General features: G+C 66.8%; 104 protein-coding genes, 1 tRNA gene, 1 other RNA gene, 1 pseudogene and 1 riboswitch. Of the genes and pseudogenes, 54 read left to right on the top strand and 53 right to left on the bottom strand.

Annotated features, from left to right (window positions below):
* Positions 1-71 precede the first annotated feature (71 nt).
* Positions 72-974, top strand: a complete 903-nt coding sequence (locus DIE23_RS18985; protein ID WP_124613541.1) for a LysR family transcriptional regulator — start codon at positions 72-74, stop codon at positions 972-974.
* A 25-nt stretch (positions 975-999) separates the two neighbouring features.
* Here DIE23_RS18985 and DIE23_RS39595 read toward each other — a convergent pair whose 3' ends face one another.
* The 4 genes from DIE23_RS39595 to DIE23_RS18970 form a co-directional block, all read right to left on the bottom strand.
* Positions 1000-1167 (bottom strand): hypothetical protein, encoded by a 168-nt coding sequence (locus tag DIE23_RS39595; protein ID WP_185646491.1) that lies wholly within the window; start codon positions 1165-1167, stop codon positions 1000-1002.
* A gap of 151 nt (positions 1168-1318) precedes the next feature.
* A tRNA-Leu gene (locus tag DIE23_RS18980) sits at positions 1319-1403 on the bottom strand.
* A 95-nt stretch (positions 1404-1498) separates the two neighbouring features.
* Complete coding sequence (locus tag DIE23_RS18975) at positions 1499-2656, bottom strand: ABC transporter substrate-binding protein (RefSeq protein ID WP_124613540.1); 1158 nt, start codon at positions 2654-2656, stop codon at positions 1499-1501.
* Positions 2657-2721: 65 nt separating this feature from the next.
* Positions 2722-3663: a CysB family HTH-type transcriptional regulator gene (locus tag DIE23_RS18970; protein ID WP_014896306.1), complete on the bottom strand. Its 942-nt coding sequence runs from the start codon at positions 3661-3663 to the stop codon at positions 2722-2724.
* 216 nt (positions 3664-3879) lie between these two features.
* Here DIE23_RS18970 and DIE23_RS18965 point away from each other — a divergent pair, with 216 nt between their 5' ends.
* The 6 genes from DIE23_RS18965 (at position 3880) to cobA (ending at position 10071) form a co-directional block, all read left to right on the top strand.
* Positions 3880-5559 (top strand): nitrite/sulfite reductase, encoded by a 1680-nt coding sequence (locus DIE23_RS18965; RefSeq protein WP_124613539.1) that lies wholly within the window; start codon positions 3880-3882, stop codon positions 5557-5559.
* A 25-nt stretch (positions 5560-5584) separates the two neighbouring features.
* The gene (locus DIE23_RS18960; protein ID WP_124613538.1) at positions 5585-6127 is read left to right on the top strand and encodes a DUF934 domain-containing protein; all 543 of its coding nucleotides are present in this window, start codon (positions 5585-5587) and stop codon (positions 6125-6127) included.
* On the top strand, positions 6124-6867 hold the full coding sequence (locus tag DIE23_RS18955; RefSeq protein WP_124613537.1) for a phosphoadenylyl-sulfate reductase: 744 nt from the start codon (positions 6124-6126) through the stop codon (positions 6865-6867). Before DIE23_RS18960 ends, DIE23_RS18955 begins: the two co-directional genes overlap by 4 nt.
* A 75-nt stretch (positions 6868-6942) precedes the next feature.
* A complete protein-coding gene (gene cysD, locus DIE23_RS18950) occupies positions 6943-7905 on the top strand; it encodes a sulfate adenylyltransferase subunit CysD (protein WP_124613536.1) in 963 nt (320 codons plus the stop codon).
* A 22-nt stretch (positions 7906-7927) separates the two neighbouring features.
* Positions 7928-9244, top strand: a complete 1317-nt coding sequence (locus tag DIE23_RS18945; RefSeq protein ID WP_124613535.1) for a sulfate adenylyltransferase subunit 1 — start codon at positions 7928-7930, stop codon at positions 9242-9244.
* Positions 9245-9321: 77 nt separating this feature from the next.
* Positions 9322-10071, top strand: a complete 750-nt coding sequence (cobA, locus tag DIE23_RS18940) for a uroporphyrinogen-III C-methyltransferase (RefSeq protein WP_124613534.1) — start codon at positions 9322-9324, stop codon at positions 10069-10071.
* A gap of 118 nt (positions 10072-10189) precedes the next feature.
* Here cobA and DIE23_RS18935 read toward each other — a convergent pair whose 3' ends face one another.
* Genes DIE23_RS18935 through lptF form a run of 3 tightly spaced genes read right to left on the bottom strand, consistent with a single transcriptional unit; the run spans position 10190 to position 12842 of the window.
* Positions 10190-10573: a sirohydrochlorin chelatase gene (locus DIE23_RS18935; RefSeq protein WP_124613533.1), complete on the bottom strand. Its 384-nt coding sequence runs from the start codon at positions 10571-10573 to the stop codon at positions 10190-10192.
* Between the two features lie 25 nt (positions 10574-10598).
* A complete protein-coding gene (gene lptG, locus DIE23_RS18930; RefSeq protein ID WP_124613532.1) occupies positions 10599-11747 on the bottom strand; it encodes an LPS export ABC transporter permease LptG in 1149 nt (382 codons plus the stop codon).
* A 3-nt stretch (positions 11748-11750) separates the two neighbouring features.
* Positions 11751-12842 (bottom strand): LPS export ABC transporter permease LptF, encoded by a 1092-nt coding sequence (lptF, locus tag DIE23_RS18925; protein ID WP_124613531.1) that lies wholly within the window; start codon positions 12840-12842, stop codon positions 11751-11753.
* Positions 12843-12964: 122 nt separating this feature from the next.
* Here lptF and DIE23_RS18920 point away from each other — a divergent pair, with 122 nt between their 5' ends.
* From DIE23_RS18920 to DIE23_RS18910, 3 genes are read left to right on the top strand one after another with little or no spacing between them, the layout of a single operon-like run.
* A complete protein-coding gene (locus tag DIE23_RS18920) occupies positions 12965-14476 on the top strand; it encodes a leucyl aminopeptidase (protein ID WP_124613530.1) in 1512 nt (503 codons plus the stop codon).
* Between the two features lie 34 nt (positions 14477-14510).
* Positions 14511-14927: a DNA polymerase III subunit chi gene (locus DIE23_RS18915; protein ID WP_124613529.1), complete on the top strand. Its 417-nt coding sequence runs from the start codon at positions 14511-14513 to the stop codon at positions 14925-14927.
* A 25-nt stretch (positions 14928-14952) separates the two neighbouring features.
* Positions 14953-15696, top strand: coding sequence for a DUF2486 family protein (locus DIE23_RS18910; protein WP_124613528.1), 744 nt, complete (start codon positions 14953-14955; stop codon positions 15694-15696).
* A gap of 146 nt (positions 15697-15842) precedes the next feature.
* On the opposite strand, the gene DIE23_RS18905 is transcribed toward DIE23_RS18910, so the two are convergent.
* Complete coding sequence (locus DIE23_RS18905; RefSeq protein ID WP_124613527.1) at positions 15843-16172, bottom strand: c-type cytochrome; 330 nt, start codon at positions 16170-16172, stop codon at positions 15843-15845.
* A gap of 125 nt (positions 16173-16297) precedes the next feature.
* Positions 16298-17971, bottom strand: a complete 1674-nt coding sequence (gene ilvD, locus DIE23_RS18900; RefSeq protein WP_124613526.1) for a dihydroxy-acid dehydratase — start codon at positions 17969-17971, stop codon at positions 16298-16300.
* Between the two features lie 135 nt (positions 17972-18106).
* On the opposite strand from ilvD, the gene DIE23_RS18895 reads away from it, so the two are divergent.
* Both DIE23_RS18895 and lgt read left to right on the top strand, forming a co-directional pair.
* Positions 18107-19024: a LysR substrate-binding domain-containing protein gene (locus tag DIE23_RS18895; protein WP_124613525.1), complete on the top strand. Its 918-nt coding sequence runs from the start codon at positions 18107-18109 to the stop codon at positions 19022-19024.
* Between the two features lie 89 nt (positions 19025-19113).
* Entirely contained in the window at positions 19114-20004 is an 891-nt protein-coding gene (lgt, locus tag DIE23_RS18890; RefSeq protein ID WP_124613524.1) for a prolipoprotein diacylglyceryl transferase, read from the top strand.
* A 167-nt stretch (positions 20005-20171) separates the two neighbouring features.
* Here lgt and DIE23_RS18885 read toward each other — a convergent pair whose 3' ends face one another.
* From DIE23_RS18885 to DIE23_RS18865, 5 genes are all read right to left on the bottom strand, one after another.
* Complete coding sequence (locus tag DIE23_RS18885) at positions 20172-20912, bottom strand: SIMPL domain-containing protein (protein WP_124613523.1); 741 nt, start codon at positions 20910-20912, stop codon at positions 20172-20174.
* 205 nt (positions 20913-21117) lie between these two features.
* The gene (locus DIE23_RS18880; RefSeq protein ID WP_124613522.1) at positions 21118-21579 is read right to left on the bottom strand and encodes an EVE domain-containing protein; all 462 of its coding nucleotides are present in this window, start codon (positions 21577-21579) and stop codon (positions 21118-21120) included.
* Between the two features lie 69 nt (positions 21580-21648).
* A non-coding RNA gene (gene ssrS / locus DIE23_RS18875) (6S RNA) lies at positions 21649-21830 on the bottom strand.
* Between the two features lie 80 nt (positions 21831-21910).
* The gene (locus DIE23_RS18870; RefSeq protein ID WP_011885730.1) at positions 21911-22225 is read right to left on the bottom strand and encodes a cell division protein ZapA; all 315 of its coding nucleotides are present in this window, start codon (positions 22223-22225) and stop codon (positions 21911-21913) included.
* On the bottom strand, positions 22222-22572 hold the full coding sequence (locus DIE23_RS18865) for an ATPase (protein WP_124613521.1): 351 nt from the start codon (positions 22570-22572) through the stop codon (positions 22222-22224). Before DIE23_RS18865 ends, DIE23_RS18870 begins: the two co-directional genes overlap by 4 nt.
* Positions 22573-22715: 143 nt before the next feature.
* Positions 22716-22969: riboswitch (cobalamin riboswitch) on the top strand.
* Positions 22970-23032: 63 nt separating this feature from the next.
* Here DIE23_RS18865 and DIE23_RS18860 point away from each other — a divergent pair.
* The 6 genes from DIE23_RS18860 to cobC all read left to right on the top strand — a co-directional run bounded on the left by DIE23_RS18860 (position 23033) and on the right by cobC (position 27908).
* Complete coding sequence (locus tag DIE23_RS18860) at positions 23033-23491, top strand: hypothetical protein (RefSeq protein WP_124613520.1); 459 nt, start codon at positions 23033-23035, stop codon at positions 23489-23491.
* 166 nt (positions 23492-23657) lie between these two features.
* A complete protein-coding gene (locus tag DIE23_RS18855) occupies positions 23658-24656 on the top strand; it encodes an iron ABC transporter permease (protein ID WP_124613519.1) in 999 nt (332 codons plus the stop codon).
* Positions 24653-25465: an ABC transporter ATP-binding protein gene (locus tag DIE23_RS18850; protein WP_124613518.1), complete on the top strand. Its 813-nt coding sequence runs from the start codon at positions 24653-24655 to the stop codon at positions 25463-25465. Before DIE23_RS18855 ends, DIE23_RS18850 begins: the two co-directional genes overlap by 4 nt.
* Positions 25466-25517: 52 nt before the next feature.
* Complete coding sequence (gene cobT, locus DIE23_RS18845; protein ID WP_124613517.1) at positions 25518-26573, top strand: nicotinate-nucleotide--dimethylbenzimidazole phosphoribosyltransferase; 1056 nt, start codon at positions 25518-25520, stop codon at positions 26571-26573.
* Complete coding sequence (locus tag DIE23_RS18840) at positions 26563-27339, top strand: adenosylcobinamide-GDP ribazoletransferase (protein ID WP_124613516.1); 777 nt, start codon at positions 26563-26565, stop codon at positions 27337-27339. The genes cobT and DIE23_RS18840 overlap by 11 nt, the downstream gene beginning before the upstream one ends.
* Positions 27324-27908 carry an alpha-ribazole phosphatase gene (gene cobC / locus DIE23_RS18835; protein ID WP_124613515.1) on the top strand — a complete coding sequence of 195 codons (585 nt, stop codon included), beginning with the start codon at positions 27324-27326 and terminating at the stop codon, positions 27906-27908. Before DIE23_RS18840 ends, cobC begins: the two co-directional genes overlap by 16 nt.
* A 45-nt stretch (positions 27909-27953) precedes the next feature.
* On the opposite strand, the gene DIE23_RS18830 is transcribed toward cobC, so the two are convergent.
* Genes DIE23_RS18830 through cobU form a run of 4 tightly spaced genes read right to left on the bottom strand, consistent with a single transcriptional unit; the run spans position 27954 to position 31372 of the window.
* Complete coding sequence (locus tag DIE23_RS18830) at positions 27954-28865, bottom strand: cobalamin-binding protein (protein WP_124613514.1); 912 nt, start codon at positions 28863-28865, stop codon at positions 27954-27956.
* On the bottom strand, positions 28862-29881 hold the full coding sequence (gene cobD / locus DIE23_RS18825; RefSeq protein ID WP_124613513.1) for a threonine-phosphate decarboxylase CobD: 1020 nt from the start codon (positions 29879-29881) through the stop codon (positions 28862-28864). The genes DIE23_RS18830 and cobD overlap by 4 nt, the downstream gene beginning before the upstream one ends.
* Positions 29874-30818 (bottom strand): adenosylcobinamide-phosphate synthase CbiB, encoded by a 945-nt coding sequence (cbiB, locus tag DIE23_RS18820; RefSeq protein WP_124613512.1) that lies wholly within the window; start codon positions 30816-30818, stop codon positions 29874-29876. Before cbiB ends, cobD begins: the two co-directional genes overlap by 8 nt.
* Positions 30812-31372 carry a bifunctional adenosylcobinamide kinase/adenosylcobinamide-phosphate guanylyltransferase gene (gene cobU, locus DIE23_RS18815; protein WP_124613511.1) on the bottom strand — a complete coding sequence of 187 codons (561 nt, stop codon included), beginning with the start codon at positions 31370-31372 and terminating at the stop codon, positions 30812-30814. Before cobU ends, cbiB begins: the two co-directional genes overlap by 7 nt.
* Positions 31373-31447: 75 nt before the next feature.
* Here cobU and DIE23_RS18810 point away from each other — a divergent pair, with 75 nt between their 5' ends.
* The 4 genes from DIE23_RS18810 to DIE23_RS18800 all read left to right on the top strand — a co-directional run bounded on the left by DIE23_RS18810 (position 31448) and on the right by DIE23_RS18800 (position 34536).
* Positions 31448-32950, top strand: a complete 1503-nt coding sequence (locus DIE23_RS18810) for a cobyric acid synthase (RefSeq protein ID WP_124613510.1) — start codon at positions 31448-31450, stop codon at positions 32948-32950.
* Positions 32951-33031: 81 nt separating this feature from the next.
* Positions 33032-33172, top strand: a complete 141-nt coding sequence (locus DIE23_RS39590; RefSeq protein ID WP_185646490.1) for a hypothetical protein — start codon at positions 33032-33034, stop codon at positions 33170-33172.
* 163 nt (positions 33173-33335) lie between these two features.
* A complete protein-coding gene (locus tag DIE23_RS18805) occupies positions 33336-33749 on the top strand; it encodes a DoxX family protein (RefSeq protein WP_124613509.1) in 414 nt (137 codons plus the stop codon).
* 127 nt (positions 33750-33876) lie between these two features.
* Complete coding sequence (locus tag DIE23_RS18800) at positions 33877-34536, top strand: ParA family protein (protein ID WP_124613508.1); 660 nt, start codon at positions 33877-33879, stop codon at positions 34534-34536.
* Positions 34537-34725: 189 nt separating this feature from the next.
* Here DIE23_RS18800 and panD read toward each other — a convergent pair whose 3' ends face one another.
* The 4 genes from panD to DIE23_RS18780 form a co-directional block, all read right to left on the bottom strand.
* A complete protein-coding gene (gene panD / locus DIE23_RS18795) occupies positions 34726-35112 on the bottom strand; it encodes an aspartate 1-decarboxylase (RefSeq protein WP_006484038.1) in 387 nt (128 codons plus the stop codon).
* A 41-nt stretch (positions 35113-35153) separates the two neighbouring features.
* Positions 35154-35993, bottom strand: a complete 840-nt coding sequence (panC, locus tag DIE23_RS18790; RefSeq protein WP_124613507.1) for a pantoate--beta-alanine ligase — start codon at positions 35991-35993, stop codon at positions 35154-35156.
* Between the two features lie 258 nt (positions 35994-36251).
* On the bottom strand, positions 36252-37124 hold the full coding sequence (locus DIE23_RS18785; protein WP_059527573.1) for a ScpA family protein: 873 nt from the start codon (positions 37122-37124) through the stop codon (positions 36252-36254).
* A 4-nt stretch (positions 37125-37128) separates the two neighbouring features.
* Positions 37129-37317 (bottom strand): DUF3460 family protein, encoded by a 189-nt coding sequence (locus tag DIE23_RS18780; RefSeq protein ID WP_044849219.1) that lies wholly within the window; start codon positions 37315-37317, stop codon positions 37129-37131.
* A gap of 254 nt (positions 37318-37571) precedes the next feature.
* On the opposite strand from DIE23_RS18780, the gene DIE23_RS18775 reads away from it, so the two are divergent.
* Positions 37572-39398, top strand: a complete 1827-nt coding sequence (locus DIE23_RS18775) for an autotransporter assembly complex family protein (protein WP_124613506.1) — start codon at positions 37572-37574, stop codon at positions 39396-39398.
* A 28-nt stretch (positions 39399-39426) separates the two neighbouring features.
* Positions 39427-43500 carry a translocation/assembly module TamB domain-containing protein gene (locus DIE23_RS18770; RefSeq protein ID WP_124613505.1) on the top strand — a complete coding sequence of 1358 codons (4074 nt, stop codon included), beginning with the start codon at positions 39427-39429 and terminating at the stop codon, positions 43498-43500.
* Positions 43501-43637: 137 nt separating this feature from the next.
* Here DIE23_RS18770 and metG read toward each other — a convergent pair whose 3' ends face one another.
* Together metG and DIE23_RS18755 are read right to left on the bottom strand one after the other, a co-directional pair.
* Complete coding sequence (metG, locus tag DIE23_RS18765) at positions 43638-45800, bottom strand: methionine--tRNA ligase (protein WP_124613504.1); 2163 nt, start codon at positions 45798-45800, stop codon at positions 43638-43640.
* Positions 45801-46176: 376 nt separating this feature from the next.
* Positions 46177-46818 carry an OmpA family protein gene (locus DIE23_RS18755; RefSeq protein ID WP_124613503.1) on the bottom strand — a complete coding sequence of 214 codons (642 nt, stop codon included), beginning with the start codon at positions 46816-46818 and terminating at the stop codon, positions 46177-46179.
* 352 nt (positions 46819-47170) lie between these two features.
* On the opposite strand from DIE23_RS18755, the gene apbC reads away from it, so the two are divergent.
* From apbC to DIE23_RS18730, 5 genes are all read left to right on the top strand, one after another.
* Positions 47171-48262 carry an iron-sulfur cluster carrier protein ApbC gene (gene apbC / locus DIE23_RS18750; protein ID WP_124613502.1) on the top strand — a complete coding sequence of 364 codons (1092 nt, stop codon included), beginning with the start codon at positions 47171-47173 and terminating at the stop codon, positions 48260-48262.
* A 132-nt stretch (positions 48263-48394) separates the two neighbouring features.
* Positions 48395-48931 carry a superoxide dismutase [Cu-Zn] gene (sodC, locus tag DIE23_RS18745; protein WP_124613501.1) on the top strand — a complete coding sequence of 179 codons (537 nt, stop codon included), beginning with the start codon at positions 48395-48397 and terminating at the stop codon, positions 48929-48931.
* A gap of 192 nt (positions 48932-49123) precedes the next feature.
* Positions 49124-49693 carry a dCTP deaminase gene (dcd, locus tag DIE23_RS18740; RefSeq protein WP_006398615.1) on the top strand — a complete coding sequence of 190 codons (570 nt, stop codon included), beginning with the start codon at positions 49124-49126 and terminating at the stop codon, positions 49691-49693.
* Positions 49694-49774: 81 nt separating this feature from the next.
* Complete coding sequence (locus DIE23_RS18735; protein ID WP_124613500.1) at positions 49775-52054, top strand: arginine/lysine/ornithine decarboxylase; 2280 nt, start codon at positions 49775-49777, stop codon at positions 52052-52054.
* Positions 52054-52899: a lysozyme inhibitor LprI family protein gene (locus DIE23_RS18730; RefSeq protein WP_124613499.1), complete on the top strand. Its 846-nt coding sequence runs from the start codon at positions 52054-52056 to the stop codon at positions 52897-52899. Before DIE23_RS18735 ends, DIE23_RS18730 begins: the two co-directional genes overlap by 1 nt.
* Positions 52900-52979: 80 nt before the next feature.
* Here DIE23_RS18730 and DIE23_RS18725 read toward each other — a convergent pair whose 3' ends face one another.
* From DIE23_RS18725 to DIE23_RS18715, 3 genes are all read right to left on the bottom strand, one after another.
* Positions 52980-53663, bottom strand: a complete 684-nt coding sequence (locus tag DIE23_RS18725) for an HAD family phosphatase (protein WP_124613498.1) — start codon at positions 53661-53663, stop codon at positions 52980-52982.
* Between the two features lie 62 nt (positions 53664-53725).
* A complete protein-coding gene (argH, locus tag DIE23_RS18720; protein WP_124613497.1) occupies positions 53726-55135 on the bottom strand; it encodes an argininosuccinate lyase in 1410 nt (469 codons plus the stop codon).
* A 139-nt stretch (positions 55136-55274) separates the two neighbouring features.
* Positions 55275-56084 carry a helix-turn-helix transcriptional regulator gene (locus DIE23_RS18715; protein ID WP_124613496.1) on the bottom strand — a complete coding sequence of 270 codons (810 nt, stop codon included), beginning with the start codon at positions 56082-56084 and terminating at the stop codon, positions 55275-55277.
* A gap of 199 nt (positions 56085-56283) precedes the next feature.
* On the opposite strand from DIE23_RS18715, the gene DIE23_RS18710 reads away from it, so the two are divergent.
* Entirely contained in the window at positions 56284-57036 is a 753-nt protein-coding gene (locus DIE23_RS18710) for a class I SAM-dependent methyltransferase (RefSeq protein ID WP_124613495.1), read from the top strand.
* Positions 57037-57165: 129 nt separating this feature from the next.
* Here DIE23_RS18710 and ppc read toward each other — a convergent pair whose 3' ends face one another.
* Positions 57166-60156 (bottom strand): phosphoenolpyruvate carboxylase, encoded by a 2991-nt coding sequence (gene ppc, locus DIE23_RS18705; protein WP_124613494.1) that lies wholly within the window; start codon positions 60154-60156, stop codon positions 57166-57168.
* A 217-nt stretch (positions 60157-60373) separates the two neighbouring features.
* Between ppc and hemC the strand changes: the two genes are divergently transcribed.
* Genes hemC through DIE23_RS18690 form a run of 3 tightly spaced genes read left to right on the top strand, consistent with a single transcriptional unit; the run spans position 60374 to position 64520 of the window.
* Positions 60374-61360, top strand: coding sequence for a hydroxymethylbilane synthase (hemC, locus tag DIE23_RS18700; protein ID WP_124613493.1), 987 nt, complete (start codon positions 60374-60376; stop codon positions 61358-61360).
* Positions 61360-63330, top strand: coding sequence for a fused uroporphyrinogen-III synthase HemD/membrane protein HemX (gene hemDX / locus DIE23_RS18695; protein WP_124613492.1), 1971 nt, complete (start codon positions 61360-61362; stop codon positions 63328-63330). The genes hemC and hemDX overlap by 1 nt, the downstream gene beginning before the upstream one ends.
* Positions 63331-63332: 2 nt before the next feature.
* Positions 63333-64520, top strand: coding sequence for a heme biosynthesis protein HemY (locus tag DIE23_RS18690; protein ID WP_124613491.1), 1188 nt, complete (start codon positions 63333-63335; stop codon positions 64518-64520).
* Between the two features lie 162 nt (positions 64521-64682).
* On the opposite strand, the gene DIE23_RS18685 is transcribed toward DIE23_RS18690, so the two are convergent.
* The 3 genes from DIE23_RS18685 to DIE23_RS18675 form a co-directional block, all read right to left on the bottom strand.
* Positions 64683-65987 (bottom strand): MFS transporter, encoded by a 1305-nt coding sequence (locus DIE23_RS18685; protein WP_124613490.1) that lies wholly within the window; start codon positions 65985-65987, stop codon positions 64683-64685.
* A gap of 131 nt (positions 65988-66118) precedes the next feature.
* The gene (locus DIE23_RS18680) at positions 66119-66877 is read right to left on the bottom strand and encodes an SDR family oxidoreductase (protein WP_124613489.1); all 759 of its coding nucleotides are present in this window, start codon (positions 66875-66877) and stop codon (positions 66119-66121) included.
* 75 nt (positions 66878-66952) lie between these two features.
* On the bottom strand, positions 66953-68392 hold the full coding sequence (locus DIE23_RS18675) for an aldehyde dehydrogenase family protein (RefSeq protein ID WP_124613488.1): 1440 nt from the start codon (positions 68390-68392) through the stop codon (positions 66953-66955).
* 224 nt (positions 68393-68616) lie between these two features.
* Between DIE23_RS18675 and ppa the strand changes: the two genes are divergently transcribed.
* Complete coding sequence (ppa, locus tag DIE23_RS18670) at positions 68617-69144, top strand: inorganic diphosphatase (RefSeq protein WP_011885693.1); 528 nt, start codon at positions 68617-68619, stop codon at positions 69142-69144.
* A gap of 56 nt (positions 69145-69200) precedes the next feature.
* Here ppa and DIE23_RS18665 read toward each other — a convergent pair whose 3' ends face one another.
* Together DIE23_RS18665 and DIE23_RS18660 are read right to left on the bottom strand one after the other, a co-directional pair.
* A complete protein-coding gene (locus tag DIE23_RS18665; RefSeq protein WP_124613487.1) occupies positions 69201-70073 on the bottom strand; it encodes a GIY-YIG nuclease family protein in 873 nt (290 codons plus the stop codon).
* A gap of 80 nt (positions 70074-70153) precedes the next feature.
* On the bottom strand, positions 70154-71332 hold the full coding sequence (locus tag DIE23_RS18660; protein WP_124613486.1) for a GNAT family N-acetyltransferase: 1179 nt from the start codon (positions 71330-71332) through the stop codon (positions 70154-70156).
* Positions 71333-71441: 109 nt separating this feature from the next.
* Between DIE23_RS18660 and DIE23_RS18655 the strand changes: the two genes are divergently transcribed.
* A complete protein-coding gene (locus DIE23_RS18655) occupies positions 71442-73163 on the top strand; it encodes an NAD+ synthase (protein WP_124613485.1) in 1722 nt (573 codons plus the stop codon).
* Positions 73164-73246: 83 nt separating this feature from the next.
* Positions 73247-73585: a P-II family nitrogen regulator gene (locus DIE23_RS18650; protein ID WP_006398637.1), complete on the top strand. Its 339-nt coding sequence runs from the start codon at positions 73247-73249 to the stop codon at positions 73583-73585.
* Positions 73586-73743: 158 nt separating this feature from the next.
* Here the strand turns inward: DIE23_RS18650 and DIE23_RS18645 are convergent, their stop codons facing one another.
* Both DIE23_RS18645 and DIE23_RS18640 read right to left on the bottom strand, forming a co-directional pair.
* Positions 73744-74829 carry a porin gene (locus DIE23_RS18645; protein ID WP_124613484.1) on the bottom strand — a complete coding sequence of 362 codons (1086 nt, stop codon included), beginning with the start codon at positions 74827-74829 and terminating at the stop codon, positions 73744-73746.
* A gap of 570 nt (positions 74830-75399) precedes the next feature.
* Positions 75400-76326: a LysR family transcriptional regulator gene (locus DIE23_RS18640; protein ID WP_124613483.1), complete on the bottom strand. Its 927-nt coding sequence runs from the start codon at positions 76324-76326 to the stop codon at positions 75400-75402.
* Between the two features lie 136 nt (positions 76327-76462).
* On the opposite strand from DIE23_RS18640, the gene DIE23_RS18635 reads away from it, so the two are divergent.
* Positions 76463-76960, top strand: a complete 498-nt coding sequence (locus DIE23_RS18635) for a GNAT family N-acetyltransferase (RefSeq protein WP_124613482.1) — start codon at positions 76463-76465, stop codon at positions 76958-76960.
* 55 nt (positions 76961-77015) lie between these two features.
* Here the strand turns inward: DIE23_RS18635 and DIE23_RS18630 are convergent, their stop codons facing one another.
* From DIE23_RS18630 to DIE23_RS18615, 4 genes are all read right to left on the bottom strand, one after another.
* Positions 77016-77795 (bottom strand): ABC transporter ATP-binding protein, encoded by a 780-nt coding sequence (locus tag DIE23_RS18630; RefSeq protein ID WP_124613481.1) that lies wholly within the window; start codon positions 77793-77795, stop codon positions 77016-77018.
* Between the two features lie 18 nt (positions 77796-77813).
* Positions 77814-78527, bottom strand: coding sequence for an ABC transporter permease (locus tag DIE23_RS18625; protein WP_124613480.1), 714 nt, complete (start codon positions 78525-78527; stop codon positions 77814-77816).
* On the bottom strand, positions 78524-79213 hold the full coding sequence (locus DIE23_RS18620; RefSeq protein ID WP_124613479.1) for an ABC transporter permease: 690 nt from the start codon (positions 79211-79213) through the stop codon (positions 78524-78526). Before DIE23_RS18620 ends, DIE23_RS18625 begins: the two co-directional genes overlap by 4 nt.
* 228 nt (positions 79214-79441) lie before the next feature.
* Positions 79442-80218, bottom strand: a complete 777-nt coding sequence (locus tag DIE23_RS18615) for an ABC transporter substrate-binding protein (protein ID WP_148093473.1) — start codon at positions 80216-80218, stop codon at positions 79442-79444.
* Positions 80219-80585: 367 nt separating this feature from the next.
* Between DIE23_RS18615 and DIE23_RS18610 the strand changes: the two genes are divergently transcribed.
* Positions 80586-81284: a pirin family protein gene (locus DIE23_RS18610; RefSeq protein WP_124613554.1), complete on the top strand. Its 699-nt coding sequence runs from the start codon at positions 80586-80588 to the stop codon at positions 81282-81284.
* 72 nt (positions 81285-81356) lie between these two features.
* Here the strand turns inward: DIE23_RS18610 and DIE23_RS18605 are convergent, their stop codons facing one another.
* On the bottom strand, positions 81357-81908 hold the full coding sequence (locus tag DIE23_RS18605) for a Spy/CpxP family protein refolding chaperone (protein WP_124613477.1): 552 nt from the start codon (positions 81906-81908) through the stop codon (positions 81357-81359).
* Between the two features lie 226 nt (positions 81909-82134).
* Between DIE23_RS18605 and DIE23_RS18600 the strand changes: the two genes are divergently transcribed.
* Both DIE23_RS18600 and DIE23_RS18595 read left to right on the top strand, forming a co-directional pair.
* Positions 82135-82860, top strand: coding sequence for a response regulator (locus tag DIE23_RS18600; RefSeq protein ID WP_009693256.1), 726 nt, complete (start codon positions 82135-82137; stop codon positions 82858-82860).
* Positions 82844-84160 (top strand): ATP-binding protein, encoded by a 1317-nt coding sequence (locus tag DIE23_RS18595; RefSeq protein WP_124613476.1) that lies wholly within the window; start codon positions 82844-82846, stop codon positions 84158-84160. Before DIE23_RS18600 ends, DIE23_RS18595 begins: the two co-directional genes overlap by 17 nt.
* 40 nt (positions 84161-84200) lie before the next feature.
* Here DIE23_RS18595 and DIE23_RS18590 read toward each other — a convergent pair whose 3' ends face one another.
* Entirely contained in the window at positions 84201-84467 is a 267-nt protein-coding gene (locus DIE23_RS18590; protein ID WP_027786765.1) for a hypothetical protein, read from the bottom strand.
* A 504-nt stretch (positions 84468-84971) separates the two neighbouring features.
* Here DIE23_RS18590 and DIE23_RS18585 point away from each other — a divergent pair.
* Entirely contained in the window at positions 84972-86729 is a 1758-nt protein-coding gene (locus DIE23_RS18585; RefSeq protein ID WP_124613475.1) for an ABC transporter permease subunit, read from the top strand.
* Between the two features lie 22 nt (positions 86730-86751).
* A complete protein-coding gene (locus DIE23_RS18580) occupies positions 86752-88089 on the top strand; it encodes an AAA-associated domain-containing protein (protein WP_124613474.1) in 1338 nt (445 codons plus the stop codon).
* Positions 88090-88154: 65 nt separating this feature from the next.
* Here DIE23_RS18580 and DIE23_RS18575 read toward each other — a convergent pair whose 3' ends face one another.
* Positions 88155-88649: a hypothetical protein gene (locus tag DIE23_RS18575; protein WP_124613473.1), complete on the bottom strand. Its 495-nt coding sequence runs from the start codon at positions 88647-88649 to the stop codon at positions 88155-88157.
* Positions 88646-89197, bottom strand: coding sequence for a hypothetical protein (locus tag DIE23_RS18570; RefSeq protein ID WP_124613472.1), 552 nt, complete (start codon positions 89195-89197; stop codon positions 88646-88648). Before DIE23_RS18570 ends, DIE23_RS18575 begins: the two co-directional genes overlap by 4 nt.
* 288 nt (positions 89198-89485) lie before the next feature.
* On the opposite strand from DIE23_RS18570, the gene DIE23_RS18565 reads away from it, so the two are divergent.
* From DIE23_RS18565 to DIE23_RS18555, 3 genes are all read left to right on the top strand, one after another.
* Positions 89486-89683: a hypothetical protein gene (locus DIE23_RS18565; protein WP_124613471.1), complete on the top strand. Its 198-nt coding sequence runs from the start codon at positions 89486-89488 to the stop codon at positions 89681-89683.
* Between the two features lie 150 nt (positions 89684-89833).
* Complete coding sequence (otsA, locus tag DIE23_RS18560) at positions 89834-91255, top strand: alpha,alpha-trehalose-phosphate synthase (UDP-forming) (RefSeq protein ID WP_124613470.1); 1422 nt, start codon at positions 89834-89836, stop codon at positions 91253-91255.
* Complete coding sequence (locus DIE23_RS18555) at positions 91248-91829, top strand: AAA family ATPase (RefSeq protein ID WP_124613469.1); 582 nt, start codon at positions 91248-91250, stop codon at positions 91827-91829. The genes otsA and DIE23_RS18555 overlap by 8 nt, the downstream gene beginning before the upstream one ends.
* A 22-nt stretch (positions 91830-91851) precedes the next feature.
* Here the strand turns inward: DIE23_RS18555 and DIE23_RS18550 are convergent, their stop codons facing one another.
* Both DIE23_RS18550 and DIE23_RS18545 read right to left on the bottom strand, forming a co-directional pair.
* Positions 91852-93219 (bottom strand): MFS transporter, encoded by a 1368-nt coding sequence (locus DIE23_RS18550; RefSeq protein ID WP_124613468.1) that lies wholly within the window; start codon positions 93217-93219, stop codon positions 91852-91854.
* 192 nt (positions 93220-93411) lie between these two features.
* A complete protein-coding gene (locus DIE23_RS18545; protein ID WP_124613467.1) occupies positions 93412-93792 on the bottom strand; it encodes a DUF5594 family protein in 381 nt (126 codons plus the stop codon).
* 117 nt (positions 93793-93909) lie between these two features.
* On the opposite strand from DIE23_RS18545, the gene DIE23_RS18540 reads away from it, so the two are divergent.
* Positions 93910-94311, top strand: a complete 402-nt coding sequence (locus tag DIE23_RS18540; RefSeq protein WP_124613466.1) for a hypothetical protein — start codon at positions 93910-93912, stop codon at positions 94309-94311.
* Between the two features lie 200 nt (positions 94312-94511).
* On the opposite strand, the gene DIE23_RS18535 is transcribed toward DIE23_RS18540, so the two are convergent.
* Positions 94512-94832, bottom strand: coding sequence for a hypothetical protein (locus DIE23_RS18535; RefSeq protein WP_124613465.1), 321 nt, complete (start codon positions 94830-94832; stop codon positions 94512-94514).
* Between the two features lie 144 nt (positions 94833-94976).
* Between DIE23_RS18535 and eco the strand changes: the two genes are divergently transcribed.
* On the top strand, positions 94977-95477 hold the full coding sequence (gene eco / locus DIE23_RS18530) for a serine protease inhibitor ecotin (protein ID WP_124613464.1): 501 nt from the start codon (positions 94977-94979) through the stop codon (positions 95475-95477).
* A gap of 108 nt (positions 95478-95585) precedes the next feature.
* On the opposite strand, the pseudogene DIE23_RS40210 reads toward eco, so the two are convergent.
* Positions 95586-95870: pseudogene (locus DIE23_RS40210) on the bottom strand (TetR/AcrR family transcriptional regulator); the annotation flags it as partial.
* Between the two features lie 537 nt (positions 95871-96407).
* On the opposite strand from DIE23_RS40210, the gene DIE23_RS18520 reads away from it, so the two are divergent.
* Positions 96408-97565, top strand: a complete 1158-nt coding sequence (locus DIE23_RS18520; RefSeq protein ID WP_260436111.1) for a right-handed parallel beta-helix repeat-containing protein — start codon at positions 96408-96410, stop codon at positions 97563-97565.
* A gap of 153 nt (positions 97566-97718) precedes the next feature.
* On the opposite strand, the gene DIE23_RS18515 is transcribed toward DIE23_RS18520, so the two are convergent.
* From DIE23_RS18515 to DIE23_RS18500, 4 genes are all read right to left on the bottom strand, one after another.
* Positions 97719-98042 carry a hypothetical protein gene (locus tag DIE23_RS18515; protein ID WP_124613462.1) on the bottom strand — a complete coding sequence of 108 codons (324 nt, stop codon included), beginning with the start codon at positions 98040-98042 and terminating at the stop codon, positions 97719-97721.
* A gap of 56 nt (positions 98043-98098) precedes the next feature.
* Complete coding sequence (locus DIE23_RS18510; protein WP_260436110.1) at positions 98099-98677, bottom strand: GDSL-type esterase/lipase family protein; 579 nt, start codon at positions 98675-98677, stop codon at positions 98099-98101.
* A 502-nt stretch (positions 98678-99179) separates the two neighbouring features.
* Positions 99180-99632, bottom strand: a complete 453-nt coding sequence (locus tag DIE23_RS18505) for a hypothetical protein (RefSeq protein WP_124613460.1) — start codon at positions 99630-99632, stop codon at positions 99180-99182.
* Positions 99633-99697: 65 nt separating this feature from the next.
* Positions 99698-100093: a hypothetical protein gene (locus DIE23_RS18500; protein ID WP_124613459.1), complete on the bottom strand. Its 396-nt coding sequence runs from the start codon at positions 100091-100093 to the stop codon at positions 99698-99700.
* A gap of 118 nt (positions 100094-100211) precedes the next feature.
* Here DIE23_RS18500 and DIE23_RS18495 point away from each other — a divergent pair, with 118 nt between their 5' ends.
* A complete protein-coding gene (locus tag DIE23_RS18495) occupies positions 100212-100586 on the top strand; it encodes a helix-turn-helix domain-containing protein (protein WP_260436108.1) in 375 nt (124 codons plus the stop codon).
* Between the two features lie 905 nt (positions 100587-101491).
* Here the strand turns inward: DIE23_RS18495 and DIE23_RS18490 are convergent.
* Positions 101492-102550 (bottom strand): IS110 family transposase, encoded by a 1059-nt coding sequence (locus DIE23_RS18490; protein WP_124613458.1) that lies wholly within the window; start codon positions 102548-102550, stop codon positions 101492-101494.
* A 747-nt stretch (positions 102551-103297) separates the two neighbouring features.
* Between DIE23_RS18490 and DIE23_RS18485 the strand changes: the two genes are divergently transcribed.
* The 5 genes from DIE23_RS18485 to DIE23_RS18465 all read left to right on the top strand — a co-directional run bounded on the left by DIE23_RS18485 (position 103298) and on the right by DIE23_RS18465 (position 111151).
* Positions 103298-103756, top strand: coding sequence for a hypothetical protein (locus tag DIE23_RS18485; RefSeq protein ID WP_124613457.1), 459 nt, complete (start codon positions 103298-103300; stop codon positions 103754-103756).
* A 549-nt stretch (positions 103757-104305) separates the two neighbouring features.
* Complete coding sequence (locus DIE23_RS18480) at positions 104306-107092, top strand: type VI secretion system Vgr family protein (RefSeq protein ID WP_409364239.1); 2787 nt, start codon at positions 104306-104308, stop codon at positions 107090-107092.
* 13 nt (positions 107093-107105) lie between these two features.
* Entirely contained in the window at positions 107106-109190 is a 2085-nt protein-coding gene (locus DIE23_RS18475) for a DUF3274 domain-containing protein (protein WP_124613455.1), read from the top strand.
* Complete coding sequence (locus DIE23_RS18470; RefSeq protein WP_185646489.1) at positions 109187-110869, top strand: DUF2875 family protein; 1683 nt, start codon at positions 109187-109189, stop codon at positions 110867-110869. The genes DIE23_RS18475 and DIE23_RS18470 overlap by 4 nt, the downstream gene beginning before the upstream one ends.
* An 18-nt stretch (positions 110870-110887) precedes the next feature.
* On the top strand, positions 110888-111151 hold the full coding sequence (locus tag DIE23_RS18465; RefSeq protein WP_124613454.1) for a PAAR domain-containing protein: 264 nt from the start codon (positions 110888-110890) through the stop codon (positions 111149-111151).
* Between the two features lie 414 nt (positions 111152-111565).
* Here the strand turns inward: DIE23_RS18465 and DIE23_RS18460 are convergent, their stop codons facing one another.
* Positions 111566-111805 (bottom strand): hypothetical protein, encoded by a 240-nt coding sequence (locus DIE23_RS18460; protein WP_185646488.1) that lies wholly within the window; start codon positions 111803-111805, stop codon positions 111566-111568.
* Between the last annotated feature and the right edge of the window lie 146 nt (positions 111806-111951).

Genomic DNA, 111951 nt, shown 5'->3' with positions numbered 1-111951 from the left:
TAATGTAGGCTTCCTCGATAAATAAAAATAATGAATAATGATCAGATAAAGAATGACTAAAAGTATGTCTCATGGCATTTGACAGCAGACTCCTGAGCGGCATCGGCGTGCTTTCGGCGGTGATCGAGGCAGGCACCTTCGCGCGCGCGGGCGAGGCGATGGGGCTGACGCAGCCGGCCGTGAGTCGTGCCGTTGCTCGGCTGGAGGAGCGCGTCGGCATCCGGATCTTCAACCGGACGGCGCGCGCGATCACGTTGACCGACGAAGGGCGGCGCTTTTACGAGGCGGTCGCGCCGCTGCTGGCCGGTATCGAGGAGGCGGCGGTCGACGCCGGCCGTTCGACGGCGCGCGTCAGGGGGCGGCTGCGGGTGAATGTGGACGGCACGTTCGGCCACTACGTGCTGGCGCCCCGGATGGCGGAATTCCTCGACCGCTTCCTCGAACTGTCCGTCGAGATCAGCGTGCGCGACCGGATGGGCGATCTCGTCGCCGACGGGTTCGACGTGGCAGTGCGCTTCGGCATTCCGGAGCCGTCGTCGTACCGTGCGCGGCTGCTGCTCGAGACGCGCGTGCTGACCTGCGCGTCGGCGGCCTATGTCGCGCGTCATGGCGAACCGCGGCACCCTCGGGATCTCGCGGACGGTCACAGTTGCGTGCTGATCCGCGATCCCGTGACCGGACGGCCGTACGAATGGGAATTTCACCGGGGCAAGGAGGTCGTGTCGGTCGACGCCGCCGGCAGGCTGACTGTCAATGACACGGGCGGCCTGCTCGGCGCCTGCCTCGGCGGTGTCGGCATTGCGCAACTGCTGGAACTCTATGCGCGGGACATCCTCGCCGACGGGCGGCTGGTCCTGCTGCTGCCGGAATGGACGGACGAGACCTTCCCGCTTTATGCGTATCACCACGCGTCGAACCTCGTCGCCGCGAAGGTGCGGGTGTTTCTCGACTTCGTCCGCGAATTGATGGCCTGAGCGTGACGGGCGGCACGCCGCCGGATCACTCGGTGCGGTGCGGAATGTTGTCCGGGAACGGGTAGGGCGCATGCGGCCCCGGCCACTCGGGCACGGGCGGCTCGCGCAGCAGGTCGCATCCGCCCAGCGTGATCGACAGCAGCGCGGCAAGCACGCCGCGACAGATCCGGCTTGAAATGACGCGCGTGGACATGGGCGGCCTCCGTGCTTGCGTGTCCTGATGCTTGGACCGCCGGGGGAGGTGCGCGTTGCGGTGTGCGTTGGGCGCGGCAAAAACAAAAAACCCGCGAAGCGGTGAGCTTGCGCGGGTTTCGACAGGTACAGCGCATGACGCTGCGAAATACTGGTGCCCAGGGCCGGAATCGAACCGGCACGCCTTGCGGCGGGGGATTTTGAGTCCCCTGCGTCTACCAATTTCACCACCTGGGCTTTGATTCTGGCCGCGCATGCGATTGTGCGCGGCGAAAGGCAAATTATGGCGGAAAACGGGGCACTGGGCAAGCTGTCCGGCGACCGCCCGTACGTTACTGGCTCAGGTAGACGAACTGGCCGTGCTTCACGATCCCCATCACGCTCGCGCGCTGATCGAGCCCCACGTGATCCTTGTCGCTGGTGTTGACGACGCCGTTCGGCACGACGAGTTCGTGCGCGCGTTCGAGTTCGCGCCGCAGCGCCGCGCGGAAGGCCGGCGTGCCGGGCTGCGCGGCCTTGAGCGCGCGGCCGACCGCGTCGACGAGGCGCGCGTACACGCCCCCCGCGTCGCCCGCGAATTGCGTGACGGTGCCGGCGCCGTATCTCGCTTCATATGCATCGACGAACGCGAGCGCGGCCTTGCGGGCCGGATGGTCGGCAGGCAGCGTGCGCGCGACGACGACCGGCTGGGTCGGGAACAGCGTCCCGTCGACGTCCTTGCCGCCGAGCTTGATGAATTCCGGCGTCGCGATCCCGTGCGTCTGGTAGATCGCGCCCTTGTAGCCGCGCTCGATCAGCGTGCGCTGCGGCAGCACGGCCGGTGTGCCCGAGCCCGCGATCAGGATCGCGTCGGGCTTCGCCGCGATCAGCTTCAGCGCCTGGCCGGTGACGCTCGCGTCGGTGCGGTTGAAGCGCTCCGTCGCGATCACGCGAATCTTGCGGACTTCCGCGAAGCGCGTGAATTCATTCAGCCAGCTGTCGCCATAGCTGTCCGCGAAGCCGATGAAGCCGACCGTCTTCACGCCGTGGTTGGCCATGTAGCGCGTCATCACGTCGGCCATCGCGCTGTCGCTCTGCGCCATCTTGAATGCCCAGGTCCGCGCGCCTTCCTGCGGCTCGACGATCGCGCCGGAGCCGACCAGCGTGATCATCGGCGTCTGGGCGGCTGCCACCGCGTCGAGCGCCGCGAGCGCGGCCGGCGTGATGTTCGGCCCGACCACGACGTCGACGTGATCCTCGTCGACCAGCTTGCGGATGTTGCGCACGGCGGTGCCCGGATCGGACGCGTCGTCGAGCACCGTCACCTGCACCGGCTGCCCGGCGATCGTCTTCGGCCACATCAGGATCGCGTTCTTGCTGGTGATGCCGATCACGGCGGCCGGGCCGGTCGACGACAGGTCGACGCCGACCTTCAGGTCGGCATGCGCGGCCGCGCAGGCGAGCACGAGGGCGGCGCCGGCGGCGCGGCGCAACAGGGCGGGAAGCGTCATGCGGGAATTCTCCGTCGGGCAATAAAAAGGGGCGCGAGTTGTGCCCCTGTACTTATACCTGTCCGTCAAAGCTCGTACGATTCGGATTCGCCCTTGAGCGCCTGCTCGATCAGCTTGCGGTTCAGCGTCGGCGACAGTAGTTCGACGAGCGTATACACATAGCTGCGCAGGTAGGCGCCCTGCTTGAGCGCGACGCGCGTCACGTTGCTGCCGAACAGGTGGCCGACCGGAATCAGCCGCAGGTTGCGGTCGCGCTCCGGGTTGAATGCGATGTCGGCCATGATCCCGACGCCGAGGCCGAGCTCGACATAGGTCTTGATCACGTCGGCGTCGATCGCCTCGAGCACGATGTCCGGCGACAGCCCGCGCAGCGCGAACGCATGGTTGATCTTCTTGCGGCCCGCGAACGCGTCGTCGTACGTGATCAGCGGGTACTGCGCGAGATCGTCCAGCGTGACCGGCTTGCGTTCGAGCAGCGGGTGGTCGGCCGGCACCACGGCCGCGTGATGCCACTGGAAGCAGGGCAGCGACACGAGTTCCTTGTAGTCGGAGATCGCCTCGGTCGCGATCGCGAGATCGGCCTGGTCGTGGATCACCATCTCGGCGACCTGCGTCGGGCTGCCCTGCAGGATCGACAGGTGCACCTTCGGAAAGCGCTTCTTGAACTCGGCGATGGCGGCCGGCAGCGAGTAGCGGGCCTGCGTGTGGGTGGCGGCGATCGTCAGGTTGCCCTGATCCTGCGCCGCATAATCTTTTCCGACCCTTTTCAGGCTTTCAACTTCCTGCAGGATCCGCTCGACCGATGCGAGGATGATCCTGCCCGGCTCGGTGAGTGAGCGCACGCGCTTGCCGTGCCGCGTGAAGATCTCGACGCCGAGCTCGTCCTCGAGCTCGATGATCGCCTTCGATACCCCCGGTTGCGACGTATAGAGCGCCTTGGCGGCCTCGGTGAGGTTGAAATTCTGCCGGACGGCCTCGCGCACGAAGCGAAATTGGTGCAGGTTCATTTATAACCCTTCCGCATATCAACAGAATTTTTTAGTCGTTTGAAATATAAGGCGAGTTTATTACGATTCACCGGAGTTTTTCAAATATGGATATCTGTTTTCGTCATTAGCAATCCAGCCGGGCAGCGGAAGGCCGGCGGTGGCGGCGGAACGGAGATTCGGGCGCGACGTGGCTAGGACGTCGCGCGGTCACCACGAAAACCCTGGGGTCCCCGAATGTATCAGTACGACCAGTACGACCAGACGATCGTCGACGAGCGAGTCGCGCAGTACCGCGATCAGGTGCGCCGCCGCCTGTCGGGCGAGTTGAGCGAAGACGAGTTCCGTCCGCTGCGCCTGCAGAACGGCCTGTACATGCAGCGCCACGCGTACATGCACCGCATCGCGATTCCGTACGGCAACCTGCGCAGCGAGCAGCTCCGCATGCTGGCGCGCATCGCCCGCGAGCACGACCGCGGCTACGGCCACTTCTCGACCCGCTCGAACATCCAGTTCAACTGGGTCGAACTGGAAGACACGCCCGAGATCCTCGCGAAGCTCGCATCGGTGCAGATGCACGCGATCCAGACGTCGGGCAACTGCATCCGCAACATCACGGCCGACCAGTTCGCCGGCGTCGCGCAGGACGAAGAGATCGATCCGCGTCCGTGGTCCGAGATCCTGCGCCAGTGGTCGACGTTCCATCCCGAATTCGCATGGCTGCCGCGCAAGTTCAAGATCGCGGTGTCCGGCTCGAAAGACGACCGCGCGGCCGTCCAGATCCACGACCTCGGCGTGTACCTGAAGAAGAACGCGCAGGGCGAAGTGGTCGCGAGCATCCTCGCGGGCGGCGGCCTCGGCCGTACGCCGATCGTCGGCGCGGTGATCAAGGAAGACCTGCCGTGGCAGCACCTGATCACCTACTGCGAAGCCGTGCTGCGCGTGTACAACCGCTACGGTCGCCGCGACAACCTGTACAAGGCGCGTATCAAGATCCTCGTGAAGGCGCTGTCGCCCGCGAAGTTCGCGCAGCAGGTCGAGGAAGAGTGGCAGCACCTGAAGGACGGCCCGTCGACGCTCACGCAGGCCGAGCTCGACCGCGTGTCGCAGTACTTCCAGCCGCCCGTCTACGAGAAGCTCGCCGACACCGACGCGTCGTTCGAACAGCACCTGCTCGAGAACAAGGCGTTCGCGCGCTGGGTCGAGCGCAACGTCGCGCCGCACAAGGTGCCGGGCTATGCCGCCGTCACGCTGTCGCTGAAGGACCACCGCGTGGCCCCGGGCGACGCGACCGACGCGCAGATGGACCTGGTGGCCGACTGGGCCGACGCGTACTCGTACGGTGAACTGCGCGTGTCGCACGAGCAGAACCTGATCCTCGCGAACGTGAAGAAGCGCGACCTGTTCGCGGTGTGGGAAAAGGCGAAGGCAGCCGGTTTCGCGACGCCGAACATCGGCCTCCTGACCGATATCATCGCGTGCCCGGGCGGCGACTTCTGCTCGCTCGCGAACGCGAAGTCGATCCCGATCGCGCTGGGGATCCAGCAGCGTTTCGACGATCTGGACTACGTGTACGACCTCGGCGACCTGTCGCTGAACATTTCCGGTTGCATGAACTCGTGCGGTCATCATCACGTGGGCAACATCGGCATCCTCGGCGTCGACAAGGACGGTGCCGAGTGGTACCAGGTGTCGCTCGGCGGCGAGCAGGGCACGGGCCGGAACGGCGCGCGCCTCGGCCGCGTGATCGGGCCGTCGTTCTCCGCGGAAGAAGTGCCGGACGTGATCGCGAAGCTGATCGACACGTTCGTCGAAGCACGCATCGACGGCGAGCGCTTCATCGACACGTATGACCGCATCGGCATCGCCCCGTTCAAGGAGCGCGTGTATGCGGCGCGCCAGGCAGTGAACGCGTAACCAACCGGGTAGAAGGAATTTGCAGATGGCTTCGATTATCAAGAACCGCGCAGTGATCGACGACGCATGGCAGGTCGTGCGCGCGGCGGAAGACGGTGCGCTGCCCGCGGTCGACGCATTGCCGGCCGGCAAGGTGCTGGTGCCGTTCACCCTGTGGCAGGCCGAGCGCGCGGCGCTCGTCGCCGCGAAGACGAAGGACGAACTCGGCGTGTGGTTCGCGCCGGACAGCGAGCCGGCCGATCTCGTGGCCGACTTCGGTGCGATCTCGCTGATCGCCGTCGATTTCCCGCGCTTCGCGGACGGTCGCGGCTACAGCATCGCGCGCCTGCTGCGCGAGCGCCACGGCTGGACCGGCGAGCTGCGCGCGATCGGCGACGTGCTGCGCGACCAGCTGCTGTACATGTCGCGTTGCGGCTTCGACGCGTTCGCGGTGCGTGCCGACAAGGACATCCACGACGCGCTGAACGCGTTCGGCGAATTCACGCAGCGTTACCAGGGCGCGTTCGACGAGCCGGCTCCGCTGTTCCGCCGCCGCGCCGCTGCGCCCGACGCCAAGGTGAGCGCATGAGCACCGCGACCGCACTGACGCCGGAACTGGCCGCGAAGGTCGAGCGCCTCGATGCGCTGCTTGCGCAGATCGGCGCGAGCCACGAGAAGGTGAAGTTCGCGAGCAGCCTCGCCGCGGAAGACATGCTGCTCACGCATGCGATCCTGTCGAAGGGCGTGTCGATCGGCATCTTCTCGCTGAACACCGGCCGCCTGCACGCGGAAACGCTGGGCATGATCGACCGCGTGCGCGAGCGCTACGGCTACGAGATCGAGCAGTTTCACCCGCAGCAGGACGCGGTCGACCAGTACGTCGCCGAGCACGGCCTGAATGCGTTCTACGAAAGCGTCGAGCTGCGCAAGTCGTGCTGCCACATTCGCAAGGTCGAGCCGCTGAACCGCGCGCTGGCCGACGTCGGCGCGTGGGTCACGGGCCAGCGCCGCGAGCAGTCGGTGACGCGTGCGGAGTTGCACGAGGCAGAACAGGACGAAGCGCGCGGGATCGCGAAGTACAACCCGCTCGCCGACTGGACGGAAGCCGACGTGTGGGCGTACCTTAAGGCGTTCGACGTGCCGGTCAACCCGCTGCACGCGCGCGGCTACCCGAGCATCGGCTGCGAGCCCTGCACGCGTGCGATCCGCCCCGGCGAGGACAGCCGGGCGGGCCGCTGGTGGTGGGAGTCGCGCGACACGAAGGAATGCGGGCTGCACATCACGATCACCCCGATTCCCGCAGTTGCCGACGCCGGCGCCGCGCACTGAAAGCCGACAAGAAACCGAATCTTGTGCCGCCTGCGACAGCGGGCGGCACGAACCCAGAAGAGAAGGACTGAAATCATGAGCACGACGCTCGAGCAATCCGCCTTTGCCCCGCCCACCGGTTCCGACGACCGCATGGGCCATCTCGACTGGCTCGAAGCCGAGTCGATCCACATCCTGCGCGAACTCGTTGCCGAGTGCAGCAAGCCGGCGCTGTTGTTCTCGGGCGGCAAAGACTCGGTCGTCGTGCTGCACCTCGCGCTGAAGGCATTCGGCCTCGGCGCGAACCGCAAGACGACGCTGCCGTTCCCGCTCGTGCACATCGACACGGGCCACAACTACGCGGAAGTGATCGATTTCCGCGACCGCCGTGCGCAAGAGCTCGGGGCCGAGCTGGTGGTCGGCCACGTCGAGGATTCGATCAAGCGCGGCACGGTCGTGCTGCGCCGCGAGACCGATTCGCGCAACGCCGCGCAGGCCGTCACGCTGCTCGAAACGATCGAACAGCACGGCTACACGGCGCTGATCGGCGGCGCGCGCCGTGACGAAGAAAAGGCGCGTGCAAAGGAGCGGATCTTCTCGTTCCGCGACGAATTCGGCCAGTGGGATCCGAAGGCGCAGCGCCCGGAATTGTGGAGCCTGTACAACGCGCGCCTGCACAAGGGCGAGCACCTGCGCGTGTTCCCGATCTCGAACTGGACCGAACTCGACGTGTGGCAGTACATCGCGCGCGAGAACCTCGAACTGCCGTCGATCTACTACGCGCACCAGCGCGAGATCGTGCGCCGCAACGGGCTGCTCGTGCCGGTCACGCCGCTCACGCCGATGCGTGACGGCGAGACGAGCGAACTCGCGCAGGTGCGCTTCCGCACGGTCGGCGACATCAGCTGCACGTGCCCGGTCGAGAGCGACGCGGACGACGTCGAGAAGATCATCGCCGAGACGGCGGTGACCGAGATCACCGAACGCGGCGCGACCCGGATGGACGACCAGGCATCCGAAGCCGCGATGGAACAGCGCAAGAAGCAAGGTTATTTCTGAAGCACACGAGGACATTCACATCATGAGCATCATCGAGAACACCGAAGACCTCGGCGTGTTGCGCTTCATCACCGCGGGCAGCGTCGACGACGGCAAGAGCACGCTGATCGGCCGCCTGCTGTACGACAGCAAGGCCGTGCTGTCCGACCAGCTGTCCGCGCTGTCGCGCGCGAAGAACAAGCGCACGGTCGGCGACGAGATCGACCTCGCGCTGCTGACGGACGGGCTCGAGGCCGAGCGCGAGCAGGGCATCACGATCGACGTCGCCTACCGCTATTTCGCGACCGCGAAGCGCAAGTTCATCATCGCCGACACGCCGGGCCACGAGCAGTACACGCGCAACATGGTGACGGGCGCATCGACCGCGCATGCGGCGATCATCCTGGTCGACGCGACGCGCGTGACGATCGAGAACGGCGTCGCGGAACTGCTGCCGCAAACGAAGCGCCACAGCGCGATCGTGAAGCTGCTCGCGCTGCAGCACGTGATCGTCGCGATCAACAAGATGGACCTCGTCGACTACAGTGAAGCACGCTTCAACGAGATTCGCGACGCGTACGTCGCGCTCGCGAAGCAGCTCGGCCTGAAAGACGTGCGTTTCGTGCCGGTGTCGGCGCTGAAGGGCGACAACATCGTCGGAGCGAGCGAGCGCATGCCGTGGTACGCGGGCGAGCCGCTGCTCGATGTGCTCGAATCGCTGCCGGTCGAGACGCAGGCGCATGACGCGCTGCGCTTCCCGGTGCAGTGGGTCGCACGCCAGGACGGCAGCTCGGCCGACGATTTCCGCGGCTACATGGGCCGGATCGAATCGGGCGAGGTGAAGGTCGGCGACGCAATCGTCGTGTTGCCGTCGAACCGCACCGCGACGATCGCCGAGATCGTCGCACCGGTGCCGGGCGGCACCGCGTCCGTCGCGCACGCGTTCGCGGGCCAGACGGTGACGATTCGCCTCGAAGAGGATGTCGACGTGTCGCGCGGCGACATGTTCGTCACGACCGGCGAGCCGGTCGAGCCGGCGAAGAAGCTCGAGGCCGACCTGTGCTGGTTCGACGAGACGCCGCTGTCGCCGCAGCGCAAGTACCTGCTGAAGCAGACCACGAGCACGGTGTTCGCGAAGATCGGCGCGGTCAAGGAAGTGCTCGACGTGCATACGCTGTCGCACGCGACCGACCGCCAGGAACTGAAGATGAACGACATCGGCCGCGTCGCGCTGACGCTGCAGAAGCCGATCGTCTGCGATACCTACGACGCGCACCCGGGCACGGGCGCGTTCGTGCTGATCGACGAGGCGACGCACCACACGGTCGCCGCCGGCATGATTCGGGCGTTCTCGGCGTAACCGGCGTTCAGCGCCGCCCTCGCGGCGGCGCGGAGCCGGCCGCCGTCCGCACGAGCAGGACAAGCGAAGCGACAAACATGAGCAAGGTGTATCTGATCGGAGCGGGGCCGGGCGCGGCGGACCTCATCACGGTGCGTGGCGCGCGGCTGCTCGAGCAAGCCGACGTCGTGCTGCACGATGCGCTCGTCGAGCCGGCGATGCTCGATTACGCGCCGAACGCGCGGAAGATCGCGGTCGGCAAGCGTTGTGGGCAGCGTTCGACCGCGCAGCACTTCATCAACAAGCAGATCGTCGACGCGGCGCGCGAGCATGCGTGCGTCGTGCGTCTGAAGGGCGGCGACCCGATGCTGTTCGGTCGCGCCGAAGAGGAAATGCGCGCGCTGGAGGCGGCCGGCATCGACTACGAGGTCGTGCCGGGCATCACCGCGGCGCTGGCCGGTGCGGCGGCGCTGAAGCGCTCGCTGACGTTGCGCGGCGTATCGCGCAGTGTCGCGTTCGCGACGCACAGCCGAGCACCGGGCAGCGACGAGATTCGCGAGGCCGCGCGCGCCGATTCGATCGTCTACTACATGGGCCGCGACAGCGCGCCGGGCATCGCGCAGGAACTGATCGACGCGGGCCGTGCGCCCGCGACGCCGGTGGCGATCGTCGAGGCCTGCAGCACCGCGCGCGAGCGCACGCTGACGCTGACGCTCGCGCAGATGGCGGCGGGTGGTGCGCAGGCGTGGCTCGATCCGGCGGAGCCGAGCCTGCTGATGATCGGCGATGCGTTCGCCGAACGTGTGCGGCTCGCGAAAGAGGGTGATACGTTGCGCAGTGCCGCTTGAGTCTCGGTAGCGGTCCTGGCGGCAAGCGATGCGTCGATTGCCGTCGGTCCGCGGGCCAAATGAAAAGCGCCGGCTTCTTCGGAAGCCGGCGCTTTTTTGTTCGGGCCCGCCAATTCGCTTACGCGTCGCGGCCGACCTGGTCGATGCAGTAGCGCGCGATCGCATCGAGTACGCCGTCGTCTTCACCGACGGCCGTCGCGCAACGAATCTCGATGCCCGGATGCGTGGCTCGGCACGCGTCGACGAGCTGCGGCAGGTCGCGGCGGACGTGCCCGCCCTGACCGAAGAACACGGGCACCACGGTGATGCGCGTGCAGCCGGCCGCGACCTGCGCGGCGACGGCCGTATCGAGCGACGGCGTCATCAGTTCGAGAAACGCGAGCGATACGTGCGGGGCAGGGGAGCCGGCCCCGCGCAACCGCGCGGCGAGCCGCGCGAACGGCTCGGCCCAGCGCGGATCGCGTGCGCCGTGGCCGAACAGGACGATGCCGTGCGAACTCATGTCGAAGCCTCCGTCGTGACGGCGCTCAGTGCCGGTCGACCCACTTGAGCGCGAACAGGCCGAGCGCGAGATAGATGAGGCCCGGCGTCGCCGCGGTCAGCGGCGCGGGCCACGTGTTCAGCGTGCCGATGTGCGAGAACAGCGTGTTGAGCAGCTGGAAGCTCATGCCGAGCATGATGCCGCCGAACACCTTCACGCCGACCACGCCGGCACGCGTGTGCAGGTACGCGAACGGCAGTGACAGCACGAGCATCACGAACACTGCGAACGGGTAAAGCAGCTTGCGCCACAGCGCGATGTCGTAGCGCTGCGTGTCCTGCTGGTTTTCGCGCAAGTGCTGGATGTAGCGGAACAGGTTGATGATCGACATCCGTTCCGGCGACACGAGCAGCACCGACAGGATCTGCGGCGTCAGGTCCGAGCGCAGCCGGTATTCGGGCAGTGTCACTTGCTGCGACCGGTACACGGGGTTCAGCGCGTCGGCCGGTGCGCCGCTGATCGGCTTGATCGGCGTCAGTTCGGTTTCCGTGACACCCTTGAGCAGCCAGTGGCCGGGCGGCTCGTAGCGGCCCGTCTGCGCGATCCGCACGTTCTGCAGCTGGAATTTCGAGTCGAACTCGTAGATGCGCACGTTGCTGATCGTCGAGTCGGGCGACAGGCTGCCGACGTTGACGAAGCGCGTGACCTGATCGCCGTTCTCGCGTGCCGCGAGCGTGTCCTTCACCCACACGCCGGACTGGAAGTTCGACGACACCGACGCGCCGAGCGCCTGCAGCCGCACGCGTTCGGACAGCTGGTCGGCGTACGGGCCGACGAACTCGCCGATCAGGTAGGTGATGATCACGAGCGGAATGCCGATCTTCAGCAGCGAGCGCAGCGCCTGGTTGGTCGCGAGGCCCGACACGCGGAAGATCGTGAATTCCGAGTTCGCGGCCATTTGCGCGAACACGTAGATCGCGCTGATCAGCGCGGCGACCGGGATGATCTCGTAGAAGCGCGACGGAGCTTGCAGCGCGACGCGCAGCACCGCGTAGCCGAACTTGTAGTTGCCGTGCCCGACCGAGTTCAGTTCGCTGATCAGGTCGAAGAAGAAGAACAGGCCCGAGAACGCGAACAGGATGAAGACGAACGTGACGTAGATCTGTCGCGCGAAGTATTTTTCATAGAGCCGCATCGATCATGCTCCCGAGCGGCCGAACAGCGCGCGTGTAAACAGCGGACGATTGCGCACGCGCAACCAGAAGATGAACGCGACGATCACCGCGACGACCAGGTGCAGGCCGACGAGGCCGACGCCGAACGACATCTTGCCCTGCTCGATCTGCGCCTGCACGACGTTCAGCAGGTTCGAGTACGTCAGGTAGATCAGCACGGCCATCACGAGGTTGATCGTGCGGCTGCGGCGCGGGTTCTGGTACGAAAGCGGAATGCCGAGCACCATCAGGTTGATCGCGATCAGCGGCAGCCCCGCGCGCCACGCGAATTCCGCGAGGTTGTCGCGCGTCGGGTTGCGCAGCAGATCGGGCGTCGGCGTGCTGTTGGTGGTCGGCACGTTGGTGACCGGGGTGCTGGTGATCTTCACGCCGTAGCGCTGGAACTCCATGATCTTGAAGTTCGGTTGGCCGGGCGTACCGTCGTAGCGGCGGCCGTCTTCCAGTACGACGAAGCGATCGCCGTCCCGGGTTTCGGTATGGCCCGTGTGCGACACGACGACATTGACCTTGCCGTTCTCGGTCGACGTGACGAACACGTTCTGCACCTTGCTCTGGTCCGGCGACATCTTCTCGATGAAGAACACGCGATGGTTCGAGGCCGATTCGCGGAACTGGCCCGGCGCGAGCAGCGAGATCTCGTCGCGCTGCTGGAAGCGCGCCTTGATCATCTTGCTCTGCTGGTTCGACCACGGCCAGCCGACGAACGCGAAGAACGCGATCAGCAGGATGATCGGCGTGGCGAACACGCCGATCGGCTTGATCAGGCGCGTGAGGCTCACGCCGGATGCAAGCCAGACCACCATTTCGGAGTCCCGGTACCACCGGGTCAGCACGAACAGGATCGACACGAACAGCGTGACGACGAGCATCACGGCGAGATAGCCGATCACGGTCAGGCCGATCAGCACGAGCACGTCTCGCGGGTCGATTTCACCGGACGCGGCATAGCCGACGATGCGGATCATCATCGTCGTGAGCATGATCGTGAGCAGCACCATGAACACGGCGCCAGCCGTATACGCAAGCTCGCGCTGGAGGGAGCGTTCGAAGATCATTCTTGATGAGAAGAGGGCGGGAGGCTGCGCACGCGTGGTGGAGCGCTCGCGCCGCCACGGGAAAAATAGCGGATAATTGCGGCTTTCATCCTTAGCCCAGATTTTATCCGAGGACAAGCGCGATGGACTTTAGCATAAAAGGCTGTGATTGGAGCAAAGGCGAGGCCAAGGGGTTCCTGACCGGGAAGTCCGACTGCATCGTGCTCGGCATCTTCGAGGCGCAGACCCTCTCGGGTGCGGCGCTCGACATCGACACGGCCACCAAGGGACTGATCTCGCGCGTGGTGAAGGCTGGCGACATGGACGGCAAGCGCGGCAAGACGCTGTTCCTGCACGAAGTATCGGGCATCGGCGCGTCGCGCGTGCTGCTCGTCGGCCTCGGCAAGCAGGATGCTTTCAATCAGAAGGCCTACAACGACGCAGTGACGGCCGCGTGGCGCGCGCTGCTGGCGACCAAGGTCGTCCAGGTCACGTTCACGCTCGCGCAGCTGCCGGTCGACGAGCGCGGCTCCGACTGGGGCGTGCGTGCGGCGATCCTCGCGCTGCGCAACGAGACCTACCGCTTCACGCAGATGAAGAGCAAGCCGGAACCGGCGTCGCACGTGCTCAAGCGCGTCGTGTTCAGCGTCGATCCGGCCGATGAAAAGGCGGCGAAGCTGGCGGTCAAGCAGGCCGTCGCGCTGGCGAACGGGATGGACCTCACGCGCGACCTGGGCAACCTGCCCGGCAACGTGTGCACGCCGACCTATCTCGGCAATACCGCGAAGAAGATCGCGAAGGATTGGGGTCTGAAGGCCGAGGTGCTCGGCCTGAAGCAGATCCAGGCGCTCAAGATGGGATCGTTCCTGTCGGTCGCGCGCGCGTCGGTCGAGCCGCCGCAGTTCATCGTGCTGCACTACCAGGGCGCCGCCGCGAAGGCCGCGCCGGTCGTGCTGGTCGGCAAGGGCATCACGTTCGACACGGGCGGCATCTCGCTGAAGCCGGGCGAGGGCATGGACGAGATGAAGTACGACATGTGCGGCGCGGGTTCGGTGCTCGGCACGATGCGTGCGGTCGCCGAAATGGGCCTGAAGATCAACGTCGTCGCGATCGTGCCGACCTGCGAGAACATGCCGGGCGGCAACGCGACGAAGCCGGGCGACATCGTCACCAGCATGAAGGGGCTGACGATCGAGGTGCTCAACACCGACGCCGAGGGTCGCCTGATCCTGTGCGACGCGCTCACTTATGCGGAACGCTTCAAGCCGGCCGCCGTGATCGACGTGGCGACGCTGACGGGCGCGTGCGTGATCGCGCTCGGCGGCCACAACAGCGGCCTGTTCTCGAAGGACGACGCACTCGCGGGCGAACTGCTCGACGCATCGCGCGAAGCGAACGATCCGGCGTGGCGCATGCCGCTCGACGACGAGTACCAGGATCAGCTGAAGTCGAATTTCGCGGATGTCGCGAACATCGGCGGGCGTCCGGCCGGTGCGGTGACGGCGGCGTGCTTCCTGTCGCGCTTCACGGAAAGCTATCCGTGGGCACACCTGGACATCGCCGGCACCGCGTGGAAGGGCGGCGCGGCGAAGGGTGCGACCGGCCGTCCGGTGCCGCTGCTCGCGCAGTTCCTGATCGACCGCGCCGGCCAGTGATGGCAGATCTCACGACGATGCGGGTACGCGGGCAATGACGCGAATCGATTTCCATTCGAACGTCGGCGATTCGCTCGCGTACGCGTGCCGGCTGCTGCGCAAGGCCTACCAGGCCGGGCAGCCGGTCGTCGTGCTCGCGGAACCCGCGCGCCTGCGCGCGCTCGACGAGCGGCTCTGGACGTTCTCGCCGCTCGATTTCATCCCGCACTGCGGCGTCGACAGCGCGCACGCGGCCGGCACGCCGATCCTGCTGACCGCCGATCTCGACCAGGCGCCGCACCACCATGTGCTGCTGAACCTGGGCGCTGCCGTGCCCGCGCAGTTCGCCCGCTTCGAGCGCCTGCTCGAGGTGGTCGGCAATGCGCCGGACGAACTGGCCGCGGGCCGCGACCGCTACCGTTTCTACCGCGATCGCGGATACGCGCTGAACAACTACAAGCAGGGCAGCTAGCCGAAACCGTCGACGGAGCATTCCCGTGACACAAGCCGAATCCTCTTCGATCCCGACGCTGACCGACGTGCTGGTGCCGGGCAAGCCGGTGCCGGCGCGTTCGTCCGCGGCCGATGCGCCGCCGCGTGACGACGCCGCCGTGCCGGTGCTGACCGACGTGCTCGCGCCGGGCCATCCGGCCATGGCGTCAGCCACATCCGAACAGACGGAAACCGACCCCGAATCCGTGACGGTCGAGCCGGTGCCGACGCCGGAGGTCCCGAGCGTCGAACTGCCGGGCGACAGCGATGCGCCTGCCGAACCCGGTGCCGCCGGGCACGTCGTCGCCGAAGAGTCGGTTGCGGCGCAGGCGCCGCTGCGCACCGCGCTGGCCGCCGACGAAGCGCGGCAGGCCGGCGTTGCGGCGACGTCGAGCGACGCCGGCGCAGCGATGCTGTCTCCTGCGGCCGCACCGGCTGCCGGTGGGCTGGCTACCGGTCACCTCGCCGGCGCATCGCATCCGGACGCGCATGCGGCCGCCGCGCTGACGGCGGAGGACACGCAGCATATCGCCGAGCGTTTGCGCAACCGGTTGACGAATTATCTGACCGGGGAAGGGCGCGAGGCCATCGAGGCACGCTGTCGCGACGCGCTGCACGACCATACGGCCTGGCTCGTCGGCCAGATCACGCGCGAAGTGGCGCTGGCGCTCGAAACCGAAGTGATGGAGTGGGTCCGCGACGCGGTGGACGCAGAGATCGCCCGCCGCCGGAGCGGTCATTCAGGCTGAGCGCACGGGTCGTTTCGTGCGCAGGAACCGCGGGCGCGGCTCCGGTCATCGTCGCTGACGAACGCCGCCCCGGTTACGACGACGAGAAGCGTGGAACGGTGCCCGACGCAATGCGCGGCGCGCGTGCACGCGCCCGGTCTTCCGCTTCAGTGCAGCGACAGCACCCACTGCGCGAGTGTGTGCGCTTCGACGCTCGTCAGTTGCGTATTGGCGGGCATCGGCACGCTGCCCCACACCCCGACGCTGCCCTTCACGATCGATTGCGCGAGGTAGTCGGCCGCGTCGGCGCGCGCCGCGTACTTGCCGGCGATATCGTGGAACGACGGGCCCATCAGCGGCTTGCTGACCGCATGGCAGGCCATGCAGTTCTTGCGCTGCGCGAGCACGAGCCCGTCGCCGGCCTGGTCGGCGTGTGCCGCCGCCGTGCTGCCGGTCAGCAGTGCCACGAGCAGTGCGCGCGATATCGTCTGTTTCATGCGGTTCTCCGCCGGCGGGGACGGCCGGCTTCACGATCCGCGCATTATAAGAGCAAAGGGGAAGCGCGTTTTAGGCGTTTCCCCGGCGGCCGCCGGCAATGGGGTCGCATGCCTCGCGCGCCGCATCAGCCGGTGACGGCGCCCTTGTTCGCCGGGCGGGCGAGGGCCGCGTACTTGGCGAGCACGCCGCGCGTGTAGCGCGGTGCCGGCTGCTTCCACGCGGCGCGCCGGCGCGCGAGCTCCGCGTCGTCGACGTTCAGCTGCAGCACCAGCCGGTGCGCATCGATCGTGATCGAGTCGCCTTCCTGCACGAGCGCGATCGTGCCGCCGACGAACGCCTCGGGTGCCACGTGGCCGACCACCATTCCCCAGGTGCCGCCCGAGAAGCGGCCGTCCGTGATGAAACCGACCGATTCGCCGAGCCCCTTGCCGATGATCGCCGACGTCGGCGCGAGCATTTCCGGCATGCCGGGGCCGCCCTGCGGACCGAGATAGCGCAGCACCAGCACGTCGCCCGCGCGGATCCGGTCGCCGAGGATCGCGTCCATCGCGCTTTGCTCGTCGTCGAACACGCGCGCCGGACCCGTGATCACCGGGTTCTTCAGGCCGGTGATCTTCGCGACCGCGCCGTCTTCCGCGAGGTTGCCCTTCAGGATCGCGAGATGGCCTGCCTTGTACAGCGCGCGATCGATCGGGAAGATCACCTTCTGGTCCGCGCGCGGCACGCCCGGCACGTCCTTCAGCTCCTCGGCGATCGTGCGGCCGGTGATCGTCATGCAGTCGCCGTGCAGCAGCCCCGCATCGAGCAGGATCCGCAGCACCTGCGGGATGCCGCCGGCCTGGTGCAGGTCGGTCGCGACGTACTGGCCCGATGGTTTCAGGTCGCAGATCACCGGCACGCGCTTGCGGATGCGCTCGAAGTCGTCGATCGTCCAGTCGACCTCTGCCGCGTGCGCGATCGCGAGATAGTGCAGCACCGCGTTGGTCGAGCCGCCGGTCGCCATGATCAGCGACACCGCGTTCTCGATCGATTCCTTGGTGATGATGTCGCGCGGCTTCAGGTCGCGCTTTACGGCCTCGACCAGCACGCGCGCCGATTCGGCGGCCGAATCGACCTTCTCCTGATCGGGGTTCGCCATCGTCGACGAGTACATCAGCGACATGCCGAGCGCCTCGAACGACGAGCTCATCGTGTTCGCGGTGTACATCCCGCCACACGACCCCGACGTCGGGCACGCGTTCTGCTCGACGCCTTCGAAATCCTCCTGCGACATCCGGCCCGCGGTGAACTCGCCGACCGCCTCGAACGACGACACGATCGTCAGGTCGCGGCCCTTCCAGTGGCCGGGGCGGATCGTGCCGCCGTACACGTAGATGCCCGGCACGTTCAGGCGCGCGAGCGCGATCATCCCGCCCGGCATGTTCTTGTCGCAGCCGCCGACCACCACCACGCCGTCCATCCATTGGCCCTGTACGCAGGTCTCGATGCAGTCGGCGATCACCTCGCGCGACACCAGCGAGTACTTCATCCCCTCGGTGCCCATCGACATGCCGTCCGAGATCGTCGGCGTGCCGAAGATCTGCGGGTTCGCATCCGCCGCCTTCACCGCCGCGACGGCCGCGTCCGACAGCCGCTGCAGGCCGGAGTTGCAGGGCGTGATCGTCGAGTGACCGTTCGCGATGCCGATCATCGGCTTGTCGAAATCGTCCTTCTGGTAGCCGAGGGCGTAATACATCGAGCGGTTCGGCGAACGGGCCACGCCTTGCGTGATGTGCTTCGAGCGACGGTTGTACGGCATGGGGGACTCCATCGTTGTGTTGGCGACGCCCGCGAACGGCGTGCCGGTTCGGATCAATCAAGAATGGCGTTTCCGATTTGGGATGTCCAATATATTATTTGTCGCTTATTAAGTCGTTTTGCGAATGAGTGAGGCATGGCCGACCCGACACCCGACTTGCGCCAGTGGCGCTATTTCGTGACCGTTGCCGACGAGCGCCATTTCGGCCGCGCGGCCGAGCGCCTGTCGATGACGCAGCCGCCGCTGTCGCAGGCGATCCGGGCGCTCGAGGACGCGCTCGGTGTCGCGCTGTTCGCGCGTACCAAGCGCTCGGTCGCACTGACGGCGGTGGGTGCGGCGCTGCTGCCCGACGTACGCCGGCTGCTCGCGTCGGCCGATGCGCTGCCGCCGCTCGCGCGCCGCCTCGCGCGCGGCGAAGCCGGTTCGTTGTCGCTCGCGTTCGTGTCGACCGCCGACTACGGGCTGCTGCCGTCGTTGCTGCGCGCGTTCGGCGCACGCTATCCGCAGGTGCGGCTGCAACTCACGGAGGCGACGAGCGACGTGCAGATCGACGAACTCGTCGCGGGCCGCATCGATGCGGGGCTCGTGATTCCGCCGGTGCCGCCGCGTCACGCGGCCGGGCTGTCGTACCTGCCGGTCGTGCGCGAGCCGCTGGTGGTCGCGATGTCGGCGGACGCGGCGCCCGGCGTGCCCGAAGACGAACCCGTGCATCTGGCCGACCTGGCTGCGCTGCCGCTCGTGATCTTCCCGCGTCGTTTGGCGCCCGGCTTTTATGACATCATTACGGGCTGCTACGGCGCGGCGGGGGAGACCCCGCGCATCGGCCAGGAGGCGATCCAGATGCAGACGATCGTCAGCCTCGTGTCGGCCGGCATGGGCGTCGCACTGGTGCCGCAGTCGTTGCGTAACCTGCGGCGCACCGGTGTGGTCTACCGGCCGCTCGCCGGCGATGCGCCGGTCGTCGAGACGGGCCTCGTGTGGCGCGCGGGCGATGTCAGCCCCGTGCTCGCCGGCTTCATCGACGTCGTGCGCGCGCAGGGGCTCGCCACGTGATGCGAACGATGGCGCGCCGGCGCCGTCCAATGCGCGGTGCGACGCTGGTGCGAGCGCCGTACCGCATTCGAAAACTTCATCGCTAACCCATGATCATTCACCCGAATTTCGACCCCGTAGCGATCCATCTCGGGCCGCTGGCCGTGCGCTGGTACGGCCTCATGTATCTCGTCGGCTTCATCGCGGCGATCGTCGTCGGCCGGATCCGCCTGAAGCTGCCGTACGTCGCGGCGCAGGGCTGGACCGCGAAGGACATCGACGACATGATGTTCTACGGCGTGCTCGGCACCGTGCTCGGCGGCCGGCTCGGCTACGTGATGTTCTACAAGGCCGACTTCTACTTCTCGCATCCGCTCGACGTGTTCAAGGTCTGGGAAGGCGGGATGTCGTTCCACGGCGGCTTCCTCGGCGTGACCCTCGCGATGGCGCTCTTCGCGTGGCAGCGCAAGCGTCACTGGCTGCAGGTCACCGATTTCGTCGCGCCGATGGTGCCGACGGGGCTCGCGGCCGGGCGACTCGGCAACTTCATCAACGGCGAGCTGTGGGGCCGCGTGACCGATCCGGGTGCGCCGTGGGCGATGCTGTTCCCGGGCGCGATGCGCGACGACGCGGCATGGCTGCCGAAGCATCCGGCGCTCGTCGAGAAGTGGCATCTGGCCGATGTGTTCATGCAGTACCAGATGCTGCCGCGCCATCCTTCGCAGCTTTATGAAATCGCGCTCGAAGGCATTGCGCTGTTCTTCGTGCTGTTCTTCTTTTCGCGCAAGCCGCGGCCGATGGGCGCGATATCCGCGCTGTTCCTGATCGGCTACGGGCTCGCACGCTTCACGGTCGAATTCGCGCGCGAACCGGACGACTTCCTCGGCCTGCTCGCGCTCGGCCTGTCGATGGGGCAATGGCTGTCGCTGCCGATGATTCTCGCGGGCATCGCGCTGCTGGTGTGGGCGTATCGACGCCGCGCGGCGAATGCGGCTGCGTGATGTTGCTGCGTCATGCGGTTGCGTCATGCACGAGCCGTGTGACGCATGACGCATGACGCGATGCGGGCGCGCACGATCGGCGTGCGCATCGATCGCTGCGTCTCAAACGAAAAACGCCGGCCCGAGGGCCGGCGTTTTCGCATCTGCCGCGCGTTGCGCGATGCGCGTTACTTCATCTGCACCGAGCCGTTGACCGTGACCGACACGGTCGCCTTGCCGCCTTCGACCGAGATCGGCGCGCTCATCTTCGCGCTGTCCATCGGTGCGGCGGCCATCGCCATCACGCGCGGATACGGCTGCACGTTGCGGCTGCCGCCGACGTTCACGTCGCGGATCGAGTAGCTGCTGTAGCCGAAGGCCTTCGCGGCTTCGTCTGCGCGTGCGCGGAACGACTTGATCGCATCGGTCGTGAGCTTCTGCTCGGCCGCGCGCTGCGCTTCGGGCGACAGCGAGAACTCGACGTTCGCGACCTGCATCTGGTTCGACAGCTGACCCGCGAGCTTCGACGCCGCCGCGAAATCGCGCGATTCGAGCACGACTTCGGTTCGACCGCGCCACGCGGAGATCCTGCCGTCGCGATCGGTGCTCGGATACACGGAGAATGCACCGGTGTGCGCGGTGACGCCCGACACGCCCTTCGTCTGCGCGAGCGCCGCGTCGGCGCGCTGGTTCAGCGCGGACGTCAGGCTGCCCGGGTCCTTCGCTTGCTGTTCGTAGAACAGCGTGATGTGGATGATGTCCTGCGGCACATCGGCGCTGGCCTGCGACGACAGCGACAGCACGCCCGCCGGCTCCGGAAAGTGCGGGTTCGCGGCCTGCGCGTGCGCAGCCGGCGACGCGAGCGTCAGCGCGACGGGCACGGCGGCGGCGAGCGCGAGCGACAGCGCGAGGGCGGATTTCTTGGTCATTGTTGGACTCCTTGTGCGAGGGCGCGCATGCGGATCACGCGTGCGCGACGCGGGGGCACCGCGCGACGAAAAAAACGGCCGTCGGCCCGATCGGGCGACAGCGGTTGCTTAGGCTGCACGAACACGCCGCGAGTTCCGTGGTGGTGGCGCGTGTTGACCGGAATTGACCTTTGGCGTGTGTTTGCCGTGCGCCTACTGCGTGTGCCTACTTCATCAGCCTTTCGGTGATGAAGCGCCACTCGGCACGCGTGACGGGCGTGATCGACAGCCGGTTGCCGCGTGCGAGCACGCGCATGTCGGCGAGTTCGTCGTGATCGCGCAGCGCGGCGAGCGGCACGAGCGGTGACTTCTTCACGAAGCGCACGTCGACGAGCAGCCAGCGCGGTGCTTCCTGCGTCGACTTCGGATCGTAATACGGGCTTTTCGGATCGAACTGGGTGGGGTCGGGGTAGGGCGTGGACGAGACTTCGGCGAGGCCCGCAATGCCCGGCTCGGGGCAGCTCGAGTGATAGAACAGTACGCCGTCGCCGATCTTCATCGTGTCGCGCATGAAATTGCGCGCCTGATAGTTGCGCACGCCGGTCCACGGCAGCGAGTGCTGCGGCGCGTGCGCGAGATCGTCGATGCTTGCTTCGTCCGGTTCGGACTTCATCAGCCAGTATTGCATGGATCGTGATCGACGCAGAAAGGGCTGCTACAAAAGGAAACGGCATCGGGACTTCCCGATGCCGTTGAATAGGCCCCCGCCTTGGCCGCTAGGCCGGCATCCTGAACCTGGGGTTCAGAATTGGTCGCAGTTAGCAGCACTTCGGGTACATCAGACAGAGTGACGCGCGCGCCCGTGCTACAAATTTCCGCAACCGTGCACATGGCATTGGTTCAAGGAATATATGACCTTGGCGAACCAGGCAGGGAAGCTGACTGAACTGTGTTTCGTTGCGCCAATTTGACCACCGTTGATCGCCGAGATCAAGGGGAATCGACGCATCGATCAAACGTTACTGCGTCTCGTGCTGTGCGAGCACCGCGCCGAGCTGTTCGTTCATCTGGTGCATTGTACGACGGATTTCCTCCGCCGGAAATGCTTCACCATGCCGCACGCTCGTTTGCAGCCGCAGCAATTCGGATGCGAGCGACAGCGCCGCCATCACCGCGATGCGGTCGGTGCCGCGCACCGAGCTGTTCGCGCGGATCTTCGACATTTCGGCGTCGACGCGCGCGACGGCCTCGAGCAGCGCCGCTTCGGTCTCGGCCGAACAGGCGAGCCGATAGGGCTGACCGAGAATCGAGACTTCGATCTGCTTGGTGCTCATGCATGTTCTCCGTGGCTGGCCGCGTCGTCGCTATCCGGGCGCGCCTGCGCATCCAGCAGGTCGAGCTGGTTGTCGGCTTGCTCCGCACTCTTCGTGCGCGGCAGCTTTTCGAGAATCGCGTTCAGTTTGACCTGGGCGTCGTCGATCTTTGCCGACAGCGTGTCGCGCTCGGCCGCGAGCGCATTGCGTTCGTCGCGCAGTTGCGCAAGTTCCGTGCGGACCGTGTCCGCTTCCGCGCGCATTTGCGCGACCTGCTCCTCGAGCGCGAGCCGTTCCGAGTGATAGCGCTTGTTCAGCGAGATCAGACGGCCAATATTTTGAGATAAGGTTTCGAGTTCGTTGAGCATTTGCTGCGTCCTCTAAAGACCCAGCATTTTAGCGCGGAATAACGCGCATTCCGACATCTGTAACGTTTCCAGTCGTAACACCCCGGCTTCTTGCCGCGAATACACGGGTCCGGCCGCTTTCTTGACGCTCGCGCGGCCCGCTCCTAAACTGGCGCGGCCTCGGTGCTCGCGCGTGCGTCGCGCGGTTAAACGGGAAGCAGGACGCGCGCTCCGCCCGGAGATCGCCAACCTGCGCTGCCCCCGCAACGGTAAGCGGCCGCGTCGCATGACGCAGGCCGGCTCGGGCGCGTTTCGCGAGCAGGTCGCACGCGGGCGCGGGCCACTGCGCACGACACGCGCGGGAAGGCGAGCCGGTACGCCGCCAGCCCGGATACCGGCCGAGGCGAGGAGCCTGTACGGCTTCATGACGCGCGGCCTGCGGGGAAGCGGGGCGCGCAGTGCTTCACGGGACTTGTCTTCGATGCTGACCCCAATCGTCCGCACGGCGTCCGGCGCACGCCGCGGAATGTCGCGTGCCGCCATCGCGCAGACTGCGGCGGACGCCGATTCGTCCGGATCGGCGACGACGCAGGTCGTCGCGGCGCCGCAACCTGTCGCGCGGCGCAACCATACCCCCTTGCCGCCGGACGTCGCGGTTGCCGCGCCGATCGTGCTTGACGGCGACGCAGCCGCGATGCCGATCGACCCGATGCGGCGGCTTCCACTATATTGCGCAGAATGTCGGCCGCGCGACGGTGCGGCTCGACGGATCGCGATCGTGTTACCTCGGCGCGACGGACGCTCGGCCGGCCGCCGCGTTGCGGGACGCGATCGGCGACACGCGGAATCCGGCGGCCGAGCGTCGCGCGCGGCATGTTGTGTCGCTGGCCGTGAATCGCGCATGTTGCCGCGCTTGGGGGCCGAGCTGTGGGCGCGATGACATCACCGGGTCACGGTTCGTCCGTGCACGCATCAACAACCTGTCCGACAAGGATGACGAGCTTGCGTATGCCCACAACACGCCGGAGCGCGACGCCTGTGTCGCGCCCGGCCGGCAACGACGGTCAGCGGAGGCGTCGCGCGTCATGCGCGATGCCGTGCGTCGCATGAGCGCCGCGCGTGCCGCCGCGATCTGGGCCGTGCTCGCGGCCGTGGTCGCGTTGCTGTTCGTCGCGTCGCTGTCGATCGGCAGCGTGCCGATGTCGCCGTGGCAGGCGCTCGCGTCGCTCGTGCCGCACGGCGGCGATGCGCTGTTCGCCGACATCGTGCGCACGCTGCGGCTGCCGCGTGCGCTCGCGGGCTTCGCATGCGGCGCGCTGCTTGCGCTGGCCGGAGCGCTGCTGCAGGTGCTGTTGCGCAATCCGCTCGCGGAGCCGTACGTGCTCGGCGTATCCGGCGGCGCGGCCGGCTTCGCGCTCGTCGCGATGATCGCGGGCGCCGCGTGGTGGCTCGTCGATGCGGCCGCGTTCGCCGGCGCGCTCGTGTCGGTCGCGCTCGTGCTCGGGCTGGCTCGCCGCGAGCTGTGGCGCGGCGACTCACGCGATGCGTCGCCGCGGCTGCTGCTCACGGGTGTCGTGATCGCGGCCGGGTGGGGCGCGCTCGTCACGCTGCTGCTGTCGCTCGCGCCCGATGCGCGATTACGCGGCATCATCTTCTGGCTGACGGGTGACCTGAACGGGGTGACGGCGCCGTGGTTCGCATGGGGCGCGCTGCTGCTGGCCGCATGCGTCGCGCTGCCGGCCGCCCCGCAGCTCAACGTGCTGCTGCGCGGCGACGCGACCGCGCTCGCGCTCGGCGTGCCGGTCGCGCGACTGCGCATGCGGATCTATCTCGTCGCGTCGCTGGCCGCCGCGGCCGCGGTGACGACGGCCGGCACGATCGGTTTCGTCGGCCTCGTCGTGCCGCACGCGCTGCGGCTCGCATTCGGCAACGACCAGCGCATGCTGCTGCCCGCCGCGATGCTCGCGGGCGGCGGCGGCGTGATGGCGGCCGACCTGCTCGCGCGCACCGCGATCGCGCCCGCGCAATTGCCGGTCGGCGTGATGACCGCGTTGATCGGCGTGCCGGTATTCCTGTGGATGTTGCTGAGGAGACCGATGCGATGACAAACACCGTACCGTATACCGCCGGCGACATGGTTTGCGCGGCGGTCGCTCTCACGCTGAAGGCCGGCGCACGGACGCTGCTCGACGGATTCACGCAGGCGTTCCGGCCCGGCGAGATCTGGTGCGTTGCAGGACCGAACGGCGCAGGCAAGACGACGCTGCTCGCGACGCTCGCGGGCCTGCAGCGGCCGGCCGGCGGCCAGGTCGAGATCGATGGCCGGTCGCTCGCCGCGTGGCCGCCCGAACGGCTCGCACGGCGCCGCGCACTGATGCCGCAACAATTGCACGACGCGTTCAGCGCGACGGTATTCGACACGGTGCTGCTCAACCGCTTTCCGTATCTCGGCGGCTGGGGCTGGGAGCGCGATGGAGACCGCGCGGCCGCGCGTGACGCGCTCGCGACGTTCGGGCTGAGCGCGCTCGCGTCGCGCGACGTGCTGTCGCTGTCGGGCGGCGAGCGGCAGCGTGTCGCGCTGGCCGCGACGCTGTGCCAGGACGCGCCGCTGATGCTGCTCGACGAACCGCTCGCCCATCTTGACCTGCATCACCAGATCGATGGCCTGACCGCGCTGAGCGCGTGGCTCGACGCGGGCCCGCGCACGGTGCTGTTCTCGTGTCACGACCTGAACCTCGCGCGGCGTTTCGCGACGCACGCGCTGTTGCTCGACGGCCGCGGCCATGCGTGGGCGGGTCCCGTGCACGATGTGCTGACGCCGACGCGCGCGAGCGATGCGTTCGGCTATCCGCTCGTGCTGATCCGCGAGAACGGCCGCGACGCGCTGCTGCCCGCGTGGCCCGAGCGACGATGAACTTCCTACTTTCGATACGCGGCACCGGCCGCGCCAACGAGGCAACCTTCCGATGACGAACCCGACCGACTTCCCTCCCGCGATCGCGCCGCTCGACGACACATTGCGCACGCGCCTGCAGCATGTGATCGATCACAAGACCAAGCCGCCCGGCAGTCTCGGCCAGCTCGAGGCGATCGCGCTGCAGATCGGCCTGATCCAGCGCACCGAGCGGCCGCACGTGCAGCGTCCCGTGACGATCGTGTTCGCCGGCGACCACGGGATCGCGGCCGAGGGCGTGAGCCCTTATCCGCAAGCGGTCACCGCGCAGATGGTCGCGAACTTCCTGGCCGGCGGCGCGGCGATCAATGCGTTCTCGAGCGTCGCGCAGAGCGTGCTCGAGATTGTCGATGCGGGCGTCGCGTCGCCGCTGCCGGTGTCCGACCGGCTCGTGTCGCTGCCGGTCGCGCGCGGCACGCGCAACTTTGCGGTCGAAGCCGCGATGACGAGCGACGAAGTGATGACGGCGCTCGCCGCGGGTGCCGCGCGCGTGCGTCTGCACGCATCGCTCGGCACGAACGTGATCGGCTTCGGCGAAATGGGGATCGCGAACACGTCGTCGGCCGCGTGCCTGATGAGCCGTCTGCTCGACGTGCCGATCGATGCGTGCGTCGGGCGCGGCACGGGCCTCGACGACCAGGGGCTCGCGCACAAGCGCGCGGTGCTCGGCCGCGCGCTCGTCCGGCATTCGCATGCGATCGCGCCGCTCGACGTGCTCGCGACGTTCGGCGGCTTCGAGATCGCGATGATGACCGGCGCGTATCTCGCGGCCGCGAGCGAGCGGATGACGATCCTCGTCGACGGCTTCATCGCGACGGCCGCACTGCTGGTCGCCGAGCGCATCGCGCCCGGTGTACGCGACTACTGCGTGTTCTCGCATACGTCGCATGAGGCCGGGCACCGGCGCATGCTCGAGCATTTCGGCGCGAAGCCGCTGCTCGCGCTTGACCTGCGGCTCGGCGAAGGCACGGGTGCCGCGCTCGCGCTGCCGCTGGTGCGCGCGGCGGCCGCGTTCCTCACCGAGATGGCGAGCTTCGAATCCGCGGGCGTCGACGATCGTGACGCCTGAGCGCGCGCGCGGCGTAGGCGCCGAACTGCGCTACTTCTTCGTCGCGCTCGGCTATTTCACGCGCGTGCCGGTACCGCGTGCGATCGGCTACGCGGCCGGCGATCTCGACCAGGCCGCGCGTTACTTCCCGCTGGTCGGCGCATGCGTCGGCGCGTGGGGCGCGCTCGTCTATCTCGCGGCGCTGCGCGTGCTGCCCGCGTCGATCGCGGTCGGGCTGTCGATGGCCGCGACGCTGCTCGCGACCGGCGCGTTCCACGAGGACGGTCTCGCCGACAGCTGCGATGCGTTCGGCGGCGGCTATGCGCGCGACGATGTGCTGCGCATCATGCACGATTCGCGAATCGGCACGTTCGGCGCGGTCGCGCTCGTGATCGCGCTCGGCCTGAAATGGCAGGCGCTCGCGGCCATGCCGCCGCTGCGCGCCGCGTGGACGATGATCGCCGCGCATGCGGCGAGCCGCGCGGGGGCCGTGAGCTTGCTGATGTCGCTCGACTACGTCCGGCCGGAAGGCAAGGCGAAACCGGTCGCGCAGCGCATGGGTGCACGCGCGGCCTGGGTCGCGGCCGCATTCGGGCTGCCGTGGCTGTTCTGGCCGGACTGGCGCGCGGGCGCCGCGGCCTTCGTCGCGCTCGTGCTCGTGCGCGCATGGGCGGCCCGCTATTTCGTGAGGCGGATCGGCGGTTATACGGGCGACTGTCTTGGCTTCGCGCAGCAGTTGAGCGAGTTGGCGATCTATCTCGTGGTGCTCGGATGGACCTCGTCCTGATTCGCCATCCGGCCGTCGATGTCGAGCCGGGCGTGTGCTACGGACGCAGCGACGTGCCGCTCGCCGCATCGGCCGACGCGGGCGCGCAGGCCGTGCGCGAGCGTCTGGCGGCGCTCGGGGCGCCGTTGCCCGAGCAGGTCTGGACGAGCCCGCTGACGCGTTGCGCGTCGGTCGCCGAACGGCTCGCGCAGGCGTTCGACGTGCCGCTGCGCGGCGACGTGTGCTGGCAGGAAATGGACTTCGGCGCGTGGGAGCTGCAGCGCTGGGACGATATCGATCGCGCCGCGCTCGATGCGTGGGCGGCCGACCTGATGCATGCGTGCGCGCACGGCGGCGAAAGCGTCGCACGGTTCGCCGCGCGTGTCGCACGGATCGAGGATGCGGTCGCGCTGATCGACGCACCGCAATGGGCGCTCACGCACGCAGGCGTGATTCGCGCATTCGCATCGCATGCGTTGCGCGTGCCGCTCGATACGCTGCTGTCACGACCGGTGCCGACGGGCGGCGTCGTCTGGTTGCGGACGGAGGATGCCGCCCGCACGTGGGAAGTCGTCCACTGGGACGGGTAGGCGATCGCGTGCGTCTGACGTGCAGAAGGGCGTCGAAGCCCGACATCAGCGCGCCGGCCGCCGCGCCCGCGCGGCGTCGAGATCCTCGCACAGCGCGGCCGCGCCTTGCGCGATCCGCGGCGACGGCCGCGTCAGCAGATCGCCGTCGATCGCGAACAGGTTGTGATGCGCCACGGCCGTCAGCGCGGGCCACGCACGCCAGCGTGCGAGGCTCGGCAGTGGCGCGTCCGAACGTGTCGCGCCGGCACTTGTCGTCACGATCGCTTCCGGATTCGCCGCGAGCACGGCCTCGTCGGTGACGGTCGGCGCGAGCGGCTTGAGCGCCGCGAACACGTTACGGCCGCCGCACAGCGTGATGACGTCGTTGAACAGATGCGCGCCGTTGAGCGTCGTCAGCGGGCGGTCCCATACCTGGAAGAACATCGTGACGGGCGGGCGCGCCGCGTAACGCGCGCGCAGCGCCGCGATATCGCGCGAGAACGATGCCGCGGCCGCGTCGGCGACCGGCTCCGTGCCGAGCAGCGTGCCGAGCCGGCGCAACGACGTCGCGACGTCGTCGAGATGCTTCGGTTCGCTGAAGAACAGCGGAATGTGCAGCGCGCGCAGCGCGTCGGTTTGCCGCTCGGCGTTGCCGTGGCGCCAGACGACGATCAGGTCGGGCTTCAGCGCAGCGATCCGCTCGAGGTCGAGCGCCTTGTTGTCGCCGACGCGCGGCACGGCCTGCGCGGCGGGCGGATAGTCGCTGTACGTGACCGTGCCGACCAGCTTCGCGCCGCCGCCGGCCGCGTAGACCAGCTCGGTCGCATGCGGCGCGAGGCTGATCACGCGTTGCGCCGGTGCGGGCAGCGTGACGGTATTGCCGGCATCGTCGCGGGTCGTGACGTCGGTGTGAGCAAGGGGCGCGAGCGCGACCAGCATCGCGAGCGCCGGCAGCCGGCGCAACAGGCGGGCGCTCATGCGGATGCCCGTTGCAGCGTCGGGACGCACCGCGCGAGCGCATCGGTGACGCGCTGCCATTCGGCTTCGCTGCCCGGCAGGCCGACGCGCACGCTCGACGGTCGCGCGAAGTACCGCGTCCAGATCCCGTGCGCGGCGAGCGCCGCGTGCAGCGCGGCGGCGCGCGGGTCGTCGGTCCAGCTGAACAGCGGTGTCGCGTGCACCGCGAAGCCGTGCGTGCGCAAGAGCGCGGCGAGGCGTTCGCCGTCGGTCGCGAGCCGCGCGCGCGCGGCGGCCTGCCATGCGCGGTCGGCGAACGCGGCGTCGACCGCATGACGCGCGGGGCCGCTGACGGTCCACGCGCCGAGCATGTCGCGCAGCGCGGCGATCCGCTCGGGATGCGCGAGCGCGAAACCCGCACGAATGCCGGCGAGTCCGAAGAACTTGCCGACCGAGCGCAGCACGATGAGACCCGGGCGATCGGTGTACTGCGCGAGCGATGGCGTGGCGCCGGTATCCGCGAAGGCCTCGTCGACGATCAGCGTGCCGCCACGTGACGACAGCTGCGCATGCCAGCCGAGCAGCCGTTCGGTTGGAACGAACTCGGCAGTCGGATTATTCGGATTCCCGACGATGACGTGGCGCAGCGACGCGGGCAACACGTTCGCGTCGATGTCGAGCGGGACGACGCGATGCCCGTGACGCGCGAAGGCAGGCGCGTATTCGCCATACGCGAGCGCCGCGACACCGGCGTCGCCGCTGGGCAGCAGCGCGGGCAACGCACGGATCGCGGCCTGGCTGCCGGCAACCGGCAGCACGTGTGCGGCACCAGGCGCGTCGTAGTAGTCGGCGGCGCACGCGGCGAGCGCGTCGCCGTCGTCGGGCAGCCGGCGCCATGCGTCGGCCGGGACTGGCGGCACCGGATAGCCGACCGGATTGATGCCGGTCGACAGGTCGAGCCAGGCGTCGTACGGAATGCCGTGGCGGCGCGCGGCTTCGTGCAGGTTGCCACCGTGCGGGATGCGTGCGTCAGACATGATGGGTAGCGAGGATGAGTGCGCCGCTCGCGACGAGCAGCGCGAGCCACAGCGCAAGCGTGCGCGTGACGAGCGACAGCGCGGCGACGACGTGCACGGCCGTCGCGGGCGCGCCGGTGCCGAGCGCGGGACGGTCTTCGATTTCGCCGTGATAGACGGCCGGGCCGCCGAGCTGCACGTTCAGGCTGCCGGCGCCCGCGGCCATCACGGGGCCTGCGTTCGGGCTGTCCCAGTGTCGCGCCTGCGTGCGCCAGCAGCGCCACGCGGCGGCCGTGTCGCCGAGCAGCGCATAGCTCGCGGCGGTGAGGCGCGCGGGAATCCAGTTGAGCGCGTCGTCAAGGCGCGCGGCGGCCCAGCCGAAGGTCAGGAAGCGCGGCGTGCGGTAGCCCCACATCGCGTCGAGCGTGTTCGCGAGCCGGAACAGCAGCGCGCCGGGGCCGCCCGCGACGACGAACCAGAAGAGCGCGCCGAAGATCGCGTCGTTGCCGTTCTCGAGCGCGGATTCGACGGCCGCGCGCGACAGCGCGCCTTCGTCGGCTTCGCTCGTGTCGCGCGACACGATCCGCGCGGTCAGCGCACGTGCGGCGTCGAGGTCGTGCCGCAACAACGCGGCGGCGATTGGCGCGACATGGTCGGCGAGGCTCTTCGCGCCGAGCGCGAACCACAGCAGCGCGACGTGCAGCGCGGCTGCGAGCGGCCAGGGCAGCACGGCCGCGAGCCACGCGGCGACGGCCACCGGCGGCACCACCGCCGCGACCCATGCGGCGACGCCGACCACGCGGCCGCGCCGGCCCGTGTTCAGCGCGCCTTCGATGCGCGCGGCGAGCCGGCCGAACGCGACGAGCGGATGCCAGCCGGCCGGTTCGCCGACGATGCGATCGACGATCGCGGCAGCGACCGCGAGCATCGCGACGACCGGCAGCGACAGCATCAGCATGACGTCGCTCCGGCCTTGAGCTCGAGCGGCAGCCCGGCGACCAGCAGCGTCACGCGCGTCGCGAGCGCGGCGATGCGCTGGTTCAGGCGCCCGAGCTCGTCGACGTAGCGGCGCGTGACCGACCCGAGCGGCACGACGCCGAGCCCGATTTCGTTGCTGACGACGATCACCTTTGCGCGCGCGCCGCGCAATGCCTGCTCGAGCCGCTCGACCTGCGCCGCGTGCTGCGCATCGTCGAGTGGCTCGCCGTCGAGCGGGCACAGCAGGTTCGTGAGCCAGAGCGTCAGGCAGTCGACGAGCAGGCACGCGTGCGGATCGTCGAGCCGCGCGAGCGTGCCGGGGAGGTCGATGGGCGCGTCGGCGAAGCCCCAGTCGGCCGGCCGGCGCGCGCGGTGATGCGCGATGCGCTGTTCGAATTCGGCATCGGCGGCCGTCACGGCCGCGGTCGCGATATAGGTGACGGGGCGGCCGCTGTCGGCGGCGAGCCGCTCGGCGTGCGCGCTCTTGCCCGAGCGCGCGCCGCCGAGGACGAAGGTGAGGTCGTGCGGAATCATCGCGTGATTGTAACGGCGCGGGCGGCCGCATGCGGGCGATAATGCGGCCTTTGCCTCGCCACGACTTTGCATACGATGAACGCACCCGAACCGCAGCCGCGCGGCTCCTTGATGATCCAGGGCACGACGTCCGACGCGGGCAAGAGCACGCTCGTCGCGGGCCTGTGCCGCCTCGCGCGCCGCGCGGGCGCGCGCGTCGCGCCGTTCAAGCCGCAGAACATGGCGCTGAACAGCGCGGTGACGGCGGACGGCGGCGAGATCGGCCGCGCGCAGGCGCTGCAGGCGCTCGCCGCGGGTGTCGCGCCGCATACCGATTTCAATCCGGTGCTGCTGAAGCCGACGAGCGATCGCGGCGCACAGGTGATCATTCACGGCAAGGCGCGCGTGAATCTCAATGCGCGTGCGTACCACGACTACAAGCCGGTCGCGTTCGACGCGGTGCTCGAGTCGTACGCGCGGCTGCGTGCCGGCTACGACACGGTGCTCGTCGAGGGCGCGGGCAGCCCGGCCGAGATCAACCTGCGCGAAGGCGACATCGCGAACATGGGCTTCGCCGAACGCGTGGACTGTCCGGTCGTGCTGGTGGCCGACATCGACCGCGGCGGCGTGTTCGCGCATCTCGTCGGCACGCTCGCGTGCCTGTCGGACAGCGAGCGCGCGCGCGTGCGCGGCTTCGTCATCAACCGCTTTCGCGGCGACATCAGGCTGCTCGAACCGGGCCTCGACTGGCTGCGCGCGCAGACGGGCAAGCCGGTGTTCGGCGTGCTGCCGTACCTGCACGGGCTGATGCTCGACGCCGAGGACATGCTGCCGTCGCAGGCGCGCAGCGCCGCCGCGCGCGGCGATGCCGGCGTGCTGCGCGTGGTGGTGCCCGCGTTGCCGCGGATCAGCAACCATACCGATTTCGACCCGCTGCGTGCGCATCCGCAGGTCGAATTCACGTACTGGAAGAGCGGCCCGGTGCCGGACGCCGACTTGCTGATCCTGCCCGGCTCGAAGAGCGTGCAGCGCGATCTCGCGTGGCTGCGCGACGCGGGCTGGGACGCGGTGATCCGCCGGCACCTGCGCTACGGCGGCAAGGTGATCGGCATCTGCGGCGGGATGCAGATGCTCGGCCGCGCGCTGGACGATCCGCTTGGCCTCGAAGGCGCGCCCGGCAGCGTGCCGGGGCTCGGGCTGCTCGATTTCGACACGACGCTGCAACCGGACAAGACGCTGAAGAACGTCACCGGGCATCTCGCGCTGCCCGGCGCGGCCGCGGTGCAAGGCTACGAGATCCACATGGGCGACACGCGCGGGCCCGCCCTCGCGGCGCCCGCGCTGGAACTGGCGGCGGGCGACGCACCGGGCGGCGTGCGCACGGACGGCGCACTGTCGGCCGACGGGCAAATTCTCGCGACCTACGTGCACGGGTTGTTCGACGCGCCCGACGCGTGCGCGGCGCTGCTCGCGTGGGCGGGGCTCGACGGCGCGGAGCGCATCGACTATCCGGCGCTGCGCGAGGCATCGCTGGAGCGGTTGGCCGACTCGTTCGCCGAGCACCTCGACCTGCGCGCGCTGTACGCCGAGTTCCGCTGACGCACGGCGTGCCGGCCTGGCATTTTGCGGAGGATCGCGTACAACTCAGATGGGCGGAGGTCCGCCGGAAGGAGCGCGACGATGAAGGCTCGATGGTGGTTGAGTGTGCTGCTCGCGGCGCTGCTGGGCGCGTCGGCGGTTGCGCACGCGTGCGACGCGTATGCACCGGGCGGCGGCCCGGCCGGCTCGGGCGACGCCGCACAAGGCAAAAGCGGCGGCTGAGGTGCGCAGCGGGTACGGGTATCGGGGCATGATCGGTCATGCCCTTTTTTTCGACTCCATTCGTTCCTTGTGGGAATCAATTAAAGCCAGCCCGCGTATTTATTGGTCGAATCGATTCGAATAGAGTGCGATCCATCCTCATCCACTCACGAAGGAATTCGCCATGAACCCCAATCGCCTGAACGATCTCGGCGCGACGCTGCTGCGCGTCGCACTCGGCGTGCTGTACCTCGCGCACGTCGCGCAGAAGGTGTTCGTCTTCACGCTGCCCGGCACCGCGCAGTTCTTCGCGTCGATCGGCCTGCCGGGCTGGCTCGCGTATGTGACGACCTTCGTCGAGCTGGCCGGCGGCCTCGCGCTGCTCGCGGGCTTCCGCGTGCGGATCGCCGCGCTCGTGCTGCTGCCGTTCATGCTCGGCGCGGTGTCCGCGCATCTGCCGAACGGCTGGAGCTTCGGGTCGCCGCACGGCGGCTGGGAATACCCGGCGTTCTGGGCCGTCACGCTGGCCGTGCAGGCGCTGCTGGGCGGCGGCGCGTTCGCGTTCGGCGCACCGCGCGCCGCGACGCGAACCGCATAAACAGGGCGGGCATCGGCGCAACCCGTTCCGGTGACACCCCGTTTGCCGATATCATCGCTCCCTGTATCCGCAATCGAGCGGCGCCTGCCACGGCGGCAGGCGCCGCACGGCTTTTTCGGGGGAATTCATGACGGTCATCGTGGTGGCGAATCCGAAGGGCGGCGTGGGGAAGAGCACGCTGTCCACCAATCTTGCCGGCTATTTCGCGGCGCAGGGTGCATGGGTCGCGCTCGCCGATCTGGACCGGCAGCAGTCCGCGCATGCGTGGCTCGACCTGCGGCCGGCCGGCCTGCCGGCGATCGAGGCGTGGGATCTCGATCCGGACGCGCCGTCGAAGCCGCCGCGCGGCCTCGAATATGCGGTGATCGATACGCCGGCCGGCCTGCACGGCACCCGGCTGAACGTCGCGCTGCAGCTCGCCGACAAGGTGATCGTGCCGCTGCAGCCGTCGATGTTCGATATCCTCGCCACCCAGCAGTTTCTGGAGCGTCTCGCCGGCGAGAAGGCCGTGCGCAAGGGCAGCGTCGAGGTCGGGATCGTCGGGATGCGGGTCGACGCGCGCACGCGCTCGTCCGACCAGCTGCACCGATTCGTCGAAGGGCTCGGGCTGCCGGTGCTCGGCTACGTGCGCGACACGCAGAACTACGTGCAGATCGCCGCGCACGGCCTGACGCTGTGGGACGTCGCGAAGAGCCGCGTCGAGAAGGATCTCGAACAGTGGCGGCCAATCGTCGAGTGGGCCGAGCGCCGTGCGCCGAAAGTAGAGAAGATCGCCAAGGCGTCCTGACCCGCGTAGGCCGAACCGGGCAAGCCCGGCACGATCGAGCAACGCAGGGTGAATGGCAAAGGGCCTGATCCGGCATCGCTCCGGATCAGGCCCTTGGGTTTTATGCGGCTGCGCGACGCCTGCCTTCACGACGCGCGGGGCGCCGCGGCAACGATCCGGCGTGTCACGACACGCCGGCGGCCGCTTGGATCAGGTCCAGTTCTGCGTCGGCACGTGATCGCGGTGGCCCTTGATCTTGTTGCCTTCGTCGATGAACACGAGTTTCGGCTTCCAGCCGGCCTGCAGTTCGGCTTCGTCGACCATCGCGAACGCCGCGATGATCACGAGGTCGCCGAGTTGCGCGCGGCGCGCGGCCGAGCCGTTCAGCGAAATCATCCCGCTGCCGCGCTCGCCCTTGATCGCGTACGTCGAGAAACGCTCGCCGTTGTTGATGTTCCAGATGTCGATCCGTTCGTTTTCGATGAGGCCTGCCGCTTCGAGCAGGTCTTCGTCGATCGCGCACGAGCCTTCGTAGTGCAGCTCGCAGTGCGTGACGGCCGCGCGGTGGATCTTCGATTTGAGCATGTGGCGCTGCATGGTATCTCCGTGATGCGTGAGAGGCGAGGGCGGGCGGCCCGTCAGATTTCCAGGTTGTCGATCAGGCGCGTGGCACCGAGCTTCGCGGCGGCGAGCACGACGAGCGGCTCGCCGGCTTCGAGTTCGGCGGCGCTCGGCGCGATCAGGTTCGCGCGGCGGCGGATCGCAATGTAGTCGGGCGCCCAGCCGCGCTCGGCCAGGTGCGTGCGCGCGTGCTGCTCGAGCTTGCCGAGGTCGCGTTCGCCGCCGAGCACGCTGTCGCGCACGCGCTGCAGCGTCTTCGCGAGTTCGGGCGCTTCCTTGCGCTCGTCGGTCGTCAGGTAGCGGTTTCGCGACGACAGCGCGAGGCCGTCCTCGTCACGCACGGTCTCGGCCGCGATGATCTCGACCGGCAGCGCGAGCTGCTGGCACATGCGGCGCACGATCATCAGCTGCTGGTAATCCTTCTTGCCGAACACGGCGACGCGCGGCTGCACGCAGGACATCAGCTTCGTGACGACCGTGCACACGCCGGCGAAGAAGCCGGGGCGGAACTCGCCCTCGAGAATCCCGCCGAGGTCGTCGGGCGGCAGCACGCGGTACTCCTGCGGCTCCGGATACATGTCGCGCTCCGTCGGCGCGAACAGCACGTAGACGTTGTCCTTCTGCAGCTTCTCGATGTCGTCCTGCAGCGTGCGCGGATATTTGTCGAAATCCTCGTTCGGGCCGAACTGCAGCCGGTTGACGAAGATGCTCGCCACGACCGGGTCGCCGTGCTGGCGCGCGAGGCGCATCAGCGACAGGTGACCTTCGTGCAGGTTGCCCATCGTCGGCACGAACGCCGTGCGGTTCTGTCCGCGCAACTGGTCGCGCAGTTCCTGGATCGAGCTGATGACTTTCATGATCGGGTAGCGGGTTCCTCGCGCATGCGCGCGTTGGCGCCGCAGCAGCGGCGTCGGGGTCGAAGCGGAGAACGCCGGCGCGCGGGCGGCGCATCGGGCGTCGGCGGATTGTAGAGGATTTGGCCGCCGGATGCATCGAAAAAAGAACGATCGTTCACTTTTTAATCGGGCGTGCCGCTGGCAGCCCGCGCGGGCGGGCCCGGCGGCGGGATGCGGTGTGTTTCGGGTGAGGAGGTGACGCGGGCGCGGCGGGGCGCCTTACGCGGGCAGGTATGCGAGGCGCACGTAGATCGGTGCGAACGGCTCGGCCTGGGTGATCTCGACGAGCGATTCGCGCGCGAGTTCGAGCATCGCGATGAAGTTCACGACGACGACCGGCACGCCGCGCGACGTGTCGAACAGGTCGGCGAACTCCATGAAGCGCGCGTTCTGCAGCCGGCGCAGGATCAGGCTCATGTGTTCGCGCACCGACAGCTCCTCGCGGGAGATCTTGTGGTGCTGGACGAGCTTCGCGCGCTTGAGCACGTCGGCCCACGCAGCGCGCAGGTCGTCCGAATCGACGTCCGGGAAACGCGGCGTGATGCTCTGCTCGATATAGACCTCGGCACGCAGGAAGTCGCGGCCGAGCTGCGGCAACTGGTCGAGGCGCTGCGCGGCCAGCTTCATCTGCTCGTATTCGAGCAGGCGGCGCACGAGTTCCGCGCGCGGATCCTCGGCTTCCTCGCCGGTGTCGGCCTTCTTGACCGGCAGCAGCATCCGCGACTTGATCTCGATCAGCATCGCGGCCATCAGCAGGTATTCGGCCGCCAGCTCGAGGTTCGACGTGCGGATCTGGTCGACGTATCCCAGATATTGCGCGGTGACCTGCGCCATCGGGATGTCGAGCACGTTGAAGTTCTGCTTGCGGATCAGGTACAGCAGCAGGTCGAGCGGCCCTTCGAACGTCTCGAGGAACACCTCGAGCGCATCGGGCGGGATGTAGAGGTCCTGCGGCAGCTTGAAGAGCGGCTCGCCGTACAGGCGTGCGAACGCCGCGACACCGTCGACCGTGTCGGGCGTCGAATCGGCGCCCGCGGGCGCGGCGATCGCGTCGTCCTGCCGGGCGGCGCTGGCCTCGTCGGCGGCGCTCACGTCGTCAGAAGTTCTGGTAGTAGACGTAGGACGTTTGCTTCACGCGCGATTCCTGCTGCTCGGCGCGCTCGTCGAGGTCGATCGGCTGCTTGTCCCACAGCAGGGAGCGGCCCTTACGCTGCTCTTCTTCGAGCGTCGGCTTCTGTTGCTTGAGCTGGTTCAGGAATTGCGTGACGTCGGACTGGTACGGCATGGCTTGGCTTTCCGTTTCGGGCGGCGCACGATGCGCCGGATTCGCGATGGCGGGATTTTACCGCATCGCGGGGAACAGCCGGCGGCAATCGCGCGTCGAATCCGCAGGCCGGCGCCTGCGGCGCGACCGGCCGGGCCCGTGCGTGCGTCGTTGCGCGCAAGCGTCAAAGCGGTGCCCGTGCGGGCAGGCCCGCCGCCCTGTGGTCAAATACAGGGTTTTCCACACAACCACGACAACCGAGGGCGAGGTCATATTTGGCGGGTCAGGCGAACCAGCAGGCACATACGGCGCATGAGGCGAGCCCGCGCGCGGCCCGTCAACCTGGTCGTCGCGCACGGCGCGGTGCCGGTGCCGCGGTCCGGGCAGCGCTCGTGGGCTGTCTCGCCGCGTTCATCGTGTTGCCGGCCTACGCGAAGTACGACGTCGACATCGACGCACCGCGTTCGATCCGCAAGCTCCTCAAGGCCCATCTCGACATCGCGCGCTTCGCGAAGCGCGACGACATCAGCGACGACCAGTTCGACTTCCTCGTGACCGCCACGCCGCAGCAGGTGCGCGACCTGACCGCGACGGCCGGCTACTTCTCGCCGGTCGTGCGCACCGACGTGCGCACGCGCGACGGCAAGCGCGACGTGCGCGTCGCCGTCGATCCGGGGCCGCAGACCGTCGTGTCGACGGTCGACCTGACGTTCAAGGGCCCGGTCGGCACCGAGGATCCGAAGCAGGAGGCCGCGACCCGCTTCGCGTTCTCGCTGAAGCCGGGCGACCCGTTCACGCAGTCCGACTGGGACGGCGCGAAGGGGGCCGCGCTCAAGCAACTGCAGTCGCGCCGCTACCTGGGTGCGAAGATCACGTCGTCGGAGGCGCGCATCGATCCGCGCACGCAGCGCGCGACGCTGGCCGTCACGTTCGACAGCGGCCCGACGTTTACGATAGGCAAGGTCGACGTCGACGGCGTGCGCCGCTATCCGGAGAGGATCGTCACGAACGTCAATCCGCTGTCGGAAGGCGAGATCTACGACGTGCGGCGGATCACCGAGCTGCAGCGGCAGCTGCAGAACACGCCGTACTACGCGAGCGTCGCGATCGACGTCGGCGACGATACGGCGAAGCCCGAGCGCACGCCCGTGCACGTGAAGGTCAGCGAGTTCCCGTACAACAGCATTCGCGGCGGCATCGGCTACGCGACCGATACGGGCCCGCACGTGCAGGGCTCCTACACGTACCTCGACACGTTCGGCGCCGCGTGGCCGCTCACCGTGTCGGGCCGGGTCGACCAGATCCAGCAGTACGGCCAAGTCCAGCTGTCGATGCCGCCCGGCGCGAAAGGGTGGACCAACAGCGTGCTCGCGTCGTACACGAACACCAACGTGTCGGACACGCGCATCTACAGCGCGCGGGTCGGCGTGCAGCGCACGCGCACCGGTCAGTTCATCGACTACGCGTACTCGCTGATGTTCTACCAGGACCGGCTCGACCAGAACGGCGCGGGCCCGACCACGAGCCGCGCGCTGGTGCCGCAGTGGGCATGGACGCGCCGCAACGTCGACGATCCGCTGTTCCCGCGCTCGGGCAACCTGATCCACGCGGAGGCCGGTTTCGCGATCAAGGGCGTGCTGACCGACCAGACCTTCATCCGCGGTTACGCGCGTGGCCAGCAGTACGTGCCGATCGGCCGGCGCGACCTGTTCGTGTTTCGCGCGGAGCTCGGCGGCGTGTTCACGAGCGGCAGCTCGACCGGCGTGCCGGCGTCGCTGCTGTTCCGCGCGGGCGGCTCGAACTCGGTGCGCGGCTACGGTTACCAGAGCATCGGCAACAGCGTCGACGGCTCCGTGCTGCCGACCAAGTACCTGATGACGGGTACGGCCGAATACCAGCACTGGTTCAACCGCGACTGGGGCGCCGCGACCTTCTTCGACATTGGCACCGCGACCGATGCGTGGGGCGAGCGCGTGTTCTACCCGGGCGTCGGCATCGGCGCGCGCTGGCGCAGCCCCGTCGGCCCGATCAACGTCGACGTCGCGTACGGACTGCGCAACCACAGCGTGCGCCCGTACCTGACGCTCGGCATCGCTTTCTGACCTTATTGCCCGAGCCACGACGAACCGCATGACGAAGGACCCGAACGACACGCCGCCGCCTCACGATCCGGACTCGCCCGACGGCGCGCCCGACGAGCCATCGCGTGCGCCGCGCCGTGGGTCCGTCGCGCGCATCGGGCGTTTCGTCGCGTGGACGCTCGCGACGGTCGCGCTGCTCGTCGTGCTGGCGGCCGGGCTCGTGCTGGCCGCGGTGACGACCGAGCACGGCACGCGGCTCGCGTGGCAAACGGCCGTGCGCGTGCTGGGCGGCCGGCTGACGGGCACGCTGGACGGCGGCGCGCTCGCGACGGGCGTGCGGCTGCGCGGCTTCGCGTGGACGAGCCCCGGCGGCACCGGCACCGAAGTGCGGATCGACCGGCTCGACGGCCGCTGGGCGCTGACCCGCGCGCCGTGGCGGCTGTCGGTCGCTTACCTGCGTGCGGGCACGATCGACGTGCGGGTCGCGCCGGGGCCGTCGACGCCGGCCACGACGCCGCAGGACCTGAGCCTGCCGCTGCAGTTGCGGATCGACGACCTGCGCGTCGATCACCTGGCGATCCACGAAGGCGGCTCGACGACGCAGCTCGACCATCTCGCGCTGAACGGCCGCAGCGACGGCCGTCACCATGAACTCGCGCTCGACGGCGTCGACACGCCGTACGGCGCGCTGACCGCGCGCGCGAAGCTCGACGGCGTGAAGCCGTTCGCGCTGACGGGCAACGCGACCTACGTCGGCAAGCTCGCCGACGAACCGGTCAACGCGAGCGCGAACGTATCGGGTTCGCTCGAGGCGCTCGTCGCCGACGTCGCCGCGAGCGGAATGAAGCTGAATGGCCGCGCGCACGTCGAGGCCGCGCCGTTCGGCGCGGTACCGCTCACGCGCGCGTCGCTCGCGTTCGATCACGTGAACCCGCAGGCGTTTTCGCCGGGCGCGCCGGCCGCCGACCTCGCGGTGCGCGCGGAGCTGGCGCCCGTGACCGCGCCGGCCGGCGCCGCACCGAAGGGATTCGCGGTGACCGGCCCGGTGTCGATCGTCAACGCGAAACCCGGCACGCTCGGCGAGCACCTGCTGCCGGTCGTCGACGCGCGTGCGACCGTCAATCTCGACGCGCACGCGCAGCGGATCGACGGCCTCGCGCTGAAACTGATCCGGGACGGCAGCGTGACCGGCAACGGCACGCTGACCGGTGGCAAGGGCCGCTTCGACCTGAAGGTCGCGAATCTCGACCTCAATGCATTCGTCGCCGAGTTGCGGCCGATGCGCCTCGGCGGCCCGCTCGGCGTGACGCTCGCCGGCGACGTGACGACCGTCGACTTCAACCTGAACGATCCGAAGCTCGCGCTCGGCGCGCGTGCGAAGGTCGCGCTGACGCCCCAGCAGACGGTGCTGACCGACGCACGCGTGACGGCGGGCAAGGGCCGCATCGACCTGACCGGCGTGTTCCGTCACGACGCGCACTCGAGCTACGACGCGAAGGCGACGCTGACCGCGTTCGATCCGCTGCTGCTCGCCGCGATGAAGGCGCCGAGCGCGGGCGGCGGCAAGCCGGCCGCAACAACGGCGAAGGCAGCGGCCAAGGCAGCGGCCAAAGCGCCGGCCAGGCGCGGCGAGACGCGCGTGTCGGGCACGCTGACGGCATCCGGCGCGTTCGCGCCGCAGGTGTCGACGAAGGCGACCTTCAAGCTTGGCGACAGCCTGTACGACGGCGTGCCGCTGACCGGCGCCGGCGTCGTGCAACTCGCCGGCACGCGGATCCTGCCGAGCAACGCGACCCTGTCGATCGCGGGCAACCACGTCGACCTGCGCGGCAGTTTCGGCGCGCCGGGCGACCGGCTGCGCTTCGTCATCGACGCGCCGGAACTCGACCGGCTCGGCTTCGGCGTGCAGGGGCTCGTGCAGGCGCAGGGCGAGCTGACCGGCAGCTTCGCGCATCCGAACGTGACGGCCACCTACAAGGCCCAGCACGTCGTGGTCGGCTCGAACCGGATCGGTGCCGCGCAGGGCCGCGCCGACATCCGCGACGGCGCGCACGGCGCGCTCGTGTTCACGGCCGACGCGACCGACATCGCACTCGGCTCGCTGCAACTGAAATCGCTGCGCGCGAACCTCGACGGCACGCGCGCGAAGCACACGCTCGACGCATCGGCGATCGGGACGGCCGGCGGCCGCGTGATCGATCTCACGCTCGCGGCGAACGGCGGCGTGGTCGAGAATCGCGACGGGATGCGCTGGGACGGCACCGTCACGCGCCTCGCGAACCGCGGCACGCCGGCGGTGGCGCTGCAGGCGCCGCTCACCGTGTCGGCCGGCGCCGGCCGCGTGACGCTCGGCGCGACGCGGCTCACGCTCGAAGGCGCGGCGATCGACCTGAAATCGTTCGTGTTCGATCACGGCCAGATGCGCTCGGCAGGCTCCGTGCGCAACGCATCGGTCGCGCGCTTCCTCGAGATCCGCCAGGAACTGACCGGCCAGCGGCCGCCGGTGCGCACCGACGTCGTGCTCGATGCCGACTGGGATTTCTCGCTCGGCGCGAACGCGACGGGCTACGTGCAGGTGAAGCGGCGCGGCGGCGACGTGACGATCGAGTCCGGGCGCGGCATCGCCTCGCTCGGGCTGACCGACCTGTCCGCGCGCGCGAGCTTTGCACCCGGCAACCGGCTCAACGTGGTGGCGCTCGCGAAGGCGAACCGGGTCGGCACGCTCGACGCGAACGTCACCGTGCCGTTCGCGCTGCGCGACGGCGTGTTCGGCGTCGTCGACGACGGCCCGCTGTCGGGCCGCATCGACGCCGACATCCCGTCGCTGAAGGCGACCGGCAACCTGTTCGGGCCGAGCTACCTGCTCGGCGGGCGCGCCGCGCTGCACCTGACGATCGCGGGCACGCCGGTGAAGCCGAACGTGTCGGGGATGCTGACGGGCGACGATCTGTCCGCGACGCTCGTCGACCAGGGCGTGCAGCTGAAGGACGGCATCGTGCGCGTGAAGCTCGCGGAGAACCTCGTCGAATTCCAGCAGGTCGAGTTCCACGGCGGCGACGGCACGCTGCGCGCGATCGGCCGCGTGCGTCTCGACGGCGAGGCGCCGGACCTGACCGCGAGCATCGTCGCGGACAAGCTCGAGCTGTTCGCGGCGCCGGACCGCAAGCTGTCGCTGTCGGGCAAGGCGACCGTCGCGAACGACGGGCCGCGCGGCGCGCTGTCGATCGACGGCAAGTTCGTCGTCGACCGCGCGCTGTTCGACCTGCCGGAGGACGCGGCGCCGCACTTGTCCGACGATGTCGTGATCGTGCGCCCGGACAGCACGGTGCGCGGCGACGTGCAGACGGGTACCGCGGCCGCGAAGCCGCAGAAGGTCGAGGACAAGCCGGCGCCGTCGCTCGCGCCGCGCGCGAACATCGACATCGGCCTTGGCAACAACTTCCGCTTCAAGGGCCACGGCGCGGACCTCGGGCTGCGCGGCACGATCACGGTGATGAGCGCGCCGGGCGTGCCGCTGCGCGCGGTCGGCAACGTGCGCGTGACGGAAGGGTCGACGTACACGTCGTTCGGCCGCAAGCTCGCGGTGGAGAACGGTTTCTTCACGTTCAACGGCCCGGTGTCGAACCCGGGCATCAACATCCTCGCGATGCGGCGCAACCAGGAAGTCGAGGCGGGTGTGCAGGTCATCGGCACGATCCAGTCGCCGACGGTCAAGCTCGTGTCCGAGCCGAACGTCACCGACAACGAGAAGCTGTCGTGGCTGCTGTTCGGGCACGGCACCGACCAGGGCAACAACGTCGGCCAGCAGAACGCGATGACTGCCGCGCTCGCGCTGCTCGGCAGCGCGACCGGCAAGCGCGTCGCGCAGAGCATCGGCCTCGACGAATTCTCGATCGGCCGCAGCGACGTCGGCCTGACCGATCCGCAGGTCGTGCAGATCTCGAAGGCGATCAACGAGCGCTTCGTGCTCGGCTACGAGCAAGGACTGCAATCGGCGAGCAACGCGTTCAAGGCGACGATCAACCTGACGCGCTTCTGGGCGGTGTCCGCGTATGGCGGCACGTTCCAGGGCGTCGACCTGAACTACACGCGGCGCTTCGATCGCTGGTTCGGGCAACGGTGATGGCGGCGCGCAACCCGCGCGTATCGAACGCGTTGCCCCGGCCTGCATGGCCGGTCGCCTGGCCCGTGGCGCAACCGCAAAAAAAGCCCCGCACGCATCGTGCGGGGCTTTCGTGCTCAAGCGGCGGCGTGTGCTGCTTACTTCACGCGCATGCCGGGCTTCGCGCCGCTGTGCGGCTCGAGGATGTAGAGGCCCGGCTCGGCCTTCTCGTCGGCAGCCGACGCAGCGAGCACCATCCCTTCGGATAGCCCGAACTTCATCTTGCGCGGCGCGAGGTTCGCGACCATCACCGTCAGCTTGCCGACGAGCTGCTCGGGCTGGTACGCGGACTTGATGCCCGAGAACACGTTGCGGGTCTTTTCCTCGCCGATGTCGAGCGTGAGCTGCAGCAGCTTGTCCGAGCCTTCGACGGCCTGGCACGCGACGATCTTCGCGATGCGCAGGTCGACCTTCGCGAAATCGTCGATCGAGATCGGACCGTCGTCGGCACCGTTCGCGGCGGCGGCCTTCGCGTTCGTCTTGGCATTCTTCCCTTCCTTCGCGGCGTTGGCGGCGGTCGCCCCCGCGGCAGCGGCGCCGGCGGCCTCGGCCTGCAGCGAATCGCGGTTCGCGGCGAGCAGCGCGTCGATCTGCTTCGGATCGACCCGCGTCATCAGGTGCTGGTACGCCTTGATCGGCTGCGCGGACGACAGCGGCTTCGCGGCGTCGGCCCACGTGAGCGGCGCGATCCCGAAGAAGGCCTCGACGGCTTCGGCCACGCGCGGCATCACCGGCTTCAGCGCGAGCGACAGCAGGCGGAATGCCTCGAGGCTCACGCTGCAGGTTTCGTGCAGCGCGACCGCATTGGCCGGATCCTTCGCGAGTTCCCACGGCTTCGCGCCGTCGACGTACGCGTTCACTTCGTCCGCGAGTTCCATCGTCTGGCGCAGCGCGCGGCTGTATTCGCGCGCTTCGTAGTGCGCGGCGATCGCGGGAATCGCATCGCGCAGCGTCGCGACGAGCGGATGGTTCATCGCGCTGTCCTGCACGCGGCCGTCGAAACGCTTGATCAGGAAGCCGGCCGCGCGGCTTGCGATGTTCACGTACTTGCCGACGAGGTCGCTGTTCACGCGCGCCTGGAAGTCGTCGAGGTTCAGGTCGATGTCTTCCATCGTCGCGTTCAGCTTCGCGGCGAAGTAGTAGCGCAGCCATTCGGGGTTCAGGCCCGTGTCGATGTAGCTCTGCGCGGTGATGAACGTGCCGCGCGACTTCGACATCTTCGCGCCGTCGACCGTCAGGAAGCCGTGCGCGAACACGTTGGTCGGCGTGCGATGGCCCGAGAACTCGAGCATCGCCGGCCAGAACAGCGTATGGAAATACAGGATGTCCTTGCCGATGAAGTGGTACTGCTCGGCGGTCGAGCCCGCACGGATCCACGCGTCGAAGGCGATGCCCTGGCGGTCGCACAGGTTCTTGAAGCTCGCGTAGTAGCCGACCGGCGCGTCGAGCCACACGTAGAAGTACTTGCCGGGCGCGCCCGGGATCTCGAAGCCGAAGTACGGCGCGTCGCGCGAGATGTCCCAGTCGGCGAGCCTGGCTTCACCGGCGTCGCCGAGCCATTCGCGCATCTTGTTGGTGGCTTCGGGCTGCGCGAGGCCGCTGACCCATTCGCGCAGGAACGACTCGCAGCGCGGGTCCGACAGGCGGAAGAAGTAGTGCGTCGACGTCTTGCGCACCGGCGTCGCACCGGACACGACCGAGTACGGGTTCAGCAGCTCGGTCGGCAGGTAGGTCGAACCACACACTTCGCAGTTGTCGCCGTACTGGTCCTTCGCGTGGCACTTCGGGCATTCGCCCTTGATGAAGCGGTCCGGCAGGAACATTTCCTTGACGGGGTCGTACGCCTGCTCGATCTCGCGCTCGGCGATCAGGTCGTTTTCCTTCAGCGCGAGGTAGATCTTCTCGCTCAGCACGCGGTTCTCGTCCGAGTCGGTCGAGTAGAAGTTGTCGAACGACACGCCGAAGCTGTCGAAGTCGCGCTTGTGCTCGGTCCACACGCGGTCGATCAGCTGCTTCGGCGTGAGGCCTTCCTTCTCCGCGCGCAGCATGACCGGCGTGCCGTGCGTGTCGTCGGCGCCGATGTAGTAGACCTCGTGACCGTGCATTCGCAGCGTCCGCACCCAGATGTCGGTCTGGATGTACTCGACCAGGTGGCCGATGTGGATCTGGCCGTTGGCATAGGGCAGTGCGGACGTAACGAGGATCTGGCGGCTGCCTTGCGGCGCCGCGGCCTGCACGGAAGTGAGGTCGGATGCGGACATAGGGTCTGTAGAAGAACGGCGGAAACGACGGAAACTGCGATTCTAGCAGGGGCGCGGGCAGGTCAGTCGGGGCGGGCGCCATGGATCGGGCGCCGGGAGGGGCGGGACCGCCGGGGCGGTGTGCGCGGCGGTGTGATGCTGCGGCGCAGCATGCGAATTCCGGGCAAAAAAAACCGGGGCGGATTCGGCCCCGGAGCAACAACGACAAGAGGAGAATGGTGACGCGCCGGCAGCGCCAGCCGCGTACCGTAAAGAGAGACCGCGGGTCGCGACAGAAGTTCGAAATTTTTTTCGATTTGTTACGGATCCCGCTGGAAGCCTTGTGCGGCGGGGTCGTGCGCCAGGCGCGCGGCCCCGTTTCCTCTCGTGGCGATGCTTACTGCTGTGCTGCGCGCAGGTAGATCTCGACGCGACGGTTTTGCGCGCGGCCGGCTTCGGTCGCGTTATCCGCGATCGGGTTCGACGGGCCCATGCCCTGTGCCGCCAGGCGGCCGCCGGCGACGCCGCGCTGCACGAGCGCGTTCACGACGCTCTGCGCACGGTTCTGCGACAGCGTCTGGTTCAGCTGTGCCGAGCCCGTGCTGTCCGTGTAGCCGACGACGGATGCCGTCACTTGCGGGTTCTGGTTCAGGGTCGTCGCCAGGTCGTTCAGCAGCGGCGTGAAGGCCGGCGTGATCGCGTACTGGTTCGTCGCGAACGTCACCGAGCTCGGCACGTTCAGCTTCAGCGAGCCGTCCGGCTGCTCGGTCACCTGCGTACCCGTCTTGGCTGCCGACGGCGCGAGCTTGTTCTTGATCGCTTGCCAGTTGTAACCCGTCACACCGCCCACCAGTGCGCCGACGCCCGCGCCGATCGCCGCGCCCTTGCCGCCGCCCGCCAGCGCGCCGATGCCTGCGCCGAGCGCTGCGCCCGTGCCGGTACCGACGGCCGTGTTGTTGCCTTGCTGCGTGGCGCAGCCTGCCAGCAGCGCGCCGGCCAATGCGAAGACGGACAAGCGGGTCGCGATTTTCATGTTCATCTTGGATTCCTCTCTTGGTTGAACGAGTCGACAACGATGACAAACAACAGTTACGGCTCCCTGCACGGACGCCCGAAAAAGGAGGGCAGGCCCGTGCCCGCGGCAGCCGCCGAGGCGGCCGCATGCCCTGTTCGCCGGCGTGGCTGTTCCGGACAGGGTGACGCGTCAGCCTCTACAATATAGGCGGTTGGTGGCCGATTTGGCCCCATAGCATGCCGCACGCGAAGATTGCTCCGCCGCGCGCGTTCGCGCAATGGCGTGCAACAGATTCTTTCACTTTTCCCGATTTTCGCAGCGTTATTTGATATTTTTTGACGTTCGCGCGCGAAAAAAACGTTTTCACGGAGTTTCGATGAGCATTGACCGGGCACAAGTCGACGCCGCACTGGCGGCTGTCGTCGACCCCAATACCGGCCGTCCGTACGCGGCGAACAAGGGCGCGCGCAACGTCGCGATCGACGGCGACGCCGTGGCGGTCGACGTGGTGCTCGGCTATCCGGCGCGCAGCCAGCACGACGACGTGCGGGCGCGTATCGCCGATGCGCTGAAGGCCGTGCCGGGCGTGCGCGATGCACGCGTCGCCGTGTCGCAGGAGATCGTCGCGCACACGGTGCAGCGCGGCGTGAAGCTGTTGCCGAACGTGAAGAACATCGTCGCGGTCGCGTCGGGCAAGGGTGGCGTTGGCAAGAGCACGACGGCCGTCAACCTCGCGCTCGCGCTCGCCGCGGAAGGCGCGTCGGTCGGCATTCTCGACGCCGACATCTACGGTCCGTCGCTGCCGACCATGCTCGGCATTCACGGCCAGCGGCCCGAGTCGCCCGACAACCAGTCGATGAACCCGCTGGTCGGTCACGGGCTGCAGGCGAACTCGATCGGCTTCCTGATCGAGGAAGACAACCCAATGGTGTGGCGCGGCCCGATGGCGACGTCGGCGCTCGAGCAGCTGCTGCGCCAGACCAACTGGCACGAGCTCGACTACCTGATCGTCGACATGCCGCCGGGCACGGGCGACATCCAGCTCACGCTCGCGCAGCGCGTGCCGGTGACGGGCGCCGTGATCGTGACGACGCCGCAGGACATCGCGCTGCTCGACGCGAAGAAGGGCCTGAAGATGTTCGAGAAGGTCGGGATTCCGATCCTCGGTATCGTCGAGAACATGAGCATCCACGTCTGCTCGAACTGCGGTCACGAAGAGCACATCTTCGGCGTGGGTGGCGCCGAGCGGATGGCGCAGGACTACGGCGTGAACGTGCTCGGCAGCCTGCCGCTCGACATCGCGATCCGCGAGCGCGCCGACAGCGGCACGCCGACGGTCGCGGCCGAACCGGACGGCGCGCTGGCGCGGCGCTACCGCGACATCGCGCGCGGGGTCGCGCTGGCGATCGCCGAGCGCGCGCGCGACATGACGTCGAAGTTCCCGTCGATCGTTGTTCAAAATACGTAAAACCCTTGCGGGGCGGGGCCTCACGCTGTTTACGGCGCCGCGAGGCGCGGTATCATGGCGACTTTTCCCGGGTCCCTTTACCCGCCCGGCATGGCCGCCGTGTCAACGGCCGCCAGCCGGCATGAGGATCGAATGAACCAACGACATCACGGCGTGCGCGCCGGCCGCGCGCGGCGCGCGCTGCTGGCCGCCGCCGCGCTGGGCCTCCTGGCCGGCTGTACCTCTTTTTCCTCGTCGCACGAAAAGCGCGCCGACGCGCAGCTGCAACCGACCGTCGGCGCGCAGGCACGCGGCGCGGTGACGTTCGTCGAACGTCCGGACGGCGTCCAGGTCACGTACAACCTGGTCGGCCTGCCGCCGAACAGCGATCACGCACTGCAGGTGCACGAGCGCGGCGACTGCAACGCGGGCGACGGCTCGAGCGCCGGCCAGGTGTTCGCGCCGGCCGCCGACCGGCTGCGCGCGGGCGCGCGCGTCGCCGGCGATCTAGGCAACATCCATGCGGATGCGAACGGCGTCGCGACCGGTTTCATCGTCGCTCCCGATCTGGCCCTCGACGGCGTGCGCTCCGCGCTGAACCGCTCGGCGCTGGTGCACCGCGATCCGGGCGATCCCGCGTTTCCGCAGCATGGCGCGGGGCCCGCGCTCGCCTGCGGCGTGATCCGTTGACGGCCGCCGCGTGCGCGAGCCGATGATCGCGTAAAATGTGCGCCTTTCCGGGTCGTCGCGTCGCGAGCGGCCCTTCCTGATTGTCAGCAGCGTTTCCTGGCGCACCGATATGAAACGACCCCAACGCTCACTTTGTTCGCTGTCCCCCGAGGGGACGGCCAGCCTCTTTGGGACGGCCCGGCGGAGGCAAGCATGAGCATCAAGTCCGACAAGTGGATTCGGCGCATGGCCGAAGAACACAAGATGATCGAGCCGTTCGTGCCCGATCAGGTTCGCGCGTCCGAGGACGGTCGCAGGATCGTCAGCTACGGCACGTCGAGCTACGGCTACGACATCCGATGCGCGGACGAATTCAAGATCTTCACGAACATCAACTCGACGATTGTCGATCCGAAGAACTTCGACGAGGGTTCGTTTGTCGATTTCAAGGGCGACGTGTGCATCATCCCGCCGAATTCGTTCGCGCTGGCCCGCACCGTCGAATATTTCCGCATCCCGCGCACCGTGCTGACCGTCTGCCTCGGCAAGTCGACGTACGCGCGCTGCGGGATCATCGTCAACGTGACGCCGTTCGAACCCGAGTGGGAAGGCTACGTCACGCTGGAATTCTCGAATACCACGCCGCTGCCCGCGAAGATCTACGCGAACGAAGGTGTCGCGCAGGTGCTGTTCTTCGAAAGCGACGAAGTGTGCGACGTGTCGTACGCCGATCGCGGCGGCAAGTATCAGGGTCAGCGCGGTGTCACGCTGCCGAAAACCTGATCTGGTTGCATAACGTCTCACCAGTTTCCGGGTGACCGCTGCGTGTGACGCGCCGCGGTCGTTCTTTTTGGAGAATCGCCCATGAAGTTTCGTTTTCCCGTCGTCATCATCGACGAAGATTTCCGCTCCGAGAACATCTCGGGCTCCGGCATCCGGGCGTTGGCCGAAGCGATCGAGAAGGAGGGCGTCGAAGTCCTCGGCCTCACGAGCTACGGTGATCTGACGTCGTTCGCGCAGCAGTCGAGCCGCGCGTCGTGCTTCATCCTGTCGATCGACGACGACGAACTCATGCTCGGCGAAACGGGCCCGGACGGCGAGCTGCCCGAACTCGCGACCGCGATCATCGAGCTGCGCGCGTTCGTTACCGAAGTGCGCCGCCGCAACGCGGACATCCCGATCTTCCTGTACGGCGAGACGCGTACGTCGCGGCACCTGCCGAACGACATCCTGCGCGAACTGCATGGCTTCATCCACATGTTCGAGGACACGCCGGAGTTCGTCGCGCGCCACATCATCCGCGAGGCGAAGGTCTACCTCGACTCGCTCGCGCCGCCGTTCTTCAAGGAACTGGTGAAGTACGCGGACGAAGGCTCGTACTCGTGGCACTGCCCGGGCCACTCGGGCGGCGTCGCGTTCCTGAAGAACCCGCTCGGCCAGATGTTCCACCAGTTCTTCGGCGAGAACATGCTGCGCGCCGACGTCTGCAACGCGGTCGACGAACTCGGCCAGCTGCTCGATCACACGGGCCCGGTCGCGGCATCCGAGCGCAATGCGGCGCGCATCTTCAGCGCGGACCACCTGTTCTTCGTGACCAACGGCACGTCGACGTCGAACAAGATCGTCTGGCACGCGACGGTCGCGCCCGGCGACATCGTGCTGGTCGACCGCAACTGCCACAAGTCGATCCTGCACGCGATCACGATGACGGGCGCGATTCCGGTGTTCCTCACGCCGACGCGCAACCACTTCGGCATCATCGGCCCGATCCCGCGCGACGAATTCAAGCCGGAGAACATCCGCAAGAAGATCGAGGCGAACCCGTTCGCGCGCGAGGCGATGCGCCAGAACCCGGAGATGAAGCCGCGCATCCTGACGATCACGCAGAGCACGTACGACGGCGTCGTCTACAACGTCGAGATGATCAAGGACCTGCTCGGCGACCTGCTCGACACGCTGCACTTCGACGAAGCGTGGCTGCCGCACGCGACGTTCCACGATTTCTACCGCGACATGCACGCGATCGGCGACGGCCGTCCGCGCACGGGCGCGCTCGTGTTCGCGACGCACTCGACGCACAAGCTGCTCGCGGGCATCTCGCAGGCGTCGCAGATCGTCGTGCAGGATTCGGAGAACCGCACGTTCGACAAGCATCGCTTCAACGAGGCGTACCTGATGCACACGTCGACGAGCCCGCAGTACGCGATCATCGCGTCGTGCGACGTCGCGGCCGCGATGATGGAGCCGCCGGGCGGCACCGCGCTCGTCGAGGAATCGATCGCCGAGGCGATCGACTTCCGCCGCGCGATGCGCAAGGTCGACGCCGAGTACGGCGACGACTGGTTCTTCAGCGTGTGGGGTCCGGACGACCTGTCGGAAGAAGGCATCGGCTCGCGCGACGACTGGATGCTGAAGCCGAACGACCACTGGCACGGCTTCGGCCCGCTGGCGGAAGGCTTCAACATGCTCGACCCGATCAAGGCGACGATCATCACGCCGGGGCTCGACGTCGACGGCGAGTTCGGCGAGACGGGCATTCCGGCCGCGATCGTCACGAAGTACCTGGCCGAGCACGGGATCATCGTCGAGAAGACCGGCCTGTACTCGTTCTTCATCATGTTCACGATCGGCATCACGAAGGGCCGCTGGAACTCGATGGTGACCGAGCTGCAGCAGTTCAAGGACGACTACGACAACAACCAGCCGCTGTGGCGCGTGCTGCCGGAATTCGTCGCGCAGCATCCGCGCTACGAGCGCGTCGGCCTGCGCGACCTGTGCACGCAGATCCACGACGTGTACCGTGCGAACGACATCGCGCGCCTGACGACGGAGATGTACCTGTCGGACATGGAGCCGGCGATGAAGCCGTCGGACGCGTTCGCGAAGCTCGCGCACCGCAAGATCGACCGCGTGCCGCTCGACGAGCTCGAAGGCCGCGTGACGAGCATCCTGCTGACGCCGTACCCGCCGGGCATTCCGCTGCTGATCCCGGGCGAGCGCTTCAACAAGACGATCGTGAACTACCTGCGGTTCGCGCGCGACTTCAACGAGCGCTTCCCGGGCTTCCACACCGACATCCACGGCCTCGTCGCGGAAGAGGTGAACGGCCGCGTCGAGTACTTCGTCGACTGCGTGCGCGACTGATGGCGACGCAGGGACGAATCCGGACGACGATGCGCGCGGCGCTGGCCGCGCTCGTCGTCTGGGCGAGCTGGTCGGCAGGGCCGGCGGGGCAGAACGTCGCGCATGCGGAAGTGGCGGCGGCCGACCCGATCGACGTCGCGATGCGGCAGTGTCTCGCGCGGCGCGACCGGTCGTCGACGGCCGGCCAGATCCAGTGCATGGGCGAGGCGCAGCAGCAGTGGCAGACGGTGGTGGACGGCGCGTATCAGCGCCTGTCGAACGACGCGCCGGCCGACGCGAAGCGCGGCTGGCAGGACAGCCAGCGCCGCTGGGTCACGTGGCGCAAGGATGAAATTCATCTGCTGAAGGCCGTGTACGACACGACGCGCGGCACGTCGTACGCGATGTCGAGCGCCGATATGCAGCTGCAGCCGGTGCGCGATCGCGCGTTGGCGCTGCGCGCGGCGGCCGACCGCTATGCGCCGCCGCCTGCCGCCGTGCCGGTGGCGGCCACGAGTGGTGCGCAGGGCGGTACCCAGGGCGGTGCGGTCGCGGCGCCTGCCGCTGCAGCGGCAGCCGGCGGCAAGCCGGCGAACGCGCCGCGCGATCCGGCGATCCGCCGCGTGCGGCCGTGCGTGCAGGATGCCGCGTGCGAGCACGCGCTGTTCGATTTGAATCGCTATTACCAGAAGCTGCGTCGCAAGATGCCCGCGCATTCGGCCGCGACGCTCGTGCGCGCGCAACGCGCGTGGGTGGCGTTCAGCGATGCGACGGCGCCGCTCGTCGGCGAGGACGGACGCGTCGACCTGATCGGCGCGCGCATCGCGACGATGAAGCGGCTGTCGGAGACGGCCGGCAACAACTGACGATCGCCGCGATGCCGGTCATCCGGCGCGGCAACGCAAAACGGGCACCCGAGGGTGCCCGTTTGCATGTGGCGTGGCGCTTACGCGGGCTGCTGCGTGTCCAGACGGCCGAACCACGACGGCACGAGCGCGACCGCGTCGTCGAGCGACGCGAGCACGTGCAGGCTCAGCGCGACGATCTCGGGCGTCGGCGCCTTCAGGTCGGGCACGGTGACGACCGATGCGCCGGCGCCGGCGGCCGACTGCGCGCCGAAGTCGCTGTCCTCGAACGCGACGCACGCGTGCGCCGGCACGCCAAGGCGTTCGGCCGCGAGCCGGTACACGGCCGGGTCGGGCTTGCCACGCGCGACTTCATCGCCACCCGCGATCGCGCGGAAGAACGGCAGCACGCCGACCGCGTCGAGCCGCGCACGGATCACGTCGCGCGCGGACGACGACGCGACCGCGCACGGGATGCCGGCCTGCGCGAGCGTCTCGAGCAGCGCCAGGGCGCCGGACTTCAGCGGAAACTTCGGATGGGGTTCGGGCGCGGCGAGCTGTTCGCGCACGCGGATGCGCACGGCGTCGAACGTGTCGGTGTCGCCGATCAGCCGCGCGAGAATCACCTGGCCTTCGGCGAACGAGCGGCCGACGATCTGCAGGTAATCGATCTCGGTCAGCACGACGCCGTGTGCGTTCGACACGTCGATCCACGTGTTCATGATGGTCCGCTCGGAATCGACGAGCAGGCCGTCCATGTCGAAGAGCGCGGCGGAGAAGGTCATCGGCGGTATCCGGGAAGCGGGGAGGGCATCGGGCGGCGCGGCGGCCGCCCGTGACGGCAGGCTTACTTGCCGAGCGCGGCGCGGGCGGCCTTGATCGCCGCACGCACTTGATCGGGCGCGGTGCCGCCCGGGTGGTTGCGGCTGGCGACCGACCCTTCGAGCGTCAGGTAGCCGAACACGTCGTCGCCGATCAGGTGCGCGACGTTCGGCAGTTCCTGCTTCATTTCGTCGAGCGTCAGGTCGGCAAGGTCGATCCCCCGATCGTCGCAGATCCGCACCGCGTGCGCGACGGCTTCGTGCGCATCGCGGAACGGCAGCCCGCGCTTCACGAGGTAGTCGGCGAGGTCGGTGGCGGTCGAGAAGCCCTGCAGCGCGGCCGCGCGCATTGCGTCCGGCTTCACGGTGATGCCCGCGACCATCTCGGCGAAGATCCGCAGCGTGTCGGCGACGGTGTCGACCGTGTCGAACAGCGGTTCCTTGTCTTCCTGGTTGTCCTTGTTGTACGCGAGCGGCTGGCCCTTCATCAGCGTGAGGAGCGCCATCAGGTGGCCGTTCACGCGGCCCGTCTTGCCGCGCGCGAGCTCGGGCACGTCCGGGTTCTTTTTCTGCGGCATGATCGAGCTGCCGGTGCAGAAGCGGTCGGCGATGTCGATGAAGCCGACGCGCGGGCTCATCCACAGCACGAGTTCTTCCGAGAAACGCGACACGTGCGTCATCACGAGCGCGGATGCCGCCGTGAATTCGATCGCGAAGTCGCGATCGGACACCGCATCGAGCGAGTTCGCGCAGATGCCGTCGAAGCCGAGCGTCTTCGCCACCGCGTGACGGTCGATCGGATAGCTGGTGCCGGCGAGCGCGGCCGCGCCGAGCGGCAGGCGGTTCACGCGGGTGCGGCAGTCGCGCATGCGCTCGGCGTCGCGCGTGAACATCTCCACGTACGCGAGCAGGTGGTGGCCGAACGTGACCGGCTGCGCGACCTGCAGGTGCGTGAAGCCCGGCATGATCGTGTCCGCGTTCTGTTCCGCGAGGTCGATCAGCGCGCCGCGCAGGTCGTTCAGCAGGCCGCCGATGCGGTCGATCTCGCCGCGCAGCCACAGACGGATGTCGGTCGCGACCTGGTCGTTGCGCGAGCGGCCCGTGTGCAGGCGCTTGCCGGCGTCGCCGATCAGCGCGGTCAGGCGCGCCTCGATGTTCAGGTGGACGTCTTCGAGATCCAGCTGCCATTCGAATTCGCCGCGCTCGATCTCGCCCTTGATCTGCGTCATCCCGCGTTCGATCGCGGCGAGGTCGTCGGCGCTGATGATCTTCTGCGCCGCGAGCATGCTGGCGTGCGCGAGCGAGCCGGCGATGTCGACGAGCGCGAGACGCTTGTCGAAAAACACCGACGACGTGTAGCGCTTGACCAGCTCCGACATCGGTTCCGAGAAGCGGGCCGACCAGGCCTCGCCCTTTTTGTGCAGTTGGGACGTCATGGCGATTCTTCGAAGGGGAGTTGGGCGGCGTGCGCCGCCGAGAGAATCCCGCAATTCTAGCATTCGCGGGACTGGCGGCCGGCCCTCCCCGGCGCGGGTCGTCCGTGGCGCCTGTTCCCGTCGTTGGCGGGAACGGGCCCTAGTCGCGCACGAGCACGACCAGCTTCAGGTCCTCGCGGTGTGCGGGCTTCAGCGTGATCTGCTGGTACACGAGGCGGCCGTCGGTCGGATGGTCGAATTCGCGCAGGCCGCCTTCGCGCTCGAACACGTCCTGCGACGCCCAGTACTGCGCGAATGCATCGCTGCCGGCCATCAGCGCGTCGATCAGCGCGCGGGTCGGTGCGTCGGCGAGGTGGCGGATCGAGTCGGCGCGGAATTCGGCCGCGAGCCGGCGCGCGCGGGTTTCCCAGTCGACGATCAGCGTGCGCGCGGCCGGCGCCATGAACGTGAAGCGCAGCAGGTTGCGGTCGTGCTCGCCGTCGAGCCAGCCCGTGAACAGCGCGGCGGCCGGCGCGTTCCATGCGAGGGCGTTCCATTGCCGGTCGAGCACGTACGCCGGCGTGGCGATCGCGGCGACGGTTGCGGCGAGCGTCGGCGGCAGGTCGCCGGCCGCGACGTCGGGCTCGGCCGGATCGCGCTGCGCGGCCAGCTCGAACAGGTACGCGCGCTCGGCCTTCGACAACTGCAGCGCGACGGCGATCCGCGCGAGCGCATCGGCCGACGCGGACACCGGGCGGCCCTGCTCGATCCACGTGTACCAGGTCGGGCTGACACCGCACAGCTGCGCGACTTCCTCGCGCCGCAGTCCCGGCGTGCGGCGGCGCGGGCCGGGCGGCAGGCCGACGGCCTGCGGCGACAGCCGTTCGCGGTGCGCGCGGATGAATTCGCCGAGTGCGCGGGCGGGCGTCGCGTCGAGGGGCGGGGTGGGGGCGGAGGACGGCTGGTTCATGCGGAAACGGCTGAAGCGACTGAGTCGACTGAATTGATGAAAAGGGGCGCCGGGGCGCGACGAAGATCGGGGCAGAGATCAGGCAGGTGTAACAAATACCAGAATAACTGCTTAACTTGTACTGGTACAAGCGCAGCCCTATTGTAGCGATTCGCGCGCTGGCAGGCAGCGAGCACCCCATCCAAAGAAGGAGCGCACGATGAAACACCACGACCAGGTCGCCGACGCATTCGGCACGACGGCCGCCGCCTACCTGACGAGCACGGTCCATGCGACGGGCGCCGATCTGCAGGCGCTGGCCGACGCCGTGCGCGCGACGCGCGACGCCGCGGTGCTCGATCTCGGATGCGGCGCGGGCCACGCGAGCTTCGCGGTCGCACCGCACGTGCGCGACGTGGTCGCGTACGATCTCGCCGCGCCGATGCTTGCGACCGTTGACGCCGCCGCGCGCGAGCGCGGGATCGCGAACATCCGCACGCAGCAGGGCCCGGCCGAGCGGCTGCCGTTCGACGCGGGCACCTTCGACTGGGTGATCAGCCGGATGAGCGCGCATCACTGGCACGACGTGCGCGCGGCGCTCGCCGAGGTACGCCGCGTGCTGAAGCCGGGCGGCCGCGTGCTGATGATCGACATCGCGGGCAACGACCATCCGCTGCTCGACACGTATCTGCAGGCCGCGGAAGTGTTGCGCGACGCATCGCACGTGCGCGACTACCGCGCCGACGAATGGCTCGCGATGTTCCGCGGTGCCGGGTTCGACGCGCACGTGCAGAGCCGCTGGCGCCTGCCGATCGATTTCGATACGTGGGTCGAGCGGATCCGCACGCCGGCCGACAGTGTCGCGGGCATCCGCGCGCTGTGGGCGCACGCGCCCGACGAGGTGCGCGGCTACTACGCGGTGCAGCTGGATGGATCGTTCGAGCACGATGCGTTGCTGATCGACGCGCAGTGAACATGCGGTGCGTCGGCCGTTGCCTTCTCGCCTCTCGATGAAAAAAGCCGCGATACGCGTGAATTGCGTATCGCGGCTTTCGTTTCGCGATGCCGGCGCGGCGCCGGGCAGGCCCGCGCCGCGCGCGGATCAGCCCGTGTTGCGCAGGCCGGCCGCGATCCCGTTGATGGTCAGGTGAATCCCGCGGCGCAGCCGCGCGTTCGTGTCGCCCGCGCGGTGACGCTTGATCAGCTCGACCTGCAGGTGGTTCAGCGGATCGAGATACGGGAAGCGGTTCTTGATCGAGCGCGCGAGCAGCGGGTTGGTCGCGAGGCGGCCTTCGTGCCCGGTGATTTCCGCGAGCGCCTGCGACGTGCGCTCCCATTCCGCGACGATCCGCTCGAACACGTGCTTGCGCAGCTTGCGGTCGGCGACCAGCTGCGCGTAGCGCGACGCGACGGCGAGATCGGTCTTCGCAAGCACCATGTCCATGTTCGACAGCAGGTTCGCGAAGAACGGCCAGGTCTTGTTCATCTTCTTGAGCAGCGCGACGCGCTTCGTGCGCTCGGCCGCGTCCTGCGCGCCGTCGAGATACGCGCTCACCGCGCTGCCGAAGCCGTACCAGCCCGTCAGCAACAGCCGGCACTGGCCCCACGAGAAGCCCCACGGAATCGCGCGGAGATCCTCGATCTTGCGGTTTTTCGGATCCTGCAGCTTGCGCGAGGCCGGGCGGCTGCCGATGTTCAGCTCGGCGATCTCGGTGATCGGCGTCGACGAGAAGAAGTAGTCGGTGAAGCCGGGCGTTTCATAGACGAGCGCGCGATACGCCGCCATCGCGGCGTCGGACAGCGTCTGCATCGTGGCTTCGAACGCGGGCAGCTGCGCGGGCGCGTTCGATTGCGGCAGCAGCGACGCCTCGAGCGTCGCGGCGACCACCGTCTCGAGGTTGCGCCGGCCGATCTCGGGGTTCGCGAATTTGCTCGCGATCACCTCGCCCTGTTCGGTCAGGCGGATCTGGCCGTTCACGGTGCCCGGCGGCTGTGACAGGATCGCCTGGTAGGTCGGGCCGCCCCCGCGGCCGACCGTGCCGCCGCGGCCGTGAAACAGGCGCAGCGTAATCTTGCGTTCTCGGAACAGGTCGACGAGCGCGAGTTCCGCGCGATACAGCTCCCAGTTCGACGTCAGGAAGCCGCCGTCCTTGTTGCTGTCCGAGTAGCCGAGCATCACTTCCTGCTCGGCACCCTGGTGCGCGATCACCGCGTCGACGCCCGGCAGTGCGAAGTATTCGCGCATGATGCGTGCGGCGTCGCGCAGGTCGGGGATCGTCTCGAACAGCGGAATCACCATCAGGCCGTTCTTCGCATGGCTGCCGAGCACACCGTCGAGCAGGCCCGTTTCCTTCTGCAGCAGCAGCACCTCGACGAGGTCGCTGACGGTTTCCGTGTGCGAGATGATGTAGTTGCGCACCGCACGCGCGCCGAACTGCGCGCGCACCTCGCGGGCCTTCTCGAACACGCCGAGCTCGCTCTGCGCGAGCGCCGAGTATTCGAGGTACGGCGAGCGCAGCGGGCGCGGATCGGCGAGCGCGGCCAGCAGCACGCGCAGCTTGTCTTCCTCGGCGAGCGCCGCGTAGTCGGCTTCGACGCCGGCACGCGCGAACAGCTCGGCGACCACGGCTTCGTGGATGTCCGAGCTCTGGCGCAGGTCGATGCTCGCGAGGTGGAAGCCGAACACCTCGGCCGCGCGCACGAGCGGCGTGAGGCGCGGTGCGGCGAGCGACGCGCCGTGGTGTTCGTCGAGCGACGCGGTCAACACCTTCAGGTCGGCGACGAACGCTTCGGAATCCGCATACGGAATCGCTCGCACGGGCGGTGCGCCGCGGCCCGCGCTGCGCACCGGCACCGTGCCTTCGCCGAGGCGCACGCGTGCGCTCGCGGCGAGCCGCGTGTAGATGCCGATCAGCGCGCGGCGATACGGTTCGTCGACGCGGTGCGGCGACTGGTCGGGCGATGCGGCCGCGAGGGCCTTCACCGCGTCGTTCGCGCCGACCAGCAGGTTCGACACCGACAGCTCGGCGCCGAGCTTGTGCACCTGTTCCAGATAGTGTTCGAAGATCACCGCGGCCTGGCGGGTGATCGCTTCGTCGAGCGTCGGGGCGGTCACGTTCGGGTTGCCGTCGCGATCGCCGCCGATCCAGCTGCCCATCTGGAAGAACGCCGGCACGCGCGCGGACAGGCCGTGCTCGGCGAGCGCGGCCTCGATGTCGCCGTACAGCGCCGGCAGTTCGTCGAGGAACGTCGCGCGGTAGTACGACAGCGCGTTCTCGATCTCGTCGCCGACCGTCAGGCGCGAGTCGCGCAGCATGCGGGTCTGCCACAGCGCGGTCACGCGCGCGCGCAGCATCGATTCGTTGTACGCGCGTTCGCGCGCCGTCAGCGGCTGGTCGCGCTCGGCGAGCAGGCGCGCGATGTCGTGCTGCGCGTCGAGGATGCTCTTGCGCTGCACTTCGGTCGGGTGCGCGGTGAGCACCGGCACGATCAGCGCATCGTCGAAGAAGCGCTGCAGCAGGCGCTTCGACGCGTTGCCGGTCGTCTTCAGCTGGTCGAGCGCGTACGCGACGGTGCCGGGCTGTGGCGCGGAGCCGGCCAGCGCGTGGATGCGGCGGCGGCGGTTGTGGTGGCGGTCTTCCGCGATGTTCGCGAGGTGCGAGAAATAGCTGAACGCGCGCACGACGCTCACCGTCTGCTCCGGCGTCAGCTTGCGCAGCTTCTTCTCCAGCGTTTGCGCGGCCTCGCTGTCGTCCTCGCGGCGAAACTTCACCGCCGTCTGGCGAATGGTCTCGACGACGTCGAACACGGTGTCGCCTTCCTGTTCGCGCACCACGTCGCCGAGCAGGCGGCCGAGGTAGCGGATGTCCTCGAACAGCGGACCGTCCTTGTCCTCGCGCGTGCGGGCGCCGGCCTTGCGCGCCGCCGGGCCGGCGGGCTTGATCGCGCGTTTTGTCTGACGTATCGGGTCTTTCGGTTTCGTTGCCGTTTTCGCACGGCCGTTCGCGGCGGTGGCGAGGGTGCCCGTCGGGGCGTCGGAGGAGGGCAAGGCAGCATTGCGGCGCGCCGTACGCGCCGATCCGGAAGACTTCACGATGGGTTTCCTTGGGAAAGCTCGAGTCAAAAGGGACTGCGGGGACTGCGGAAACTACGGGAACTGCGGTCAAGCAACCAGCTGGGTGCGGCACATCCGCGCATCGGTGTCGCCGCTCGCGCCGAAGCGCGGCGGGCGCAGGCTCCGGGCCCGGGCGGGCCGAAGCGTGCGTGCTACCATTGTTCGATCTTCAATCCCGTCCTTCGATGTTCCAGCAATGAATTCCGAGACTCTTTCGGCATCCGCCCCCGCGACGCTGACGATTGCTTCGCGCGAGAGCCGCCTGGCGATGTGGCAAGCCGAACATGTGCGTGATGCGCTGCGCAAATTATATCCAGCTTGTGACGTGAAAATCCTCGGGATGACGACCCGTGGCGATCAGATTCTCGATCGTACGCTGTCGAAGGTCGGCGGCAAGGGCCTGTTCGTGAAGGAGCTGGAGAATGCGCTCGCCGACGGCCGCGCCGACCTGGCCGTGCATTCGCTGAAGGACGTGCCGATGGCACTGCCCGACGGCTTCGCGCTGACCGCGATCATGGAGCGCGAGGATCCGCGCGACGCATTCGTGTCGAACGACCACGCGTCGCTCGACGCGCTGCCGGACGGCGCGGTCGTCGGCACGTCGAGCCTGCGCCGCGAGGCGATGCTGCGTGCGCGTTATCCGCACCTGAACGTGCAGCCGCTGCGCGGCAACCTCGACACGCGCCTGTCGAAGCTCGATCGCGGCGATTACGCGGCGATCATCCTCGCGGCGGCGGGCCTGAAGCGTCTCGGCCTCGACGCGCGGATTCGCGCGCTGATCGACGTCGAGGACAGCCCGCCGGCCGCCGGCCAGGGCGCGCTCGGCATCGAAATCGCCGCACACCGCACGGATGTCGCCGGATGGCTCGCGCCGCTGCACGACCCGCGGACCGCGCTCGCGATCGAGGCCGAGCGGATGGTGTCGCGCGCGCTCGGCGGCAGCTGCGAGGTGCCGCTCGCCGCGCACGCGGTGTGGCGCGCGGGCGAGTTGTACCTCACGGGCCGCGTGTCGACGACCGACGGCCAGCGCGTGCTGACCGCCGAGGAGTGCGGCGCCGTCATGACCGTGGCCGACGCGCTCGCGCTCGGCCGCGCGGTGTCCGACGAGCTCGAGGCACAGGGCGCGCTCGACATCGTCAATGCACTGCTCGCCGGCTCGCAGGCCGGCAAGGGCGACGCCTGATGGCGGGCGGCGCGCGCGCGTTCACCGCCGTCCTGACGCGCCCGGACGGCCAGTCGGCCGCGCTCGCGGCCCAGCTGGCCGACGCCGGTTGCGACGTGCTCGAATTCCCGCTGATCGACATCGCGCCGGTCGACGATCCGGCGCCGCTCGACGCCGCGTTCGCGGCGCTCGCCGACTACGCGCTCGTGATTTTCGTGTCGCCGAACGCGATCGACCGCGCGCTCGCGCAGTACGGCGCGATCTGGCCGAATGCGCTGCCGGTCGGCGTCGTCGGCCCCGGCAGCGTCGCGGCGCTCGAGCGTCACGGCATCGCCGCGCCCGCGCATCGCGTGATCGCGCCGCAGGCACCCGCCGACGGCGGCGTCCCGCATTACGATTCGGAAAGCCTGTTCGCGAGCATCGAGACCGCGTTCGGCGGCGCGCAGGCGCTCGCCGGCAAACGCGTGCTGATCGTGCGCGGCGACGGCGGGCGCGAATGGCTCGCCGAGCGGCTGCGCGAAGCCGGCGCGGACGTCACGCTCGCAGCCGCGTACCGGCGCGTCGTGCCCGAGCCGCGCATCGGCGCGTGGGAGCGCGTGCATGCGCTGCTCGCCGGCGCGCCGCACGCGTGGCTCGTCACGAGCTCGGAGGGCGTGCGTAACCTGCACGAACTCGCCCGCACGCACCTGAACGACGCCGAGATCGAGGCGCTGAAGCATGCGCCGCTCGTGACGCCGCACCCGCGTATCGAGCAGACCGCGCGCGCACTGGGTTTTGATAGGATTACGCTGACCGGCGCGGGCGATGAGCGCATCGTCCGCGCGTTTCGAACGATGGCCGACGAGGCCGTCCAACCGGCGACAGCCGCACCGGTGACTAAACGCATGACAGATACCAACGATTCCAAAAGCGTCGCTTCCCAGCCGGCCGCTGCATCCGCACCGCCGTCCCGTCCTGCCTATATGGGCGCCGAACCGCCCGCGCGCCGTGGCGGCAGCGCGGCGCTGTGGTTCGTCGTCGTCGTGCTCGGCTGCGCGGCGGGCGTCGGCGGCTATGCGCTGAACCGCAAGGTCGACCGGCTCGACAATTCGTTCGTCGCACGCCAGAAGGCGCTCGATGCGCAGACGGCCGAAACCCGCATGAAGACCGAGCAGGCGCTCGCGAGCACGCACCAGGTCGACACGCAGCTCGCGCAGCTCGACGGCAAGCTCGCCGACGCGCAGAGTGCGCAGCAGGCGCTGCAGCAGCAATACCAGGACCTGTCGCGCAACCGCGACGCGTGGATGCTCGAGGAAGTCGACCAGATGCTGTCGAGCGCGAGCCAGCAACTGCAGCTCACCGGCAACACGCAGCTCGCGCTGATCGCGCTGCAGAATGCCGATGCGCGCCTCGCGACGTCGCAGAGCGCACAGGCCGTCACGGTGCGCAAGGCGCTCGCGCAGGACATCGAGACGCTGAAGGCCGCGCCGTCGGCCGACCTCACGGGCCTCGCGATCAAGCTCGACGACGCGATCGCGAAGATCGACGCGCTGCCGCTGTCGGGTGAAGCGATCGTCCCACACGCGGCGCCGAAGGCCGCGCCGGCCGAAGCCGCGTCGCCGCTGGCAGCCGACACGCCGCGCTGGAAGGTGTGGTGGCATGACTTCTCGGCCGGGCTCGGCGAGCAGTTGAAGGGCCTCGTGCAGGTGCGCCGGATCGACAATGCCGACGCGATGCTCGCCTCGCCCGACCAGGGCTACTTCGTGCGCGAGAACGTGAAGCTGCGCCTGCTCACCGCGCGGCTGTCGCTGCTCGCGCGCAACGACGGCGCGATGAAGGCCGACCTGCACGCCGCGCAGGCGTCGCTCGGCAAGTATTTCGACCAGGCATCGAAGGACACGCAATCCGTCGAGGACCTGCTCAAGCAGGTCGACGGCGCATCGCTGACGGTCGCGGTGCCGAACCTGAACACGAGCCTGAACGCCGTTCAGCAGTTCAAGAGCCGGGGGTAACGATGACGCTTCGAGGAATCGTCTGGCTCGCGATCCTGTTCGGGATCGCCGCGGCACTGGCCACCGTCGGCCATTTCGACGCGGGGCAGGTGCTGCTCGTCTATCCGCCGTATCGGATCGACGTGTCGCTGAACCTGTTCGTGATCGCCATCGTCGTGCTGTTCATCGTCGTGTACGCGCTGCTGCGCATCGTGCGCAACATCTGGCGCATGCCGCAGCGGGTCGCCGCGTATCGTGCGCGTTCGCGCAACGAGAAGGCGCAGGCGTCGCTGCGCGATGCGATCGCGAACCTGTACGCAGGCCGCTTCTCGCGTGCCGAGAAGGCCGCGCGCGACGCGCTCGCGGTCGATGCGAACCAGGGTGCCGCGAGTCTCGTCGCGGCCACTGCCGCGCACCGGATGCACGAGTACACGCGCCGCGACGACTGGCTGTCGAAGGTCGACGCACCGGAATGGCAGGATGCACGGCTGCTCGCCGCGGCCGACATGCGCGCGGATGCGCGCGATGCCGACGGCGCGCTCGCCGCGCTGGCCGACCTGCAGGCGGGCGGCAAGCGCATCCACGCGCAGCAGGTCGCGCTGCGCGCGCAGCAGCAGTTGAAGAACTGGGCCGAGGTGCTGAAGCTCGCGAAGGCGCTCGAGAAGCGCGAGGCGCTGCATCCGGCCGCGGCCGTCCGGTTGCGCCAGCAAGCGGCGGAGAATCTGCTGCGCGAACGCCGGCACGACCCGGACGCGCTGCTCGAGGTATGGCAGTCGCTGTCGCCGCTCGAACGCCAGTCGCCGCGCCTGGCCGATCTCGCGGCCGACCTGCTGGTGGCGCTCGAGCGCCGCACCGAAGCGCGCCGCATCGTCGAGGATGCGCTCGCGCACAACTGGGATGCGCGCCTGCTGCGCCGCTATCCGGACACGGCCGGCGGCGATGCGCTGCCGCTGATCCAGAAGGCCGAAGGGTGGAAGAAGGATCACCCGGACGATGCCGACCTGCTGTTCGCGCTCGGCCGTCTCTGCCAGCAGCAGCAACTGTGGGGCAAGGCGCAGTCGTTCCTCGAAGCCGCGCTGAAGCAGGCCGACAACGAGGCGCTGAAGGTGCGTACGCACCGTGCGCTCGCACGCCTGTTCGAGCATCTCGGCGAAACCGACAAGGCGGCGAAGCACTACCGCGAAAGCGCGCTCGCGATCACCGTGGTCTGACGTGGCGGCGCTTGCCCGCCGCGCGTAAAAAAGCCCCGAGCGCCGGATGGCCTTCGGGGCTTTTCTTATTCGGTACCGGCTCGCCGGACCGGACGCGCTGCGCGCGGAGCCGGCGCGGCAGGTCATCCTCGTTCGCGACGAACCCCGTCGCAGCGCGCTGCGTTACTTGTCGACGAGCCGCTTCGGCACCGACAGCGCGAGCAGCCCGCCGAGCACGAGAAACCCGGCGAGCATATACATGCCCGCGTCGTTGGCGCCCGTCGCCTGCTTGAGCCAGCCCATCATGTACGGGCTCAGGAAGCCCGCGAGGTTGCCGATCGAGTTGATCATCGCGATGCCTGCCGCAGCTGCCGCGCCGCCGAGGAACGCGGTCGGCAGGCTCCAGAACAGCGGCAGCGTCGTCAGGATGCCCATCGTCGCGAGCGTGAGCCCGAGCATCGCGAGCGCTGTCTGGTGCGCCCCGATCACTGACAGCACGAGCCCGAGCGCACCGAACGCGGCCGGAATCGCAAGGTGCCAGCGTCGTTCGCGGCGCTTGTCCGCGCTGCGCGCGATCAGGATCATCGCGACTACCGCCACCGCATACGGAATCGCCGACAGCAGGCCGATCATGAACGTATCGGTCACGCCCGTCGCCTTGATGATCGTCGGCAGCCAGAAGCCGACGCCGTACAGCCCCATCACGAACGAGAAGTAGATGAGCGCCATCAGCCACACGCGGGGGCTCGCCATCACCGCGCCGAGCGGCAGGTCTTCCTTGGTCGCTTCCTCCGCGTCGACGTTGCGCGCAAGCAGCGCCTTTTCCTCGTCGGTGAGCCATTTGGCCTTCGCGATCCGGTCGTCGAGCGCGAAGAACACGAGCACGCCGGCCAGCACCGACGGGATCCCTTCGAGCAGGAACAGCCATTGCCACCCGTGCCAGCCGCTCACGCCGTTGAACGCCTTCAGGATGAAGCCGGAGATCGGCCCGCCGATCACGCCGGACAACGCGACGGCCGTCATGAAGAACGTCGTCATCCGGCCGCGCCGATGCGCGGGATACCAGTAGGTGAGGTACAGGATCACGCCGGGGAAGAAGCCGGCTTCGGCGACGCCGAGCAGGAAGCGCATTACGTAGAACATCGCGGGCGTCGTGACGAACATCGTCAGGATCGAGATCACGCCCCACGTCGCCATGATGCGCGCGATCCAGACGCGCGCGCCGACCTTGTGCAGGATGATGTTGCTCGGGACTTCGAACAGGAAGTAGCCGAAGAAGAAGATCCCGGCGCCGAGCCCGTAGACCGTGTCGCTGAGATTCAGGTCGCTCGCCATCTGCAGCTTCGCGAAGCCGACGTTCACGCGGTCGAGATACGCGACCACGTAGCAGAGAAGCAGGAGCGGCGTGAGCCGCCAGGACACCTTGCGGTAGGTTGCTTCCTCGAATGCGCCGGACGAGCCCGGCAGCGACTGCGTCGATGTTGCCATGTTGTCTCCTGTCCTTGTAGTAGTCCGGAGCCGGCGCGTCGGCGCCCGATCCGGTGTCGTGCGAAGCCATGACGATGCGTGGATGCGGCGCCGGCCGGCGATGCCGGCGCGGCGCAATCACGGCCGTGCGGCTAGATGCAGCGCCCGCCGTCGACTTCGAGACAGACGCCGGTGATGAACTCGGCTTCGTCGGATGCGAGGTACAGGGCCGCGTTCGCGATGTCCTGTGGCGTCGAGAAGCGGCCGAGCGGAATCGTCGCCAGGAATCGGCGGCGATTCTCCGGCGTGTCCTCGCAGCCCATGAACTCGGTCATCAGGCCCGTCTCGCCGAGCACCGGGTTGATGCAGTTCACGCGGATCCGGTCGGCGCCAAGTTCGGCCGCGAGCGACTTGCTCGCGGTGATCATCGCGCCCTTCGTGCTGTTGTACCAGACGAGGCCCGGGCGCGGCCGCACGCCGGCCGTCGACGCGACGTTCACGAACACGCCGCCGCCCTGCGTGCGGAAATACGGAACGAAGGTCTGCACGCTCCAGAACAGGCTCTTCATGTTGACGGCGTACACGCGGTCGAACTCGGCTTCGGTCACGTCGAGCACCGGCTTGTTGCGGTGCGTGGTGCCGGCGTTGTTCACGACGATCTGCACCGAATGGAAATCGTCGAGCGCGGCCTGCAGCAGCGCGCGCCAGTCGTCGTCCTTCGATACGTCGCCGGCGACCGCGATCGCCTTGCCGCCCGCCAGCGCGATCTCGCTCGCGACGCGCTCGGCCGCCGCACCGTTCAGGTCGTTGACGACGACGTTCGCGCCTTCGCGCGCGTAGGTCTTCGCGATGCCTTCGCCGAAACCGGAACCGCCGCCCGTGACGATGGCCGTCTTGCCGCTCAACCGCATGGTGTGTCTCCTGTGTTGGAAGAATGCAGGGTGTTTCGCCGCGCGGCCTGTCGGTGCCGGCCGGGTTCGACCGGTTCAGCCGTGCCGGATCGCGATCGTCTTCAGCGTCGTGAAGCCGTACAGCGCCTCGAAGCCTTTCTCGCGGCCGTGACCCGAGTGGCCGACGCCGCCGAACGGCAGCTCGACGCCGCCGCCCGCGCCGTAGTTGTTGATGAACACCTGGCCTGCACGCAAGCGGCGCGCGAGACGCAGCTGGCGTGCACCGTCGCGGGTCCAGATGCCCGCGACGAGGCCGTACGGCGTGCCGTTCGCGAGTGCGACCGCTTCGTCTTCGTCGACGAACCGCATCGCGGCGAGCACCGGGCCGAACACTTCCTCCTGCGCGAGCCGGTGCGACGGCGGCACGTCGCGCAGCAGCGCGGGCGCCTGGTAGAAGCCGCTTTCGGGCGCATCGGCGACGACCTGGCCGTGCCCGGCCATCGGAATGCCGTCGTGCTGCGCGTCGGACAGGAAATCCCACACGCGCTGCTGCTGCTTTGCATTGATCAGCGGGCCGCAGTCGAGATCCGCGCGGCTCGGGCCGACCCGCAGCCCGTTGAAGGCGGTGGCGAGCCGTTCGACGAGCGGTTCGTAGACCGCGCGCTCGATCAGCACGCGGCTGCCGGCCGAACAGGTCTGCCCGCCGTTCTGCACGATCGCCGACACGAGCACGGGCAGCGCCGCTTCGAGATCGGCGTCGGCGAACACGATCTGCGGCGACTTGCCGCCGAGCTCGAGCGTGACGGGCACGTGGTTCTCCGCGGCCATCTGCGTGACCAGCTTGCCGGTCGCGGGCGAGCCCGTAAACGAGATGTGGTCGATGCCGGGATGACGCGCGAGCGCGGCGCCGGCTTCATGGCCGTAGCCGGTGACGACGTTGAGCGCACCGGCCGGCAGCCCGGCTTCGGCGGCCAGTTCGGCCACGCGCAGCACCGACAGGCACGCATCCTCGGCCGGTTTCACGACGCATGCGTTGCCGGCCGCGAGCGCCGCGCCGACGCTGCGCCCGAAGATCTGCATCGGGTAGTTCCACGGCACGATGTGGCCGGTGACGCCGTGCGGCTCGCGCACCGTCAGCACCGTGTAGCCGGCCTGATAGGGGAGGGTCTCGCCGTGCAGTTTGTCGGCGGCGCCTGCGTAGAACTCGAAGTAGCGCGCGAGCGCGGCGGCGTCGGCGCGGGCCTGTTTCAGCGGCTTGCCGGTGTCGCGCGCCTCGATCGCGGCGAGTTCCTCGAGATGGTCGGCGACCCGCGCCGACAGCCGCATCAGCACGCGGCCGCGCTCGGCGGCGCTCGCCGCGCCCCACGGGCCCGCGAACGCGTCGCGGGCCGCGGCGACCGCGCGCTCGATGTCGGGCGCCGTGCCGCGCGCGATCGACGCGAACGGCTGGCCGTCGGACGGATCGACGACCGGAATCGTCTCCAGTTGCGCGGGCAACGTCCATTCGCCCGCGATGAAGTGCTTCGCTTCTTCCATGCCTGCTCCTGTCTTCGCGTTCTCGGCATCGTGCCTGCGCGCCGATGCCGGATCACGCTGCGTCGGGTTCGGTGGCCGGACATCCGGAACGATTATCGCGCCGATCGTCATCCGGACGCCACCGGTCGATTGGCTATAATGGCGCATTCCCTGCGGGGACGCCCGCGGCGGTGCATCGGCCGCGGCGCCCTGTCCCGAATTCCCATCGACCAACAGAGAGCGCTATGAGCTTCAATCATGTTCCGGCCGGCAAGGACCTGCCGCACGATTTCAACGTGATCATCGAGATCCCCGCGCAAAGCGATCCGGTGAAGTACGAGGCGGACAAGGAGCTGGGTCTCCTCGTCGTCGACCGTTTCATCGGTACCGGCATGCGCTACCCGGTGAACTACGGCTACATCCCGCAGACGCTGTCGGGCGACGGCGATCCGGTCGACGTGCTGGTGATCACGCCGTTCCCGCTGCTGGCCGGCTCGATCGTGCGTTCGCGCGTGCTCGGCATGCTGCAGATGACCGACGAGTCGGGCGTCGACGCGAAGCTGGTCGCCGTGCCGCACGACAAGGTCTGCCCGATGACGGCGAACCTGAAGTCGATCGACGACGTGCCCGAGTACCTGAAGGACCAGATCAAGCACTTCTTCGAGCAATACAAGGCGCTCGAGAAGGGCAAGTGGGTGAAGGTCGAAGGCTGGGCCGGCATCGACGCCGCGCACAAGGAAATCGCCGACGGCGCCGCGAACTACAAGAAGTAAGCCGGCGGGCCGGCCTCACGGCCGGTTCGATCGGAACGCAAACCGCGCGTGTCTCCTCAGGAGGCCGCGCGGTTTTGTTTTGTGCGCGGCGTGGCGCGGGCGGTGGTTTTCTTGCGGGCGGGAGTGGGCAGGGTACTCGCGCTCGGTACGGCCTTCGCGCGTTTCGCGCCTGTTGCGCGGCGCGCAGGGGCAGCGGCGGCCTCGATGAGTTCGGCCGTGGCCTTGGTGGCCGACCGACGGCCGCGCGCCGGTACGGAAGCGGGGGCCGCGAGTCCGTTCGCTGCGGGCTTGCCGCCGGTTGCCGGCGCGTTCCGTTTCGGCGCCGCATTGGCGGCCGGCTTGTCCGGTTTTGCCGGCGTGCCGCGCAAGGCGGTCTTTTTCGCTTTCGCGTCGTCCGCGGTCCTGGCACGCTTCGAGGCGGCAGGCGCCGCCTTTGCCGACTTTGGCGCCGTTGCGGCGCGTCCGGGCTTCGCGGTTTTCGTGGTCCTGGACTTTGTTCCGGTAGTTCCGGCAGTTCCGTTCTTCGCGGCTTTCCCAACGGCCTTTTCAGTGTCCGCCGGCTGCGTCGCAATGTCGGCGCGCTTCGCCTTCACCTTCTTCTTTTCGCGTGTGCCGTCCTGCATCCCGGCGGCGTCGACGTTTCCGTCGATCGACATCCCGGCCGGCAACACCGACTGGAGCGTCCGGATCCCGGCTGCCAGTTCCCGCTTTTGCGCGGCCGTGAGTCGCTTCACCCAGTACTCGGCGCGCGATGCGATCGACCGGTCGGGCAGCGGGAACGACGCGAGCACCGTGCGCGGCTTGCGCGAGCGCGTGTAGCGAGCGCCCTTGCCGGATGCATGCTCGTCGAAGCGCGCGGCGACGTCGGTCGTGATGCCCGTGTAGACGCTGTCGTCGGCGCACTCGATCAGATACAGAAACCAGGACATGGGAAGGCGGCGGGATGCGAAGCCGTCAGTGTCTCAGAAATGGCGGCGGCCGCCGCGAAAGACGCGATGCGCGCGCGCCGTCACGTGCCGCGCCGGAACGGATCGTGTTCGCGCAACTCGTCGACGTACGCGTGGATATGCTCGGTCTCGCGTTCGAGAAAGCGCGCGACCGCATCGGAGAACGCCGGGTGCGCGAGCCAGTGCGCGGAATGCGTGACGGTCGGCAGGAAGCCGCGCGCGAGCTTGTGCTCGCCTTGCGCACCGCCCTCGAACGTGTCGAGTCCGGCCTCGATGCAGAACTCGAGCAACTGGTAGTAGGCCGTTTCGAAATGCAGGCAGGGCACGTGTTCGAGCGCGCCCCAGTAGCGGCCGTACAGCGTGCCGCCGCTGCCGTTCGCATCGCGCCGGTAGACGGCGAGCGAGCTCGCGATCGGCTGTCCGTCGGCTTCGGCGATCACGAGCAGCAGGTTCTCCGGCATCGTCGCGCCGATCGCGCGGAAGAAGTCGAGATTCAGGTACGGGCTTGAATAGTGCTCGCGGTAGGTCTGCCGGTAGCAGCGCGAGAAGAACCGCCAGTCGGCGTCGGTGATCTGCTCACCGGCGAGCCGCCGGAACGTGACCCCGGCATCGCGCACCTTGCGCCGTTCCGCGCGGATGTTCTTGCGCTTCTTCTGCTCGAGCGTGCCGAGGAAGTCGTCGAAGTCGCGGTAGCCGTCGTTGAGCCAGTGGAACTGCACGCCTTCGCGCAACATCATTCCCATCGATTCGAGCAGTCGCGCTTCGTCGCTGGTCGGGAACAGCACGTGCAGCGACGACACGTCGCTCTGCTCGGCGAACGCGAGCAGCGTGGCCGCGAGCCGGCGGCGCGCGTCGTCGTCGGCCGCGAGCAGGCGCGTGCCCTGCACGGGCGTGAACGGCACCGCGCACAGCAGCTTCGGGTAGTAGGGCAGGTTGTTGCGCTGGTACGCGTCGGCCCATGCCCAGTCGAACACGTATTCGCCGTACGAATGCTGCTTCGCATAGATGGGCGCGGCGGCCGCGAGCCGGCCCGTGCGCGCGTCGGTCAGCGTGACGAAGCGCGGCGACCAGCCGGTGTCGTCGACCGCGCAGCGCGAGACGTGCAGCGCGTCGAGGAATTCGTGGCGCAGGAACGGCGTCGGCTGCGCGTCGCGCTCGAGCAGCGCGTTCCATTCGTCGGCCGGCACCTCCGCGGGGGACGACAGGATGCCCGTGCGATAATCGATGCGTTCGTGTTTCAAGCGTGAATCCGTACTGTTGGATGCCGCCGGATGCGTGCCGCCGTGGCCCGCGTCCGGGACGATTTCGTCAGCCGTTCAGGGCGCGCCGCCGGGCTGCGCCGATCCCGTCATGAAGACCCGACTCGCTCTCGCCCAGATCAACGTCACCGTCGGCGATTTCGCCGGCAACGTCGCGCGAATCGTCGCGGCCGCCCGCGCCGCGCACAACGATGGTGCGCACCTGATGATCGCGCCCGAACTCGCGCTGTCCGGCTATCCGCCGGAAGACCTGCTGCTGCGGCCCGCGTTCTACACGGCGGCTGCAGCCGCGCTCGACGCGCTCGCCGATGCGCTGCGCGCGTTCGACGGGCTCGCGGTGCTGGTCGGTCATCCGCTACGGAGCGCGGGTGCCGATGCGCCGGGCGGCGATCCGCACGCGCCAGCCGTCGATGGTAATGCAAACCGCCCGATCGAGCGCGGCGTGCCGCCGACCGACACCTACAACGCGGTGTCGCTGATCGTCGGCGGCGAGATCGTCGCCACCTACCGCAAGCAGGACCTGCCGAACGCCGACGTGTTCGACGAGAAGCGCTATTTCGCGACGGACACCGAGCCGCTCGTGTTCGAACTCAACGGCGTCAAGTATGGCGTGATCATCTGCGAGGACGCATGGCATGCGTCGGCCGCGCAGATCGCGAAGGCCGCCGGCGCACAGGTGCTGCTGATCCCGAACGGGTCGCCGTACCACATGAACAAGGAAGCGCTGCGTATCGACATCCTGCGCGCGCGGATTCGCGAAACCGGGCTGCCGATGGTCTACGTGAACCTCGTCGGCGGCCAGGACGAACTCGTGTTCGACGGTGGCTCGTTCGTGCTCGACGCGCAGGGCACGCTCGTCGCGAAGATGCCGCAGTTCGACGAAGGGCACGCGATCGTCGAGTTCGACGGGGCACGCCCGCTGCCCGGCGCGATCGCGCCCGAGCTGCCGGTCGACGCGCAGGTCTATCGCGCGCTCGTGACCGGCGTGCGCGACTACATCGGCAAAAACGGCTTTCCCGGCGTGCTGATCGGGCTGTCGGGCGGCGTCGATTCGGCGCTGGTGCTCGCGGCCGCCTGCGACGCGCTCGGGCCGGAGCGGGTGCGCGCGGTGATGATGCCGTCGCGCTACACGGCCGACATCTCGACCACCGACGCGGCGGAGATGGCGCGGCGCGTCGGCGTGCGCTACGACGAGATCGCGATCGCGCCGATGTTCGACGCGTTCCGGGAGGCGCTCGCGGACGAATTCGCGGGCCGCGCGGAGGACGCGACGGAAGAGAACATCCAGGCGCGCATTCGCGGCACGCTGCTGATGGCGCTGTCGAACAAGTTCGGCTCGATCGTGCTGACGACCGGCAACAAGAGCGAGATGGCGGTCGGCTACTGCACGCTGTACGGCGACATGGCCGGCGGCTTCGCGGTGATCAAGGACATCGCGAAGACGCTGGTCTACCGGCTGTGCCGCTACCGCAACGCCACTGCAGACTACGGGTTGCGCGACGTGATTCCCGAGCGGATCCTGACACGCGCGCCGTCGGCCGAGCTGCGCGAGAACCAGACGGACCAGGACAGCCTGCCGCCGTACGACGTGCTCGACGCGATCATGCGGATGTACATGGAGGAAGACCGGCCGCTCGCGGAGATCGTCGCGGCCGGTTATGCGGAGGCCGACGTCGCGCGCGTGACCCGGCTCATCAAGATCAACGAATACAAGCGCCGCCAGGCGCCGATCGGCATTCGCGTCACGCATCGCGCATTCGGGCGCGACTGGCGCTATCCGATCACGTCACGCTTTACCGAACGTCTCGACTGAGCCGTGCTGGGCCGCACGCGGCTGGCCGGCTTACAATCGGGATCGCGATTTTGCATCCAAACGAGCATTGAGGGACAACCATCATGAAACGCATCACCGCCATCATCAAGCCGTTCAAGCTGGACGAAGTCCGCGAAGCGCTCGCCGAAGTCGGCCTCACCGGCCTGACGGTGACGGAAGTGAAGGGCTTCGGCCGCCAGAAGGGGCACACCGAGCTGTATCGCGGCGCCGAATACGTGGTCGACTTCCTGCCGAAGATGAAGATCGAGGTGGTCGTCGCGGAAGCGCAGGTCGACCAGGTGATCGACGCGGTGATCGGCGCGGCGCGCACGGGCAAGATCGGCGACGGCAAGATCTTCGTGTCGGACGTCGAGCGCGTGATCCGCATCCGCACCGGCGAAGAGAACGAAGCGGCGGTCTGAGCGCCGCATCCGGCCGATTCGGTCGATCGGGCCGGGTTCGCACGATCCCGGCCTGCCAATAAAAAACGGTGCGGATACCCGGATGGGTACCGCACCGATACGCGCCTCTCGCAGCAGCGTGGAAAGTGTTGTCGAATCGTTCTCTGGACGGCGCCTGATCAGAACAGGTGCTGGATGCCGGCGTAGACGCCGGTCTGGCTGCCGCCCGGATGCGGGTTGCCCGTCGATACGGCCGTGCCCGCACCGTTCGCGTTCAGGCCGAAGTTCGCGGTCTTGCTGTTGCGCACCGTCGCGACCTGCATGTCGAACAGCGTGCGCTTCGAGATGTTGTACGAACCGCCGACCGTGTAGATGTTCGCGTTGCCGCCGCCGTGGTTGGCGTTCACGTGGTACACGGCCGCGATCAGCGCTGCCGCCGGCGTTGCCTGCCACGTCACGCCGCCCCAGACCTGCTGGGTGCCGGTGATGCCGTTGTTGACGGCCGGGCCGCCGCTGCCATCCGCGTGCGACGCCTGGTAGGCGGCTTGCAGCTTGAACTGGCCGAGGAACACGTTCGCGCCCGCGAAGTATTCACGCGAGTAGTTGAACACGTCCGAGAAGCGGCCGTTGCTGTCGCGCGTTTCGTCATAAATGCCGCGCAACTGGAACAGCGAGTTCGTGTACGTGATCTGCGCGCCGGCTGCACGGCCCGGCTGGCCGGCCGTCGTGTTGCCGTTGAAGCTGGTCGAGTTCGAGAACGCGAACTGGCCGTAGAAGTCGAGGCCGTAGAACTGCGGCGACTGGTACGACACGTTGTTGCTGGTCTTGTTCCAGTTGCGGCCGCGTACCAGCGATGCCGACGACCAGCTCGACTGGCCCAGCGGATCGAAGTCCCACACGCCGTTTGCGATCGCGAGTTCGCGACCCAGCAGCAGCGTACCGTAGTGGTCGTTCGAGATACCGACGGTCGCGAAACGATCCCAGATCGAGCCGCTCGTGCCGAGCCCGCCCGTCATCGTGTTGAACGCGCCTTCCAGGTGGAACAGGACCTTGTTGCCGCCACCGATGTCCTCGCTGCCCTTCAAGCCCCACAGGCTCGTGCCCCAGTCGCCGCTTTCCGCGCGGTAGCGATGGCCGTCCTGCAGGCCGTTCATGTACTCAAGGCCGGCATCCAGGCGACCATACAGCGTGACGCTGCTCTGCGCGTGCGCCGTCACCACCCCAGCAGCCATCAGCGCGGCCGCGACCAAAGCTTTCTTCATCATCTCCTCCATACCCTGTCAAAAAGTCAACCCAGACTGCACGAGATGCCCGGAGCAGCGAGCGCCGGGCAAAAGCGAAAAGCGGGTAACCAGGGAGACCTCGTGCAGGGCCGGTAAGCGTGGCACGCGGGCAAGCGGACGGAACACCGTTGAGCGGTCCCGCGCTGCCGGGTCGGCTTGCGGGTCTCCTTGTTGTGTCGTGAAGCTAAACTACATTTCACGAACTTCGTTTTGCTACTTTGGTTACTAATTTAGCAAAAATACAATTTTGTGGCGACGGAAATCGTTGTTTGACTAACACGTGTCGCCAAATTGCCATGCAACACAGTGCGCAGCGGGTGACCAAGGGGCCGTCGATTCCCGGAAAACCCTTGTCACAAAAGGGAGACACGGATTCGACGCCGATGGGTCAAGGATTGCCACTATTGACGTCGTCAGGGGGAGGGCGTAGGCGCCGGAGAAGTGGGGTTGGTAAGTATTTCGTAATGAATTGGTGGTGGTCGGCCGTTGCCGGGCGGTGTCGGAAACGCGTGTCCGACAGCGGGCGCCGCCCGCCGTGCAAGTGCGCCTGGCTTAATCGGGCACCGGCCGGGCGTCGAGCAGTTGCGCGCGAAGCCACCGGTGCGCGTCGGTGCGCGCGTGCTTCGCGTGCGAGTAGACCTTCACCGTGTAGCGCGGAATCTTGAACGGCGCGGGGAAGATGCGGATCGGCGCCGCGTGGCGCAGCGCTTGCGCGGCGCGGTTCGGCACCGTCATCAGGAGTGCCGATTCCGCGATCACGAACGGTGCGGCCATCACGCTCGGCAACTGCACGGCGACCTGCCGCGCGAGGCCGAGCCGGTCGAGCACGTAGTCGACGACGCCGCGCGACTCGTTCCACGGCGTGACGACCACGTGGCGTGCCGCGAGGTACTGGTCGAGCGTCAGCCGCCGGCCGATGTCCGGATGCGTGGCGCTCGCGATCACCACGTAGTCGTCCGAGAACCAATCGAAATCCTCGATACCCGGCGCGTCGGCGGCCGACTCCTCGTGATAGCCGAGCGCGAAGTCGATACGGCCGGCCGCGAGTTCGTCGATCGAAATCTTCCGGTCGGAGTGGACGACGCGGATCCGCAGCCGCGGCGCGACCTGCTCGATACGCGCGAGCAACGCCGGCAGCACGGCGAACGCCGTGTAGTCGCTCGCGGCGAACACGAACGTGCGGTCGCTTTGCGCGGGATCGAAGCGGCGCGCGCGGGCGAGCCCCTTCGACATCGTGTCGAGCGCGTCGCCGGCCCAGGTGGCGATGTCGTCGGCGCGCACGGTCGGCTGCATCTCGTTGCCGAGTCGCACGAACAGCGCGTCGCCGATCGCTTCGCGCAGCCGCGCGAGCGCGTGGCTCAGCGCGGACGGGCTCATCGCCAGCTCGTGCGCGGCCGCGGCGACCGACCGGTGGCGGTACAGCGCGTCGAACGCGAGCAGCAGGTTCAGGTCGAGACGGCGCAGGTCGGGATGCATCATGTTCATGTCAGAATGAAGAAACTGCACTTCCTGCAGTTGATCCGTGAACGTAGCATGTCGATCTGTCCGACGCCAGGCGCGCTTGCGCGGGCGCCGCATTCCGTTTTCCGTCCGGGCCGAAGGAGGGCTCCCTACCGTGCAAATCGACATTCGTTCCGCCACCGTCGCCGACGTGCCGCAAATCCTGCGTTTCATCACCGAGCTGGCCATCTACGAGAAGGCGGAGCATGAAGTGGTCGCGACGCCTGCGTCGCTCGAGCGCAGCCTGTTCGGCGAAGGTTCGCCCGCACGCGCGCTGATCTGCGAGGTCGACGGCGAGCCAGCCGGCTTCGCCGTGTATTTCTTCTCGTATTCGACGTGGCTCGCCCGCCAGGGCCTGTATCTCGAGGATCTGTACGTATCGCCGCGCTTTCGCGGCGCGGGCGCCGGGCTGCGGCTGCTGAAGGCGCTCGCGCGCATCGCCGTGGATACCGGCTGCGGGCGCTTCGAATGGAGCGTGCTCGACTGGAACGAGCCGGCGATCCGCTTCTACGAAAGCGTCGGCGCGGCGCCGCAGAGCGAATGGGTGCGCTACCGGCTCGCGGGCGATACGCTGCGTGCGTTCGCCGACGGCGCGCCGGTGGACGCCGCGTAAACGCAAAACGGGCGCCGCATGGCGCCCGTTCGCGTGTCGTAACGCGTCGCGCGCGTTACTTGAGGCTGCCCGACAGGAACCCGCGCAGGCGTTCGCTCTTCGGGTTCGCGAACACCTCGGACGGCGCGCCTTCTTCCTCGACGCGCCCCTGGTGCAGGAACATCACGTGATTCGACACGTTGCGCGCGAAGCCCATCTCGTGCGTGACGACGATCATCGTACGGCCTTCCTCGGCGAGCTTCTGCATCACCTTCAGCACTTCGCCGACCAGTTCCGGGTCGAGCGCCGACGTCGGCTCGTCGAACAGCATCACGTCCGGATGCATCGCGAGCGCGCGCGCGATCGCGACGCGCTGCTGCTGGCCGCCCGACAGATGCGACGGATACTGCTTCTCGACACGCGGCGCGAGGCCGACCTTCTCGAGATATTCGCGCGCGCGCTCCTCGGCTTCCTTCTTCGGGATGCCGAGCACGTTGACGGGCGCTTCCATCACGTTCTCGATCACGTTCATGTGCGACCAGAGATTGAAGTGCTGGAACACCATCGACAGCTTGGTGCGCACGCGTTGCAACTGCTTCGAATCGGCCGCGCGAAGCGCGCCCGTCTTGTCCGGCGTGGTGCGCACTTCCTCGCCATCGACGACGATGCGGCCCGCGTTCGGCTGCTCGAGGAAGTTGATACAGCGCAGCATCGTGCTCTTGCCGGAACCGGACGAACCGATCACGCTGATCACGTCGCCCGAGTTCGCCTTCAGCGACACGCCCTTGAGCACCTCGTTGTCGCCGTACCGCTTGTGCAGATCGTCGACGAAAAGCTTCTGAGTCTGGGAATTCATCAATAGTCCTGCGAAAACTTACTTGCCTTGCGGGCGCAGATACGCGAGCCAGCGACGCTCGGCCTGGCGGAACAGCCACACGAGCGTGAACGAGATCACGAGATAGAGCAGGGCGGCGATCCCGAATGCGTGGAACGACATGTAGGTCGCCGAGTTCACGTCGCGCGCGATCTTCAGGATGTCCGGCACGGTCGCGGTGAACGCGACGGTGGTCGCGTGCAGCATCAGGATCACTTCGTTGCTGTAGAGCGGCAGCGAGCGGCGCAGCGCGGACGGCAGGATCACGCGGCGATACATCGTGAACGAGGACATCCCGTACGCGCGCGCGGCCTCGATCTCGCCGTACGACGTCGACTTGATCGCGCCCGCGAAGATCTCGGTGGTGTACGCGCAGGTGTTCAGCGTGAACGCGAGCAGCGTGCAGTGCATCCCGTCGCGGAAGAACGCGTCGAGCAGCGGCGTGCCGCGTACGAACTGCAGGCTGTAGAGGCCGGTGTAGCACAGCAGCAGCTGCACGTAGAGCGGCGTGCCGCGGAACACGTACGTGTAGAGCCACACGGCACCCGACAGCCACTTCTTCTTCGACACGCGCGCCACCGCGAGCGGTACCGACAGGCAGAAGCCGAGGCCGATCGACACGACCAGCAGCCACAGCGTGATCGCGACGCCGGTGAGCCGGAAACCGTCGGTGTAGAGGTAGTTGCGCCAGTATTCTTGGATGAGTTCGATCATAGGTCAGCCTTGCGGACACCGGTCGAGTAGCGCTTTTCGAGCCACATCAGCACAAAGTTCGAGATCGTCGTGATGGCGAGGTAGACCGCACCGGCGATCAGCGTGAAGAAGAAGAACCGCAGCGTGCCCTTGCCGGCGTCCTGCGACGCCTTCACGACGTCCGCGAGGCCGATGATCGACACCAGCGCGGTCGACTTCACGAGCACCTGCCAGTTGTTGCCGATGCCCGGCAGCGCGAAGCGCATCATCTGCGGGAACATGATCCGCGTGAACACTTGCCAGTTGGTCATCCCGTACGCGCTGCCGGCCTCGAGCTGGCCGCGCGGCACCGACAGGAAGGCGCCGCGGAAGGTCTCGGTGAAGTACGCGCCGTAAATGAAGCCGAGCACGAGCACGCCGGCGAGGAACGGGTCGATGTCGATCTGGTCCCAGCCGAGCGCGTCGGTCGCCGCGTTCAGCCAGATCTGCAGGCTGTAGAACAGCAGCAGCATCAGCACGAGGTCGGGTACGCCGCGGATCAGCGTCGTGTAGACGGTGCCGGCGCCGTTCGTGAAGCGGTTGCGCGACAGCTTCGCGCCCGCGCCGAGCAGGCCCAGCAGGAACGACAGCGCGAGCGAAAGCACCGCCAGTTTGACGGTTTGCCAGGTGCCTGCGAGGATCAGCGGGCCGTAGCCTTGTAGAAACATATGTGGTCCCTGGTGTGGTCCCGGAGGGCGCACGCGGTGCGCCGCGAAAGATGCGCCCGCCAAGCTGCGCGGAACGCCCCGTGCGTATCATGACCGTCCGCCCCGGCAACGGTGCCGGGCCAGCCCGTCGCGCGAGCGGCGGGCGAGGGGGCGGGCGGCGCGTGGTTGACTGCCTGTACTGCCGGACGCGGGGCCGCCCCCGCATCCGCTTACCGTTGTTGTTGGCGCTCAGCGAGCCGAATAGACGCTGAACGAGAAATACTTGTGCGACAGCCGGTCGTACGTGCCGTCCTTGTGCATGTCGGCCAGCGCCTTGTTGATCTTGAGCTTCAGGTCCGTGTCTTCCTTGCGCAGGCCGATCGCGGTGCCGTCGCCGATCGTCTTCGGATCCTTCACTTCCGGGCCGGCGAACGCGAAGCCCTTGCCGCGCGGCGTGCGCAGGAAGCCGTAGTCGGCCTGGAGTTCATCCTGCAGCGTCGCATCGAGGCGGCCCGAGCCGAGATCGGCATAGACCTGGTCCTGGTTCTGGTAAGGAATGATCGTCACGCCTTGCGGTTCCCAGTACGCCTTCGCGTAGGATTCCTGCGTCGAGCCCTGTTCGACGCCGACGCGCTTGCCCTTGAGCGACGCGACCGTCGGCAGCAGCGGCGAGCCGGCCTTCGCGATCATCCGTGCGGGTGCGTCGTACACCTTGTCGGAGAAGTCGATCTGCTCGCGGCGCTTGTCCGTGACGGTCAGCGACGACACGATGACGTCGTACTTCTTCGCCTTCAGCGCGGGGATGATTCCGTCGAGATCCTGCGCGACCCACACGCACTTCAGGTTGATCCGCTTGCAGATTTCCTTGGTGAGATCGACGTCGAAACCGACGATCTCGCCGCTCGGCGCGGTCGACTCGAACGGCGGGTAGCTGGCATCGACACCGATCCGCACGGTCTTCCACTCTTTCGCGAAGGCGCTGCCCGCCACGAGGGCGAGGGCGGCGCACAGGGCGGCCTTCTTCATTTCCATCCTTTTGTCGCTCACTTCCGGGGGGCGCTCGCGGCCGGTCGGGCCGGGCGCCGCGGCGTATTCTAGACGGCCAAAATTCGTGTTTCGGCGCGCAGGCAACGGCGCTCGCCGGACGGGCGAACGCCAAAAGGGCGGTATTTTACCCGAACGCGATACCCGGAAAACGGCAATCCGGCGCGACCGATCGATTGTTCGATCCGGGCGTTGCGGTAATCGAGGTATTCGCAGTGAGCATTGCATCGATTGGATTCGCGGGTGCAACGATGCGGTGCGCGGGCGGCGGATTGTGGCGCGCACGGCGCGCCCCTACAGTGCAGGTAAACCCGAAGCAAGACTCTCTGCCTGCCGGAGTACCCGTCCCATGTTCCAGATCCGCCGCGCCGCCGACCGCTGCCACACGCGCCAAGGCTGGCTCGAATCGAGCAACAGCTTTCCGCTTGCCGGCGACGCCGGGGCCATGCATCCGCCGTTCGGCGCGCTGCGTGTGCTGACCGAGGACCGGATCGCGCCGACGCGCGGCTTCGGGATGCAGCCGCGCCGCGACCTCGAAATCGTCACCTGCGTGCTCGACGGCGCGCTCGCGCATCGCGACAGCCTCGGTAACGGCGCCATCGTGCGGGCCGGCGGCGTCCAGCGGATGAGCGCCGGCACGGGGCTGATGCACAGTGAAACCAATGCGTCGCGCGACCGGGTGCTGCATCTGCTGCAGATCTGGCTGCAGCCGGCCGAGCGCGGCGGACGGCCCGGCTACGCGGAGCGGCGTTTTTCCGACGACGAGAAGCGCGGCCGCCTGCGGCTCGTCGCGTCGCCGGACGGCGACGACGGCGCGCTGTCAATCCGCTCGGATGCGCGGATCTTCACGGGGCTGATCGATGGCGGCGAGGCGGTCGCATTCGGCGTGCCGGCCGGACGCAGTACCTATGTGCACGTGGTGCGCGGCGACGTGGAGGTCAACGGCCATGCGCTGGCCGCGGGCGACGGCGCGCGGATCGCCGGGGTGGACGCGGTCGCGTTCGCACGCGGCCGGGCGGCCGAGGTGCTGCTGTTCGACGTCGCCTGAAACGAAACAGGGGACGCGGGCCGGGTGCCCGCGTCCCCTGCGATGCCGCCCCGGGAGGCGGCCCGCCGGCTTTTACTGCGCCGGCGCCGACGCGCCCTTGGCAGCGCGGTGCTGCTCCCAGCGTTCCTTCATCTTCTCGTGACGCTGCTCCATCCGCGCGAACTGCTGCTTCAGCGCGGTGCTGACCGTCGTCTTCTGCTGATCGTTCAGCCCGTTGTAGAACGCGAGCCAGGCGGCCGAGCTCTGTTCGCGCAGCTGCGCATTCTGCTGCTCGGCCTGCTGGCGGGCGGCGTGCATCGCGTTCAGGTCGAGGATCGGCTGGTTCTGCTGCGCCTTGAACTGCTCGCGCATCTGCTCGTGGCTCTTGCGCATCGCTTCATGGTTCTGCTTCATCGTATTGACGGCCGTCTGCCATTGCTGCTCCTGCGATGCGTTGAGCTTCAACTGGTCGTGCAGTTTCATGATCACGCCGAACGGGCCGCCGTCATGGCCGCCGTGCATCTGGTGCATGCCGGGGCCGCCCGGCGGCGGCATGTCGTTGGGCTGCGCGGCATGCGCGGTGCCGAATGCGAGAGCGAGCACGGTGGCGGCCGCAATGGCCACTCGGGAAGTCTTCTTATACATTTCAGAAACTCCTTGTATCCATAGGGTCCGGCGATGCGGTGCGCGGGGTGACCCGTGTGCCGCATCCGGTAAGACGCAGGTTAGCGGCGCGTGCCCTGGCGGGTGTTACGCGGGGTGGCTGCCGGGTTACGGCGCATTACAGTTCCCTTGCGCCGTAACCCGCAGTAACCCTTTCGTCCCTTTGTTTCGTTCTTCGACTCCGCGCTCGCGCGGTAAACTTCGAGCCATGACTACCCAGATCCTCATCGTCGACGACGACCAAGAACTCCGAGACCTGCTGCGCGACTATCTCGTGCGCCAGGGGATGGAAGTGTCCGTGCTGCACGACGCGGCGACGCTCGAGAAGCGCCTCGAGCGCGAGCGGCCCGACCTGATCGTGCTGGACCTGATGATGCCGGGCGTGGACGGCCTGACCGCGCTGCGCCAGCTGCGCGCGGCCGGCGACGACATCCCCGTGATCATGCTGACCGCGCGCGCGGACGACGTCGATCGCATCGTCGGGCTCGAACTCGGCGCGGACGACTACCTCGGCAAGCCGTTCAACCCGCGCGAGCTGCTCGCGCGCGTGCAGGCCGTGCTGCGCCGTCGCCGCGCGACGCCGTCGGCGGCGGCGCCCGAGCAGCGCGAGCCGTTCGCGTTCGGCCGCTTCGTGCTCGACTTCCAGGCGCGCACGCTGTCGGTCGACGGCAAGCCGGCGACGCTGTCGAGCAGCGAATTCGCGCTGCTGAAGATCTTCGTGAACCACGCGCTGCGCACGCTCACGCGCGAGCGGCTGCTCGAGCTGCTGCACGGGCCGGAGTACGACGGCACCGACCGCGGCATCGACGTCCAGGTGTGGCGCCTGCGCCGCATCCTGGAAACGGATCCGTCGACGCCGCGCTTCATCCAGACGGTCCGCGGGCGTGGCTACGTGTTCGTGCCCGACGGCGAGGCCCATGCGCAAACCCATTGATTCACTGTTCGGGCGGCTGGCGCTGCTGGTCGTCGGCGTTCTGCTCCTGTCGCACTTCGCGTGGTTCTTCGCGATGCGCCTCGAGCGCAGCCAGATGCAGACGCGTTACGCGGTCGAGGAGGCCGCGTTCCTTGTCGACGCCGTGCGCCAGCACGTTGAGCGCACGCCCGACCAGCCGCTGCCGTCTCGGGTGCGGCTGGTGTCGCCGGACAGTCCCGATGTACCGAAGGACGCCGAGTCGAATCTGCCGGCGCCGCTCAAGCGTTTCCGCGACGACGTGAGCGAGCGGATGCCGGCCGGCACCCTGGTCGCGGTCGGCGCGCCGGGCCATCCGCCGGTGCTGTGGGTCAAGGAGCCGACCGACCGCAACTGGATCGTGGTGCCGGTGCAGCCGCTGCGCCCGCCGCGCTCGCTCGACCGGATGCTGCTGTGGCTCGGCACGATCTTCTCGGCCGGCGTGATCGCCGCGCTGTTCGCGGCCTGGCAGCTGCAGCAGCCGCTGCGCTCGCTGGCGCGCGCGGTCGCGCGCTTCGGCCGCGGCCAGCCGGTGCCGCCGCTGCGCGAGCGCGGCCCGCGCGAGCTGCGCCAGCTCACGCACGGCTTCAACCAGATGGTGGAACAGGTGTCGCAGGCCGAGAGCGACCGCGCGGTGATGCTGGCCGGCGTCGCGCACGACCTGCGTACGCCGCTCGCGCGGATGCGCCTGCGCGCGGAAATGATGGACGACGCGCGGTTGCGCGACGGCGTGGTGCGCGATGTCGACTCGATGTCACACATCGTCGACCAGTTCCTCGTGTTCGCGCACGGCGGGGCGGACCGCAGCGAGCCCGTGCCGGTCGACCAGACCTGCGAGCGGATCGCGCGCAGCTATCGCGCGGTCGCACCGAACGCGCCGGCGGTCCAGACGCATCTGGCTGCCGACGAAGGCTTCCGCCTGCCGACCGCGACGCTCGACCGGATCCTGTCGAACCTGCTGGACAATGCGCATGCGTACGGCGCGCCGCCCGTGCTCGTCGAGACGGCGCGCACGCCGGCGGGTTACGTGCTGTCGGTCAGCGACAGCGGCGGCGGGATTGCGCCGCGCGACCTGGCGGCCGCGACGCGGCCGTTCGTGCGGCTCGACCCGGCGCGCGGCGGGAACGGCCACAGCGGGCTCGGGCTCGCGATCGTCGAGCGGCTGGTGCTGAGGCTGGGCGGGGCGTGCGAGATCGGCAATCGTCCCGAGGGCGGCCTGCGCGTGGCGATGACGTTCCCGTTCGACGTGGTGCCGAAGGACGAACTTCACGCACAGGCCGCGTAAGCGGCGCATGCGGCGCCTGCCGGGCAGGCGCCGCGCGGCATCATTCGCCGAACAGCGTGCCGAGCGTCTCGGCGGCGTTGCTGTCGATCGTGTTGTAGGTCACGCTCGTGGCCTCGAAGATATAGACGGTCGTATAGCGGCCGAGGCGCTCCAGGATCTCCTCCTGCAGCGATTCCGGCACGACGTTCATGTTCAGGTACCACGCCGTCGACGACAGCCGGGTCTGGAACGACCCGTACTCCTGCATCAGCTCGTAGAACGCATCGGCGTCCTGATCGCGGCAGACGATCACCAAGTTTCCTGCCATTCCCTTCCTCCCGCTGGTCGGTCGATCCCTGGCGGTTATGGGGCAAGCGACGCCAGGGGCTAGCCCCGATCATACCTGCTTCGCCGCCATCGTCCGCTGACGTCCGGCATGGTTTGCGTCCGTATGCGGCTGGCGGGTTCCCGGCCGGCCCGGATCACGGCATAATTCGGGGCCTGCATGCCGGCCGGAGGACCGCGGCCGGGCCGCTCCGCACCGCACGCCAGCCGTTCGCCCGCGTGCCGGGCACGATCCGTGTGCAGCCCGCGCGTCGTGCGGCGCCGCGCCGGCCCCGAACGGTTGAACCTGAAATACAGGTTGGTGTAGTGTCGTGCCGTCGCGGCCCGACTCGCCGCGCCGGGGGCGCAGCTTGCACGTTCGGCGCCTCGCGCCGGCGTGAGATCGTGAATCAATCGAATTACCGCGTCGAATTACCGCGCCCGTGCGCTTTGCCATGAATCAACATCGTCTGCCGGCTTCGTTCGGCCTTACCGGGGAGGGCGCCTGATGGACGTCGGATTCTTCAATCCGAACCGGACCGCCAACGCGTCCGCGTGGCGCGTTCTGCCGAACCGGTGGGACTTCATCGCGTTCCCGCTGATCATCTGCCTGATCGCGATGGCGGTCGTCGGTTTTCATGAAACGATGGCGCCGATCGGGACCCTTCAGACCCAGAAGATCTCGCTCGATCCGTCAAACCTGCCCGAATACGCGTTGCGCACCACGCTGCGGATGCTCGCCGCGATGGTCGCGTCGCTCGTGTTCACGCTGGTGTACGGCACGCTCGCGGCGAAAAGCCGCCGCGCCGGCATGGTGCTGATCCCGATCCTCGACATCCTGCAGTCGGTGCCGGTGCTCGGGTTCATCTCGTTTACGGTCACGTTCTTTCTCGCGCTGTTCCCGAGCCGCGTGCTCGGCGCCGAACTGGCGGCGATCTTCGCGATCTTCACGAGCCAGGCGTGGAACATGACGTTCAGCTTCTACCAGTCGCTGCGCACGGTGCCGCGCGATCTGGACGAAGTGTCGCGCGGCTTCCACCTGACGTCGTGGCAGCGCTTCTGGAAGCTCGAGGTGCCGTTCTCGATGCCGGGGCTGATCTGGAACATGATGATGTCGATGTCGGGCGGCTGGTTCTTCGTCGTCGCATCGGAAGCCATCACCGTCGGCAACCAGACCATTACGCTGCCGGGCATCGGCGCATATCTCGCGCAGGCGATCTCGGACAAGAACCACGGCGCGATCGGCTGGGTGATCCTGACGATGACGGTCGTGATCCTCGCGTACGACCAGTTCCTGTTCCGCCCGCTGATCGCGTGGGCCGACAAGTTCCGGATGGAGAACACCGCGTCGGGCGATGCGCCGCAATCCTGGCTGCTCGACCTCGTGCGCCGCACGCGCCTGATTCATCAACTGCTCGTGCCGGCCGGCTGGTTCTTCGCGAAAGCCGCGCGGATTCCGCTGCGCCTGCCGCTGTCTGGCGCGATGCGCTTCACGCTGCCGAAAGTCGAGAAGAAGGCGTCGCGCACCGTCGACATCGCTTGGGCGGTGCTCGTGCTGCTCGGCACGGCCTATATCGTGTGGCGCGTCGTCAGCTTCGTCGCGACCGGCGTGACCATGGCCGAGGTCGGCCACGTCGTCGTGCTCGGGCTCATCACGCTGCTGCGCGTGGTCGTGCTGATCTCGATCGCGTCCGTGATCTGGGTGCCGATCGGCGTGTGGGTCGGGCTGCGCCCGAGGCTGGCCGAGAAGCTGCAGCCGCTCGCGCAGTTCCTTGCCGCGTTCCCGGCGAACCTGCTGTTTCCGGTGTTCGTGATCGTGATCGCGCGCTTCCACCTGAACCCCGACATCTGGCTGTCGCCGCTGATCGTGCTCGGCACGCAGTGGTATATCCTGTTCAACGTGATCGCGGGCGCGACGTCCTATCCGAACGACTATCGCGAAGCTGCGACGAACTTCCGGATTCGCGGCTGGCAGTGGTGGCGCCAGGCGATCCTGCCCGGCATCTTCCCGTACTACGTGACCGGCGCGATCACCGCATCGGGCGGCGCGTGGAACGCGAGCATCGTGTCGGAAGCGGTGCAGTGGGGCACGACCAAGATCGAGGCGCACGGCCTCGGCGCGTATATCGCGCAGACCACCGCGGCCGGCGACTTTCCGAAGATCATTTTGGGCATCGCCGTGATGTCCCTGTTCGTCACCCTGTTCAACCGCCTGCTGTGGCGCCCGCTGTATGCCTTCGCCGAAGCGAAGCTGCGGCTCGACTGAGACCGATTGAGAGCGAAACGCGATGCACAATCCGAATGCTGTAAACGCCCCCGTCCAGACGTCCCAGCCGCCGCGCCTCGGTGAGGAAATCCTGCGCGTCGATCACGTCTGCCGCGGCTTCAACAAGACGCAGGGCGAACTGCTCGTGCTCGACGACGCGAACCTGTCGCTGCGCGAAGGCGAGATCATCGGGCTGCTCGGCCGCTCCGGGTCGGGCAAGTCCACGCTGCTGCGGATCATCGCGGGGCTGATCGAGCCGACCGGCGGTGACGTGACCTACCTCGGCAAGCCGCTGACCGGCCCGGCCGAAGGCGTCGCGATGGTGTTCCAGACTTTCGCGCTGTTCCCGTGGCTGACCGTGCTGCAGAACGTGGAAGCCGGGCTGGAGGCGCTTGGTGTCGGCGCACGCGAGCGGCGCGAACGCGCGCTCGCCGCGATCGACCTGATCGGTCTCGACGGCTTCGAGAACGCGTATCCGCGCGAGCTGTCGGGCGGCATGCGTCAGCGCGTGGGCTTCGCGCGCGCGCTCGTCGTCGACCCGACGATCCTGCTGATGGACGAGCCGTTTTCCGCGCTCGACGTGCTGACCGCCGAAACGCTGCGTACCGACCTGCTCGACCTGTGGACGCAAGGCCGCATGCCGATCAAGTCGGTGCTGATCGTCACGCACAACATCGAGGAAGCGGTGTTCATGTGTGACCGCATTCTCGTGCTGTCGTCGAACCCGGGCCGCGTGATCGCCGAGATCAAGGTGCCGTTCAAGCATCCGCGCAACCGCCTCGACCCGGCCTTCCGCAAGCTCGTCGACGACATCTACGCGAAGATGACCGCGCGCCAGACCGGCGAGGCGACGAAGAAGGGGCTGGAGCTCGGCAGCTGGCTGCCGCAGGTGTCGACCAACCTGATGGCCGGCCTGATCGAGACGCTCGCGATGGCGCCGTACCACGGCCGCGCCGACATGCCTGAAATCGCGCGCACGCTGCACCTGGAGGTCGACGACCTGTTCCCGATCGCCGAAGTGCTGCAGTACCTCGGCTTCGCCGACGTGCGGGAAGGGGACGTGTTCCTGACGCCGCCGGGGCGCGTGTTCGCGGAATTCGGCACGCAGGAACGCAAGCTGATGTTCGCGGATCACCTGCTGAAGCACGTGCCGCTCGCCGCGCGGATCAAGAAGGTGCTGAACGAGCGCCCGGGCCATCGCGCGCCGCGCGTGCGCTTCGAGCAGGAGCTGGAGGATTTCCTGTCGGACGGCGCGGCCGAGGAAACGCTCGACGCGGTGATCGACTGGGGCCGTTACGGCGAGATCTTCTCGTACAACGACCAGACCGAAATCTTCAGTCTCGAGGACGTCGAGTCCTGAACCGCCGAGCCGGGCCGTCTGGCCCGGCATCCGCATGCGCCGCGCCTGTCTGGCGCCGCGCATCGCTACTGCAGGTTGCCCCAGCGGTCGACCGCCGGTTCGGCCGACGCCCACTTCCAGTGCGTGCCTTGCTGGCACACATTCGCGAAGTACCAGTCGGCCTTGTCGCCGTCCTTCACCGAGAAAGCGAATTCCTTGCACAGCGCAAGCGGCGTCGAGTATGCGCGCGTGACGAGCACCTCACCTTCGCCGTTTTCCAGCGGCAGCGTGTTTTTCACCTTCCACGGCTTCACCTCGCCGACGGCCAGGCTGCCGGCCGCCTGCGCGATCGCATCCTGCTGATTCTGATGGAGCTGCTTCATCGTGCGGTGGACGGCCTCGTCGGTCGCCGCCTGCACGGCGATCCCGACACCGACGCCGACGGCCGGGTTCGCGGTGACGAGGCCCGTCGCCGCGCCGGCGAGCGCACCGCTCGCCGCGCCGACCGAGCCGCAGCCCGACAGCGCGGCGCTGGCCGCGCACAGCGCGCCGATCGCCGCGATACGGATCGCGACGCTCATTGCAGCGCGCCCCAGCGTTCGGTCGCCGGTTCCGCCGACGCCCATTTCCACACCGGACCGTCGCGGCAGATCGTGGCGACGTAGAACGCCGACTGCGCGGCCTTGTCGGCCTTCGCGGGCGTGTCGACCGCGAACACGATTTCCTTGCAGTCGAGCGGGCCGATGCTGAGCATCCGGCTGACCGTCACGCGGCCCTGTTCGTCGTCCTCGATCGGGAACGAATGGTGCGTGGTCCATGGCGCGACGCCGCCGACGTCGAGCGGGCCGGCCGCTTTCGCGATCTGTTCCTGCGTGTAGCGGTGCGCGACGCGCTGCGTGTACTGGACGCCCGCACGTGCGCCGGCGACGGCGCCGAGGCCGATGCCCGTCGCGACGGCGGCGTTGTTCGTGACCTTGGAAGCAATCGCGGCGCCCGCGATACCGGCGCTAGCAGTTGCGCCTTCGCTGTACAGCGAGTTGCAGCCGGACAGCAGTGCGGCCGTGGCGATCGCGGCCAGCACGATGCGCGCCGGCATGGCCCGGCGCGGCGGTTCGAAACGCATGTTCATCCCTGAGTGCAAGTCCTGTCTGGGTGAGCGGCGACGCGTGCGCGCCCCCTTGCCGCATCATTGTTTCGCAATTGTCATAGGAAAACTGCAAAGCTTTGACAAATCGCCGGGCGGCGGTTCGCGCGCGCACGCGCGGCGCTATTGTCGGACAGATGGTTGAGCCGGGGTCGAAACGTTACAAATTGAAGGGTATTGTTACCGTGGCATGCGCGGAAGCGACCTAGACTATTTAGTTATGGAATGTTTCTACGACGGCTCCGAGCCGCGCTGCATATGAGACACCCAGCCATGCGCCGTTCGAAACGCTTTTCTCCCCGGCCGCCCGATGCGGGTGCCGAGCGCCCGCGTCCGCAGACCGACGCGCCGGCCACACCGCCGGCCGGCGCGCCCGACGAGACGCCGCACGACGGCGATCACAACCAGGGCGGCGCACGCCCGGAAGGGCTCGACTATCAACGCGACCTCGGCCAGGAGCAGGACGCTTGAGCCCGTCACCGTTGCATTCCGCTGCCGCATTTCATTGCGCGCTTTGTTGCATCGCTCACATCTGAATCGCCGCGCGACTGCCTTCGGGCCGTCGCGTCCGCCTTGGCGCGCGCCGCGCGTCATCCAATCGAATCGAGGAGGGGAAGCCGCATGAGCAGATTGATCGTGGTATCGAACCGTGTCGCCGCCGGCGAGGACACGCGCCCGAGCGCAGGCGGCCTCGCGGTCGGCGTGATGGACGCGCTGAAGGAAACCGGCGGCGTCTGGTTCGGCTGGAACGGCGAGATCGTCGGTACGCCCGACGCCGCACCCGCGATCCAGCGGGACGGCAACGTCACGTACGCGACGCTCGGGCTGACCCGGCGCGACTACGATCAGTACTACCGCGGCTTCTCGAACGCGACGCTGTGGCCGGTGTTCCACTACCGCGGCGATCTCGCGCGCTTCGACCGGCAGGAGTACGCCGGCTATCTGCGCGTGAACGCGATGCTCGCGAAGCAGCTCGCCGCGCTGCTGCGGCCCGACGACCTGATCTGGGTGCACGACTATCACCTGCTGCCGTTCGCGCATTGCCTGCGCGAACTCGGCGTGAAGAACCCGATCGGCTTCTTCCTGCACATTCCGTTTCCGTCGCCCGACATGCTACGCGTCGTGCCGCCGCACGAGGAGCTCGTGAAATTCATGTGCGCGTACGACATCGCGGGTTTCCAGACCGATGCCGACAAGCAGGCGTTCACCGACTACGTCGAGCGGCGCGGCATCGGCGCGGCGAGCGACGACGGGATGCTGCATGCGCACGGCCGCGTCGTGAAGGTCGCCGCCTATCCGATCGGCGTGCATCCGGATGCGATCGCCGAGGCGGCCGTCCAGTACGGCTCGCGCAAGCCGGTGAAGACGCTGCGCGACGCGCTCGGTGGCCGCAAGCTCGTGATGAGCGTCGACCGGCTCGACTATTCGAAGGGACTCGTCGAACGCTTCCAGTCGTTCGAGCGGATGCTCGCCAACGCGCCGGGCTGGCAGGGGCGCGTGTCGCTCGTGCAGATCGCGCCGCCGACGCGCGCCGACGTGCAGACCTACCAGCGCATTCGCGAAACGCTCGAAGGCGAGGCCGGCCGCATCAACGGCCGCTTTTCGCAACTCGACTGGACGCCGATCCAGTACCTGAACCGCAAGTACGAGCGCAATCTGCTGATGGCGTTCTTCCGAATGTCGCAGGTCGGCTACGTGACGCCGCTGCGCGACGGGATGAATCTGGTCGCGAAGGAATATGTCGCGTCGCAGGACCCGGCCGATCCGGGCGTGCTCGTGCTGTCGGAGTTCGCGGGAGCCGCGGCCGAGCTGACGGGCGCGCTGCTCGTCAATCCGTACGACCTGTCGCAGATGGCCGATGCGCTCGAGCGCGCGCTGTCGATGCCGCTTGCGGAGCGGCAGGCGCGGCACGAAGAGAACCTCGCGCGGCTGCACGAGAACAACCTGTCGGTCTGGCGCGACACGTTCGTCGCCGACCTGCGCAGCGTCGCGGCGGCCGCGTCGGTCACGCAGCGCGCGGGCCGGCGGGCCGCGCATGTCTGAGCGCGTGGAGGAGGGCGTCGCGGCGGCTGAAGCGGCCGCTCGCTTCTTCATCGTCACGGGCGGCCCCGGTTCCGGCAAGAGCACGTTGCTCGATGCGCTCGAGCGTACCGGTTTCGCGCGCTCGCACGAGGCCGGGCGCGGCGTGATCCGCGACCAGATGGCGATCGACGGCCCGGCGCTGCCGTGGCGCGACCGGGCCGCGTTCGCCGAGCAGATGCTGAACTGGGAGATGCGTTCGTACCATCTCGCGCGATGCGCGCGCGGGCCCGTGTTCTTCGATCGCGGCGTACCGGACGTGATCGGCTACCTGCGGCTGACAGGCCTCGCGGTGCCCGCGCACGCGGAGGCCGCGGCACGGCGCTTCCGCTATCACCGGCGCGTGTTCATCGCGCCGCCGTGGCCCGAGATCTACGCGCAGGACACCGAGCGCCGGCAGGATTTCGCGGAGGCCGTGCGCACCTACGACGCGATGGTCCAGTGCTATACGGCGTACGGCTATCGGCTGATCGAACTGCCGCGCGTGAGCGTGAAGGCGCGTGTGCGCTTCGTGATGGACGCGCTCGACGCCGCATGACGCGCGGACGCGGCGCGCGGCGTCAGCTCGCCGCGTCGGGCCGCGGCGACGCGATGCGCAGCATGCTGACCACCGCGGCGACCGCCGCGAACACCGTGGCGACATAGAGCGCGATCGTCGGCCCGCGGTCGGGCGCCAGCCCGAAAATCAGTGCGACGAGCGCGGCACCGAGCGTCTGGCCCGTCAGGCGCGCCGTGCTCAGCATCCCGCCCGCGCCGCCGCTGCGCTCGCGCGGTGCCGACGACAGCATCGCGCGGTTGTTCGGCGACTGGAACAGCCCGAAGCCCGCGCCGCACAGCGCCATCCGCCACACGATGTCGACGGTGCCCGGGTGCGCGCCGATCGTCGCGAGCGACAGCAGCCCGGCCGCGAACAGCGCGAGCCCGATTCCGCCGAGGATGCCGGCCGAGTAGCGATCCGACAGCACGCCGGCGAGCGGCGCGGCGAATACGATCACGAGCGGCCACGGTGTCATGTAGAGGCCGGTCTCGACCTGCGAGAAGCCGAGCGAATGCTGCAGCCAGAACGGCAGCGCGACGAACGCGAGCATCTGCGACGTGAACGACGCGACCGACGTGCAGATCGACAGCGCGAACATCGGGATGCGCATCAGGTCGACCGGCAGCAGCGGCGCCGGCTGCGACAGCTGGCGCTTCACGAAGAAGTAGCCGACGCCGAACGCGACGGCCAGCTCGGCCGCGACATACGCGTGGTTTTCGCCGTGACCGAGCCCGTCGACGGCCATGATCAGCAGGCCGAACACGCAGGCGTTCATCAGCGCGCTCGGAAAGTCGTACGGCGCGTCGTGCAGCGGGTTGGCCGGCAGCGCACGGAGGCTGCCGAGCACCGCGGCGATGCCGATCGGCACGTTGACCGCGAACAGCCACGGCCACGACGCGAACGACAGGATCGCCGACGCGACCGTCGGGCCGATCGCCGACGACAGCGCGACCACCATCGCGTTGATCGACAGCCCGCGCCCGAGCATCGACGACGGGTAGATCATCCGCACGAGCGCCGCGTTGACGCTCATGATGCCGGCCGCACCGAACCCCTGGATCACGCGCATCACGGCGAGCATCGGCAGCGACCCGGCGAGCGCGCAGCCGAGCGATGCCGCGGTGAACAGCGCAAGCCCCGCGATGTAGATGCGGCGATAGCCGACGCGTTCGCCGAGCGACGCGAGCGGCAGCAGCGTGATCGTGACCGCGAGCTGGTACGCGTTGACGATCCAGATCGAGGCGGCATCGGACGCGTGCAGGTCGCGCGCGATCGTTGGCAGCGCGACGTTCGCGATGGCCCCGTCGAGCACGGCGAGCGTGATGCCCAGTGCGACGCAGACGATCGCCCAGTAGCGTTGCGGAAGCGGCAGGCCGGTATCGGCGTTCATGACGGGAGCGAAAGCGTGGTTGTCCGCGCGCCCGGGCGCCGGTTGCGTGCGCAACCATGCTTGCGGGTGGAGGCGGCGGTGAACGGCCCGGCCGGCCTGGCGGGGCCGAAGCGGGACCGGTCGAGTGTATCACCGGGCCGCATCGCGCGACGCCGACACCGACGGCCGCGGGCCGTCGGCCGGCGCGTGCCTTCAGCCTTCGAAGTCGAGGCCACCGAGCCGCACGAGCGGGTCGGCCTGCGTGCGCGACGCGAGATCGATGTCGCGCGCACCTTGCCATGCGGTCAACTTTCTCGGCAGCGCGCTCAGGTAGTGCTCGAACCGCACGGGCCCGTCGGGCGCCATCAGCCGTTCGATCTCGTCGGTGTCCCAGGTCAGCTCGAGGTTCAGCGGATGCACGAAGCCGCTCACGTGCTCGTGCGGCGCGCTGCGGATCTGCACGCGCGTCGGTTGCCCATGCCCGCCGTACGGGACGACGTCGGTCAGCACGTGATCGGCGAAGAAGGCGGCGATCGCCTGCGCAATGCGCGGCGCGAATTCGGTATCGAAACGGCGGGCGGTTTCGGGCTGCATGACGGCGTCTCCTGTGTGCCGAAAATCGTAGCACGGCGGTGCCGCGTTTCGGCGTGCGCGATACCCGTAATGGCGCGTTACCACTTGCTGCATCTATTACGGCCACTGGCAGCCACAATGCATCGCATCCAGTACCACTTCGCGTGGGAGTTCATCATGAAAAAGATTGCCGCAGTATGTGTCCTCGCCGGTTCGCTTGCCGTGGCAGGCCCGGCGTCCGCGCATGGCCGCGACGGGGGCGCCGTCATCGGCGCGCTGATCGGCGGCGCGGTGCTCGGCGCGATCGTGACGTCCGCGATGAATCCGCCCGTCGCGTACGAGGCGCCCGTGTATCAGGCACCGGCCTATCAGCCGCCGACGTACTACCAGGCGCCGGCGTACCAGCAGCCGGTTTATCCGACTTACCAGCAGGCGCAATACCAGGACGACGGCTCGAGCTATTGCTACGACCGCTATCAGCGCGCTTACGTGTGCGGCGCGCCCGTGTCGGGCGGCTATGCGCAGCCGGCCGGCTGGTAAGCGGGCGGGTGACGGGGCTCGGCACCGCGTCGTCGGTGTCGATTGAATCGCCGGTACGCAGGACGGCAAAAGGAAAGGCCCTCACGTGATGCGAGGGCCTTTGTCACTTTGTCATTCCGCGGGCGTCGGTTTTTGCACGTCAGGCGGCAGCCGCGCGCGGCCGCCTGCGGATACAAACGGTTGCAATTGGATCCGTGGGATCAGTGGCGATGGCCGCCACCGTCGCCGTCGTTCCAGTCTCCGCGGCGTCCGCCGCCGCGTCCCCAGCCGCCATGGTTGCCGCGATCGCCGCGATCGCGATCCCAGCCGCGGTAGTCGCGGTGTCCGCGATCCCAGTCGCGCCCGCCGCCGCCGCCCCAGATGTTGACCGTCCCGTAGACGGGGGCCGCCCCGTAGGCCGGCCCGTATGCGTAGCCGGGGTCGGCATAGTAGGGCTGTCCGTAGCCGTATCCGGCGTCCGGAGCGACGACGCACCCGGCCAGCAGCGTGGCGACGCCGGCGGCAGCAATGAGCTTCAGCATGATGTTCTCCCTTGGTTCCCCTATAAGTACCGCGCGCGGGGATTGCCGGCTGTTTGCAATTGTGTCGACAAATTACAGCTCCGTAAGGTCTTGCGGCGAAAGTGTTAGCATCCGGGGCCTATTTTGTTTATCAGGAGCACATCGATGAAATTCGCGATCCGGGCCGTCCTGGCCGCGCTTTGCGTGACGACCGCCGCCGCCTGCGCGGCCGGGCCCGCATCGGCGCCCGCCGTGTCGGCCGAGTCGATCAAGATGTTTCCGCAGCCGGCGGCCGGCCAGCAGCGCACGGTGATCGCGCTGCCCGCGCTCGAGAACGAAGGCGACGCGCGCATCGAGCTGATGATCGGCAAGACGCTGCAGACCGACTGCAACCAGCAATGGTTCGGCGGCGAGCTGACCGCCGAGGACGTGAAGGGCTGGGGCTATACGTACTATCGGCTGACCGACGTGAAGGGGCCGGCGTCGACGCTGATGGCCTGCCCGGGCCAGGCGCCGCAGCAGCGCTTCGTGCAGGTGCGCGGTGACGGCCAGCTGCTGCGCTACAACAGCCGCCTGCCGCTCGTCGTGTACGTGCCGGATGGTTTCGACGTGCGTTATCGCGTGTGGCATGCATCGAAGGACGTGCGGCACGCCGTGACGCAGTAAAGCACCGACCGGCGCGGTCATGCGGGGCGCTTGCCGCCGCACGGCCGCGCGGTTGGCGGGTTGCTTTCCGGGGCCCGCCGTTATCCGCCGCTCGCGTCCGCGAGCGCCGGCCAGCGCGGCTTGCGCGACCGCCTCCAGATCGCGACGGCTCGCGCCGTCGCGCGCCTGAATCGACATCCCCTGTTGCACCGTCACGTAGTAGCGTGCGATCGCTTCGAGGTTCGCGTGCGTGGAGAGCTCGCCGGTTGCAACGCCGTCGCCGAGCCGCGCGCGTAGCGCGGCAACCGTCTGCTCGCGCATCGCGATCAGCGTTTGCCGGACCGTGTCCGATCGCTCCTCCGGATGCCGCGCCGACAGCACGATCAGGCAGACGGTTGGCTTCGACCGACGCGGTGCTGTGCCGGTCACGCCGCCGGCGACGGCGGCATGCGCCGAGCAGATCAGCGCCAAAAATGTGGCCGGGGCTGCGAGCGTTCGAATCATGTCCGAAATCCGTGTGCAGGCGAAGGTTCGGGATTCTATGCAATCTCCAGCGCATGTCCGTCGCGATCGGACCGGCCGCGATCGTGTGTCGCATGTCGCAGTGATGACGCGATGATGAATGGAAGAGGATAACGAACGGTTTTACAGGTGCAGCGCATAATTCATTTACAAAGTGATCAAGCGTACTTACGATGACGCCAATTTGGGCTAGCGGAACTTCGTATGCGTACAGTCGATCGGGCGATGCTTGCCGCACTCTGCCTTTGTCTTGCAGCATGCGGCGGTGGCGACGACAGCGCGGCGCCGGCACCGCAAACCGTTGCGGGCACATCGACATCGCCCGCTGTACCTGCCGGCGCCGCATCCAGCGCATCGGCTTCGTCGACGAATTCAGGCAGCCCTGCATCGACTGCAGGCTCGACCGGCGCCGCGTCCGGCGCGACGCTTCTGCCTTCCAGTGGCACCCAACCGATTCTGGTCGCCGACGTGACGGTCTCTCCGGCCGCCGACGGCGGCGACCAGGCCGACGCGTTGCAGAAGGCGTTTGACAGCTTGCGGGCCGGCCAACGTCTGGTCATCGCACCGGGCCGCTACGTCGTCGGGCATTCGCTTGCCGTGACGGTGCCGCAGGTGGTGATTTCCGGATACGGCGCGACGCTCGCCGCCACGAATCCGGCGGACCAGACGATCGTGATGAGCGGCGTCGGTTCGACGCTCGTCGGCGTGACGCTGGCCGGCACCGGCACCACGCGGCTCACGACGCCGGAGTCGACCAAGGTCGAGGTGACGGGCACCGACGTTCAGGTGCTCGGCGTGACGATCCAGGGCGGCGCGAGCGCCGGAATCTTCGTGTTCGGCGGCAACGATATCGCGATCGTGGGCAATACCGTGCGTGCGACGCTGGCCGACGGCATCCATACGACCTACGGTTCGACCAACGTGCTGGTGCGGAACAACACGGTGACGGGCACCGGCGACGACTTGATCGCCGTGGTCAGTTATCTCGGCGACGGTCGTCTCAGCAGCAATGTGCTGATCGACAGTAATGCGGTGTCGGGGAATTACTGGGGGCGCGGCATTTCGGTCGTGGGCGGGCAGGGCGTGACGATCTCGAACAATACGGTCGACGGCGTCGAGAAGGCGGCGGGCATTTTGGTCGCGAAGGAGGACAGCTCGAAGACGTATGGGGCGTCGAACGTCGTCATCACGGGCAATACCGTGACCAATATCCAGAACTCGAACGTGAACAGCGGGCTGCAGCCGACGCAGCAGGGTGCGATTGAGCTGGATACGTGGTCGGGAGCGGTGTCGGGCGTCACGGTTGCGGACAACCGCGTATCGGGCTCCGGCTACGCGGGTTTCCGGGCATACGGGAACGTGTGTTCGTTCAGCGTGACGGGCAACACGTTCTCGTCGATCGCCGGGTTGCCGGTCTGGTTGTTGACGAACGGTTGCGCGGCGAACCAGATCGTCGTCGATGCGAATCGGCTCGGGGACGGTAGTGTGCTGGCGCTGCCGGCGGGGGCGTCGTCGACGGGGACGTTTGCCGTGACGGGCGCGAATGCGAGTTTGATGCCGCAGGTCAGGACGGGGTTAATGCAGTGATGGGGGCGGGGAGGCCTTGGCCAGGGCTGGGTGACGATGATTGGCGTATGCGATTCCGGCGTAGTCGATGGGTTAGATCGGAACGTTACGGGGGCCGACGGCGTGATGTGATGAACTGGATACGGTTGCGGGAAACTGCTGGCGTCGACAGAACTAACATTGATCAGCTTGTCCCTTGTCATATGCGGCAGGGGCCGTGTTGTATTGCGAAAACTCATTAGAACCGTTGCCGCTATAGGCCCGATCGGATTCGATCAAATCCGAGGATGGGATACCGGTCGCATGCAACAACTGTCCTTCAGGCTTCAGTAGCTGGTTGCTTAGGTCACTTTTTTGCCTTACTTGATCCGTCGACGCGTTGCGGCTGGTCAATATATCTATCGGATAGAAGTGCTCCATATTTTGAAGCTTCATTTGTGAGTCGTTATTTTCATGCGCATCGTCTTTGAGATGCCGCCGGGCTGCATTGGCCATCATGATGCGGTCGAGCTCTCTTTATTCGGTGAGCTCGTAGCCCCCGTCTATCCCGCGAGCTATTGCTGCAGCTTCGCAACCATCGGTTCTAGCACCTGAGATTCGCGCTGCGCTTTCACCGCATACAGTTCATCTTTCGGATGCACGCAATCCGTCAGCATTGACTTCCAGTTCGGAAGGCTCCGAATGTAATCGTATTGGGCAATCAGGGTGACGCCTTTCGATGTCGCCACGTCTCGCATGATGGCGACGTAGGCGCCGAGATTCTTGTGCTTCACGTCGCAAGTCGGATTCGGCTCCTCGAGGAGGGGCGTCTCGCCCGCCGCCCTCACGTCATCCACGAACTTCTCGAGCGCAGCACGATAGTCTGACTCGGACACGTTGCCCGGGCGCGAGTCATTGATGCCGTAGTTAGCCAGGACGATCTGCGCTGGCTGGGTGGACAGGCGCTTTGCGAGCGGCAGGCTGTAGAAAGGCGCGAGTCCATATACGGCCGATTTGATGTCGGCACCGCCGATGCCGTGATTTTCCACGGTAACGGTCGGTCCGAACTTGGCCCGTAGCGCATTCTGAAGAACCAAAGGTGTGGTGTTCTGCGTCTGCACGAACTTGCCGTTGATCTTCTGATAGCCGTAGATCGTCGAGTCGCCCTCGGCGTCGATGATGACAGGGCTAGGCTTCTGGCTTTTGTCCGCAGGCGACGGCGTCGCGCTGGTGACGCCTCCAACGCCGTGGACGAAATTATGCTCAAAACGGCAAGTGCCGCGGCGCTACCCGTCTTGGGTCGAGTGTATTTGAGCTTCACGGAGACGATAGAGGAGAGACGCAGCAACGACATGTAGTACCCATTGTAGCAACCAATGTAGTACCTACAAACGACCTGGAAAGCCCGTCAGGCAAGCCAGATAAGGCTTTGCTGGGGAGCTCTGGTCCCCCGACAGAATCCATGCTGGTCCGCCGGCTATGGGAATAGCCGGCAACCTTTGAAGAAATACCCCCAAAAATACCCCCAGGAGTGATCTGTAGAGGGCTCGGGCAGGACGATGCTCGGCACATTCTGCCGTTGGCCCAAACCCGCCTCGTCGCGACGCAAGATGCCGCGGGCATATTGCGGCCCAAATCTGCTCATGTGTCGACATGCTATTCATTGCCGGTCCCGACCGAGACGCACAGGAGTGGGCTGCCGTGGGCGGGAGCGTCGGGTGGTTCAAGTCGCAGCAGAAAGTCGAAGTACCGTCCGGTGAGCTTCCCGAGTTGTTCCTGTACTGCGCCGAGCCGGATCAGGCATTGGGCGTCCCAGTTCATGCCCACGACGAGCTCGCTCGTTTCGCAGTTCCACTCGCTCAGTAGAATCGCAGCGGCGCGGGCGTTTTCTTCGGCGAACCGCTCGATGCGCTGCTCGATGTAGCGCACGTCGTCACGCATCAGCGTGCCGGAGATGCGCAGCGAGACGGCGTGTGCTACTTCATCGTGCCTCAGATACACCGTCGCGATACCGCCCAGATGTCGGGACACCCGATCGAGCTGTTCGTCTTCCAGATCGTCCTGGACGGGCAGTGCACCCGACAAGACGTAGCGTGCTGGTTCTTCCATCGTATCCTCAGCTGATTCGGTTATCCTAGGTCCGCGGTCGGTAATGGCGTATCAAGTCGCGTGTGTCAGGGTGCTGGCTGCCGGAACCTGTCCAGAATCTGCGCTTGGCGCCGCAGGAAGGCCTCCAGTTGCAGGTGCTCGTAGGCGAGTTCCTCAAGCAGCTCGACGTGTTCGGCGAGGCCGACGGGAACGAACGACGGCTCTCCATACCGCACGCGTTTGAAGATGGCGCCGGTCCGCGCCCATTTTTGGGAGAATTCTTCCAGTGTGTCTTCGACCGACTCCGCTTCGTCGTCGGTGAGCGCACCGCGAATGCGGGTCATGAAAGAGTGCGTGACGGCATCGATCGCGAAATAGACATCGGCCGGGTTCGCGATACTCTCGGCGAACTGTTGGGCGTGACTGTGCCGAAAATTGTCGAGGACGGACAAGGTGCCGCAGATTTCGTAGGTGAATGACATAGCATCTACTCCAGCAAAGGACTGCTGTTTTTTCGGGGCGTATGCAGTCGAATTTTCCTGCACGCGATAACGTCGAAGCTCGATCGTGTACTTATCACGCTAGTCAACAGAAACGTATATGTCAAATGAAAATCCACGTTTGGATAACTTTGCGCTGCGTCTGAAGCAGGAGCGGCGGCGCCTGCGTATGACGCAGGACGAATTGGGCAACTCTGGTGGCGTTCGAAAACAGGCGCAGTCCAACTATGAGAAGGGTTTGAGGTACCCGGACGCCAACTACCTGGTTGGAATTGCAGAGGCCGGGGTTGATGTTCAGTATCTGCTGACTGGTCAAACGTCAAATCCTGCGACGCTCCGGCTTGCCGATGAGGAGGAGCGACTTCTCGCAGGCTTCAGAGAATTGAAGAGTCGGGAGAAGAGGGGCGTGCTAGCGCTGGTCGACGCGATTAACGGACCCGTGTCGGGGGAGTCGGACGGCACCGAGGACAATTGATCGCAACGTGATGATGTAACTGGCCGAGGCGGGCGAATATGGGGACGCCTCCCTGACTGCAACTTGTCGGCGGTCGGAGCCGCACACACCGTTCGCTGCCGGTTCAGCGCGACTTCGTGCCGCAGCCACCGCTACACCGGCGCAATCAACATGGACGTGGGACCCAGACGCTCTCAGTTGCCGTCATGGTGAGTCGGCGGCGTACATGCTGCCCATACCGACAATTGAGCCTCACTGTTTCGACCTATCAATGGTGCGCATAGAGTTCCATGTGCATGGCGCCCAAAACCGGCGCAAGCCTATCCTGCTGTAAGGACTTTCGCTGTGTGTCAACGGTTTTTTGGGCCGGTGATGTTCGTCGCCGGATGTGTTTCTGATGTGCGTGGATCACACGCTCGATTCGCGATGTCGGCTCACGCTTGTTGAGTCACGTGCGCAGTGGTTGTTGAACGCACGATGCATTTTTTAACGCGTTTTCCCGTGCTGCGTGATTGCATCGCATTTGCACAGTTCTACTTGCTATCTGTTTTTCGGACGCAACCGAGATTGGCGCGAAGGTGTGAGCCTTTACGCAGCAAGTTTGCTCGGCACGATGTACGACCTGATGTTCGATCTCTGCGTGGTTCGCTGCTCCTTTGTCGTGAGACGGTAGTCGCTGCGTTTGTGCTCAGCCGTAGAGGTGGCAGACTGCATCCCTGTAACCGGCCTTGTTGCGCCAGAACTGCCGGCGCGGGCCATCATATCGAAGCCGCCCGGGAGCGCCCAATTCAGTCCAAGACGCAGCCCGCGCAGCGGCGATCAACCGCCACGCATGAGGCTGGCCAGCAGGATAGCCGGGGTTTGCTCCCGTTCGGTCTGACCTCATGTTGCTATCGCACGGTGCAGCGGGGAAGAAGTACGCGGTACTACACGGTCGCCGCCGGCGCGCGATAGCGCTGCCAGGCGAGCGGATCGTAGGTTTCGTCGTGCGCCAGCATCGCCCATAGCATGCGGGCGTGTTTGTTGGCGATCGCGACGAGTGTCTTGTGATAGCCCTTGCGGTGACACAGGTCGACGATCCAGCGTCCGAGGCGGGAGAGGCGCTCGGGCAGGCAGCGCAGGGCCGACTGCAGGGCGCTGCGCGCGCCTTGCACAAGCAAGCTTCGCAGATAGCCGTCGCCGTGCCGGGTCACCTTGCCCAGTCGGGCCTTGCCACCGGAACTGTGCTGCTGGGGTGTGAGGCCGAGCCAGGCACCGAATTGCCGGCCGTTCTTGAAACTAGATGCATTGGAGACCGTCGCGACGAGTGCGCTGGCAGTGAGGGGCCCGATGCCGAGGAGCGCCCGCAAGCGCTGAGCCGGTGCGCTGTCGACCAGATGCGCGGCAATCTCGGCGTCGCATCGCGCCACGCGATCGTCGAGGGCGGCGAACTGTTCGCGTGCTTCCAGCAGCAGCGCTCGTACCTGCGCGGGCAGTCGCGCGTCCTCGGTGAGGCGGGGCAGCGCGGTGCGCAACGTCGAACGGGAGCGACCCAGCACGATCCCGAACTCGGCGAGCAGGCCTCGCAGGCGATTGATCAAGGCGGTGCGCTCGTCGACCCAGCCCTGGCGGGCACGGTGCCAACTCAGGATGGCCTGCTGTTCGACCGTCTTGACGGTGACGAACCGCATCGTCGGTTGGCGGGCGGCAACCGCGATCGCTTCGGCGTCCGCTGCGTCATTCTTGCCACCTTTACGGAACGGGGTAACGAATTCCGGCGCGATCAAACGGACGACATGACCGCGGGCTGAGAACCAGCACCCCCAGTGATGGGCTGAACTGCATGATTCCATGGCAATGACGCCGTCGGGTGCCTGGACCGCCCAGCGTTCGAATGCGGCCCGCCGCAGTACGCGTCGCTCAAGGACCGCGCCGCGTTCGTCGAGCACGCAGATCGCGAAGACTTCCTTGGCCAGATCAATACCGATCGTGAAGGGACTGTTCATGAATTCACCTCGTCATTCGAGAGAAGACGGCACATTGTGCGACGTGGGCCGTCGCGTGCGCTAGCGGTGCGCCGCAGCGCCGAAAGTCCCTGATATTCACTACTTCGCTTTCCATATTTTTCTTGGCGTTAACGTGATTTTTACGCGCGCGATGTGCAGATCGTGTGCAATGAAAATTCGCGTCCTCTGCAATCACAATGTGTCGCAGTGTGAGGCTGGCAGCGCAAGCAAGTTAGCCCGGCATGCATAGGCGATCGATCCCGAGTGAGATAGCTGTAGATGAGTGGACGGTAGCGTGTTAGATCGCATCGTCGGTATGGTGTGCTCGACGAATCGCACCGTGTCGTCAGACTGCGAATCGCAGCTGATCTAAGGTCGCTTGGTTGCGACAATATACGCAAGGCAGCGGCAGTTCTATCGCGAAGGCGTCGCAAATTGCAGGGAGCCAGTGGTGCATGTTGCGTCCGCGCGCTGGCACGATCGAATGCATTCTCGGTGTTCTTGGGCGTGACGTGCCAAGCGTATGATGGTCTCCGAGATTTACGTGCGTGTGCACGAATGAAAGGGCGGGTGTGCTGCCGCTCGTGTCGAATGGGACATGGACGGCAAGATAAAAATATTTTGCATTCCGAGACATTCCTCTGGTTGCTGATGCGTTCCTTTCATCTGAAAACCGCATTCAACCAGTGTTGACGTTGAGTTGATGCCTGCGCAAGATGCTATCAACGGTATATGTCGGAGCGAGTCATGTCGGTATCCAGACGTTTCACGCGAGCGCAGTGGGAAGCGTTGGGTCGCAGACTTGACGCACTGCCGGAAAAACCCAAAGACGAGCAGTCGGTCAAGGTCGGGGATGGCGTCAAGTCGATTCGGAAGCAAATCAGCGCAGCGCGCGAAAAGGGTTACACGCTGCTGGAACTGGTTGAACAAGCAGCACAAGACGGCATCGGTGTGAGCCTCAATTCTCTGAGATATGCGATGCGTCGTGCGGATGGAAAGGGACGAGCTCGGCACGGCGGACGGGAAGCGGAACGGTGTCAACCGGTGCCAGGTCCGAACACGAAGTCGTCGCAAAGCGGTATGGCCAGCATTGACTCGAAACGCCCCCGATCCCAAGCGAATAGCGTGAGAGAAGCGACTAAGCCGAGGCAAGGGGTTCAGGGCTTCCTCGGATTCCCGATCAGCCCGGATAGCGAAGACTTGTAGAGGCGCGACATGGCAGGCGAAGAGCTGACCATCGCTGCAACGATTTGTGACCGCCGGTGCGGATGTTTTCGTACTTGCTGGGTTGTCGTGCCAGCCTGCAGCCTGGGGGATGGTATTGATGACGGATGGGGCCGAGCATCGATTTAGATCGGCGGGACGCGGAGGGCTGGATGTGACGGGCAGCAACCACCAGTTGGATGCGCATTGCTTCTTTGATCGACATGACCCTACGAGAGACGGACAGCGGCTTGCAAGAAGCTATGTCTATGAAAGGGACGCGCTTGTGGTGCTCTCCTTCGCATAGCTTTCAGATGGCACGATTAGCCAAGTAATTGACAATCTTTCTTCTGTGAAAGGTTCGGTACATTTGCGTGCCAGCCTGTCAATTTTGGTTAAATGAGGCCTATGTACATGTAGGTGCTGCCCCAATCTCCTGCTCTCGTCTGCAGATTTGGTATCCTGTAATGTACGAAATGGTGATTCGCTCGTCCCGGTATGTGGGTTGATCGCCTAAATCAATACGAAATCAAAAAAATCGAGAGGGCGGCTGTGTCACTATCCGAAACAATAAGTAGCTTTGCCGCGGGGGCGGTTGACTGGAATAGGCGTCCTGTAGCGCTGAACTTTGGTCGGTTGCAAAGTACCTTAGGGCATTTGCTTGCGCTTCAGCACGCAAACGTTCGCGAGGGGTTAATGGCCGGCATCCACGGACACCTCACCTGCGTATCAGCTCGCCATGATCTTTCACCGAAGCTGTTCATTGGCGTGCCTATCTCGGTGCGGCTTGTCACTGACCGTGGTCAGCTTCATTTGATCAACGCGATCGTCCAGGACGTACAGATTGGTCAGAGCGACGGCGAACTCTGTGTGTACCAGCTCACAATCTGCGACGCGCTATCCCTGATGGACAAGCGCACCAATTCTCGAGTGTTTCGCAAGCTGAGTGTTGTTGACATCCTGGGTACGCTGTTCAACGAATGGCGGCAGCGCAGTCCTGCTCTTGCTCGTGCGTTTGAGTTCGACCTGTCCGGTCTGAGTCGCGATCGCTATCCGGCTCGCGAATTGACTCGACAGGTAAACGAATCAGACGCGAAATTCGTACGTCGCCTGTTGCGTCGCGAAGGGATCACGGTTTTCGCCAAAGCCGGGACGGCTCAGAGCGAGCGCACTACCCATGACGACACACCGACTCATACACTGGTGTGTTGCGATGATCCCGGGTCGCTACCTGAAGCGCCAGCCGGTACGGTGCGCCTGCACCCTCGTGATGCCGGCACGGAGGAGCGCGATACGGTCACGTTGTTTGCGCTGCATGCGCGGCTGGTGCCGGGCATGACCAGCCGCCCATCGTGGGACTACAAGAAGGCTCGAATCGACGAATCGACTGTGGCGGGCAGCGTCGATCAGGGCGAGGCCGGGAATGACCTTGCGAAGCTCTTGACCGACGTGGCGATCGACGTCCCGCATGCGGGTGACTCGTGGGACGATCATGAACGGCTCACGCGCGCGCGGATGCTGGCGCATCAGTTCGAGGCAGAGCAGTACGACGGAGCAAGCGGCGTACGCGATCTTGCCGTTGGCACATGGATCACCCTGGCCGGCGATCCAGACTTGGATATGCAGTCGATCGACAAGAGACAGTTCGTCCTTACATCGATCGATCACGAGGTCTGGAACAATCTTCCGAAGGGATTGACCGAACGCGTGCAGGCACTGTTCGCTGCGAGCCACAATCTTGCGTTTCAATCGCGACCGCGGCCGTCTGCGTCGGCGGAAGAGGCGGACACGCGTTACGAAAATACATTCACCTGCGTGCGCCGTGGGGTGCCGCTCACACCGGCCTACGATCCGAAAATCGATTTGCCGCCGGTGCACCTGCTGACTGGTGTGATCGTGACGCGTAATGGAGAGGAAGTCGTCTGCGACGAACTCGGCCGAGTTTACGTGCGGATCCAAGGGCTCGATCCGGCGGATCACACCCACGCGCAAGGCGCTGGCACTAACGACAACGTTGGTGATAGTGCTCCGATACGCGTCGCATCGAGCCTAGCGGGAACACAGTTCGGGGCTTCGTTCCTGCCTCGCGCCGGAATGGAGGTTTTGCTGGGCAGCATCGGGGGCGATCCCGACCGGTTGGTGATCATTTCGGTGCTGGGGAACGGCGTGAATCAGCCGGCTACATTCACCCATACCGGCTCATTGCCGGGAAACCGTTATGTGTCCGGGATCAAGACAAAGGAAATTAAGGGCAAGCGGTATAACCAGCTCAGGCTCGACGATACACCGGGGCAAATTTCCAGCCAGTTGGCGAGTGAGCATGCACATACCCAATTGAACCTTGGCTACCTGACTCAACCACGTGACAACGGTGTGGGGCAGGATCGTGGTGAAGGCGCGGAACTGCGCACCGATGCAGCGGCCGCTTTACGGGCGGCGCAAGGCATTCTGCTGACCACCTATGCGCGGTCGCAGGCGAGCGGCGGGCAACTCGACCGCGACGAATTACTTCAACTGCTTGGTGAATGTACTGAGCTATTTAAGTCACTCGGTGATTACGCCGGGCAGCACGGCGGCCAAGCCGCTGATACGGCAGGTCAGGCCGCTGTTTCGCAAGCTTTCAAGAGCTGGGCACCAAGCAGCGGTACGTCGGAATCCGGATCTGGGCCGGCAGCAACTTCGCAGGCATTGATGGCGTTAGGCGCGCAGGCTGGGTCGGTCAATGTCACTCCAAAGACGCATGTTACCTACGCGGGTGAGAACATCGATCAGGTCGCGCAGCAGCATCTCCAGTTGATGAGCGGTCAGCGTTTTAACGCGACTGCGGGTCAGGGCATGCAGTTGTTTGCGCGTGGCACGGGTGTGCAAGCCGTCGCGGGCGAAGGCCCGATGTTGCTGCAGGCTCAGGCTGATTCGCTAACGGCGAATGCGCAGAAGGGGGTTAAGATCGCGACCAACGAAAACGAGGTGTTGGTGACCGCACCAACGATTCGGCTAGTCGCTGAGGATGGCAGCTATATCAAGATCGGCGATGGTGTGACGCTCGGCACGAACGGCGATATCAAGCTGCTATCAGCTTCGCATCAATGGGGCGGACCATCAACGCAACAAGCTTCGAAGACTTCCTTCGCCAACCAACCAACCGATCAGCGTTTCCGATTGCATTTTCCGGGACAAGACGGCGACACGCCGGTTGCCGCGAACCGCGCATATCGAATGACGCTGGATGATGGGCGCGTCGTCGAAGGCAAGAGTGGCCCCGACGGATTGACAGATCTCGTATCGGACGATGCGATGCGGATCGTCAAGATCGATATCCTGAAAAATCCGCTCGCTTGAGCTAGCTACGACGATGACCAATACCTCGCAACCGACCGTTGTTTCGCAGGGCATGGCTGTGACGATGTCCAATCGTCCCGGTCCGCGAAACGTCCAGATTCCGGCCGATCGGCCAGGCGTTGTAATTTTCCTGCATGGCGTTAATGATCCGGGCGCCAACTATGATCACATCGAGCAGGGGTTATGCGAAGGGTTGAACGAACGCCTCAGCCGCAGCGATCTGAAGCCGGGTGTGTATGGTGCACTCTTTAACAAGGCCGTGAAGTATAAGAGTGACAATCCCAACTTTGATCAGTGGAAGGACATCAAGTACGATCCGGACACCTATCTTTATCAGCGAACCGAAATCACTGAAGGTCAGAGCAAGACTCATAGTATGTTTATCCCGTTTTATTGGGGATATCGAGCGTCGGACGGTGAGATCAAAGGCGGGGAAAAAAATCCGTCGACGTTTCGTGGTCAGTATCAGGACGGCAACGGAAACCGCTTGGGCAAGAAGTTCGCGAAAGGCGGTGGGATGTTCAACAATGCAACCACGAATATTCCGGCAATGTACGATGCTGGCTGGATGGACAACGCTGCCAACTGGGGTGCTGGTCTATTCATGAGCGACTACCAGTACAGTTCGTCAAGCCCGAAGCGGCACTACTACGTTCTGGCCGCGGTACGTCTCGCAATGTTGATTCGCGAGATCCGGAGAGTTGACCCGAATGAAACGGTGACGGTAATGGCCCATAGTCAAGGGACCGTTATTACGCTGCTTGCGCAGGCAATGCTTGCTGAGAGTAAAGAGGACGGTTCGCGATGCGCTGATTGCGTGATTTTGGCTGACAGTCCATACAGCCTGACTGAGCCTGCGATGGCTCAGGCTGCTCAGCCGAGTGCGACTCCTTACACGCTTCGCGGCAAGCTCAATACTCTCGTCAACATTGTCCAGGCAATCACTGCACATCCACACTCAGAGCCGCCGCTATCGCAACTCATCTGTAAGGACGACAACCCTGATCATCAGGGGCGCACCGGACGCGGGTGGAGTCCCGCGCAGGCAAGCCGAAAAGACAAGGATGGCAAGGCCTATCCGTTCACGGAACGGGACAATCGAGGCAAAGTTTACTTGTACTTTTGCACCGAGGACACCACGGTCGATCTCATGACAGTCAAGGGCATCGGCACGCATGGTGTGCCGGATACTGTCGACGAAATATGGCAGGGAACACGCAAGTTGTTGGGGATGCCGATGAAATCCACGACCACGCTAAAGGCGATGGACGTGCTGAAGACGCATCGGTTCTATCAGCGACTCTGGTCGAAGGTTTCTACCGATTTATACGGCCGACCCCGTTTCGTCGGGAAAAAGCCCGAATACTATGATGGTCAATACCTGGGGGACGACCGAAAGTTTGAGAAGCGCTTGATTAACGCAGACGAGTTGTTTCCCCCGTATCAGCCAAATCTCTATGGTGATGAAGCAATTCGTGGCACGGAGCGCAAGGCGGGTAAGGATAAACCGGACTATGTGGCGCGTGACACTCTTCTCGGTAACCCAAAAGCTAAAGTGAAGTTTATTCCCTTGACAGGCTTACCCGAAGATGTGCGTAAGCAAGGCAGTCCGGCGATCATGAAATGGTATAACGGGAAGATTGCGGACCCCGAGGATCAAACCAACGTCGTTCGCGCGGCCGACGGGTATGGAATAAATTGGGAGCGTGAGGAATCGCCCAACGAGACACGCGCGCGACTGGAGACGGATAGTGGTAAATGGGACGATAATTCATACCATTCCGCGATTTATCGAGATTCGAATAACATGCGACGTGTTGCGGCTATGGATGTTGCGATTGGTCAAGCACGCAGTCTCGATGATCCGGATATGAGGAAGCTGTTGGTGGCGATTGCTGACTGGAAGTTGGATTCAGCAAAGCTTAAAGAAGTTCAGAATAACAAATGTTATGGAAATTTGCTTGGTTCGTCTCAGGGGATAATCGAAAAAAGTTCTAAGTATTATTCTCGGGGAGAGTTTCCGTCCGACATTGTTCCCAAAACGCCGCCAAAGATGGTGGACGGGGAGACATTTGCTCAACGCGAGAAACGCCAATGAATGTAAGCTTGTCACCTTTGTCGCGCCCCCGGTTGCGCGGGTACGTGTTGATACTTGTCGCGCTGGCGTTGGCTTGGACAGTTGTTACGCTGGCGCGGTCGTATCACTACTGGGAAAACACTGGCATCGAGGATCCGCATATGGGTAGTACGATACGCAACGGTTTTTTGGTAATTGTAGGTTTGGTGGCCGCTGCATATGCTGGGCAGTGGATCTGGCGAGCGTCGCATGGCGAAGGTCGGGCTGCGGCGGTGCAGCCTGTTGCGACCGCAGCTGAACTGACCACGCCGCAGACGAACTCCGAGAACGCTAAAATTTTGGCAGGGACGGGGGCCAAATACGCATTGGAGATTCGTGCGGTTGGGTTGGCGGTAACGGGGCGACACCAAGACACGATCTGGAAGCAAATTGTCACAAAATCGAATAATTACGAGACGGTCCTTTCCTCCGACCCAAAGGATTACGGGGAAAATCCGGATGAGCGTAGGACCTTTGCAGAAGTGGCTGCTGGTGCCTCATTTAAATATGCCGCTGGCGAAGCTGTTGATCACTGGCCAATTCCTGTAATTATTTACGGGCCGCCCAAAGGGGCTGATAGCCACTATCGAGCGGCATATGAAATTTCCGATGTGCGCCAAAAGGCCGGGCTTGGCGTTACTCAATTTCTTTGGTTGGATGACGCCAATGCCAGCAGCGCGGCACCCGCTATCGACAGGCTGTTTAAATTTTTCGACGAGCATCCTGATGTTCCGGCTGCGCTGGTGATGAGTCAAGATGGTATGGTTAATCGTTGGGGGCTAAATACACCCGGGGCACCAAAAGAGCCGCAGGGCGCGTTTATTCCACCTGTCATCGATAGCATGAGTGCATTGCTTGTTGCAAGAACGGATCGCGTTAATAAACTCGTTCGCCCATATCAGGTCGACATGCCGGGTGATATCGATAACACAAAGACGCAATACGACGTCGTCAAGTTGTGGAACTTCTACTGGAAGGAGGATAGTGCTTTTTCCGATAAGGTAGAGGCTGAAGCTGGCGGGCACTTTTATGGCCCTCCGACAATGCGTTCCGACTGGTGGATATCGAAATTGCCCGAGTTGTGGAAAGAGGTGACTAACAAGGGGCCAGGAGAATTCCAGTCAAGTCCGTATCTACCGGTTCGCTGGGCCAACTGGCAAGTCGAGGAGTTCGATGAGGCACCTTTGTTGGGCTACCTTCATCGTCCTGTCGACATCAAGTTGACCGATGACAACGGGAAGTTGTTGAAGCGAACTGACCAAGTGAAGCAGTTGCAGGAGGGCTGGAAGCAGGCAGTGGCGACACTACCGGATGGGGCAAAGCCCACGCGCGTGTTCTATGACACAACCCGAGATCGCGAGTGGACGATTCCACTTACGCAAGCGTTGCACGGGAACACTGAAGGTATCGATCTCAGTAACGTCAAGGAGGGCTACGATGTCGGTCGGCGCATCGGCAATACTGGCGTTAGCTCGGCGCTCGTCCAATTGTCGCTCGCGACTATCGCGAACTATGAGGAAGGCGGAAGTAGTGCGACGATCAATCTGATGGACGATGGTCGAGCGAGCATTGTGATGGTCAGTCCCCCGGACGAGGCAACCAAGGCCAAGAATTCGGAGCATCGTGGCCCGAACCCCTTCCGATATCGGATGCCGCATTAACCAGTTTGGGAGGCGCGTATGCGCGGTGTAATACGTGTCGGTGACTCGACTTCGCATGGTGGGCGTGTTCAAACTGGCCGCGAGAATTCAACGGTGATGGGACGAGCCGTCGCATGCGTTGGGGATCGCTGCACTTGCCCCATGTCTGGTCACGACCACTGCGAAATCGTGGAAGGCGACGAAAACGTGCGCATTGATGGTCGCGCGGTTGCTTTTGACGGTCACAAGACATCATGTGGCGCTGCGCTGATTTCGTCGATTCCGACATCGGGACGTGCTTAGCAGGGCATACGCGGGTGGTTGGGAACCGGAATGATGTCGGCCCTGTGGTGAACGTCGCTGGTCGTGGATGTATCACCGCTCGAAACCACCTTGCGTTCATTGCTGACGACTCACGTATGAATTCCTAGTACGAAGCCGTCCGAAGTGGATGTGGCCGGTGTTGACCTGAGGCGTTCCGGACCTCAGGAGAAGATCGGGGGAAACGCCCAAGTCATGGCGACTGGTGCAAAGGTAGCCCGGATACTGGGGGACTTATAGAGCGGACAGTGGCCCAAGGTGGTTTGCTATATTAGGACCGGTTAACTGGCCCACCTCAAACAATCTGTGCAAGAACGCGATCCAGTGGTTCCGTCCCGAGCCTATGCCGATCCGTCTCCCTCAACGGCAGCTAATGACGTTGCACTCAGCTACATCTTATTTCGGCATCCCGTAAGCATCGCCAGTCAGCAGCAATACCGAAACTTCGGGTTTAGATTGGCGCAAAGCGTCGACCGACGCAACGTAGCGTCTGGGCTCAGCATGGGGAATGGCCACCCCATACTTCGCGTTCCAATCTGCCGGCCGCATCTCGAAACAGGCTAAGCCGGTGCCAAGGGTGATGAGCTTGCTGCCTAGCGGCGTCATCACCAACCGGCATCCCCCAAGGATCGTCATGCTGTTTTGGTAGCGTCGCCAAGCAGATCAAGGCGAACATCGTGCTCGACGATGTTTCCATCAACGAAGTGGGGGGCGACAATTATGTTGGCCGGTCGTTGACGTTTGTTTTGGCCGGTGGTGAGGAGTCGGAGGCGGCGTAGCCG

The sequence above is a fragment of the Burkholderia sp. Bp9143 genome (genome assembly GCF_003853645.1).
GTDB lineage: Bacteria > Pseudomonadota > Gammaproteobacteria > Burkholderiales > Burkholderiaceae > Burkholderia.
The sequence above is the reverse complement of the archived record's forward strand: the minus strand, read 5'-3'. Positions and strand labels throughout refer to the sequence as shown.

Coding starts and splice junctions, on each gene's coding strand:
- DIE23_RS18985 (WP_124613541.1), top strand. CDS start 72: ATGGCATTTGACAGCAGACTCCTGAGCGGCATCGGCGTGCTTTCGGCG.
- DIE23_RS39595 (WP_185646491.1), bottom strand. CDS start 1,167: ATGTCCACGCGCGTCATTTCAAGCCGGATCTGTCGCGGCGTGCTTGCC.
- DIE23_RS18975 (WP_124613540.1), bottom strand. CDS start 2,656: ATGACGCTTCCCGCCCTGTTGCGCCGCGCCGCCGGCGCCGCCCTCGTG.
- DIE23_RS18970 (WP_014896306.1), bottom strand. CDS start 3,663: ATGAACCTGCACCAATTTCGCTTCGTGCGCGAGGCCGTCCGGCAGAAT.
- DIE23_RS18965 (WP_124613539.1), top strand. CDS start 3,880: ATGTATCAGTACGACCAGTACGACCAGACGATCGTCGACGAGCGAGTC.
- DIE23_RS18960 (WP_124613538.1), top strand. CDS start 5,585: ATGGCTTCGATTATCAAGAACCGCGCAGTGATCGACGACGCATGGCAG.
- DIE23_RS18955 (WP_124613537.1), top strand. CDS start 6,124: ATGAGCACCGCGACCGCACTGACGCCGGAACTGGCCGCGAAGGTCGAG.
- cysD (WP_124613536.1), top strand. CDS start 6,943: ATGAGCACGACGCTCGAGCAATCCGCCTTTGCCCCGCCCACCGGTTCC.
- DIE23_RS18945 (WP_124613535.1), top strand. CDS start 7,928: ATGAGCATCATCGAGAACACCGAAGACCTCGGCGTGTTGCGCTTCATC.
- cobA (WP_124613534.1), top strand. CDS start 9,322: ATGAGCAAGGTGTATCTGATCGGAGCGGGGCCGGGCGCGGCGGACCTC.
- DIE23_RS18935 (WP_124613533.1), bottom strand. CDS start 10,573: ATGAGTTCGCACGGCATCGTCCTGTTCGGCCACGGCGCACGCGATCCG.
- lptG (WP_124613532.1), bottom strand. CDS start 11,747: ATGCGGCTCTATGAAAAATACTTCGCGCGACAGATCTACGTCACGTTC.
- lptF (WP_124613531.1), bottom strand. CDS start 12,842: ATGATCTTCGAACGCTCCCTCCAGCGCGAGCTTGCGTATACGGCTGGC.
- DIE23_RS18920 (WP_124613530.1), top strand. CDS start 12,965: ATGGACTTTAGCATAAAAGGCTGTGATTGGAGCAAAGGCGAGGCCAAG.
- DIE23_RS18915 (WP_124613529.1), top strand. CDS start 14,511: ATGACGCGAATCGATTTCCATTCGAACGTCGGCGATTCGCTCGCGTAC.
- DIE23_RS18905 (WP_124613527.1), bottom strand. CDS start 16,172: ATGAAACAGACGATATCGCGCGCACTGCTCGTGGCACTGCTGACCGGC.
- ilvD (WP_124613526.1), bottom strand. CDS start 17,971: ATGCCGTACAACCGTCGCTCGAAGCACATCACGCAAGGCGTGGCCCGT.
- DIE23_RS18895 (WP_124613525.1), top strand. CDS start 18,107: ATGGCCGACCCGACACCCGACTTGCGCCAGTGGCGCTATTTCGTGACC.
- lgt (WP_124613524.1), top strand. CDS start 19,114: ATGATCATTCACCCGAATTTCGACCCCGTAGCGATCCATCTCGGGCCG.
- DIE23_RS18885 (WP_124613523.1), bottom strand. CDS start 20,912: ATGACCAAGAAATCCGCCCTCGCGCTGTCGCTCGCGCTCGCCGCCGCC.
- DIE23_RS18880 (WP_124613522.1), bottom strand. CDS start 21,579: ATGCAATACTGGCTGATGAAGTCCGAACCGGACGAAGCAAGCATCGAC.
- DIE23_RS18870 (WP_011885730.1), bottom strand. CDS start 22,225: ATGAGCACCAAGCAGATCGAAGTCTCGATTCTCGGTCAGCCCTATCGG.
- DIE23_RS18865 (WP_124613521.1), bottom strand. CDS start 22,572: ATGCTCAACGAACTCGAAACCTTATCTCAAAATATTGGCCGTCTGATC.
- DIE23_RS18860 (WP_124613520.1), top strand. CDS start 23,033: ATGCTGACCCCAATCGTCCGCACGGCGTCCGGCGCACGCCGCGGAATG.
- DIE23_RS18855 (WP_124613519.1), top strand. CDS start 23,658: ATGAGCGCCGCGCGTGCCGCCGCGATCTGGGCCGTGCTCGCGGCCGTG.
- DIE23_RS18850 (WP_124613518.1), top strand. CDS start 24,653: ATGACAAACACCGTACCGTATACCGCCGGCGACATGGTTTGCGCGGCG.
- cobT (WP_124613517.1), top strand. CDS start 25,518: ATGACGAACCCGACCGACTTCCCTCCCGCGATCGCGCCGCTCGACGAC.
- cobC (WP_124613515.1), top strand. CDS start 27,324: ATGGACCTCGTCCTGATTCGCCATCCGGCCGTCGATGTCGAGCCGGGC.
- DIE23_RS18830 (WP_124613514.1), bottom strand. CDS start 28,865: ATGAGCGCCCGCCTGTTGCGCCGGCTGCCGGCGCTCGCGATGCTGGTC.
- cobD (WP_124613513.1), bottom strand. CDS start 29,881: ATGTCTGACGCACGCATCCCGCACGGTGGCAACCTGCACGAAGCCGCG.
- cbiB (WP_124613512.1), bottom strand. CDS start 30,818: ATGCTGATGCTGTCGCTGCCGGTCGTCGCGATGCTCGCGGTCGCTGCC.
- cobU (WP_124613511.1), bottom strand. CDS start 31,372: ATGATTCCGCACGACCTCACCTTCGTCCTCGGCGGCGCGCGCTCGGGC.
- DIE23_RS18810 (WP_124613510.1), top strand. CDS start 31,448: ATGAACGCACCCGAACCGCAGCCGCGCGGCTCCTTGATGATCCAGGGC.
- DIE23_RS39590 (WP_185646490.1), top strand. CDS start 33,032: ATGAAGGCTCGATGGTGGTTGAGTGTGCTGCTCGCGGCGCTGCTGGGC.
- DIE23_RS18805 (WP_124613509.1), top strand. CDS start 33,336: ATGAACCCCAATCGCCTGAACGATCTCGGCGCGACGCTGCTGCGCGTC.
- DIE23_RS18800 (WP_124613508.1), top strand. CDS start 33,877: ATGACGGTCATCGTGGTGGCGAATCCGAAGGGCGGCGTGGGGAAGAGC.
- panD (WP_006484038.1), bottom strand. CDS start 35,112: ATGCAGCGCCACATGCTCAAATCGAAGATCCACCGCGCGGCCGTCACG.
- panC (WP_124613507.1), bottom strand. CDS start 35,993: ATGAAAGTCATCAGCTCGATCCAGGAACTGCGCGACCAGTTGCGCGGA.
- DIE23_RS18780 (WP_044849219.1), bottom strand. CDS start 37,317: ATGCCGTACCAGTCCGACGTCACGCAATTCCTGAACCAGCTCAAGCAA.
- DIE23_RS18770 (WP_124613505.1), top strand. CDS start 39,427: ATGACGAAGGACCCGAACGACACGCCGCCGCCTCACGATCCGGACTCG.
- metG (WP_124613504.1), bottom strand. CDS start 45,800: ATGTCCGCATCCGACCTCACTTCCGTGCAGGCCGCGGCGCCGCAAGGC.
- DIE23_RS18755 (WP_124613503.1), bottom strand. CDS start 46,818: ATGAACATGAAAATCGCGACCCGCTTGTCCGTCTTCGCATTGGCCGGC.
- apbC (WP_124613502.1), top strand. CDS start 47,171: ATGAGCATTGACCGGGCACAAGTCGACGCCGCACTGGCGGCTGTCGTC.
- sodC (WP_124613501.1), top strand. CDS start 48,395: ATGAACCAACGACATCACGGCGTGCGCGCCGGCCGCGCGCGGCGCGCG.
- dcd (WP_006398615.1), top strand. CDS start 49,124: ATGAGCATCAAGTCCGACAAGTGGATTCGGCGCATGGCCGAAGAACAC.
- DIE23_RS18735 (WP_124613500.1), top strand. CDS start 49,775: ATGAAGTTTCGTTTTCCCGTCGTCATCATCGACGAAGATTTCCGCTCC.
- DIE23_RS18730 (WP_124613499.1), top strand. CDS start 52,054: ATGGCGACGCAGGGACGAATCCGGACGACGATGCGCGCGGCGCTGGCC.
- DIE23_RS18725 (WP_124613498.1), bottom strand. CDS start 53,663: ATGACCTTCTCCGCCGCGCTCTTCGACATGGACGGCCTGCTCGTCGAT.
- argH (WP_124613497.1), bottom strand. CDS start 55,135: ATGACGTCCCAACTGCACAAAAAGGGCGAGGCCTGGTCGGCCCGCTTC.
- DIE23_RS18715 (WP_124613496.1), bottom strand. CDS start 56,084: ATGAACCAGCCGTCCTCCGCCCCCACCCCGCCCCTCGACGCGACGCCC.
- DIE23_RS18710 (WP_124613495.1), top strand. CDS start 56,284: ATGAAACACCACGACCAGGTCGCCGACGCATTCGGCACGACGGCCGCC.
- hemC (WP_124613493.1), top strand. CDS start 60,374: ATGAATTCCGAGACTCTTTCGGCATCCGCCCCCGCGACGCTGACGATT.
- hemDX (WP_124613492.1), top strand. CDS start 61,360: ATGGCGGGCGGCGCGCGCGCGTTCACCGCCGTCCTGACGCGCCCGGAC.
- DIE23_RS18690 (WP_124613491.1), top strand. CDS start 63,333: ATGACGCTTCGAGGAATCGTCTGGCTCGCGATCCTGTTCGGGATCGCC.
- DIE23_RS18685 (WP_124613490.1), bottom strand. CDS start 65,987: ATGGCAACATCGACGCAGTCGCTGCCGGGCTCGTCCGGCGCATTCGAG.
- DIE23_RS18680 (WP_124613489.1), bottom strand. CDS start 66,877: ATGCGGTTGAGCGGCAAGACGGCCATCGTCACGGGCGGCGGTTCCGGT.
- DIE23_RS18675 (WP_124613488.1), bottom strand. CDS start 68,392: ATGGAAGAAGCGAAGCACTTCATCGCGGGCGAATGGACGTTGCCCGCG.
- ppa (WP_011885693.1), top strand. CDS start 68,617: ATGAGCTTCAATCATGTTCCGGCCGGCAAGGACCTGCCGCACGATTTC.
- DIE23_RS18665 (WP_124613487.1), bottom strand. CDS start 70,073: ATGTCCTGGTTTCTGTATCTGATCGAGTGCGCCGACGACAGCGTCTAC.
- DIE23_RS18655 (WP_124613485.1), top strand. CDS start 71,442: ATGAAGACCCGACTCGCTCTCGCCCAGATCAACGTCACCGTCGGCGAT.
- DIE23_RS18650 (WP_006398637.1), top strand. CDS start 73,247: ATGAAACGCATCACCGCCATCATCAAGCCGTTCAAGCTGGACGAAGTC.
- DIE23_RS18645 (WP_124613484.1), bottom strand. CDS start 74,829: ATGATGAAGAAAGCTTTGGTCGCGGCCGCGCTGATGGCTGCTGGGGTG.
- DIE23_RS18640 (WP_124613483.1), bottom strand. CDS start 76,326: ATGATGCATCCCGACCTGCGCCGTCTCGACCTGAACCTGCTGCTCGCG.
- DIE23_RS18630 (WP_124613481.1), bottom strand. CDS start 77,795: ATGAATTCCCAGACTCAGAAGCTTTTCGTCGACGATCTGCACAAGCGG.
- DIE23_RS18625 (WP_124613480.1), bottom strand. CDS start 78,527: ATGATCGAACTCATCCAAGAATACTGGCGCAACTACCTCTACACCGAC.
- DIE23_RS18620 (WP_124613479.1), bottom strand. CDS start 79,213: ATGTTTCTACAAGGCTACGGCCCGCTGATCCTCGCAGGCACCTGGCAA.
- DIE23_RS18615 (WP_148093473.1), bottom strand. CDS start 80,218: ATGAAGAAGGCCGCCCTGTGCGCCGCCCTCGCCCTCGTGGCGGGCAGC.
- DIE23_RS18610 (WP_124613554.1), top strand. CDS start 80,586: ATGTTCCAGATCCGCCGCGCCGCCGACCGCTGCCACACGCGCCAAGGC.
- DIE23_RS18605 (WP_124613477.1), bottom strand. CDS start 81,908: ATGTATAAGAAGACTTCCCGAGTGGCCATTGCGGCCGCCACCGTGCTC.
- DIE23_RS18600 (WP_009693256.1), top strand. CDS start 82,135: ATGACTACCCAGATCCTCATCGTCGACGACGACCAAGAACTCCGAGAC.
- DIE23_RS18595 (WP_124613476.1), top strand. CDS start 82,844: ATGCGCAAACCCATTGATTCACTGTTCGGGCGGCTGGCGCTGCTGGTC.
- DIE23_RS18590 (WP_027786765.1), bottom strand. CDS start 84,467: ATGGCAGGAAACTTGGTGATCGTCTGCCGCGATCAGGACGCCGATGCG.
- DIE23_RS18585 (WP_124613475.1), top strand. CDS start 84,972: ATGGACGTCGGATTCTTCAATCCGAACCGGACCGCCAACGCGTCCGCG.
- DIE23_RS18580 (WP_124613474.1), top strand. CDS start 86,752: ATGCACAATCCGAATGCTGTAAACGCCCCCGTCCAGACGTCCCAGCCG.
- DIE23_RS18575 (WP_124613473.1), bottom strand. CDS start 88,649: ATGAGCGTCGCGATCCGTATCGCGGCGATCGGCGCGCTGTGCGCGGCC.
- DIE23_RS18570 (WP_124613472.1), bottom strand. CDS start 89,197: ATGAACATGCGTTTCGAACCGCCGCGCCGGGCCATGCCGGCGCGCATC.
- DIE23_RS18565 (WP_124613471.1), top strand. CDS start 89,486: ATGCGCCGTTCGAAACGCTTTTCTCCCCGGCCGCCCGATGCGGGTGCC.
- otsA (WP_124613470.1), top strand. CDS start 89,834: ATGAGCAGATTGATCGTGGTATCGAACCGTGTCGCCGCCGGCGAGGAC.
- DIE23_RS18555 (WP_124613469.1), top strand. CDS start 91,248: ATGTCTGAGCGCGTGGAGGAGGGCGTCGCGGCGGCTGAAGCGGCCGCT.
- DIE23_RS18550 (WP_124613468.1), bottom strand. CDS start 93,219: ATGAACGCCGATACCGGCCTGCCGCTTCCGCAACGCTACTGGGCGATC.
- DIE23_RS18545 (WP_124613467.1), bottom strand. CDS start 93,792: ATGCAGCCCGAAACCGCCCGCCGTTTCGATACCGAATTCGCGCCGCGC.
- DIE23_RS18540 (WP_124613466.1), top strand. CDS start 93,910: ATGCATCGCATCCAGTACCACTTCGCGTGGGAGTTCATCATGAAAAAG.
- DIE23_RS18535 (WP_124613465.1), bottom strand. CDS start 94,832: ATGCTGAAGCTCATTGCTGCCGCCGGCGTCGCCACGCTGCTGGCCGGG.
- eco (WP_124613464.1), top strand. CDS start 94,977: ATGAAATTCGCGATCCGGGCCGTCCTGGCCGCGCTTTGCGTGACGACC.
- DIE23_RS18515 (WP_124613462.1), bottom strand. CDS start 98,042: ATGATGGCCAATGCAGCCCGGCGGCATCTCAAAGACGATGCGCATGAA.
- DIE23_RS18505 (WP_124613460.1), bottom strand. CDS start 99,632: ATGGAAGAACCAGCACGCTACGTCTTGTCGGGTGCACTGCCCGTCCAG.
- DIE23_RS18500 (WP_124613459.1), bottom strand. CDS start 100,093: ATGTCATTCACCTACGAAATCTGCGGCACCTTGTCCGTCCTCGACAAT.
- DIE23_RS18495 (WP_260436108.1), top strand. CDS start 100,212: ATGTCAAATGAAAATCCACGTTTGGATAACTTTGCGCTGCGTCTGAAG.
- DIE23_RS18490 (WP_124613458.1), bottom strand. CDS start 102,550: ATGAACAGTCCCTTCACGATCGGTATTGATCTGGCCAAGGAAGTCTTC.
- DIE23_RS18485 (WP_124613457.1), top strand. CDS start 103,298: ATGTCGGTATCCAGACGTTTCACGCGAGCGCAGTGGGAAGCGTTGGGT.
- DIE23_RS18475 (WP_124613455.1), top strand. CDS start 107,106: ATGACCAATACCTCGCAACCGACCGTTGTTTCGCAGGGCATGGCTGTG.
- DIE23_RS18470 (WP_185646489.1), top strand. CDS start 109,187: ATGAATGTAAGCTTGTCACCTTTGTCGCGCCCCCGGTTGCGCGGGTAC.
- DIE23_RS18465 (WP_124613454.1), top strand. CDS start 110,888: ATGCGCGGTGTAATACGTGTCGGTGACTCGACTTCGCATGGTGGGCGT.
- DIE23_RS18460 (WP_185646488.1), bottom strand. CDS start 111,805: ATGACGATCCTTGGGGGATGCCGGTTGGTGATGACGCCGCTAGGCAGC.